General features: G+C 68.1%; 89 protein-coding genes, 4 tRNA genes and 1 riboswitch (1 of these 94 cut by a window edge). Of the genes, 49 read left to right on the plus strand and 44 right to left on the minus strand.

The window, feature by feature from the left end; all coding sequences use genetic code 11:
- On the minus strand, positions 1–905 hold the 5' portion of the coding sequence (gene ahcY, locus C2U58_RS14025; RefSeq protein WP_070208734.1) for an adenosylhomocysteinase. Its footprint begins 541 nt before the window's first position; the window shows 905 of its 1,446 coding nt (coding positions 1–905); its start codon is at positions 903–905; its stop codon lies off the left edge, out of view.
- Positions 906–934: 29 nt separating this feature from the next.
- Positions 935–1,022: riboswitch (S-adenosyl-L-homocysteine riboswitch) on the minus strand.
- A 127-nt stretch (positions 1,023–1,149) separates the two neighbouring features.
- Here ahcY and C2U58_RS14030 point away from each other — a divergent pair.
- Both C2U58_RS14030 and ppc read left to right on the plus strand, forming a co-directional pair.
- Positions 1,150–3,651 (plus strand): prolyl oligopeptidase family serine peptidase, encoded by a 2,502-nt coding sequence (locus C2U58_RS14030; protein WP_102946401.1) that lies wholly within the window; start codon positions 1,150–1,152, stop codon positions 3,649–3,651.
- A gap of 124 nt (positions 3,652–3,775) precedes the next feature.
- A complete protein-coding gene (gene ppc / locus C2U58_RS14035; RefSeq protein ID WP_102946402.1) occupies positions 3,776–6,487 on the plus strand; it encodes a phosphoenolpyruvate carboxylase in 2,712 nt (903 codons plus the stop codon).
- A gap of 92 nt (positions 6,488–6,579) precedes the next feature.
- Here ppc and C2U58_RS14040 read toward each other — a convergent pair whose 3' ends face one another.
- Together C2U58_RS14040 and metK are read right to left on the minus strand one after the other, a co-directional pair.
- Positions 6,580–7,083 carry an acyl-CoA thioesterase gene (locus C2U58_RS14040; protein ID WP_102946403.1) on the minus strand — a complete coding sequence of 168 codons (504 nt, stop codon included), beginning with the start codon at positions 7,081–7,083 and terminating at the stop codon, positions 6,580–6,582.
- A 39-nt stretch (positions 7,084–7,122) separates the two neighbouring features.
- A complete protein-coding gene (metK, locus tag C2U58_RS14045) occupies positions 7,123–8,334 on the minus strand; it encodes a methionine adenosyltransferase (RefSeq protein WP_102946404.1) in 1,212 nt (403 codons plus the stop codon).
- A 304-nt stretch (positions 8,335–8,638) separates the two neighbouring features.
- Between metK and C2U58_RS14050 the strand changes: the two genes are divergently transcribed.
- Together C2U58_RS14050 and C2U58_RS14055 are read left to right on the plus strand one after the other, a co-directional pair.
- Positions 8,639–9,538, plus strand: a complete 900-nt coding sequence (locus C2U58_RS14050; protein WP_102946405.1) for a UDP-2,3-diacylglucosamine diphosphatase — start codon at positions 8,639–8,641, stop codon at positions 9,536–9,538.
- A 138-nt stretch (positions 9,539–9,676) separates the two neighbouring features.
- Positions 9,677–10,750 (plus strand): metal-dependent hydrolase, encoded by a 1,074-nt coding sequence (locus C2U58_RS14055; RefSeq protein WP_102946406.1) that lies wholly within the window; start codon positions 9,677–9,679, stop codon positions 10,748–10,750.
- Between the two features lie 23 nt (positions 10,751–10,773).
- On the opposite strand, the gene C2U58_RS14060 is transcribed toward C2U58_RS14055, so the two are convergent.
- The 4 genes from C2U58_RS14060 to C2U58_RS14075 all read right to left on the minus strand — a co-directional run bounded on the left by C2U58_RS14060 (position 10,774) and on the right by C2U58_RS14075 (position 15,294).
- Positions 10,774–11,598, minus strand: coding sequence for a methyltransferase domain-containing protein (locus C2U58_RS14060; RefSeq protein ID WP_070208729.1), 825 nt, complete (start codon positions 11,596–11,598; stop codon positions 10,774–10,776).
- 14 nt (positions 11,599–11,612) lie between these two features.
- Positions 11,613–12,605, minus strand: coding sequence for a tRNA dihydrouridine synthase DusB (gene dusB, locus C2U58_RS14065; RefSeq protein ID WP_102946484.1), 993 nt, complete (start codon positions 12,603–12,605; stop codon positions 11,613–11,615).
- Positions 12,606–13,013: 408 nt separating this feature from the next.
- On the minus strand, positions 13,014–13,970 hold the full coding sequence (locus tag C2U58_RS14070; RefSeq protein ID WP_102946407.1) for a ribokinase: 957 nt from the start codon (positions 13,968–13,970) through the stop codon (positions 13,014–13,016).
- 25 nt (positions 13,971–13,995) lie between these two features.
- Positions 13,996–15,294 carry a nucleoside transporter C-terminal domain-containing protein gene (locus C2U58_RS14075; protein ID WP_102946408.1) on the minus strand — a complete coding sequence of 433 codons (1,299 nt, stop codon included), beginning with the start codon at positions 15,292–15,294 and terminating at the stop codon, positions 13,996–13,998.
- A 212-nt stretch (positions 15,295–15,506) separates the two neighbouring features.
- On the opposite strand from C2U58_RS14075, the gene C2U58_RS14080 reads away from it, so the two are divergent.
- The 5 genes from C2U58_RS14080 to C2U58_RS14100 all read left to right on the plus strand — a co-directional run bounded on the left by C2U58_RS14080 (position 15,507) and on the right by C2U58_RS14100 (position 20,755).
- Positions 15,507–16,478, plus strand: a complete 972-nt coding sequence (locus C2U58_RS14080; RefSeq protein WP_102946409.1) for an aldo/keto reductase — start codon at positions 15,507–15,509, stop codon at positions 16,476–16,478.
- A gap of 192 nt (positions 16,479–16,670) precedes the next feature.
- Entirely contained in the window at positions 16,671–16,868 is a 198-nt protein-coding gene (locus C2U58_RS14085; protein WP_068849295.1) for a hemin uptake protein HemP, read from the plus strand.
- A gap of 160 nt (positions 16,869–17,028) precedes the next feature.
- Entirely contained in the window at positions 17,029–19,227 is a 2,199-nt protein-coding gene (locus C2U58_RS14090; protein WP_102946410.1) for a TonB-dependent hemoglobin/transferrin/lactoferrin family receptor, read from the plus strand.
- A 6-nt stretch (positions 19,228–19,233) separates the two neighbouring features.
- A complete protein-coding gene (locus C2U58_RS14095; protein ID WP_102946411.1) occupies positions 19,234–19,803 on the plus strand; it encodes a Hemin transport protein in 570 nt (189 codons plus the stop codon).
- 13 nt (positions 19,804–19,816) lie between these two features.
- Positions 19,817–20,755, plus strand: coding sequence for a DUF6607 family protein (locus tag C2U58_RS14100; protein WP_102946412.1), 939 nt, complete (start codon positions 19,817–19,819; stop codon positions 20,753–20,755).
- Here C2U58_RS14100 and C2U58_RS14105 read toward each other — a convergent pair.
- The 3 genes from C2U58_RS14105 to C2U58_RS14115 form a co-directional block, all read right to left on the minus strand.
- Positions 20,745–21,098 (minus strand): DMT family protein, encoded by a 354-nt coding sequence (locus C2U58_RS14105; protein ID WP_070208963.1) that lies wholly within the window; start codon positions 21,096–21,098, stop codon positions 20,745–20,747. The genes C2U58_RS14100 and C2U58_RS14105 overlap by 11 nt on opposite strands.
- A gap of 113 nt (positions 21,099–21,211) precedes the next feature.
- On the minus strand, positions 21,212–23,695 hold the full coding sequence (locus C2U58_RS14110; RefSeq protein WP_102946413.1) for an FtsX-like permease family protein: 2,484 nt from the start codon (positions 23,693–23,695) through the stop codon (positions 21,212–21,214).
- Positions 23,692–24,291: an ATP-binding cassette domain-containing protein gene (locus C2U58_RS14115; protein ID WP_102946485.1), complete on the minus strand. Its 600-nt coding sequence runs from the start codon at positions 24,289–24,291 to the stop codon at positions 23,692–23,694. The genes C2U58_RS14110 and C2U58_RS14115 overlap by 4 nt, the downstream gene beginning before the upstream one ends.
- 120 nt (positions 24,292–24,411) lie before the next feature.
- Here C2U58_RS14115 and C2U58_RS14120 point away from each other — a divergent pair, with 120 nt between their 5' ends.
- From C2U58_RS14120 to C2U58_RS14130, 3 genes are all read left to right on the plus strand, one after another.
- The gene (locus C2U58_RS14120; protein ID WP_216362405.1) at positions 24,412–25,074 is read left to right on the plus strand and encodes an arylesterase; all 663 of its coding nucleotides are present in this window, start codon (positions 24,412–24,414) and stop codon (positions 25,072–25,074) included.
- A gap of 73 nt (positions 25,075–25,147) precedes the next feature.
- Complete coding sequence (locus tag C2U58_RS14125) at positions 25,148–25,861, plus strand: response regulator transcription factor (RefSeq protein WP_019182442.1); 714 nt, start codon at positions 25,148–25,150, stop codon at positions 25,859–25,861.
- A gap of 58 nt (positions 25,862–25,919) precedes the next feature.
- On the plus strand, positions 25,920–27,191 hold the full coding sequence (locus C2U58_RS14130; RefSeq protein ID WP_102946414.1) for a HAMP domain-containing sensor histidine kinase: 1,272 nt from the start codon (positions 25,920–25,922) through the stop codon (positions 27,189–27,191).
- A 12-nt stretch (positions 27,192–27,203) separates the two neighbouring features.
- Here the strand turns inward: C2U58_RS14130 and C2U58_RS14135 are convergent, their stop codons facing one another.
- Entirely contained in the window at positions 27,204–27,914 is a 711-nt protein-coding gene (locus tag C2U58_RS14135) for an SGNH/GDSL hydrolase family protein (protein WP_102946415.1), read from the minus strand.
- Between the two features lie 249 nt (positions 27,915–28,163).
- Here C2U58_RS14135 and C2U58_RS14140 point away from each other — a divergent pair, with 249 nt between their 5' ends.
- From C2U58_RS14140 to C2U58_RS14175, 8 genes are all read left to right on the plus strand, one after another.
- The gene (locus C2U58_RS14140) at positions 28,164–28,544 is read left to right on the plus strand and encodes a diacylglycerol kinase (protein WP_102946487.1); all 381 of its coding nucleotides are present in this window, start codon (positions 28,164–28,166) and stop codon (positions 28,542–28,544) included.
- A 39-nt stretch (positions 28,545–28,583) separates the two neighbouring features.
- A complete protein-coding gene (locus C2U58_RS14145; RefSeq protein WP_102946416.1) occupies positions 28,584–29,333 on the plus strand; it encodes a TerC family protein in 750 nt (249 codons plus the stop codon).
- A gap of 104 nt (positions 29,334–29,437) precedes the next feature.
- Positions 29,438–30,079, plus strand: coding sequence for a LemA family protein (locus C2U58_RS14150; RefSeq protein WP_102946417.1), 642 nt, complete (start codon positions 29,438–29,440; stop codon positions 30,077–30,079).
- Positions 30,080–30,082: 3 nt separating this feature from the next.
- Entirely contained in the window at positions 30,083–30,979 is an 897-nt protein-coding gene (locus C2U58_RS14155; RefSeq protein WP_102946418.1) for a TPM domain-containing protein, read from the plus strand.
- Positions 30,979–31,467: a TPM domain-containing protein gene (locus C2U58_RS14160; protein WP_102946419.1), complete on the plus strand. Its 489-nt coding sequence runs from the start codon at positions 30,979–30,981 to the stop codon at positions 31,465–31,467. Before C2U58_RS14155 ends, C2U58_RS14160 begins: the two co-directional genes overlap by 1 nt.
- A gap of 51 nt (positions 31,468–31,518) precedes the next feature.
- The gene (lgt, locus tag C2U58_RS14165; protein WP_102946420.1) at positions 31,519–32,415 is read left to right on the plus strand and encodes a prolipoprotein diacylglyceryl transferase; all 897 of its coding nucleotides are present in this window, start codon (positions 31,519–31,521) and stop codon (positions 32,413–32,415) included.
- On the plus strand, positions 32,412–33,206 hold the full coding sequence (locus tag C2U58_RS14170; protein ID WP_102946421.1) for a thymidylate synthase: 795 nt from the start codon (positions 32,412–32,414) through the stop codon (positions 33,204–33,206). The genes lgt and C2U58_RS14170 overlap by 4 nt, the downstream gene beginning before the upstream one ends.
- Positions 33,203–33,697, plus strand: a complete 495-nt coding sequence (locus C2U58_RS14175) for a dihydrofolate reductase (protein ID WP_102946422.1) — start codon at positions 33,203–33,205, stop codon at positions 33,695–33,697. The genes C2U58_RS14170 and C2U58_RS14175 overlap by 4 nt, the downstream gene beginning before the upstream one ends.
- A gap of 302 nt (positions 33,698–33,999) precedes the next feature.
- Here C2U58_RS14175 and C2U58_RS14180 read toward each other — a convergent pair whose 3' ends face one another.
- From C2U58_RS14180 to C2U58_RS14220, 9 genes are all read right to left on the minus strand, one after another.
- On the minus strand, positions 34,000–35,010 hold the full coding sequence (locus C2U58_RS14180; protein WP_102946423.1) for a symmetrical bis(5'-nucleosyl)-tetraphosphatase: 1,011 nt from the start codon (positions 35,008–35,010) through the stop codon (positions 34,000–34,002).
- A gap of 13 nt (positions 35,011–35,023) precedes the next feature.
- Positions 35,024–35,407, minus strand: coding sequence for a Co2+/Mg2+ efflux protein ApaG (apaG, locus tag C2U58_RS14185; protein ID WP_102946424.1), 384 nt, complete (start codon positions 35,405–35,407; stop codon positions 35,024–35,026).
- On the minus strand, positions 35,404–36,222 hold the full coding sequence (rsmA, locus tag C2U58_RS14190; protein WP_102946425.1) for a 16S rRNA (adenine(1518)-N(6)/adenine(1519)-N(6))-dimethyltransferase RsmA: 819 nt from the start codon (positions 36,220–36,222) through the stop codon (positions 35,404–35,406). The genes apaG and rsmA overlap by 4 nt, the downstream gene beginning before the upstream one ends.
- Entirely contained in the window at positions 36,219–37,199 is a 981-nt protein-coding gene (pdxA, locus tag C2U58_RS14195) for a 4-hydroxythreonine-4-phosphate dehydrogenase PdxA (protein WP_102946426.1), read from the minus strand. The genes rsmA and pdxA overlap by 4 nt, the downstream gene beginning before the upstream one ends.
- Before the next feature lie 11 nt (positions 37,200–37,210).
- Complete coding sequence (locus C2U58_RS14200; protein ID WP_102946427.1) at positions 37,211–38,560, minus strand: peptidylprolyl isomerase; 1,350 nt, start codon at positions 38,558–38,560, stop codon at positions 37,211–37,213.
- Entirely contained in the window at positions 38,557–41,013 is a 2,457-nt protein-coding gene (gene lptD, locus C2U58_RS14205; protein WP_102946428.1) for an LPS-assembly protein LptD, read from the minus strand. Before lptD ends, C2U58_RS14200 begins: the two co-directional genes overlap by 4 nt.
- A gap of 91 nt (positions 41,014–41,104) precedes the next feature.
- Complete coding sequence (locus C2U58_RS14210) at positions 41,105–42,022, minus strand: histone deacetylase family protein (RefSeq protein WP_102946429.1); 918 nt, start codon at positions 42,020–42,022, stop codon at positions 41,105–41,107.
- A 30-nt stretch (positions 42,023–42,052) separates the two neighbouring features.
- Positions 42,053–42,607: a cob(I)yrinic acid a,c-diamide adenosyltransferase gene (locus C2U58_RS14215; RefSeq protein ID WP_102946430.1), complete on the minus strand. Its 555-nt coding sequence runs from the start codon at positions 42,605–42,607 to the stop codon at positions 42,053–42,055.
- An 11-nt stretch (positions 42,608–42,618) separates the two neighbouring features.
- Positions 42,619–43,203 (minus strand): hypothetical protein, encoded by a 585-nt coding sequence (locus C2U58_RS14220; RefSeq protein ID WP_102946431.1) that lies wholly within the window; start codon positions 43,201–43,203, stop codon positions 42,619–42,621.
- 84 nt (positions 43,204–43,287) lie between these two features.
- Between C2U58_RS14220 and ubiH the strand changes: the two genes are divergently transcribed.
- From ubiH to C2U58_RS14240, 4 genes are all read left to right on the plus strand, one after another.
- Positions 43,288–44,493 carry a 2-octaprenyl-6-methoxyphenyl hydroxylase gene (gene ubiH / locus C2U58_RS14225; RefSeq protein ID WP_102946432.1) on the plus strand — a complete coding sequence of 402 codons (1,206 nt, stop codon included), beginning with the start codon at positions 43,288–43,290 and terminating at the stop codon, positions 44,491–44,493.
- The gene (locus C2U58_RS14230; protein WP_102946433.1) at positions 44,490–45,665 is read left to right on the plus strand and encodes a UbiH/UbiF family hydroxylase; all 1,176 of its coding nucleotides are present in this window, start codon (positions 44,490–44,492) and stop codon (positions 45,663–45,665) included. Before ubiH ends, C2U58_RS14230 begins: the two co-directional genes overlap by 4 nt.
- 119 nt (positions 45,666–45,784) lie before the next feature.
- Positions 45,785–46,204: a hypothetical protein gene (locus C2U58_RS14235; RefSeq protein WP_102946434.1), complete on the plus strand. Its 420-nt coding sequence runs from the start codon at positions 45,785–45,787 to the stop codon at positions 46,202–46,204.
- A 145-nt stretch (positions 46,205–46,349) separates the two neighbouring features.
- Positions 46,350–46,760, plus strand: coding sequence for a hypothetical protein (locus C2U58_RS14240; RefSeq protein WP_146033473.1), 411 nt, complete (start codon positions 46,350–46,352; stop codon positions 46,758–46,760).
- A gap of 51 nt (positions 46,761–46,811) precedes the next feature.
- Here C2U58_RS14240 and rlmM read toward each other — a convergent pair whose 3' ends face one another.
- The 3 genes from rlmM to C2U58_RS14255 are packed head-to-tail and all read right to left on the minus strand — an operon-like array spanning position 46,812 to position 50,211.
- Entirely contained in the window at positions 46,812–47,849 is a 1,038-nt protein-coding gene (gene rlmM / locus C2U58_RS14245; protein ID WP_102946436.1) for a 23S rRNA (cytidine(2498)-2'-O)-methyltransferase RlmM, read from the minus strand.
- 24 nt (positions 47,850–47,873) lie between these two features.
- Entirely contained in the window at positions 47,874–48,434 is a 561-nt protein-coding gene (locus C2U58_RS14250) for a nucleoside deaminase (RefSeq protein ID WP_102946437.1), read from the minus strand.
- A 28-nt stretch (positions 48,435–48,462) separates the two neighbouring features.
- Positions 48,463–50,211: a glutamine--tRNA ligase/YqeY domain fusion protein gene (locus tag C2U58_RS14255; RefSeq protein WP_102946438.1), complete on the minus strand. Its 1,749-nt coding sequence runs from the start codon at positions 50,209–50,211 to the stop codon at positions 48,463–48,465.
- Between the two features lie 102 nt (positions 50,212–50,313).
- Between C2U58_RS14255 and C2U58_RS14260 the strand changes: the two genes are divergently transcribed.
- Both C2U58_RS14260 and msrA read left to right on the plus strand, forming a co-directional pair.
- Positions 50,314–50,580, plus strand: coding sequence for a DUF2007 domain-containing protein (locus C2U58_RS14260; RefSeq protein ID WP_102946439.1), 267 nt, complete (start codon positions 50,314–50,316; stop codon positions 50,578–50,580).
- A 27-nt stretch (positions 50,581–50,607) separates the two neighbouring features.
- Complete coding sequence (gene msrA, locus C2U58_RS14265) at positions 50,608–51,258, plus strand: peptide-methionine (S)-S-oxide reductase MsrA (RefSeq protein WP_102946488.1); 651 nt, start codon at positions 50,608–50,610, stop codon at positions 51,256–51,258.
- A 607-nt stretch (positions 51,259–51,865) separates the two neighbouring features.
- On the opposite strand, the gene C2U58_RS14270 is transcribed toward msrA, so the two are convergent.
- The 5 genes from C2U58_RS14270 to ahpC all read right to left on the minus strand — a co-directional run bounded on the left by C2U58_RS14270 (position 51,866) and on the right by ahpC (position 56,773).
- Positions 51,866–52,828, minus strand: coding sequence for a transaldolase (locus C2U58_RS14270; RefSeq protein WP_102946440.1), 963 nt, complete (start codon positions 52,826–52,828; stop codon positions 51,866–51,868).
- A 51-nt stretch (positions 52,829–52,879) separates the two neighbouring features.
- A complete protein-coding gene (rnk, locus tag C2U58_RS14275; protein WP_102946441.1) occupies positions 52,880–53,287 on the minus strand; it encodes a nucleoside diphosphate kinase regulator in 408 nt (135 codons plus the stop codon).
- A gap of 127 nt (positions 53,288–53,414) precedes the next feature.
- The gene (locus C2U58_RS14280) at positions 53,415–54,371 is read right to left on the minus strand and encodes a LysR substrate-binding domain-containing protein (protein WP_102946442.1); all 957 of its coding nucleotides are present in this window, start codon (positions 54,369–54,371) and stop codon (positions 53,415–53,417) included.
- A 92-nt stretch (positions 54,372–54,463) separates the two neighbouring features.
- Positions 54,464–56,056: an alkyl hydroperoxide reductase subunit F gene (ahpF, locus tag C2U58_RS14285; RefSeq protein ID WP_102946443.1), complete on the minus strand. Its 1,593-nt coding sequence runs from the start codon at positions 56,054–56,056 to the stop codon at positions 54,464–54,466.
- A gap of 153 nt (positions 56,057–56,209) precedes the next feature.
- Positions 56,210–56,773 (minus strand): alkyl hydroperoxide reductase subunit C, encoded by a 564-nt coding sequence (ahpC, locus tag C2U58_RS14290; RefSeq protein WP_102946444.1) that lies wholly within the window; start codon positions 56,771–56,773, stop codon positions 56,210–56,212.
- Positions 56,774–57,115: 342 nt separating this feature from the next.
- Between ahpC and prmC the strand changes: the two genes are divergently transcribed.
- A complete protein-coding gene (gene prmC, locus C2U58_RS14295; RefSeq protein WP_102946445.1) occupies positions 57,116–57,973 on the plus strand; it encodes a peptide chain release factor N(5)-glutamine methyltransferase in 858 nt (285 codons plus the stop codon).
- 55 nt (positions 57,974–58,028) lie between these two features.
- Entirely contained in the window at positions 58,029–58,973 is a 945-nt protein-coding gene (pip, locus tag C2U58_RS14300) for a prolyl aminopeptidase (RefSeq protein WP_070209494.1), read from the plus strand.
- A gap of 679 nt (positions 58,974–59,652) precedes the next feature.
- On the opposite strand, the gene C2U58_RS14305 is transcribed toward pip, so the two are convergent.
- From C2U58_RS14305 to C2U58_RS14320, 4 genes are read right to left on the minus strand one after another with little or no spacing between them, the layout of a single operon-like run.
- Positions 59,653–60,447: an N-formylglutamate amidohydrolase gene (locus C2U58_RS14305; protein ID WP_102946446.1), complete on the minus strand. Its 795-nt coding sequence runs from the start codon at positions 60,445–60,447 to the stop codon at positions 59,653–59,655.
- Positions 60,440–60,991, minus strand: a complete 552-nt coding sequence (locus C2U58_RS14310) for an NUDIX hydrolase (RefSeq protein WP_102946447.1) — start codon at positions 60,989–60,991, stop codon at positions 60,440–60,442. Before C2U58_RS14310 ends, C2U58_RS14305 begins: the two co-directional genes overlap by 8 nt.
- Positions 60,988–61,929, minus strand: a complete 942-nt coding sequence (locus tag C2U58_RS14315; protein ID WP_102946448.1) for a 5'-3' exonuclease H3TH domain-containing protein — start codon at positions 61,927–61,929, stop codon at positions 60,988–60,990. Before C2U58_RS14315 ends, C2U58_RS14310 begins: the two co-directional genes overlap by 4 nt.
- Complete coding sequence (locus C2U58_RS14320; protein ID WP_102946449.1) at positions 61,930–62,505, minus strand: nitroreductase; 576 nt, start codon at positions 62,503–62,505, stop codon at positions 61,930–61,932.
- 331 nt (positions 62,506–62,836) lie between these two features.
- Here C2U58_RS14320 and C2U58_RS14325 point away from each other — a divergent pair, with 331 nt between their 5' ends.
- Both C2U58_RS14325 and C2U58_RS14330 read left to right on the plus strand, forming a co-directional pair.
- Positions 62,837–65,146, plus strand: a complete 2,310-nt coding sequence (locus C2U58_RS14325) for a DUF1631 domain-containing protein (protein WP_102946450.1) — start codon at positions 62,837–62,839, stop codon at positions 65,144–65,146.
- Positions 65,147–65,404: 258 nt separating this feature from the next.
- Entirely contained in the window at positions 65,405–66,487 is a 1,083-nt protein-coding gene (locus C2U58_RS14330) for an NAD(P) transhydrogenase subunit alpha (RefSeq protein ID WP_102946451.1), read from the plus strand.
- 64 nt (positions 66,488–66,551) lie between these two features.
- Here the strand turns inward: C2U58_RS14330 and C2U58_RS14335 are convergent, their stop codons facing one another.
- From C2U58_RS14335 to C2U58_RS14345, 3 genes are read right to left on the minus strand one after another with little or no spacing between them, the layout of a single operon-like run.
- A complete protein-coding gene (locus C2U58_RS14335) occupies positions 66,552–66,983 on the minus strand; it encodes a DUF3106 domain-containing protein (RefSeq protein ID WP_102946452.1) in 432 nt (143 codons plus the stop codon).
- Between the two features lie 2 nt (positions 66,984–66,985).
- Positions 66,986–67,303: a hypothetical protein gene (locus C2U58_RS14340; RefSeq protein WP_102946489.1), complete on the minus strand. Its 318-nt coding sequence runs from the start codon at positions 67,301–67,303 to the stop codon at positions 66,986–66,988.
- 8 nt (positions 67,304–67,311) lie between these two features.
- Entirely contained in the window at positions 67,312–67,926 is a 615-nt protein-coding gene (locus C2U58_RS14345; RefSeq protein WP_102946453.1) for an RNA polymerase sigma factor, read from the minus strand.
- Positions 67,927–68,005: 79 nt separating this feature from the next.
- Between C2U58_RS14345 and C2U58_RS14350 the strand changes: the two genes are divergently transcribed.
- Both C2U58_RS14350 and C2U58_RS14355 read left to right on the plus strand, forming a co-directional pair.
- Positions 68,006–68,314 carry an NAD(P) transhydrogenase subunit alpha gene (locus C2U58_RS14350; RefSeq protein WP_070209342.1) on the plus strand — a complete coding sequence of 103 codons (309 nt, stop codon included), beginning with the start codon at positions 68,006–68,008 and terminating at the stop codon, positions 68,312–68,314.
- Positions 68,311–69,765 carry an NAD(P)(+) transhydrogenase (Re/Si-specific) subunit beta gene (locus C2U58_RS14355; RefSeq protein WP_102946454.1) on the plus strand — a complete coding sequence of 485 codons (1,455 nt, stop codon included), beginning with the start codon at positions 68,311–68,313 and terminating at the stop codon, positions 69,763–69,765. Before C2U58_RS14350 ends, C2U58_RS14355 begins: the two co-directional genes overlap by 4 nt.
- 76 nt (positions 69,766–69,841) lie before the next feature.
- Here the strand turns inward: C2U58_RS14355 and C2U58_RS14360 are convergent, their stop codons facing one another.
- Positions 69,842–70,261 carry a hypothetical protein gene (locus tag C2U58_RS14360; protein WP_102946455.1) on the minus strand — a complete coding sequence of 140 codons (420 nt, stop codon included), beginning with the start codon at positions 70,259–70,261 and terminating at the stop codon, positions 69,842–69,844.
- A gap of 117 nt (positions 70,262–70,378) precedes the next feature.
- Between C2U58_RS14360 and sufT the strand changes: the two genes are divergently transcribed.
- The 3 genes from sufT to C2U58_RS14375 all read left to right on the plus strand — a co-directional run bounded on the left by sufT (position 70,379) and on the right by C2U58_RS14375 (position 74,355).
- A complete protein-coding gene (gene sufT, locus C2U58_RS14365; protein ID WP_102946456.1) occupies positions 70,379–70,930 on the plus strand; it encodes a putative Fe-S cluster assembly protein SufT in 552 nt (183 codons plus the stop codon).
- 37 nt (positions 70,931–70,967) lie between these two features.
- Positions 70,968–72,065 (plus strand): branched-chain amino acid aminotransferase, encoded by a 1,098-nt coding sequence (locus C2U58_RS14370; protein ID WP_102946457.1) that lies wholly within the window; start codon positions 70,968–70,970, stop codon positions 72,063–72,065.
- A gap of 550 nt (positions 72,066–72,615) precedes the next feature.
- Positions 72,616–74,355, plus strand: a complete 1,740-nt coding sequence (locus C2U58_RS14375) for a S8 family peptidase (protein ID WP_102946458.1) — start codon at positions 72,616–72,618, stop codon at positions 74,353–74,355.
- A 51-nt stretch (positions 74,356–74,406) separates the two neighbouring features.
- Here C2U58_RS14375 and C2U58_RS14380 read toward each other — a convergent pair whose 3' ends face one another.
- The 3 genes from C2U58_RS14380 to wrbA form a co-directional block, all read right to left on the minus strand.
- The gene (locus C2U58_RS14380; protein ID WP_102946459.1) at positions 74,407–74,892 is read right to left on the minus strand and encodes an asparaginase domain-containing protein; all 486 of its coding nucleotides are present in this window, start codon (positions 74,890–74,892) and stop codon (positions 74,407–74,409) included.
- A gap of 71 nt (positions 74,893–74,963) precedes the next feature.
- Complete coding sequence (locus C2U58_RS14385) at positions 74,964–75,302, minus strand: DUF2069 domain-containing protein (RefSeq protein WP_102946460.1); 339 nt, start codon at positions 75,300–75,302, stop codon at positions 74,964–74,966.
- Entirely contained in the window at positions 75,299–75,889 is a 591-nt protein-coding gene (gene wrbA / locus C2U58_RS14390) for an NAD(P)H:quinone oxidoreductase (RefSeq protein WP_102946490.1), read from the minus strand. The genes C2U58_RS14385 and wrbA overlap by 4 nt, the downstream gene beginning before the upstream one ends.
- Before the next feature lie 73 nt (positions 75,890–75,962).
- Between wrbA and C2U58_RS14395 the strand changes: the two genes are divergently transcribed.
- Both C2U58_RS14395 and C2U58_RS14400 read left to right on the plus strand, forming a co-directional pair.
- The gene (locus C2U58_RS14395; protein WP_102946461.1) at positions 75,963–77,237 is read left to right on the plus strand and encodes a YihY family inner membrane protein; all 1,275 of its coding nucleotides are present in this window, start codon (positions 75,963–75,965) and stop codon (positions 77,235–77,237) included.
- On the plus strand, positions 77,234–77,797 hold the full coding sequence (locus C2U58_RS14400) for a TlpA disulfide reductase family protein (protein ID WP_102946462.1): 564 nt from the start codon (positions 77,234–77,236) through the stop codon (positions 77,795–77,797). The genes C2U58_RS14395 and C2U58_RS14400 overlap by 4 nt, the downstream gene beginning before the upstream one ends.
- Before the next feature lie 9 nt (positions 77,798–77,806).
- Here C2U58_RS14400 and ppk2 read toward each other — a convergent pair whose 3' ends face one another.
- From ppk2 to hemA, 4 genes are read right to left on the minus strand one after another with little or no spacing between them, the layout of a single operon-like run.
- Positions 77,807–78,589 (minus strand): polyphosphate kinase 2, encoded by a 783-nt coding sequence (gene ppk2, locus C2U58_RS14405; RefSeq protein ID WP_102946463.1) that lies wholly within the window; start codon positions 78,587–78,589, stop codon positions 77,807–77,809.
- Positions 78,590–78,636: 47 nt separating this feature from the next.
- Complete coding sequence (locus C2U58_RS14410) at positions 78,637–80,337, minus strand: tetratricopeptide repeat protein (protein ID WP_102946464.1); 1,701 nt, start codon at positions 80,335–80,337, stop codon at positions 78,637–78,639.
- Complete coding sequence (gene prfA, locus C2U58_RS14415; RefSeq protein WP_102946465.1) at positions 80,334–81,419, minus strand: peptide chain release factor 1; 1,086 nt, start codon at positions 81,417–81,419, stop codon at positions 80,334–80,336. Before prfA ends, C2U58_RS14410 begins: the two co-directional genes overlap by 4 nt.
- Positions 81,397–82,680 (minus strand): glutamyl-tRNA reductase, encoded by a 1,284-nt coding sequence (gene hemA / locus C2U58_RS14420; protein WP_102946466.1) that lies wholly within the window; start codon positions 82,678–82,680, stop codon positions 81,397–81,399. Before hemA ends, prfA begins: the two co-directional genes overlap by 23 nt.
- Before the next feature lie 64 nt (positions 82,681–82,744).
- Between hemA and C2U58_RS14425 the strand changes: the two genes are divergently transcribed.
- The 8 genes from C2U58_RS14425 to ychF all read left to right on the plus strand — a co-directional run bounded on the left by C2U58_RS14425 (position 82,745) and on the right by ychF (position 89,608).
- Positions 82,745–84,442 (plus strand): tetratricopeptide repeat protein, encoded by a 1,698-nt coding sequence (locus tag C2U58_RS14425; RefSeq protein ID WP_102946467.1) that lies wholly within the window; start codon positions 82,745–82,747, stop codon positions 84,440–84,442.
- Positions 84,439–85,101 carry a lipoprotein insertase outer membrane protein LolB gene (gene lolB / locus C2U58_RS14430; RefSeq protein ID WP_102946468.1) on the plus strand — a complete coding sequence of 221 codons (663 nt, stop codon included), beginning with the start codon at positions 84,439–84,441 and terminating at the stop codon, positions 85,099–85,101. Before C2U58_RS14425 ends, lolB begins: the two co-directional genes overlap by 4 nt.
- Entirely contained in the window at positions 85,098–85,967 is an 870-nt protein-coding gene (ispE, locus tag C2U58_RS14435; protein WP_102946469.1) for a 4-(cytidine 5'-diphospho)-2-C-methyl-D-erythritol kinase, read from the plus strand. The genes lolB and ispE overlap by 4 nt, the downstream gene beginning before the upstream one ends.
- Positions 85,968–85,976: 9 nt before the next feature.
- Positions 85,977–86,053, plus strand: a tRNA-Gln gene (locus tag C2U58_RS14440).
- Positions 86,054–86,162: 109 nt separating this feature from the next.
- Entirely contained in the window at positions 86,163–87,122 is a 960-nt protein-coding gene (locus C2U58_RS14445; protein WP_026070235.1) for a ribose-phosphate diphosphokinase, read from the plus strand.
- 80 nt (positions 87,123–87,202) lie between these two features.
- On the plus strand, positions 87,203–87,820 hold the full coding sequence (locus C2U58_RS14450) for a 50S ribosomal protein L25/general stress protein Ctc (protein WP_102946470.1): 618 nt from the start codon (positions 87,203–87,205) through the stop codon (positions 87,818–87,820).
- Positions 87,821–87,867: 47 nt separating this feature from the next.
- Positions 87,868–88,446, plus strand: a complete 579-nt coding sequence (pth, locus tag C2U58_RS14455; protein WP_102946471.1) for an aminoacyl-tRNA hydrolase — start codon at positions 87,868–87,870, stop codon at positions 88,444–88,446.
- 70 nt (positions 88,447–88,516) lie between these two features.
- Positions 88,517–89,608, plus strand: a complete 1,092-nt coding sequence (gene ychF, locus C2U58_RS14460; RefSeq protein WP_102946472.1) for a redox-regulated ATPase YchF — start codon at positions 88,517–88,519, stop codon at positions 89,606–89,608.
- A gap of 760 nt (positions 89,609–90,368) precedes the next feature.
- Here ychF and C2U58_RS14465 read toward each other — a convergent pair.
- Positions 90,369–93,107 (minus strand): TonB-dependent receptor, encoded by a 2,739-nt coding sequence (locus C2U58_RS14465; protein ID WP_102946473.1) that lies wholly within the window; start codon positions 93,105–93,107, stop codon positions 90,369–90,371.
- A gap of 218 nt (positions 93,108–93,325) precedes the next feature.
- Here C2U58_RS14465 and C2U58_RS14470 point away from each other — a divergent pair, with 218 nt between their 5' ends.
- The 4 genes from C2U58_RS14470 (at position 93,326) to C2U58_RS14485 (ending at position 94,792) form a co-directional block, all read left to right on the plus strand.
- On the plus strand, positions 93,326–94,336 hold the full coding sequence (locus C2U58_RS14470; RefSeq protein ID WP_102946474.1) for an isoaspartyl peptidase/L-asparaginase: 1,011 nt from the start codon (positions 93,326–93,328) through the stop codon (positions 94,334–94,336).
- 136 nt (positions 94,337–94,472) lie between these two features.
- Positions 94,473–94,558 (plus strand) — tRNA-Tyr (locus tag C2U58_RS14475).
- Between the two features lie 37 nt (positions 94,559–94,595).
- Positions 94,596–94,669 (plus strand) — tRNA-Gly (locus C2U58_RS14480).
- 47 nt (positions 94,670–94,716) lie between these two features.
- Positions 94,717–94,792 (plus strand) — tRNA-Thr (locus tag C2U58_RS14485).
- Positions 94,793–94,869: the final 77 nt, after the last annotated feature.

Below are 94,869 nucleotides of genomic sequence, written 5' to 3' on the forward strand. Positions count from 1 at the left end.
ATCGCCGCCTGCAGGGCGCAGATCGGGTCGATCTCGGTGACCACCACGCGCGCGCCGTAGGCACGCAGCGAGGCGGCGCAGCCCTTGCCCACGTCGCCGTAGCCGCAGACCACGGCAACCTTGCCGGCCAGCATCACGTCCATCGCGCGCTTCAGGCCGTCGGCCAGCGACTCGCGGCAGCCATACAGGTTGTCGAACTTGCTCTTGGTGACCGAGTCGTTGACGTTGATCGCCGGGATCAGCAGGGTGCCGGCCTGGGCCAGCTGGTACAGGCGGTGCACGCCGGTGGTGGTTTCCTCGGAAACGCCCTTCCAGTCCTTGACCACGCGGCCCCAGTAGCCCGGGCGCTCCTTGGCCACGCGCTTGAGCAGGTTCTTGATGACCTGTTCTTCGTGCGAGGACGCCTTTTCGTCGACCCAGGTGCTGCCGTTCTCGAGCTCATAGCCCTTGTGGATCAGCAGGGTGACGTCGCCGCCGTCGTCGACCACCAGCTCCGGACCGGTCAGGGTGCCGTCGGGCAGGGTGAAGGTCAGCGCGTCCAGCGTGCAGTCCCAGTATTCCTCCAGGGTCTCGCCCTTCCAGGCGAACACCGGGGTGCCGGACTTGGCGATGGCCGCGGCGGCGTGGTCCTGGGTCGAGAAGATGTTGCACGAGGCCCAGCGCACGTCGGCGCCGATGTCCTTTAGGGTTTCGATCAGCACCGCGGTCTGGATGGTCATGTGCAGCGAACCGGTCACGCGCACGCCCTTCAGCGGCAGGGTGGCGGCGTGCTTGCGGCGGATCGACATCAGGCCCGGCATTTCGTGCTCGGCGATATCCAGTTCCTTGCGGCCCCAGTCGGCCAGCGAGATATCGGCAATCTTGTAATCGCCTTCGGTGGAGAAGGTCTTGGCAACAGCGTTCATGGAAGCTCCGGTATGTGACGATGAATCGTCTTCGCCGGGCGCCGTTGGAACCAGCCCTGCCACCGAGCCTGGCCGTGCGGATCGGGTCCGGCAGCGGTCGCAGCGCCCCTCGGTGGAGGGGAATGCCCAGTATATCGCGGCGCACCGCCCGGGCATGAATCGGCGCCCCGACCCAACCATCGGCAGGGGGGTAAACCGCGCCCCGCTGTTAAGGTCCAAGGTTTGCACAGGATGGGGCTCGAACATGACACGCACACACCGCAGCGCACGACTCATCGTGGGCATGGCCCTGCTGGCGGTCGCACCGCTGGCGCTGGCCGCGCCGGCGACCAGGGCAACCGCGCCGCAGGCGGCGGTCGCCGCCAAGGTCGGGCAGGGCTACCAGCTGCCCTCGGCGGCGCTGCAGGCGGTGGTCGATGCGCCGCGCGCGCCGAGCCTGAGCCTGTCGCCGCGCCGCGACCTTGCCGCGATGCTGCAGAGTCCGCCGCTGCCGTCGATCGAAACCGTCGCCCAGCCGGAACTGAAACTGGCCGGCGTGCGCATCAATCCGGCCACCCATTCGGCCAGCCGTTTCAGCTTCGTCGACAAGCTGTGGTTGATGACGATCGCCGATGGCAAGGAACGCCAGATCACCGGGCTGCCGCAGCCGTTGTCGATCGCTTCGCTGGCCTGGTCGCCGGACCAGCAGTACCTGGCGTTCAACCAGGTGCATGCCGCCAGCGGTACCAATGAGCTGTGGATCGTCGACGTGGCCAGTGGCAGCGCGCGGCGCCTGCTCGGCGACCTCAACACCGTATTCGGCGACGGCTACGCCTGGCTGCCGGACAGCCGCGGCCTACTGGCCACCCTGCAGCCCAAGGGCCAGGGCCCGGCACCGGTGGCCGGTGGCATTCCGACCGGCCCGGCGATCCAGCAGACCCAGGCCGACGCCGGCGTACGCGCGATCCGCACCTACCAGGATCTGTTGAGCAACGAAGCCGACGCGCGCCTGTTCGACCATTACGCCACCTCGCAGCCGGTGCGCGTCGCGCTCAACGGAACGACCACGCCGTTGTCCAGCGCCGGCGTCTACCTCGACCTGGATGTGTCGCCGGACGGTCGCCACGTGCTGGCCGAACGCGTGCAGCGTCCTTACTCCTACCTGGTGCCGGCCGATGATTTCGCGCGCCGCATCGAAGTGTGGAACGCGGCTGACGGCAAGCTCGAACACACCGTGGCCAACCTGCCGCTGGTGGAAGGCCTGCCGACCGGCAATGACGCGGTGCCGACCGGCGTGCGCAACGTGAGCTGGCGCGCGGATGCCGAGGCCACCCTGGTCTGGGCCGAGGCCCAGGACGGCGGCGACCCCAACCGCGAGGCCAAGGTACGCGACGCAGTGCTGATGCAGGCGGCGCCGTTCGAGGCACCGCCGGTGACCCTGGCCCAGCTTGGCAGCCGCTATGCCGGCATCCAGTGGGGCCGTGGCGACCTCGCCCTGCTCAACGAGTCGTGGTGGAAGTCGCGCGTGGTCAAGCAGTGGCGGATCGCGCCGGACCAGCTCGACCAGGCGCCGCAGCTGCTGTCCGAGCGCTCCTCGCAGGACCGCTACAACGACCCGGGGCGCCCGGCGCTGGTGCGCGACGTGAACGGTCGTGCGCGGCTGCAGACCAGCAGCGATGGGCGCAGCATCTTCCTGCTGGGCCTGGGCGCTTCGCCGGAGGGCGACCGCCCGTTCGTCGACCGCTTCGACCTGGAAAGCCGCCAGGCCACCCGCCTGTTCCATTCACAGGCGCCGGACTACGCGCTGCCGCAGGCGCTGCTCGACCAGGAAGGCACCTCGCTGTTGCTGACCCGTGAGTCGCCGGACGTGCCGCCGAATTACTTCGTACAGTCGCTGGCCGATACCGGCGCGGCGCCGCGCGCGCTGACCCGTTTTGAGCACCCGCTGCCGCAGCTGCGCGGGGTGAGCAAGGAGCAGATCCGCTACAAGCGCAACGACGGGGTCGACCTGACCGCTACGCTGATGCTGCCGCCGGGCTACACCGCGAAGAAGGACGGCCCGTTGCCGATGCTGATGTGGGCCTACCCGGGCGAGTTCAAGACCGCTGCGGCGGCCAGCCAGGTGACCGATTCGCCGTACCGCTTCAACGCGATCAGCTACTGGGGTCCGCAGGCATTCCTGGCCAAGGGCTACGCGGTGCTGGTCAGCCCCTCGATGCCGATCATCGGCGAAGGCGACAAGGAACCCAACGACACCTACCTGCCGCAGCTGGTCGCCAACGCCGAAGCGGCGGTGGACGAGGTGGTGCGGCGTGGCGTGACCGACCGCGACCACATCGCGATCGGCGGACATTCCTACGGCGCGTTCATGACCGCCAACCTGCTCGCGCACACCCGCCTGTTCAAGGCCGGCATCGCGCGCAGCGGCGCCTACAACCGCACGCTCACCCCGTTCGGCTTCCAGGCCGAGGAGCGCAACTTCTGGCAGGCCCAGGACGTGTACCTGAAGATGTCGCCGTTCAATTTCGCCGACAGGATCAAGGACCCGATCCTCTTCATCCACGGCGAGGACGACAACAACTCCGGCACCTTCCCGATGCAGAGCGAGCGCATGTTCGCGGCAGTGAAGGGACTGGGCGGCACTTCGCGGCTGGTGATGCTGCCGAACGAGTCGCACCACTACCGCGCGCGCGAGTCGTTGATGACGATGCTGGCCGAGAGCGAGCGCTGGCTGGAGCAGACGATTGGAAAGCCAACACCCCGGTAGTGCCACGCCCTGCGTGGCAATCCCCCACCAACACATGCAATTGAAACCATTTGCGCGGCACGGATCGCCGCGCAATCTGGGTTACGCTTGATGCGATTCCGTTCCCGAGGCCAGTGCGTCGCAGATGAACGAGTACCGCAGCAGCATCGTCTTTGCCACCCCCGACATTCCCCTGCGTGACGATGTGCGCCGTCTAGGTGCTCTGGTCGGCGACCTGCTTGCCGAGCAGGTGTCCACGCAGTTCTTCGATGATGTGGAACAGGTGCGCACCCGCGCGATCGCGCGCCGCGAAAGCGACGCGCCGCTCTCCGACCTCAACGAGGCATTGGCCGGGCTTTCGCCGGAACGCGCCGAATCGATGGTGCGTGCGTTCAGTACCTACTTCCAGGTGGTCAACATCGCCGAGCGCGTGCATCGCATCCGCCGGCGTCGCGACTACCAGCGCGCCGGCACCGCTGCACCGCAGCCGGATGGCCTGCAGGACGCGCTGCAGCAGCTCAAGGCGCAGGGCGTGAGCCTGGAGGAACTGGCGCAGTGGCTGCCGCGGATCGACATCGAACCGGTATTCACCGCGCACCCGACCGAAGCGGTGCGCCGCGCGCTGCTGGAAAAAGAACAGCTGATGGTGGCCAGCCTGGTCGACAACCTCGACGGCCAGCGCACCCCCGGCGAAGCCGCCGCCGATGCGGCGCGCTTCCGCATGGCGCTCACCGCGTCATGGCAGACCACGGATTCCTCGCCGGTGCGGCCGACCGTCGATGACGAACGCGAACACGTCGGCTTCTACCTGGTGCAGGTGCTGTACCGGGTGATCCCGGTGCTGTACGAATCGCTGCAGCAGGCGCTGCTCGATACCTATGGCGAGAGCGTACCGCTGCCACGCCTGCTGCGATTCGGCACCTGGGTGGGCGGCGACATGGACGGCAACCCGAACGTGGACGCCGGCACCATCCGCAACACGCTCGATGCGCAGCGCCAGGCCGTGCTCGGCCGGTACCAGAAGGACCTGCTGCAACTGGCCAGCCTGCTCAGCCAGTCCACCGAGCGGATCGCGGTCAGCGACGCGCTGCAGGCCAGGGTCGCGCACTACCAGCAGCTGCTGCCGAAGGTGGTGTCGCGCCCGCGCCACGCCGACATGCCGTACCGCCTGCTCAACGACCGCATGCGTGCGCGCGTGCAGGCCACGCTGGACGATGCCGAAGGTGCCTATGCCTCGCCGCAGGAACTGGAAGACGACATCACCCTGATCCTCGACAGCCTGCACGCCAACAAGGGCGACCACGCCGGTGGCTTCGCTGTGCGCCGCCTGCTGTGGCGGGTGCGCACCTTCGGCTTCCACCTGGCGCGGCTGGATGTGCGCCAGGAGTCGAGCGTGCATGGCCGCGCGCTGGCCAGCGTGCTCGACGGACAGGACGCGTGGGACGCCGCCGATGCTGTGGCCCGTGCGCGACGTCTGGCGCCGTTCGCCAGTGGCGAGCAGGCGCTGCCGCCGAGCACGGAAGAGGGCGGCCAGCGGTTGGACGCGGTGTTCGCCGCACTGGCCGATGCGCGCCGACGCCACGGTGCGGATGCACTGGGCAGTTACATCATCTCCATGGCGCACGACCGCAGCGACGTGCTGGCGGTGCTGGCGCTGGCGCGGCGCGGTGGACTGGTCGACGACAGCGGCGCGGTGCCGCTGGACATCGCGCCGCTGTTCGAAACCGTGGACGACCTGCAGCGCGGCACCGACACCCTGCGCGACCTGCTGGCCGATCCGGTCTACCGCGCGCACCTCAGCGCGCGCGATGACGTGCAGATGGTGATGCTGGGGTACTCCGACAGCGGCAAGGACGGCGGCATCGCTGCGTCGCGCTGGGGCCTGCAGCGCGCGCAGGTGGAGCTGCTGGAGGTGGCCGCCGAGAGCGGCATCCGCCTGACCTTCTTCCATGGCCGGGGCGGCTCGATCAGCCGCGGCGGCGGCAAGACCACCGACGCGGTGGACGCCTCGCCGCGCGGCAGCATCGACGGCCGCCTGCGGGTCACCGAGCAGGGCGAGGTGATCCACCGCAAGTACGGCATCCGCGCGCTGGCGTTGCGTTCGCTGGAGCAGTCCACCGGTGCGGTGCTGCGTTCCAGCCTGCGTCCGCGCGCGCCCGAGCCGCGCGAAGCGCAGTGGCGGCCGGTGATGGATCGGGTCGCGGAAAAGAGCGCCGAGGCCTATCGCGCATTCGTGGGCCAGCCGGACTTCATGCAGTACTTCCGCCGTGCCACGCCGATCGACGTGATCGAGCGGATGACGCTGGGCTCGCGCCCGTCACGGCGGCTGGGCCAGGACGCGGCGCTGGGCAACCTGCGCGCGATTCCGTGGGTGTTCGCCTGGAGCCAGGCGCGCGCGGTGATTCCGGGCTGGTACGGGGTGGGCAGCGGGTTGCAGGCGGCGATCGATGCGGGCCACGAAGCGACCCTGCAGGAGATGGCGCGCGACTGGCCGTTCTTCAGCACCTTCCTGGACGACATCGCGATGGTGCTGTCCAAGGGCGACATCACCATTGCCGAGCAGTTCTCGCAGTTGGCGGGGCCGCTGCATGACACGTTCTTCCCGCAGATCCAGCGCGAGCTGGCGTTGACCGGCCGCCTGATCCTGGCCATCACCGGGCAGGACGCCCTGCTGCAGCACGACCAGCGGCTGGCGTTGTCGATCCGCCTGCGCAATCCCTACATCGACCCGATCAGCGTGCTGCAGGTCGACCTGCTGCGCCGCTGGCGCGAGAGTGGCGGGGAAGACGACGAAGTGCTGCGCGCGCTGGTGGCCTGCGTCAACGGCGTCTCGCAGGGCGTACAGAACACAGGCTGATCCTGGCCGTGGGCAACACCCGGTAGTGCCGGCCGCTGGCCGGCTCCACGCACCTGCCGGCAGCATCCGGAAGAGTCGGCCAGCGGCCGGCACTACTCGGCTGTCGGCGGGTTTGATGCCAGCAGCTCCCGCTGGCGCTGCTCCATCTCCGCGCGCAGCTGCCGGCGCAGCAATGCCGCCGCATGACGCCTGCGCTGGTTGCTGCTCTCCAGCTCCAGCGGCGGTACCGGGGTCGGCCGGCCGTCGTCGTCGACCGCGACCATGGTGAAGAAGCAGCTGTTGGCGTGGCGCACGCTGCCCTTGAGGATGTCCTCGGCCACCACCTTGACCCCTACTTCCATGGACGAGGTGCCTGTGTATTTCACGGAGGCCAGGAAGGTGACCAGCTCACCCACCGCGATCGGTTCGCGGAAGGTCACCTGGTCCACCGAGAGGGTGACCACGTAGCGGCCGGCATAGCGGCTGGCGCAGGCGTAGGCGACCTGGTCGAGCAGGCGCAGGATCGCGCCGCCATGGACCTTGCCGGAGAAGTTGGCCATTTCCGGTGCCATCAGCACGGTCATGGTGAGCTGGTGGGATTTGATTTCGTCAGCCATGGGTTCTAAAGAGAAGGGCCGCTTTCGCGGCCCTTCGTCTTATTTCAGCTTCGCATCCGTACGCAGGGCGGCGGCGCGGTCGGTCTTCTCCCAGGAGAAGGCCGTGGCGTTGACCGTGTCACCGGCAGCGTTGAGGTAGCTGAAGTCCTTCGGCTTGCGGCCGAAGTGACCGTAGGCTGCGGTCTGCTGGTACATCGGGTGGATCAGGTCCAGCATCTTGATGATGCCGTACGGGCGCAGGTCGAAGTGCTTGCGGATCAGCTTCTCGATCTTGTCATCGCTGATCTTGCCGGTGCCGAAGGTGGTGACCGAAATCGAGGTCGGCTCGGCCACGCCGATGGCGTAGGAAACCTGCACTTCGCAACGGTCGGCCAGGCCGGCGGCCACGACGTTCTTGGCCACGTAACGCGCCGCGTAGGCAGCCGAACGGTCGACCTTGGACGGATCCTTGCCCGAGAACGCGCCACCACCGTGACGGGCCCAGCCGCCGTAGGTGTCGACGATGATCTTGCGGCCGGTCAGGCCGCAGTCGCCCACCGGGCCGCCGATCTCGAACTTGCCGGTCGGGTTGATGTGGAACTTGGTGCCCTTGTGCAGCCACTTGGCCGGCAGCACCGGCTTGATGATCTCTTCGCGGACGGCCTCGATCAGGTCCTTCTGCTTGATCCCCGGGGCGTGCTGGGTCGACAGCACCACCGCGTCGATGGCGGCCACTTCGCCGTTTTCATAGCGCAGGGTGACCTGGCTCTTGGCGTCCGGGCGCAGCCACGACAGCGCCGAGTTGCGCTTCTTGCGGATCTTGGCCTGCTGCTCGACCAGGCGGTGCGACAGGTGGATCGCGGCCGGCATGTAGCTGTCGGTCTCGTTGGTGGCGTAGCCGAACATCAGGCCCTGGTCGCCAGCGCCCATTTCTTCGGGCTTCTTGCGGTCCACGCCCTGGGCGATGTGCGGCGACTGCTTGCCGATCAGGTTCAGCACGCCGCAGGTGGCGCCGTCGAAGCCGACGTCGGAGCTGTCATAGCCGATGTCCAGGATCACCTTGCGGGTGACCGCTTCCAGGTCGATCCAGGCGGAGGTGGTGATTTCACCGGCCACGATCGCCACGCCGGTCTTGACCATGGTTTCGCAGGCCACGCGGGCGCGCTGGTCCTGGGCAAGGATCGCGTCCAGCACCGCATCGGAAATCTGGTCGGCAATCTTGTCCGGATGGCCTTCGGAGACCGATTCGGAGGTGAACAGGTAGCTGGACATCAGGCGTAATATCCTTTGATTCGGATGGAAAGATGGGCGCGAATGATACACGGCAAGTCGCGCCATTGCATTGTGGCCCAGCGGGGGTTGCCCGTGGTTAAGCCGGCGTGCCCACCGGCAGGGGCCGGTGCAGCGCGATTGGCCCCCAGCGTCGGGGCCCAGTGTTCCACCAGCGTGACAGCCAGGCGGCCCGTCGGGCCGGCTTCTGGCGGGGCGCCGTCATCCGCCTGCCGCCGGACGGTCACGAGGTTGCCGCATGCCGGGCGCAGGCTGCGGGCCATTCAGCCGCCCCGGAGCAAGTGCCATGCACGATCTCGAGCCGCGTCTGCAGTTGCGTGAGGCCGCCTGGTGGGAGGATGGCCCCGCCGTCGATCCGCCCGCCGCCGCAGGCCGTTCAGTAGGAGCGCCGCCCGCGGAAGACGCCCCCTTTCCCTGGCGACGGACCATTTTCCTGTCCGACGTGCATCTGGGGGCGCGGCACTGCCACGCGGCCGAACTGGCCCGGTTCCTGTCCCGGCTGCGCTGCCAGCGCCTGTACCTGGTGGGCGACATCGTCGACCTGTGGTGGCTGGCGCAGCGCCGTGCCAGCTGGGGGGCGGCGCACAGCGCGGTGATCGAGGCGCTGCACGCGCTGCGCCGGGCGGGAACCGAGATCGTGTACATCCCGGGCAACCACGACGCTTCGCTGCGCCAGCTGTGCGGGCTGATGCTGCCGGCGATGCGGGTGCGGCGCCGGGCGATCCACACCACCGCAGACGGGCGAAGGCTGCTGGTGGTGCACGGCGACGACTACGACGGGGCGACCCATTTCGGCGGGCTGCAGGAGCGCTTCGGCGACTGGCTGTACTACCGGATCCTCACCGGCAACCGGCTGCTCAATGCGGCGCGGGGCCGGCTGGGACTGCGCTACTGGTCGCTGTCGGCGTTCCTGAAGAAGCGCAGCAGCGCGGCCGAGGCGTACATCGAGCGGTTCGTGCAGGCGGGCCTGGCGGATGTGCGCCAGCGTGGGCTGGACGGGATCGTGTGCGGGCATATCCACCGCGCGGCGCTGGTCGAGCGGGACGGTCTGGTCTACGCCAACGACGGGGATTGGGTGGAAAGCCTGACGGCGCTGGCGGAGGACGCGGATGGGGGGCTGCGGTTGATGGATCATGAGGGGCAGACGTTGGTGCAGCTGGTGGGGTCGAGGCGCGTTGCGGGGTGACTGCGGGACACGCATGGCGTGTCGCTACGCGGCCGCCGGAACCCACGATGCATGGCTCGCAACGTAGCGACACGCCGTGCGTGTCCCACGCGGTGCCGGCCGCGCCCCTAAACCCCGCCGCTCCCGTACCATCGGCCGATGGATTCCCTGAGCCAGATCGTTCTCGGCGGCGCGGTCGCCGCCGCCATCGCCCCTGCCGGCCATCGCCGCGCCGCCCTGTTGGCCGGTGCGGCGCTCGGCACGCTGCCGGACCTCGACGCGCTGCTGCTGGCCTTCACCGCCGCCGACCCGGTGGCGCTGATGACCGAACACCGCAGCTACAGCCATTCGCTGCTGGTGCTGCCCTGGGTGGCGGCGCTGATCTGGTGGCTGTTCAAACGCTACGGCCACGGCCGGGTGGCGCAGGCACCGGCGCGCTGGTTCTGGGCGATCCTGCTGGCCTTGATCACCCACCCGCTGCTGGACGCGTTCACCGTGTATGGCACGCAGCTGTGGTGGCCGTTCACGCCGCCGCCGACGATGTGGTCGAGTGTGTTCATCATCGATCCGCTGTACACGGTGTGGCTGCTGGTGGGCTGCGTCGTGGCGTGGTTCGCGCGCAGCCGGCCGCTGGCGCAGAAGGCGCTGCTGGCGGGGCTGGTGCTGAGCACGGGGTACCTGGGCTGGTCGCTGCTGGCCAAGCAGCAGGTGGAGCGCGAGGCGGACCGTGCGCTGGCGGCGATGGGGCTGGGCGATGCGCCGCGCTTTTCGGTGGCGACGCCGTTCAATACGCTGCTGTGGCAGGTGGTGGCAATGACGCCGGGCGGCTACGTGATCGGCGAGCGCTCGGTCGTCGCCGACGAGGGCCCGATGACGTTCCGCGGCTATCCGTCGAACGTGCAGGCGCTGCGCCAGGCGGTGCACATCCCGGCGGTGGCACGCCTGAACTGGTTCAACCGGGGCTTCATGCGCGCGCAGGTGGTGGACGACCGGCTGCAGCTGAGCGATCTGCGCATGGGGCTGGAACCGGATTACACGTTCACGTTCGCGGTGGCGCGTGCGGAGGGCGAACGCTGGGTGGCGATCGTGCCGGAGCAGCTGCGCCCGGCCTACGAAGGCGAACAGGGCAGGGCTCGCGCGAAGCGCCGCTTCGGAACCCTGTGGGAACGCATCTGGCAAACGCCCCCACAAACCGATAATCCTGCCGAAGCGCCGGGCTCTGCCCGGCCGTAGAGCGGGGCTCTGCCCCTCTGCCCTCAATACACCGTGGCGCGCGCCTGCACGAACGAGAAAAAGAACACGGCGTTCGGATCGTTCTGCACCAGCGAGAACTCGCGGCGCATGCCGTCGACGGTTTCCTGGTCGACCAGGCCGGCTTCGAGCAGCGGGTCGGCAGCCGACAACAGCAGCTGTTCCCAGAAGGCGATCATGGTCTTGCGCCGGGCCGGTTCGCGGTTGTCGAGGTGGATGGTCTTGATCTCGGTATGCACGTCGCGGAAGCCGCCGGCGAGCAGCAGGTTGCCGAGCTTGGCGCCGACGAAGGGGTCGCCGCCGTGGTCGTACTGGAAGTCGTTGAAGGCCATCCAGTAGCGCCAGATGTGCGGGGAGTACGGGTCGAGCAGGAACGAGGCGTTCATGACTTCGGTGACGTACACGGGGGAGCCGGGCACGAGCACGCGGCGCACTTCGCTGAGCACGCGGGCGGGGGAGGGGACGTGTTCGAGCACCCAGCAGAGGAAGGCGGAGTCGAATTCGCGGGCGCCGAACGGGAGGTTGCCGGCGTCGCCCTGGAGGAGGCTGTAGCGTTCGCTGCACCAGGGGGTCTTTTCGAGGTTCTGGCGGGCGGTGGCAAGCTGGGCGTCGCTGAGGTCGATGCCGGTGACGTGCAGGTCGGGGAAGCGGCGCAGGAGGATTTCGGTCTGGGCGCCGACGCCGCTGCCGACTTCAAGCAGGCGCTGGGCGCCGCTGTAGTCGATGCTGTTGAAGATGGTGGATTCGAGCAGGCGGGCCTGGGTGACGAGGCGGTGCTGTTCGGTGTTGGAGAAGCCGTGGAGGTAGGTGGGGGCGGCAATCGGGGTCATGGCAGTCACATCGATCAGGCGGCGGACGACAGGGGGTCGCCGGCGGCGAGGGCGTTGAAGTAGTCGGTGGTGAGGGCGATCTGGCCGGCGGGGTCTTCGGCGCGGTTGACGATGGCGCGGAAGGCGGCATTCTCGGGGCGGTCCTTGGCGTACCAGCCGAGGTGCTTGCGGGCGATGCGGACGCCCTGGGGCTCGCCGTAGAAGGCGTGCAGGGCATGCAGGTGGCCGAGGAGGATGTCGCGGACTTCTTCGATGGTCGGCGGTGGGAGCAGGGTGCCGGTGGCGAGGTAGTGGGCGACTTCGCGGAAAATCCAGGGGCGGCCCTGGGCGGCGCGGCCGATCATGACGGCGTCGACGCCGGTCTGGGCGAGGACATGGGCGGCTTTCTGCGGGGAGTCGATATCGCCGTTGGCGATGACGGGAATGCGCAGGGCGGCCTTGATGGCGGCGATGGTTTCGTATTCGGCGCTGCCGGTGTAGTGCTGGTCGCGGGTGCGGCCGTGCACGGCGAGGGCGGCGATGCCGCTGTCTTCGGCGATATGGGCGATGCGGGGGCCGTTGCGGTGGTCGCAGTCCCAGCCGGTGCGGATCTTGAGGGTGACGGGAACGTCGACGGCGCCGACGACGGCGCTGAGGATGCGGGCGACGAGGTCTTCGTCGCGCATGAGGGCGGAGCCGGCCCAGGCGTTGCAGACCTTCTTGGCGGGGCAGCCCATGTTGATGTCGATGATCTGGGCGCCGTGGTCGACGTTGTAGCGGGCGGCGTCGGCGAGCTGCTGGGGTTCGGTGCCGGCGATCTGGACGCTGATGGGGTCGGGTTCGCCGGCGTGGTCCATGCGGTGCAGGGACTTGCGGGTGTTCCAGAACCTGGGGTCGGAGATGGTCATTTCAGACGCAGCGAGGCCGGCGCCGAGCTGTTTGCACAGCAGGCGGAACGGTTTGTCGGTGACGCCGGCCATGGGGGCGAGCACGACATTGGGCTGGATCTTGTAGGGACCGATCTGCATGGCGGCATTGTAGTGCCGGCCGCCGGCCGGCAACCAAGCATCCCCGGCCCTGTTCAGGCCGATCCGGAAGGCCCTGATGCCGTACCGGCATCAGCAGATGCTTGACGGTTGGTTCCGTCGTCCCCAGTGCTGTTGGATTGTGGTTGGTTCACCTGCGCGTAAAGCCAGAGCCAAAGCGTCGGCTCTGCGGGGTCGCCTGGCTGGGCAGGTCGGTATGGGTTTGTGGGGGACGCCGTGAACCCTTCCATGGGGGCTAAGTCGCCGCATCCATGCGGCTCATTCCCCCACAAACCCATACCGACCTACCCTCGATACCGTATGGGTGACGGTGGGGAGGGCCAGGTCAAAAGCAAAAAAAAAGACCGGCGTTGGCCGGTCTTCTTTCTTGTTCGGGTTCACTCGTCTTTTTTACACGTCCGCCGGGGTGAAGTGCGGCATGGCTACTGCTGCGCCTTCCTTTTCGGTGGACTTGCCGGCGAACTGGTTCGCGAAGCGGACGTGGCGGGCGAATGCTGCGTCGGGGTCCTGGGCCAGGGAGGCGACCAGGGCGCCGTTGAAGGCGTCGCCGGCGCCGGTGGTGTCGGCGACCTGGACCTGTTCGGCGCCTACGCGGTAGTAGGGCTGGGTGTCGCCGCGCAGGGTTTCTTCGGCGTGGGAGACGAACACGCCGACGGCGCCGAGGGTGACGACGACGGTGCCGTTGCCGACCAGCTTGCGGCACAGGGCGTGCAGGCTGGCGCCGTCGAGGGCGGCGACGTCGTCGGCGTCGATGCGCTCGCCGACGTGGCGGCCGAGCAGGGCGGCGAACTCGGTTTCGTTGGGGGTGAGGATGTCGGCGAGCTTGAGCAGGCCGATGCTGGAGGGGGCGTCGGCGGGGGCGGCGTTGAGGACGGTGGTGACGCCGGCGTCGCGGGCGATGGCCAAGGCCGCTTCGATGGTTTCGACCGGGGACTCGAGCTGGGCCAGGACGACCTTGGCGCCGCCGAGCAGGCTGCGCTGCTGTTCGATGTAGGCGGTGCTGAGGGCGGCGTTGGCGCCGGGGCCGATCACGATGGTGTTGCGGCCGCGGGCATCGACGTAGATGCCGCCGGTGCCGGTGGGCTCGGTGCTGGCTTCGGCGCTGAGGGCGAAGCCGTCCTGGTCGGCCAGGCCACGGGCCATGGCGCCGCCGGCGTCATCGCCGAGGGCGCACAGGAAGGTGGTCGGGGCGCCGGCGCGACGGGCGGCCACGGCCTGGTTGAAGCCCTTGCCGCCGGGGCCGGTGCTGTAGCGGCCGGCAATGGTCGCGCCCGGGGCCGGGAGCGACTCGCAACGCCAGACATGATCCACGTTGAAGGAACCGACAACGACGACACTGCTACTCATAAAGTTTGTTTCTCTAAAGCGGATATCAGCTGAAATGCGTCAGCACGCCGGCGATGGTGGCCGTCATGAAGGTGGCGATGGTACCGCCGAGCACGGCGCGCAGGCCGAACTTGGCCAGGTCGTGGCGGCGTTCCGGGGCCAGACCACCAATACCACCGATCTGGATGGCGATCGAGCTGAAATTGGCGAAGCCGCACAGGGCGTAGGTGGCGATCAGGCGGCCTTCGGCCGAGAGCGACACGCCGGGGACCTGGCCGTTGACGATTTCCGAGAGCTTGGAATAGGCGACGAATTCGTTGATGACGACCTTCTGGCCGATCAGCGAGCCGACGGTGGTGGCGTCGGCCCACGGGGTGCCGATCACCCAGGCGATCGGGGCGAGCAGGTAGCCGAAGATGGTGGAAAGGTCGGTCGGGCGGCCGAGCATGGCCTGCAGGCCGGTGACTTCGCCGAACCAGGTCAGCGGGGCGTTGAGCAGGGCGATCAGGGCGATGAAGGCCAGCAGCATGGCGCCGATGTTCAGGGCCAGCTTGAGGCCGTCGCCGGCACCGGCGGCGGCGGCGTCGATGATGTTGCTGGAGGTCTTTTCGACTTCCATCTTGACCGTGCCACGGGTCAGCGGGGTGCCGGTCTCGGGCACCAGCAGCTTGGCCACGACCAGGGTGGCCGGGGCGGCCATGATGCTGGCGGCCAGCAGGTGCTTGGCGTAGAAGGCCTGCTGCACTGGGTCGCTGCCGCCGAGCATGCCGACGTAGGCGGCGAGCACGCCGCCGGCGATGTGGGCCATGCCGCCGATCATCATGGTGATCAGTTCGGACTGGGTCATCTTCGCGATGTACGGGCGCACGGTCAGCGGGGCTTCGGTCTGGCCGATGAACACGCTGGCGCAGACGCTGGTGGTTTCGGCGCCGGACACGCGCATCACCTTGGTGATCGCCCAGGCCATGGCCTTGACGATCTGCTGCATCACGTTGAGGTGGTACATGACCCCCATCAGCGCGGAGAAGAAGATGATGGTCGGCAGCACCTGGAAGGCGAAGATGAAGCCGAACCTGCTGGTGTCCATCAGGCTGCCGAAGATGAAGCCGGAGCCTTCGTTGACGAAGCTCAGGATCTTGACGAAGCCCTTGCCCAGCGCGTCGAACACGTCGCGGCCACCCGGTGCGAGCAGCACGATGGCGGCGAACGCGACCTGCAGCACGATGCCGGTCAGCACCAGGCGCCAGTCGACGGCGCGCTTGTTGTTCGAGAACAACCAGGCAATGCCGATCAGCACTGCCAACCCAAAGAGGCCGAAGCCAATCCTGCCCAAACCTTCGACCATGAGACTCCCCCTGGGGCGCCGCGAAAAACGGGAAGCCTAGAGCAGCGGCAGGGGCGGGGCAAGGAAAAGCGGTGTGTGGGAGGCGATTGGCCGCGATCGGGCAAGCAACGGCAAGGGGGGCGGCTGCCCCGGCTACACTGTCCGGCCGCGTCCGAGCGGCGTTCCGGCGCAGCACAACGCGTTCAGTTTTCCCTTTTCCGCAGGAGAATCACATGCATTACCGCCGCCTGGGCTCGTCCGGCCTGAAGCTGTCGGCCCTTTCGTTCGGGGCCTGGGTCACCTTCGGCGACCAGATCGGCCGTGACGAGGCCCGCAACCTGGTCGCCTGCGCCTGGGACCACGGGATCAACTTCTTCGACAATGCCGAGGGCTATGCGCGCGGCCGCGCCGAGCAGGTGATGGGCGATGTGATCGCCGACCTGCGCCTGCCGCGCGACGGGTTCTGCGTGTCCAGCAAGGTGTTCTTCGGCGCGGTCGACGACCCGCGGCCGACCCAGCACGGGCTGTCGCGCAAGCACGTGACCGATGCCTGCCATGCCGCGCTCAAGCGGCTGCGGGTGGACTACCTGGACCTGTATTACTGCCACCGGCCTGACCTGGAGACGCCGATCGGCGAGACGGTGCGGGCGATGGACACGCTGATCCAGCAGGGCAAGGTGCTGTACTGGGGCACGTCGGAATGGTCGGCCGCGCAGATCCAGGAGGCGGTGGACTTCGCCCGCGCCCACACCCTGCACCTGCCGACCATGGAGCAGCCGCAGTACAACCTGCTGCACCGCGAACGGGTCGAGCGCGAGTACGCGCCGCTGTATGCCGACCCGGGCCTGGGCACCACGATCTTCTCGCCGCTCGCCTCGGGCCTGCTCAGTGGCAAGTACAACAGCGGTTTCGATCCGGACTCCCGGCTGGGCCAAGGTCAGATGGGCTGGCTGAAGGACCTGGTGCTGGGCGATGCGGCCGAGCAGCGGCTGGACAGGGTGCGCGCCTACACCGCGCTGGCCAGTGAGATGGGCCACGCCCCGGCGCAGCTGGCGATTGCCTGGTGCCTGCGCAATCCGAACGTCTCCAGCGTGATCCTCGGCGCCAGCCGGGTCAGCCAGCTGGAGCAGAACCTGGGCGCGCTGGACCTGCTGGAGCAGGTGTCGGAAGCAGACTGGGCCAAGGTAGAGGCCACCTTCCGGTAGAGCCACGCCCTGCGTGGCTGACGCGGCGCCTGGTGACACGGTGCAGCCACGCAGGGCGTGGCTCTACCGATAGGCTGCATCTATCGAAAACGCGAAATCGATCATAAATATCTTCAATCAAAACGAGAATGGTTGTTGATTGTCAACTGAGAATCATTATCATTTGACTTGTCCCTCGCACGAGTCCAGACAATGAACACTCAAGCCGCTGTACTGCTGCGCCCCGAAACCCTGACCCTGCGCGACCGCCCGGTCCGCGCGGTCCCGGCCGAAGAAGTGATCGACAGCGAGGCCCTGCTCAAGGGTCGCCGGGAAATCCTGATCCAGCATGGCGACCGCTTCTATCGCCTGCGCCACACCAGCAACGACAAGCTGATCCTCACCAAATAACGGCCCGCCTCCCCCACGGGGTGCGTGCGCGCGGCCGCGCGACGCCCCCTGGCCCGCCGTCCTGCACCGCTCTCTCCCCCTCGGCAGGTCGCCGGCGATCTTCGGATCGCGGCGCCGGCCGGGGGTCTCCAACCGTGCCCAGCCGACCCTGCCAACCTACATGAACCGTCCGACCGCCCTGAGTCTTGCTGTCTGGCTTGCGCTGCCTTTCGCCGCGCATGCCGCCGCTCCCGCCAGCCCCGATGCCGACGCCGCCGCGCGCGACTTCGACCGCGTGCAGGTCACCGCCACCCGCACCGAACGCGCGCTCAGCGACGTCGCCGCCACGGTGGACGTGATCGACCGCGAGCAGCTGGACAACCACCTGGTGCGCGACATCAAGGACCTGGTGCGCTACGAGCCGGGCATCTCGGTGACCAGCAGCCCGGCCCGCTTCGGCCTGGGCGGCTTCCGCATCCGCGGCCTGGACGGCAACCGCGTGCTGATCCAGACCGACGGCATCGCCATGCCCAAGGCCTTCAGCATCGGCAGCTTCTCCGACGCCAACCGCAACTTCACCGATCTGGAAACGCTCAAGCGGGTCGAGATCGTGCGCGGACCGGCCAGCGCGCTGTACGGTTCGGACGCGCTTGGCGGGGTGGTGGCCTTCGTCACCAAGGACCCGGCCGACTACCTCAAGGACGACAAGCACAGCTATGTCGGCCTGAAGTTCGGCTACGACGGCGAGTGGAACGGCCTGCTCGGCAGCGCTACCGCCGCGTTCGGTGGCGAGCGCTGGAGCGGCATGGTCAACGTCAACCATCGCCAGGGCCAGGAAACCGAAAGCATGGGCGAGGTGCGCAGCAAGGACCGCACTCGTACCGCGGCCAATCCGCAGGACCGTGACGGCCGCAGCGTGCTCAGCAAGCTGGTGTACGCGCCCAGCGACGACCAGCGCTTCCGCCTGACCGTGGAAGGCAACGAGGACAGCGTGGACACCGACGTGCTGTCGGCGATCGACCGCACCACCACCACCGGCATGCAGGCGCGCGACCACCAGACCCGGGCACGGGTGTCGTTCGCCCACGAGATGGACAACGTGGGCGCCGCCTTCGCCGACAGCCTGTCCTGGCAGCTGTACCGGCAGGACAGCGAGACCACCCAGCGCACCGACGAGGCGCGCGCCAACCGCAGCACCCGCCACCGCGAGTTCAACTTCGACCAGCGCGTGTACGGCCTGCAGGCTGCCTTCCACAAGGCGCTCGAAACCGGCAGCGTGGAGCATGCGCTGACCTACGGCTTCGACGGCACCTGGACCGAAACCCGCCAGAAGCGCGACGGCTACCAGGTGCTGGCCAACGGCCAGGTCAGCACCACGATCCTGCCCGATGCGTTCCCGGTCCGCGATTTCCCGATCAGCAAGACCACCGAGCTGGGCCTGTACGTGCAGGACGAAATGCGCTTCGCCGATGGCCGCTTCTCGCTGGTGCCCGGCGTGCGCGTGGACCACTACGAACTGCGCCCGGACGTGGACCCGATCTTCGCCGCCGACAACTCCGGCATGGCCGTGTCTGACCTGACCAAGACCAGCGTGTCGCCGAAGCTCGGCATGGTCTGGCGCTTTGCCGACGACTGGTCGCTGTTTGCCGGCTACTCGCATGGCTTCCGCTCGCCGCCGTACAACGACGTCAACCTGGGCTTCACCAACGTCATGTTCGGGTATACCGCCATTCCGAACCCGGACCTGAAGCCGGAAACCAGCGACGGGCTGGAACTGGGCCTTCGCTTCCTGAGCCCGGCCGCGTACGTGAGCCTGAGCGGCTACTACAACGACTACAAGGACTTCATCGAGTCGCAGCGCCAGGTCGGCGTCAACGCGCAGGGCCTGATCGTGTTCCAGTCGCAGAACATCGCCGACGCGGAGATCTACGGTGCCGAGCTCAAGGCAGGCGTCGACTTCGGTGAGCTCAGCGCGGCCATGGCCGGCTGGTCGTTGAATGGCGCCGTGGCCTGGTCGCGCGGGACCGACAAGACCGCCGACGTGCCGCTGGCCTCGATCGATCCACTGCGCGGCATGCTGGGCGTGGCCTATGACCGCGACAGCTGGGGCGTTGAGCTGGCCGGCAGCTTCGCCCAGCGCAAGGACCGCATGCCCACCCCCACCGCATTCCGCCCGGCCGGCTATGGGGTGCTCGACCTGATGGCGCACTGGGACTTCGCCCCGGGCGCCAAGATCAACGTCGGCGTGTTCAACCTCGGCGACCGCAAGTACATCGACTACTCCTCGATCACCTCTACGCTGGCCACCAACAGCACGGTGACCGACCGCTACACCAACCCTGGCCGGAACGTGTCGGCCAGCCTCGCCGTCAGCTGGTAGCCCCTCATGAGCCGAGCCCTTTCCGCACTGCGAACCCCCGACCGGTACCTGCGCCCTGGCCAGCTGCCTTCCCCGGAACAGCTGGCGGCACTGGGCACGGTGCTGTGCCTGTACCGCCCCGAGAGCAGCGAGCTGGGCGGCTGGAAACACGCCGTTTCCGCGCACGCCTGCCAGGGCATGGACAGCGAAGGCATCCGCGAAAGCCTGTGCTTCGCCGATGCCCGCGGTCGCTGCTGCTGGCGGCTGTACCTGCTGCCCGACAGCGATTTCCTGGCCTGGGACCGGCTGGTGTCGGCGTTCCCGGCACGGCCGGAACCGGCCAATGACGGCGGCGTTGCCGAGCGCCTGTGGCGGCGCCTGGCCACCCGGCTGGGCGGCGAACCGTGGCGGATGTGCGCGCTGCGCCTGCACGCCGGCGACGCGCCGGGCCTGGCCGCCAGCGTGGCCTCGCTGTCGGCGCTGGGCGCCACCGCCGCGCGCCGCATCGCGCGCGTCGAGGGTGCCGACGGCGAGCTGTGGGTCGATGATTCCAACGTGGTACCGCTGCTTCACCTTTCTTCCATTCGACATTCCTGACGAGACTTCGTAGATGAAATTCCAGACAGCCAGCGCGTGGTTGCTGCTTGCCGCCAGCGGCATCGCCCACGCCCAGCCCTCCGACCTGCAGCGCGACCACGCCAGCATCCTGGCGATGAAGGGCGAGTACATCGTCGACTTCGCGTTCGACGAAACCGTGCTGCTCAAGCCCGGTTACGAGCGCGCGCCGGCCGTGCGCAGCGGTGGCAACGAAGTGGTGATCGTGGTCGAAGACAGCCCGAAGCGGATCGTGCTGCAGCACCTGCTGGTGGACGGCAAGAGCGGCCATGTGACCAAGCACTGGCGGCAGGACTGGGTGTATGAAGCACCGAACCGTTTCGAGTTCAGCGCCGACCAGACCTGGCACGTGCGCACGATCGACCCGGCGGTGAACGCGGGCGCCTGGACCCAGTGCGTGTACGAAGTGAGCGATGCCCCGCGCTATTGCGGTACCGGCCGCTGGGACTACAGCAACAACGTGGCGACCTGGACCAGCGACCTCAGCTGGCGACCGCTGCCGCGCCGCGAGTACACCCGCCGCAGCGACTACAACGCGCTGGCCGTGGTCAATCGCCACACGCTCACGCCCAACGGCTGGACCCACGAGCAGTTCAACACCAAGATCCTGCGCGGCGCCGACGGCAGCCAGCAGGAGATCGCCCGCGAGTTCGGCTTCAACGACTACAACCGCACCACCGACGTGGACTTCAAACCGGCCTACGACTACTGGACTGCCACCGCCGACTACTGGGCCAAGGTCCGCGCGCGCTGGAACGGCTTCCTCGGCCAGGCCCCGGGCGTGCACCTGAAGACCAAGCTGGACGGCATGGCGATGATCATCCCGCTGTTCACCCAGGCCCAGGACCTGCAGGACGGCAAGCAGGTGAACGACGCGCAGATCGACGCCGTGTTCAAGCAGTGGGTGGAAAAGGCGCCGGCCGTCATTCCTTGAACATCAGGAACGCTGCCACCACGATCAGCCCGAACGCCGCGTAGTGGTTCCACTTCAACGGCTGGTCCAGGTAGAACGCGGAGAACACCGCGAACACCACCAGCGTGATCACTTCCTGCATGCCCTTCAACTGCGGGGCCGAGTAGACCGCGCTGCCCAGCCGGTTGCCCGGCACCTGCAGGCAGTACTCGAAGAAGGCGATGCCCCAGCTGACCAGGATCACCATCATCAACGGCGCGCTCTTGTACTTGAGGTGCCCGTACCAGGCAAAGGTCATGAAGATGTTGCTGCCCAGCAGCAGCAACACGGGATACAGATAAGCGGTAAACGACGGGCCGGGCATCGAAAGATCTCAGGTAGGAACAACAGATCGTAGTGCCGGCCGCCGGCCGGCTCCAAGCGGGATCGGCTGCGCGAGGAGCCGGCCAGCGGCCGGCACTACGCGCCCAATCCCAATCACGCCTCGCGGAGGGCCAGCGCCGGCGGCGTATGCAGGATCCTGCGCGTACCCCACCAGCCCGCCACCATGCTCAGCGCCACGCCCAACGCACCCCCGAGCAGCAGCGGCCCCCATGGCGGGCTGAGCTGCAGCTCGAACACCTGCCGGGCCACCACGCTGCCCAGCAGCGCCGCCGTGCCCACCGCCAGCAGCGAGGACAACAGCCCCAGCGCCCCGAACTCCACCAGCACCGCCCCGCGCAACTGGGCGCGGGTGGCACCCAGCGTGCGCAGCACCGCGCTGTCGTACCGGCGCTCGCCCGCCGTGGCCTGCAGCGCGGCCAGCAGCACCAGCACCCCTGCCAGCAGGCTGAAGCCCATCACCAGCTGCACCGCCTGGGTGACCCGGTCGACCACCTCGCGCACCCGCTGCAGGATGCTGTCGATGTCCAGCAGCGAGATGTTCGGGTAGTCGCGGGTCAGCCCGGCCAGCGCCGGCGCCTGCGCACGCGGCAGGTGGAAGGCGGTGATCAGGTTGTACGGCGCATCGCCGACCGCGCCCTCATTGAGCAGCAGGAAGAAGTTGACCCGGAACGAGTCCCAGTCGGCCTTGCGGATGCTGGTCACGGTGAAGCGACGCTCCTGCTCGCCCATCTGCAGGGTCACCGTGTCGCCCAGCTTCATGCCGTAGCGCTCGGCCCAACCTTCCTCGATGGAGGCTTCCGCCGCCGTGCTGCCGGCCGCCCAGTACGTGCCCGCAAGCAGCGTATTGGCCGGCGGGAAGTCGTGCCGCCAGGAGAAATTCACCGGGCGGTTGGCGTCGTCGTCATCGTTGCTGTTGTCTTCGCGCGCTTGGCGCTGCGGCGGCCGGTCGTTGACCGCCAGCAGCCGGCCGGTACTGAACGGCTCGATCCCCGGCGCCTGCACGCCCAGGCCGCTGAGCGCATCCAGAACCGCCTTGCGCTGCTCGGGCTGGATGTTCATCAGGAAATAGTTCGGGGTGTCGCTGGGCAGGCGGTCGCGCCACTGCGCCAGCAGGCCCGGGCCGATCACCGAGAGCAGCAGCAGCGCGCACAGCGACAGCGACAGCCCCACCAGTTGCATCACCGCCAGCCCGCGGCGCCGGGTCAGCGCGGCCACGCCGAGCTTCCAGCGCCCGCGCAGGCGCGGCTGCAGGCCGCGCAGCAGCCACAGCAGCCCCGCACCGGCGGCGCCGGCCAGCAGTGCCAGCGCGGCCAGCCCGCCCAGTACCCACGCCGCCAGCCGTACGTCGCCGGTGGCCTGCACGGTCAGCGCCACCGTAGCCGCCAGCGCAGCCGCGTAAACCAGCAGCGAGCTCGGCGGCATCGCGGCAAAGCTGCGGTTGAGCACGCGCATCGGCGGCACCCGGCGCAGCCGCAGCAGCGGCGGCAGGCCGAAGCCCAGCAACAGCACCAGCCCGATCCCGGCGCCGGTCAGCGCCGGGGTGGCCTGCGGCAGCGGCAGCCGGCCGGGAATCAGCCCGCCCAGCGCCTGCACCAGCCCGGCCTGCGCGGCCATGCCAAGCCCGACGCCGACCAGGCAGGCCGGAATCGCCAGCAGCACCAGCTGCAGCGCCATCGCGCTCAGGATGTCGCGCTGGCGCGCGCCGAGGCAGCGCAGCACCGCCACCTGGTCGATCCGGCGCAGCGCGAAGCGGTTGGCCGCCAGCGCCGTGGCCACGCCGGCCAGCAGCACCGCCAGCAGCGCGGCCAGCGACAGGAAGCGGCCGGCCAGGTCGAACGCGCCGCGCACGCCGCGCTGCGCGTCAGCGATGCCGACGATGCGCAGGCCCTTGGCGCGCGGCTGCAGCCAGCTGCGGAAGTCGGCGATCGCCGCGCTGTCGCCGGCGAACATCATCCGGTACGACGCGCGGCTTCCCGGTCCGAGCAGACCGGCGCGGTCCACGTCGATCCGGTTGACCAGCAGGGGCGGGGAGAGCTGCATCAGCTCGCCCGAGGTGTCCGGTTCGGCCTGCAGGATGCGGGTCACGGTCAGCGTTCCGGCGCCGAACTCCAGCGCGTCGCCCACCTTCAGCCCCAACGCCTGCATCAGGCGCGGGTCGGCATAGGCTTCGCCGGCGGGCGGGGTACCGGCCACTTCACCGGGACCGCCCGGGGCGCGGCTGACCTGCAACTGCCCACGCAGCGGATAGCCGTCGCTGACCGCCTTGATGTTGGCCATCTGGCTGTCATCGCCATGGAACAGCACGCTGGGGAAGCTGACCATGCGCGTGCTGGCCAGCCCGCGCGCGTGCGCTTCGTCGGCGAACGCCTGCGGCACGTCTTCGCGCCCGCCCAGGCCGAGGTCGCCGCCGAGCATTTCCGCCGCGCTGCTGGTCAGGGCCAGTGTGACCCGGTTGACCAGCGTGCCCACCGCCGTCATCACCGCCACGCCCAGCACCAGCGCTGCGAACACGGTCAGCAGGTCGCCGGCCAGGAACTCGCGGCGCAGCGCGCGCGCCGCATGCCGGACGATGTTCATGCGCGGACGCCGGCAGCGTCGACCAGGCGGCCGCCGTCGAGCTGGTAGATGCGTTCGCAGCGCTGGGCCAGGCGCAGGTCGTGGGTGACCAGCACCAGGGTGGTGTCGCTGGTCGCATTGAGCGCGAACAGCAGGTCGCTGATCTGCTGGCCGGTGGCCTGGTCCAGGCTGCCGGTGGGTTCGTCGGCGAACAGGATCCGCGGCCGCGCCACGAACGCGCGCGCCAGCGCCACGCGCTGCTGCTCGCCACCGGAGAGCTGGCGCGGGTAGTGCCGCGCACGATGGCTGAGCCCCACCTGTTCCAGTACCTCGCGCACCCGCGCGGCATCCTCGCGCCCCGCCAGTTCCAGCGGCAGTGCGATGTTTTCCTCGGCGGTCAGCGCCGGCAGCAGGTGGAAGCTCTGGAACACGAAGCCGACCTCGCGCGCGCGCAGCTGCGCGCGGGCTTCTTCGTCCAGCGTGCCCAGGCGGGACCCGGCCAGGTCGATCTCGCCGCGGCTGGGCAGGTCCAGCCCGGCCAGCAGGCCGAGCAGGGTGGTCTTGCCCGATCCGGACGCGCCGACGATCGCCACGCTCTCGCCTTCATGTACCGTCATGTCGATGTTGTCCAGTATGTGGACTTCACCCTCCGGGCCACGCGCGGATTTGCCCACGTTGTGGGCGGCGATGGCGACGGACGCGCTGCGGGGGGACAGGCTGTCGATGAGGATTCTCCAATGTACCGAGCAAGGATGGGCCATGTGGCCCGGATGATGTGGCTGCTGGCAGCATTGCTGCTGTTGCCTGCGCTGGCGTGTGCCAAAGGTGCCGACACCCGCAACGCGGTGCTGGTGGTCGGCGACAGCCTCAGTGCCGCCCACAATATCCCGGCCGCTTCCGGCTGGGTGAACCTGCTTCAGCAACGGGTCAACCAGCAGCTCAAACCGCCGCCGGCGGTCATCAACGCCAGCATCAGCGGCGAGACCACGGCGGGCGCGCTGACCCGCCTGCCGGCGCTGCTGGAAAAGCATCGGCCGTCGGTGGTGGTGATCGAACTGGGCGGCAACGACGCCCTGCGCGGGCTGACCCCGGCGCAGCTGCGCGGCAACCTGGAAAAGATGATCGTGGCCAGTCAGAAGGCGGGGGCCCGGGTGCTGCTGCTCGGCATCGACGTGCCGCCCAACTACGGCCCGGCCTACCGCGACCGCCTGCGCCAGGCCTACGCGGGGCTGGCCAGCCAGTACAAGGTGCCACTGCTGCCGTTCCTGCTCGAAGGGGTCGCGCTGAAGCCCGGCCTGATGCAGTCCGACGGCCTGCACCCCACCGCCGCTGCGCAACCGCAGGTGCTGGACAACGTCTGGCCGCTGCTCAAACCCCTGCTGAAAGCGCCTGCGCCGTAACCTGTGAGCGGCTTCACATCGCGTCCACCGTCGATCCGGCATGTTTCACAAAGCTGAAGAAAGAGGGACTCCCATGCGTCAGACAAAGGAAACCTCCGGCCTGGTGCTGGTGGTCGAAGACAACCGCAATATCTCCGAAATGATCGGCGAATACCTGGAAGGCCGCGGCTTCGAGGTCGACTACGCCCAGGACGGTCTGGACGGCTATCGACTGGCTGCGGAAAACAGCTACGACGTGGTGGTGCTGGACCTGATGCTGCCGCGCCTGGATGGCATCGAAGTCTGCCGCCGGTTGCGCAACGACGCCCGCAAGTCGACCCCGGTGCTGATGCTGACCGCGCGCGACACGCTGGACGACAAGCTCACCGGCCTGGGTTTCGGCGCCGATGATTACCTGACCAAGCCGTTCGCGATCCAGGAGCTGGAAGCCCGCCTGCGCGCGCTGATCCGCCGCGAGCGTCGCCAGGTCGGTTCGGAAGTGCTGAAGGTCGCCGACCTGGTGCTGGACCCGGTCAGCATGCGCGCCACCCGTGCCGGTACCGAGCTGCAGCTCTCGCCGATCGGCCTGCGCCTGCTCACCATCCTGATGCGCGAATCGCCGCGCGTGGTGACCCGACAGGAAATCGAGCGCGAAATCTGGGGCAACGGCCTGCCGGACTCGGACACGTTGCGCAGCCATCTGTACAACCTGCGCAAGATCATCGACAAGCCGTTCGACCGTCCGCTGCTGCACACCGTGCAGAGCGCCGGTTACCGTATTGCCGATATCGCCCAGCCGATGAGCTGATGCGACACGATGCGCCGGCGCTTGCCGGGGCATCGCCGTTTTTGCACTGGACGTCGTAATGCCGCACGGTCTGCCGCGCAAGATCAGAATTGCCTTCATCCTGCAGGCCGTGCTCGCCAGCCTGGGCATCCTGCTGGGTGCATGGCTGGTCTCGCTGGTCATCAAGCACAGCCTGGTCAGCAGCGCATTGCAGGAAGAAGCCACCTATTTCTGGGACCTGCACGCGGCCTCGCCCGTGCAGCCGCCGCCGAACACGCGCAACATCCGCGGGTACCTGCTCGAAACCGGGCAGTCGGCATTGAGCCTGCCGGCCAACCTGCGCGAGCTTGCGCCGGGCTTCCACGAACTGAAGGCCGACGACCAGCTGGTGCTGGTCGACGCGCGTCCGGAAGGCCGGCTTTACCTCGTCTTCCTGCGCTCGCGCGCGGAGATGCTGGCATTCTGGTTCGGCATCGTCCCGGTGCTGCTGACCCTGCTGGCCGTCTATGGCGCCTCGTGGGTCACCTACCGCGCCTCCAAACGGCTGGTCTCGCCGGTCAACTGGCTGGCGCGCCGGGTCTCGCGCTGGGATCCGGGCCACCCCGAAGCGTCCGATCTTGCCCCGGACAAGCTGCCGGCCGACATGCAGGGCGAAACCCGGCAGCTGGCCGCCGCACTGCATTCACTGGCGACCCGGGTCACCGCGCACGTCGCGCGCGAACGCAACTTCACCCGCGACGCCAGCCATGAGCTGCGCACCCCGCTCACGGTCATCCGCGTGGCCAGCGACATGGCGCTCGGCGACCAGGACATGACGCCGCGCCTGCGTCGCGGCCTGAACCGCATCCAGCGCGCCGGCCGCGACATGGAAGCGGTGATCGACGCCTTCCTGATCCTGGCCCGCGAAGCCGACGTGGAGCCGCAGATCGAACTGTTCGACGTCAACGACATCGTGCAGTACGAAGTGGACAACGCCCGCGAACTGCTGGCCGGCCGCCCGGTCGAAATCCACGTGCACAGCACCGGGCCGGTGCAGTTGCATGCCCCGCCGCGCGTGCTGCAGGTGGTGATCAGCAACCTGCTGCGCAACGCCTGCAGCTACACCGACGAAGGCCGCATCGACGTCGACGTGCTCGACGATCGCGTCGTGGTCCGCGACACCGGCATCGGCATGTCGCCCGAAGCGCTGTCGCGCGCCTTCGAACCGTTCTACCGCGCCGAACCCAGCCGCCCCCAGGGCACCGGCCTGGGCCTGTCGATCGTGCGCAGGCTCTGCGACCGGTTCGGCTGGAAAATTGGACTCAGCAGCGAGCCGGGCGTCGGCACGCAGGCGTCGATCACCTACCGATGATGGGTGCCGGGGTTACCGGCACTGCACCTTCGGTGCCAACGCCTTGCGCCAGATCGCATAGCCCTCGGGCTGCATGTGCAGCATGTCTTCGCGGAACAGCGACGCGCGCGGCTGGCCGTCTTCGCCCAGCATCGGCGTGTACACGTCGGTGAAGCCGGTGTTGGGCAGCTTCGCCAGCGCCTGCTCGATCAAGCCGTTCGCTTCCACCACCGCCGGCAGCAGTTGCGCGCGCGACGGACTCGGCTTGATCGAAATGACTTCCACCGTGGTCTTCGGAAGGTCGCGGTGCACGCGCTGCACGAACGCCACCACATCGTCGCGCACCTGTGCCGGGCTGCGGCCGCTGTTGAGATCGTTGTCGCCGGCGTAGAAGAACACCTTGCAGGGCGCATACGGCACCACGATCTGGTCCGCGTACCACGTGCTGTCGCGCACCTCCGAACCACCGAAGCCGCGGTTGAACACCTTCTGGCCCGGGAAATCCGCCGCCAGCGTGTCCCACATCCGGATCGACGAGCTGCCGATGAACTCGATGCCCCCGCGCGGCGGCGGATTGGCGGCGTCGGCCTTGGCGAAGGCGGCCATGTCCCCGGCCCAGGCCACGTTGGACACCTGCTCCGGTACCTGCGGCGGCGGGACCGGGGTGGTCTTCAGGGCGAGGGCGGGCAGGCTGGCGGTCAGCGCCAGGGCGAGCAGCAGCGGACGGGCGACGCGGTGGGTCATGCGGAACTCCTGAACGGGTACCACTGCATCTTAGGCGGGCAGGGGGTTCAGGGGTTGTCCGGGTGTGTCGGGAGCCGGCAGCGGCCGGCAGTACGGTTGTGGGTGGCCGGTTCGACGGGACCTTCGGGTGGGTCCGGCCGCCCTGTGGCAAAATGGAGGATTGTCCGTCGCTTACCGCGCTGCCCATGACCCGTTGCCGTGCCCTGGTTCTGCCGTCGTGCCCCCTTGCCAGCCATGGAGCGTGCCTGCGTGGCTGACGAATTCGGGCACCTGCCGCGCGGCCCCAGGCGCATCTTCAAGGCGGCCGTCTGGTCCTGGCAGGGCCTGCGTGCCGCCTGGCTGCATGAGTCCTCGTTCCGGCTCGAGGTCTACCTGCTGGTCGTGCTCGCACCGTTGGCGCTTTGGCTGGGCCAGACCCCGGTCGAGCGTGCCCTGATGATCGGCTCGATGCTGCTGGTGCTGGCCATGGAACTGGCCAACTCGGCGATCGAGGCGGTGATCGAACGCTACGGCCCCGAATTCCACGAACTGGCCGGCCGGGCCAAGGACATGGGCTCGGCCGCCGTGTTCGTGCTGATGATGAATGTCCTGGTGTGCTGGGCCCTGGTTCTGGCACCGCGAATCTTCTGACGCGTCCGCGCGTCATTCCCCCCTTGTAAGGATGTATCCATGTTCCTCGAGCTGCTCTCCGATCCCAACGTCTGGTTGACCCTGCTGACCCTGAGCGCACTGGAAATCGTGCTCGGCATCGACAACCTGGTGTTCATCTCCATCGCCGTGAGCAAGCTGCCCGAAGAACGCCGCCCGTTCGCCCGCAAGCTCGGCATCGCCGTGGCCTGCATCACCCGGATCCTGCTGCTGGTGTCGCTGGCGTACCTGGCGCACATGCAGACCAACCTGTTCACCGTGGCCGGCATGGGCATCTCCATCCGCGACTTGGTGCTGATCGTTGGCGGCCTGTTCCTGATCATCAAGGGCGGCATGGAAATCCGCGAGCTGATCACCGGCGGCGAGGACGAAGACCCCACCACCACCAAGGCCTCGGCCGTGTTCGGCATGGTGATCCTGCAGATCGCCATCATCGACATCGTGTTCTCGCTGGACTCGGTGATCACCGCCGTCGGCATCGCCCAGCACGTGCCGGTGATGGTGGCTGCGATCCTGCTCTCGGTGGCCGTCATGTTGCTGGCCGCCAACCCGCTGGGCCGCTTCATCGACGCCAACCCGACCGTGAAGATGCTGGCCCTGGCCTTCATCCTGCTGATCGGCGCCGTGCTGATCCTGGACGGCCTGGACGTGCACGTGCCCAAGCCCTACATCTACGCCGCCATGGGCTTCTCGGTGCTGGTCGAGTGGCTGAACCTGCTGATGCGCCGCCGCGCGCTGGCCCACCACGTGCCGGGCGCCGGCAACTGGTAACAGGTCTCCGGGTACCGACCCAGGGTCGGTACCCGACCATGACGGGGAATTAACCCCTATTCATGCCATTCTCCGGCCGCGTCCACCCCGATCCGGAGCCGGCCATGCGTACCTCTTTCCGCCTCATGCTGCTGGTCCTGCTGGCCAGCCTGTTGTCTGGTTGTGGCTACAACGCGATCCAGCAGAAAGATGAACAGGTCAAGGCCGGCTGGTCCGAAGTCGTCAACCAGTACAAGCGTCGCGCCGACCTGATCCCCAACCTGGTGCAGACCGTGGAAGGCTATGCCAACCAGGAACGCCAGGTGCTGACCGACGTGACCAACGCCCGCGCGCGGGTCGGCCAGGTCAACGTCAATGCCGACGACGCCGAGTCGCTCAAGCAGTTCCAGCAGGCCCAGGGCGAACTCAGCGGTGCGCTGTCGCGGCTGCTGGTGGTGACCGAGAACTACCCGAACCTGAAATCCGACCAGGGCTTCCGCGACCTGCAGGCGCAACTGGAAGGCACCGAAAACCGCATCACCGTCGCCCGTGGCCGTTACATCCAGCAGGTGCAGCACTACAACACCTACATCCGCTCCTTCCCCCAGCTGATCACCGCCAAGATCTTCGGCTACGCGGCCAAGCCCAACTTCACGGTCGAGAACGAAGCGCAGATCGCACAGCCGCCGGCGGTGAAGTTCGGCTCGCAGCCGGCCGCACCGGCGCCCGCGCCGCAACCGCAACCGCAGCAGGCGCCGGCGCAGTAAGCCATGAGCCTCCGCCCGCTGCTGCGTGCGCTGCTGCTGTGCTGCCTGTGCCTGGCCCTGCCGGCCTGGGCGCAGCGCGACGCCGCGATTCCGCCGATGGCCTCGCCGGTGGTCGACACCACCGGCACCCTGGACGCGGCGCAGAAGCAGGCATTGGAAGCGCAGGCCCTGGCCCTGCAGCAGCGCAAGGGCAGCCAGCTGCAGATCCTGATGGTGCCCAGCACCCAGCCGGAAACCATCGAGCAGTACACCCAGCGCGTGTTCGAGCAGTGGCAGGTCGGGCGCAAGGGCGTGGATGACGGCGTGCTGCTGGTGGTGGCCAAGGACGACCGCAAGGTGCGGATCGAGCCGGGCTACGGGTTGGAAGGCGCGATCCCCGATGCCATCGCCAACCGCGTGATCCAGGAGTACCTGGCCCCGAAGTTCCGTACCGGCGACTACGCCGGCGGCCTGGCCGACGGCACCGCCGCACTGGTCAAGCTGGTCGACGGCGAGGACCTGCCGGCGCCGGTCAGCGACAACCGCGCGCCGCGCGGCAACGGCAGTGACGGCTTCACCGTCGCCCTGGTGATCGGCTTCTTCGTCGGCACCTTTGCCCGCGCCCTGCTGGGCTGGCTGCCGCGTCCGCTGCGCGCCGTGCTCGGTGGTGGCGGCGCGGCGGTAGCTGCGTTCCTGTTCACCTCGCTGTGGCTGGCCAGCGGCCTGGCCGGGCTGATCGGCCTGTTCGTCGGCTTCTCCTCCGGCCGCGCCGGCCGCTTCGCCCGCAACACCGGCTGGGGCGGCGGTGGCTTCGGCGGCGGCGGGGGGTGGGGCGGCGGTGGCGGTGGCTTCGGCGGAGGCGGCGGCTGGGGTGGCGGCGGTGGACGTTCCGGAGGCGGTGGCGCCTCGGGGGGCTGGTAATGCGCATCTGGCGCCACCTGTTCGCTCCCTCGCTGCACCGCACCTTCAGCGAAGAGCGGCTGCAGGCCATCACCGACGCGATTGCCGCCGGCGAGCGCCGCCACGGCGGCCAGGTCATGTTCGCGGTCGAAGCCGACCTGCCGTGGCTGGCGCTGTGGCAGGGCGTCACCCCGCGCCAGCGCGCCGAGCACGCCTTCGCCCAGCTGCGCACCTGGGACACCGAACAGAACAACGGCGTGCTGGTCTACCTGCTGCTGGCCGACCACGCCATTGAACTGATCGCCGACCGCGGCCTGCGCGGCCGGGTCGGCGAAACCCAGTGGCAGGCGATCTGCGAGCACATGCAGGGCCTGCTGCGCGCCGACGACCTGCAGCAGGCGGTGCTGCTGGCCATTGCCGAGGTCTCCGACGTGCTGGCCGGGCTCTATCCGCCCGGCAGCGGGTCCAAGGCTGACGCCCTGCCCAATACCCCCCAACTGCTTGGTTGAGGTAACGCGGCACTGGGCCGAGAATAGCCGCTTACCTGCAAGGCGCCGCCCATGATCTATTTCCACGATATCGACCCCATCGCCCTTTCGCTCGGGCCGGTCAAGGTGCACTGGTACGGCATCATGTACCTGCTCGGCTTCACCGCCGCCTGGTGGCTGGGGCGCAAGCGCATCGCCGCGGGGCGCCTGCCGGGCGTGGACGGCAATGGATTCTCCGACCTGCTGTTCTACGCCATGCTCGGCGTCGTGGTTGGCGGCCGCGTCGGCTACATGCTGTTCTATGCCACCGCCGATTTCCTGCACAACCCGCTGCTGCTGTTCAAGGTCTGGGACGGCGGCATGAGCTTCCACGGTGGCCTGCTCGGCGTGCTGTTCGCCTGCTGGTACTGGTCGCGCAAGCACCGCCTGCACCTGTTCGACACCCTCGACTTCATGTCGCCGCTGGTCCCGCTCGGGCTCGGCTTCGGCCGCCTCGGCAACTTCATCGGCGCCGAACTGTGGGGCAAGTACACCGACGGCACCTGGGGCGTGGTCTTCCCCAGTGGCCTGCCGGCTGCTTTCAACGGCGTGGACATGGACGCCCTGCGCACCCAGTTCGCCAGCGGCGCGCTCAACCCGTACGCCCGCCATCCCTCGCAGCTGTATGAAGCGCTGCTCGAAGGCCTGGTGATGTTCGCCGTGCTCTGGGCCGTCTCGGCCAAGCCGCGCCAGCGCTACCTCATCTCCGGCCTGTTCGCGCTGATGTACGGCGTGTTCCGCTTCGCCGTCGAATTCGTGCGCATGCCCGACAACGGCGTCTACCTCGCCTTCGACTGGTTCACCCGTGGCCAGCTGCTCAGCCTGCCGCTGGTGGCGCTGGGCGTGGTCCTGCTGGTCCTGTCGCGACGCGCACCGGTCCTGCAGCCGGTGCTTCCGGTCGCACCGGCCGCCGCCGGGAGCAAGGCATGAAAGCCTACCTCGACCTGCTGCAGCACGTGCTCGAACACGGCACCGAAAAGTCCGACCGCACCGGCACCGGTACCCGCAGCGTGTTCGGCTGGCAGATGCGCTTCAACCTCAACGACGGCTTCCCGCTGGTCACCACCAAGAAGCTGCACCTGCGCTCGATCATCCACGAGCTGCTGTGGTTCCTGAAGGGCGACACCAACATCGGCTACCTCAAGGACAACCAGGTACGGATCTGGGACGAATGGGCCGACGAAAACGGCGATCTCGGCCCCGTTTACGGCAAACAGTGGCGCAGCTGGGCCACCGCCGACGGCGGCAGCATCGACCAGATGCAGTGGCTGGTCGACGAGATCAAGCGCAACCCCGACTCGCGCCGCCTCGTGGTCAGCGCCTGGAACGTCGGCGAACTCTCGCAGATGGCGCTGATGCCCTGCCACAACCTGTTCCAGTTCTACGTGGTCGACGGCAAGCTCAGCTGCCAGCTCTACCAGCGCAGCGGCGACATCTTCCTCGGCGTCCCGTTCAACATCGCCAGCTACGCCCTCCTGACCCACATGGTCGCCCAGGCCACCGGCCTCGGCGTCGGCGACTTCGTCCACACCCTCGGCGACGCGCACCTCTACTCCAACCACTACGACCAGGCCCGCGAACAGCTCGCCCGCGAACCGCGCGCACTGCCCACCCTCTGGTTGAACCCCGAAGTGACCGACCTGTTCGGCTTCCAGTTCGACGACATCCGCATCGACGGCTACGACCCGCACCCCGCCATCAAGGCGCCGGTCGCGGTATGAAGCTGTCCCTGATCGTCGCCCTCGACCGCGACCATGGCATCGGCCAGGACAACCAGCTGCCCTGGCAGCTGCCGGACGACCTGAAGCGCTTCAAGGCCCTGACACTGGGCAAGCCGATCCTGATGGGCCGCAAGACCGCGCAGTCGCTGGGCCGCGCGTTGCCGGGGCGACCGAACCTGGTGTTGACCCGTTCGGGCGAAGTCCCGTTCGACAGCATGCAGGCCGTAGCGTCCATCGAAGAAGCAAAGCAGTTCGCCGCCGCCACGGGCGCAGACGAGTTGTGCGTGATCGGCGGCGGTGAAGTATTCCGCCTGGTCATGGCGCAGGCCACGGACATGCACCTGACGTGGGTGGATGCGCAGGTGAACGCGGATACGCATTTCCCGGAATTCGATGCGGAGCAGTGGGTGGAAACGTCGCGCGAGCATCACCCAGCAGACGCAAAGCACGCTTACGCCTTCGATTTCGTGGATTACGCGCGAAACGGGTGATCCCGCGCGCTGACGGAGTAGACACGCATGGCGTGTCCCTACGCATCAACGTGAGCCCATGGAAATCGCCGTTTTTCCCATGGCCACCGACCCACTATCGAGGGGTCGGCGGGGGTGGGTTTGAGGGGGCACGAGCCGCATGGATGCGGCGATGAGCCTACATGGATGTATTTACGGCGTCCCCCACAAACCCGCACCCGACGGCCCCAGCCAGGGAAACGTTGCAAACGGCGGCTGTTCGCCTGAATCCAACAGCAGCCGGGCAGGGCCCGGCTCTACCGGAAACAACGCAATCAAGCGCTTTACGCAGTTGTAGGCGAGCTGTCGCCGCCGCCGTTGCCAGCCGGCTCGCGCTGACGGCGCGGTTGCTGTTGCCGCGGCCCACGCTCGCGCTGCTGCCCTTCGCGCGGACCGCGCGGCGGGCGGCCGCTCGGCTGGCCACCTTCATTGGAAGGGCGGCGCGCCGGCGGACGTGGCGGCGTGACCGGCTTCGGCACATCGCGGCCCGGTACCTGCACCACGCGCAGCTCCTCCGTATCCAGCTGCAGCGCCGTCAGCTTCCCGCCCCACACCGCACCCGTATCGATCGCATGCACGCCCTGCGTGATCGTCAGGCCCAGCGCCGACCAGTGCCCGCACACGATCTTCAGATCGCGCTCCACCCGGCCCGGCACCTCGAACCACGGGTACAACCCCTGTTCCTGCGTGCCCGGCGTGCCCTTGTCCTCGATCCCGATCCGCCCGCGCGGCGTGCAGTACCGCATCCGCGTCAGCAGATTGATGATCGCCCGCGAACGGTCGTAGCCCGACAGCCCCGGCGACCACACCGGCTTGTCCCCGTACATGTTGCGGAACAGCTTGCGGTACCCACCGCCATGCAGCTGCTGCTCCACCTCCCGCGCATGCTTCTCCGCCAGCTGCGTCGTCCACTTCGGCGCCAGCCCCGCATGCACCATCATCCAGCCCAGCTCACGGTCCACGTGCACCAGCTTCTGCATCCGCAGCCAGTCCAGCAGCACATCCCGGTCCTCCGCCTGCACGATCCGCAGCAGGTCCGGATTCACCTTGCGCTGCTCCTCCTCCGTACGTGCACCCACCGCCAGCAGTGACAGATCGTGGTTGCCCAGCACCACCACACTGTGCTCCCGCAGCGAATGCACCAGCCGCAGCGTCTCCAGCGACTGACCGCCCCGGTTCACCAGGTCGCCACAGAACCACAGCCTGTCCACCGCCGGATCGAAGCGGATCTTCTCCAGTAGACGCTGGGTCACCTCATAACAGCCCTGCAGGTCCCCGATGGCCCAGACACTCATGCGTGCGCCTCCATCAGTGCAGCGTGCGCGGAACAGTCAACACGAACGGCGCGATGGGCGCAGCGAACTCGGTGCCATCGTCGGCCACCATGTCGTAATGCCCCTGCATCGTTCCATGTTCGGTTTCCAGCATGACACCCGACGTGTAACGGAAGTCTTCACCCGGGCGCAACCGCGGCTGCTCCCCGATCACCCCGTCACCGTCCACATGCTCCACCCGCCCGTTGCCATCGGTGATCCGCCAATGGCGCGCCACCAGCCGCGCCGCAACGCGGCCGCCGTTGTGGATCCGGATCGTATACGCGAACGCAAAGCGCCCGTCTTCCGGCGTCGACTGCTCATCCAGGAAGCGCGGCGCGACCTCCACCGAGATCGCATACTGATCGGCGTCGCTCATGCCGACTCCGCGCGCGGCACATTGGCGAGCGCAATGAACTGCGCCACCTCCAGCTGCTCCGCACGTGCATCGCTGCGCACCCCCGCCGCCTCGAACTGCTCCGGCGTCACCACCCCGTTCAGTGCATTGCGCAGCGTCTTGCGGCGCTGCCCGAATGCCGAGCGCACCACCTCCGCGAACCGCTTCCGGTCCAGGATCCCGACCGTCGCCGGATCGCGCGGCACCAGCCGCACCACCGCCGAATCCACCTTCGGTGGCGGGCGGAACGCCCCCGGCGGCACCACGAACAGCGACGTCACCTTGCACCAGGCCTGCAGCATCACGCTCAGCCGACCATAGACCTTGCTGCCCGGGTCGGCCGCCATGCGGTCCACCACTTCCTTCTGCAGCATGAAGTGCATGTCGCGGATCACCGCCGCATGCTCCATCGCATGGAACAGGATCGGCGACGAAATGTTGTATGGCAGGTTGCCGACCAGCCGGATCTGTCCGTCGCCGGCCAGCGCCGTGAAGTCCACCTGCAGCACGTCGCGGTGCACGATGGTCAGCTCGCCCAGCGGCTCGGCCGCAGCGGTCAGCGGCGCGATCAGGTCGCGGTCGAACTCGATCACCGTCAGGCGCGGGTGGCGACGCAGCAGCGGCAGGGTGATCGCACCCTGGCCCGGGCCGATTTCGACCAGCCGGTCGTCGTCCTTCGGATTGACCGCCAGCACGATCTTGTCGATGTAGCTGCGGTCGGCCAGGAAGTGCTGGCCGAGCTGCTTTTTGGCCGGGGCGGTGAAGCCGGGCGCAGAGGGGGAGTGCGAAGAAGTCATGTCGGCATTTTACGTTGCCGGGCCAGCCGCGCGCACAGCGCCGTGGCGGCCAGCAGGCTGGAAGGATCCGCGATGCCGCGGCCGGCCAGATCGAGCGCCGTGCCATGGTCCACCGCCACCCGGGGGTAGGGCAGGCCCAGGGTGATGTTCACCGCCTGCTCGAAACCGCTGTACTTGAGCACCGGCAGGCCCTGGTCGTGGTACATCGCCAGCACCGTGTCGAACCCGGCCAGCTTCTGCGGCAGGAACGCCGTGTCGGCCGGCAGCGGCCCGACCAGGTCCATCCCCTGCGCGCGCAGCCGCTCCAGCAGCGGAATGACCACGTCCAGCTCTTCACGGCCCAGGTGCCCGTCCTCGCCGGCATGCGGGTTCAGCCCCAGCACCGCGATCCGCGGCGCAGCGATGCCGAACTCGCGGCGCAGCGCATCGTGCACCGTGTGCAGGACCGTCGCCAGCCCATCGGCCGTGATCGCATCGGCCACCGCGCGCAGCGGCAGGTGGGTGGTGGCCAGCGCCACTCGCACGATGTCGTTGGCCAGCATCATCACCACCTGCACCCCGGCCTGGTCGGCAAGCAGCTCGGTGGTCCCGCTGTAGGCGATCCCGCCCTGGTTGATCACCGCCTTGTGCACCGGCCCGGTCACCACCCCGTCCAGGCGCCCGTCCAGGCACGCCTGGCCGGCCTGGAGCAGGGCACCGATCACCGCCCCGGCATTGGCCGGGTCGGTCTGGCCGAAGCACGACGGCGACGCATTCGGCACTGGGCACAACGGCAGATCGCCCGGCTGGCGGGCGATCGCGTCTTCAGGCAGAAGGTTCAGTGGCAGCGAGAGCGCTGCTGCGGCCGACCGCAGCGTGTCGGGGTCGGCGAAGGCCAGCAGCCGGCAATCGGTGCGCGGCTGCTGGATCAGGCGAAGGCAGAGTTCCGGGCCGATCCCGGCGGGCTCGCCCGGTACCAGAGCGAGCTGCGGGATCATCGGCGCGGGCCTCAGGGGTTGGTCGGCGCCGGGGCCGGAGTGGCCTGCGCGGCGGTGCCGATGCGCAGGTCGACGTAGGCTTCGCCACGCAGTTCCTGCAGGTAACGGTTGTATTCCTCTTCCAGCTTGCGGCGACCGATGGTCTCGCGGATCTGGGCGCGCTTGTTGTCGGTGCCGGCGTCGGTCTGGCGGGTGGCCTCGCGCTGCACGATGTGCCAGCCGGCATCGGTGCGGAACGGCTGGCTGACGCCGCCGTCGGCCAGCGCGGAAACCTGTTTGCCGAAGTCCGGACCGAACGCTTCCGCCGGGAACCAGCCCAGATCGCCGCCCTGGCCCTTGGTATTGTTGTCTTCGGACGCTTCCTTGGCCACGGCCTGGAAGTCCGCGCCGCCGGCGATGCGCGCACGCAGGGTGTCGGCCTTGGCCTTGGCGGTGGCGTTGTCCTGCTGGTCGTTGACCCGCACCAGGATATGCCGCGCGTGGTATTCGGTGATGGTCTGGCCGCCGGCGCTGGCGCTGGCGTCACGTACTTCAACCAGCTTGAGCAGCTGGAAGCCGCTTGGGCCACGCAGCGGGCCGACCACGTCGCCGGCCTTCATGCTGGTCATCATCTGGGCGAACGCGCCGGGGATTTCATCCAGCGAACGCCAGCCCAGGTCGCCGCCTTCCAGCGCGTTGGGGCTGTCCGAATAGCGCACGGCGGCGGCATTGAAGTCCAGCTCGCCCTTGTCCAGCAGGCCTTTCACGCCGTCGGCCTTCTTCTGGCCGGTGGCGATCTGCTCGGCGGTGGCGCCTTCCGGCAGCGCGATCAGGATGTGCGCCAGGTGGTACTGGGTACCGGCGGTCGCTTCCTGCTTCAGCGCGGCATCCACTTCGCCCTCGCTGACGCTGATGCGGCTCTGCGCGAAGCTCTGGCGCAGGCGCTGCACGGTGATTTCGTCGCGGACCGAGTTGCGGAAGTCATTGAAATCCAGGCCGTCGGCGGCCAGGCGCTGGCGCAGGGCGTCCAGGTTGGAGCCGTTCTGCTGGGCGATCGAGTTCAGCGCCTGGTTCAGTTCCTGGTCGCTGACCTTGATCCCGCTGCCTTCGGCGCGGGCCACCTGCAGCTTGACCAACACCAGGCGCTCCAGCACCTGCCGGTTCAGCACGTCATCGGGCGGCAGCTGGTGCTCGCGGCCGGCGTACTGGGCCTTGATGTTCTGCACGGCACGGTCCAGCTCGCTCTGCAGCACCACGTCTTCGTCGACGATCGCGGCAATGCGGTCCAGCGACTGGGTCTGCTGGGCCAGCACCTGCAGCGGCGCGGAAACGGTGGTGACGGCGAGGACGGAAGCGAGGAGGACGGGAAGGGTCTTGGTCATGGGATCAGGTTCGGATCGTAGTCGTCGCGCGTGGGCGCACCGGTAGTGCTGGGCGGCACGAGATAGAGGTCGTCCCGGTAATAGCCGAGAATAGCACGGCGCAAAGTGCGGTCCGTGTTCTGGCCGATGGAGCTCAGGCCCTTGAGCACGAACTCGATCTGGAACGAATTGTTCAGCTCACCCTCGCGGTTGCGCACGTAGCGGCGGGCCAGGGCGCGCACGGCCAGGCAGCAGCTGTCCCACTGCACGCCGCCGATGATCTCCAGCGGCGCCTTGTCTTCCAGCGAGTAGTAGTAGCGGCCGACCACGCTCCAGGAGGCATTGATCGGGTACAGGAAGGACAGGTCGACCTGCTCGAGCAGGGTGCGCTCTTCCTTGGTCGCGGTTGCCGGCGCGGCCGCATTGATGCGGTAGCGGTAGGTCAGGTTGACGATGCCGTCGTTGGACATCAGGTAGCGTGCGCGTACGCTGGCCAGGTCCTCGCGCTTGTACTTGGGGTCCCACTGGTAGGTGGCGCCCAGGTTCCAGCGGTCGTTGATCGCATAGTTGGCGTCGGCGATCCAGGCCGACTTGCCCTGCTCGATCTGGGCCTGCTGGCCCGGCAGGGTGACCCGCGAATCGTCGAAGTACAGGATCTGGCCGATGCTGCCGGAGAAGCGCTCACGCCCGGTCTTCTGGTCGATGAATCGCGTGCTCAGCGCCATGGTCAGCTGGTTGGCGTCGTTCTGGCGGTCCGCGCCGGTGTAGCGCGAATCGCGGAACAGCTGGCCCCAGCTGAAGGTGAAGTCGCGGGTGTCGAAGATCGGCAGGTCGCTCTGGTCGCGGTACGGGGTGCGCAGGTAGAACAGGCGCGGCTCCAGCGTATGCAGGAAGCCCTTGCCGCCGATGGTGGTCTCGCGGTCGAAGTACATGCCCGCGTCGAGGCTGGCGATCGGCACGCTGCGGTGCGGCGAGGTGTTGCCGCGCAGCTGGTCGGGCGTCGCGGTGGACGGGTCGATGCCCGCATCCCGCAACGCCTGCAGTCGGGTCTGGTCGGCGAGGCCGCGATCCAGCTCGTACCCGGTGTACCGATAGGCCAGGGTCGGGGTGACATACCACGCGGCGCCGGCGAAGGGCATGCTCACGAATGGCTTCACGTCCAGGCGCGAGCCGTTGTAATACGGCGTGACCACGCCGCTGTCGGCGTAGTCGTCCTGCTCGCCCAGCTTGCCGTCCACATCATCATGGGTAAAGCGCACCGCCTCGGCATACACACCCACGTCCAGCCACGGCAGCACCGGCTTCTCCCAAGTGCCGAACAGGCGCGGCTGGCGCGCGTAGGGCAGGGAAGCGTCGGTCAGGGTGTAGTCGGTGTTCTGCCAGCGGTCGGCCATCAGGCCGCCACTCCAGTTCTCACCCGTGCCGTAGATGCCGATCTGGCTCTGCAGCGAGGAGGTGGTCACGCCCAGCAGCTTGCTGGAGAAATCCTCGGTGTAGCGTTCGTCGGTGACCCAGGCCAGGTTGGCACGGGCCTGCCACGTCGAATTGATGTTGTGGTAACCCTCGAACTTGAACTCGCCACGGTCGCGATCGCGCAGCTTGTCGTTCGGCAGGTAGGCAGTGTCCAGCTGGCCGCGGCCGCCGTCGTACAGATAGCGGAACTCGTTGTCGAGCATCAGCCCGCGCTTGCTCATGTAGCGCGGGGTCAGCGTGTCGTCGTAGTTCGGCGCCAGGTTGAAGTAGATCGGCTGCGCGTAATCGAACCCGTTGCGGCCGGACATGCCCAGCTGCGGGTAGAGCAGGCCGGTCTGGCGGCGGTCGTCGATCGGGAACTTGAAGTACGGTGCCCACAGGATCGGCACGTTGCCGATCCGCAGCACGGCGTTGCGGGCGGTACCGAAGCCTTCGTCGTTGTCCACGTCGATCTGCGGCGCCGACAGCTTCCAGATCGGCTGCGACGGATCGCAGGTGGTGTAGGTGGAGCGGTGCATCTGCCCGACCGAGCCCTGCAGGTCGATCGAGTCGGCGCCGCCATGGCCGCGCCGCGAAACCAGCTGGTACTGGATGTCGCTGATCTTGTGGGTGTCCGACTCCTGGTTGCCTTCGGCCCGCTTGGCGGTCATCCGGATCGACGAGTCCTGGTAGCGGACATTGCCTTCGGCGATGTAGTTGCCGCTCTCGGTGTCGAAGCTCAGGTGGTCGGTGCCCAGGAACTGGTCGCCGCGCTTGAGCGCCACGTTGCCCTGGTACTGCGGCACGGTGCTGGTGCCGAACAGAGTGTCGCCTTCGATATCGGTCGGTTGCTGGTCGCGGGTTTCAGCCGCGGCCTTGTCCGCCGGCGGGGCGTCCTGGAAGACGGGCAGGACGTCGGTGACCGGGCAGAGTCCCCAGTTGACCGGTTTCTCGTCGGCCATGGCCGGCAGGCAGATGGCGATGCTCAGGGGGAGGGGCAGCAGGCGGAGGGCTCGGCGCACGCGGGCTTCGGATTCAGGCGAAAACGGATCACAGCTTGCCCCATCCCTTGCATAGGGGCAATGAAGGGAAATTCCTACGAGGGGTTCAGGTTCATGGATCCAGCAGCGCCCCGACGTGCGCGACGCTGCATTCGGCCAGTGCCTGCAGGTCGTATCCGCCCTCCAGCATCGACACCATGCGCCCGGCCGCATGGCGACGGGCGAGCCCGCGCAGCTCGGCGGTGATCCAGGCGAAATCGTCGGTTTCCAGCATCAGGTCGGCCTGCGGATCGCGCAGGTGGGCGTCGAATCCGGCCGAGACCAGCAGCAGCTGCGGGCGGAAATCGTCGATCGCCGGCAGCATCTCGTCGGCCCAGGTGTTGCGGAAGCGGAAGCTGCCGCTACCCGGGGGCAGCAGGATGTTGAGCAGGTTGCCGGCGCCACGGTCGCGGCGCAGCCCCGAATGCGGGAACAGGCCGGCCTGGTGGGTGCTGTAGTAGGCCACCCGCGGGTCGGCCGCGAAGATGTCCTGGGTGCCGTTGCCGTGGTGCACGTCGAAATCGACGATGGCGATGCGCTCCAGCCCATAGCGGTCGCGCGCATAGGCCGCGGCGATGGCGATGTTGTTGAACAGACAGAACCCCATCGCCGTGGTGGCGGTGGCGTGGTGCCCCGGCGGACGGACCGCGCAGAACGCCAGCGGGTCCTTGCCCAGCATCACCGCATCGACCGCCGCCACCCCGGCGCCGGCCGCATGCACGGCGGCGCTGGCCGAGCCGGGCGAGGTCAGGGTGTCCATGTCGAGCTGGCGCAGGGGTTCGGTCTGGGTGGCCAGCACCTGGTCGATCAGCGCGCCGTCGTGCACCCGCGCCAGCTCGCCGAACTTGGCCGGCGGTGCCTGGCGCCAGTCCAGCTGCGCCGGGAAGGCCGCGTGCAGGGCGTCGAGCACCACCTGCAGGCGTTGCGGGCATTCGGGGTGGCCCGGGCCGGGATCGTGCAGCAGACAGTCGGGATGGGTGAAAGCCAGCATGCGGACGGGGTTCCGGGGCGGTAGGGCGGCTCAGCCGTGGCGGCGGGCGTGCTGCCAGAGCACGTCGCCGTGGCCATCGGCGCGGGCCAGCACCCGGGCCAGCACGAACAGCAGGTCCGACAGCCGGTTGAGGTAGTGCAGCGCTTCGGCGCGGACGGTTTCAAGCCGCGCAAGGGTCACCGTCTCGCGCTCGGCACGGCGCACGATGGTGCGCGCCAGGTGGCAGCGCGCGGCCGCTTCGCCGCCGCCGGGCAGGATGAACTCCTTCAAGGCCGGCAACGTGGCGTTGTAATGGTCCAGCTGCTGCTCGAGCGCGCCCACATCGCTGGCCTGGATGGCGGCATGGCCGGGAATGCACAGCTCGCCGCCGAGGTCGAACAACTGGTGCTGCACCGTGGTGAGCAGCGTGCGCACGTCGTCGGGCAGTGCCACCGCCAGCAGCACGCCCAGCGCCGAATTGGCCTCGTCCACGCTGCCGAAGGCGTTGACCCGCGCCGCATCCTTGGCCACGCGGCTGCCATCGCCCAGGCCGGTGCTGCCGTCATCGCCGGTGCGCGTGTAGATCCGCGAAAGACGGTTGCCCATGCGCGCCGGTCTCAGCGCAGCGCGTCGCGGCGGGCCTGCTGCAGTTTGACCACCTGTTCGGTGGCCAGCTGCAGCGCGGCGGCCAGCCCGACATAGATCGCGGCGGTGCGCAGGTACGGCAGGAACCAGTCTGCATAGTTCTTCGCCCAGCCCTGCAGGGTGGGCGCGGCGACCACGTCGCTTGACCAGTAGAACCCGCTCTGCGCGAACAGATGGCAGACCGCAACGGCACCCACCAGCAGCGCGGCGCCCTTGGCCAGCGCGGTCCAGTCGGCGCCGGTATAACCCTGGCGCAGCCACGCGCCGCCGCCCCACATCGCGAAGTAGGCCGGCACCAGCAGTGCGGTACCCGGCGACACGCAGTAGTGCTGCCAGTAGCCGATGCCGCTGGCGCGGATCACCAGCACATCGATGACGATCGCCAGCGCCATCAGCAGCGGGAAGGCCCAGCGCGACCAGCTGCGCAGGTGGAAGCCGCCGATGAAGAACACCGCCCAGGACGCGTCGGGGATGGCGGCGAAGTGATTGACCCGGGTCGCGGCCATCAGCAGCACGAGCACGAACAGGATGAAGGCGCGTTGGGCGGTCGGGGTCATGGGCACGGGCAGTGGTGGTCCAGCGTTCATTCTAGCGCCTGCCGCCACGGGGCGTTGCCGGCCTGCACGCACTATCATGGCGGCATGAGTGAACGTCATGACGTAGTGATCGTGGGCGGTGGGCTGGTCGGTGCCAGCCTGGCCATCGCCCTGGACCGGGCCGGCCGCGATGTCGGCCTGGTCGAAGCCGCTCCGGCAGGCGCGTTGCCGCCGGTGTTCGACCAGCGCAACCTCAGCTTCGGTGCGGCCACGGTCAACGCGTTGACCGCGCTGGGCGTGATGCAGCTGCTGGGCGCGGCCCCCGGCCCGATCACCCGCATCCAGGTCACCCGTGCCGGCGACTTCGGCCGCGTGCAGATGGACGCGGCGGAGTACCAGCGGCCGTGGTTCGGCCAGGTCGTGGTCGCCCGCGATTTCGGCCAGGCGCTGGAAGCGCGCCTGCAGGGCCTGCAGCACCTGACCCGCTATCGCCCGGCACGCTTCGTGCGGTTGGGCGCGGTCGAGGACGGCTACCGGCAGGTGGTCATCGCCGATGACAGCGGCGAGCGCTGCCTGCTGGCCCGGCTGGTGGTCGGCGCCGACGGCACCCGCAGCGGCGTGCGCGACGCGCTGGGCATCGAGGTCGACGAGCACGACTTCCAGCAGAACCTGTTCGTGGCCCGCGTCCGCGCCGCACGCGCGCCGGACGGCACCGCTTACGAACGCTTCACCGACACCGGCCCCACCGCGCTGCTGCCACGTGGCGACCGCCATTTCGGTGCCGTGCACGGCGTGGCCCGCGACCAGGCCGACGCGGTGCTGGCGCTGGACGACGCGGCCTGGCTGGCGCGGCTGCAGCGGGCCATCGGCTGGCGTGCCGGTCGTCTGCTGGAGAGCGGGCCGCGCAGCGCCTACCCGCTGGTGCAGGTGCTGGCGCGCGGCCTGGTCGGCGAGCGTGCGGTCCTGCTCGGCAACGCCGCGCAGACCATCCATCCGCTGGGCGCACAGGGGTTCAACCTAGGCCTGCGCGATGCGCTGACCCTGGCCGAACTGCTGGAGACGGCGACCGACCCCGGCAGTGACGCGCTGCTGCAGGCGCACGTGGCGCGCCGCGAGGAGGACCGCCGCCAGACCATCGCCTTCTCCGGTGGGCTGGCCCGGCTGACCAGCAACCCGGCACCGCTGCTGCGGCCGCTGCGCAGTCTCGGCCTGATCGCCGCGCAGGCGACCTCGATGCAGTCGATGCTGGTCGGCGGAGCGATGGGCTTCCGCGGCGAGGTGCCGGCGCTGTGCCGAGGGGTGGGCGCATGAGCCGCCGGACCCGCGATGCGATCGTGGTTGGCGGCGGCGTGGTCGGTGCGGCCTGCGCGCTGGCCCTGGCCGATGCCGGGCTGGAGGTCACCCTGGTGGAAGGCCGCGAGCCGGCCGGCTGGCAACCGCAGCAGCCTGACCTGCGGGTGTACGCCTTCGCCCCGGACAATGCGCAGCTGCTGCGCACGCTGGGGGTGTGGCCGTCGGTGCTGGCGGCCCGCGCCTGCGCCTACCGGCGCATGCGGGTCTGGGACGCCGCCGGTGGCGACGAACTGCAGTTCGACGCCGACCGCCTGGGGCGTGAGCAACTGGGCTGGATCGTGGAAAACGACCTGCTGGTGGACCGCCTGTGGGCGGCGCTGCCGGCCGCCGGCGTGCAGCTGTGCTGCCCGGCACGGGTGGAGGCGCTGGAGCAGGACGCCGACGGCGTGCGCCTTCGCCTGGACGATGGCCGCCGGCTGGAGGCCACGCTGGCGGTCGCCGCCGACGGTGCCGACTCGACCCTGCGCCGCCTGGCCGGGCTGGAGGTCAGCCGCCAGGATTACGGGCAGCGCGGGGTGGTGGCCTATATCGACACCGAACAGGACAACCAGGCCACCGCGTGGCAGCGCTTTCTGGTAAGCGGCCCGCTGGCGGTGCTGCCGGCCGGCACGCACCGGAGTTCCATCGTCTGGACGCTGCCCGATGCCGAGGCCGAACGCGTGCTGGCGCTGGACGAGCCGTCGTTCAACGCCGAACTGACCCGCGCCTTCGCCGGCCGCCTGGGCGCGATGACGCTGGCGTCGCGCCGCGCCGCGTTCCCGCTGCGTCGCCAGCTCGCCCAGGCCTATGTGGCCGGCCGCGTGCTGACCCTGGGCGATGCCGCGCATGTGGTCCATCCGCTGGCCGGGCAGGGCGTGAACCTGGGCCTGCGCGACGTGGCCGCCCTGCACGCGCAGGTGCTGCGCGCGCAGCAGCGGCGGCAGGACTGGACGTCACCGGAGCGTCTGCAGCGCTGGGCCCGCGAGCGGCGCAGCGACAACACGGTGTCGGCCTATGGGTTTGACGCAATCAACACCATTTTCTCGAATGACGAGATGCACCTGACCCTGGCGCGCGGACGCGCGCTGGGGTGCGCAGGCAAGCTGCCGCCGCTGGTCTCGGCGTTGTGGAAGCGCGCCGCCGGGCTTTGAGCCAGGAATGATCGAAATCTGGAAGTGCAGCCGTTCGCGGCTGCGCAGACTTTGGCGCGGCTTGCTCCATCCGGGTATCCGGTGGCACGCCGCCCTGTCTCTTTCCGGAACCTCCGTCAATGAATCTCTCCACATTCGCTCATCGACTGGCGCCCTTTGCCAGGCAGACTGCCCGCAAGCAGGATCCGGCCGTTGCGGAGAAGGACGCGATCAACCGCGCGCTGGGAACGGCGAAGGGCATCAGCGAGGTGCTGATGGTGGTCCGTAATCTCCCGCTCAGCCTGGGCAATCGTGCCTTCAAAGAGGAGTTGAACCTCCAGAGGTTCATCCGGCAGCTCGATGTGAGACTCCCGAGCGAGCAGGACTACGGGGCGGTGGAAAAAAGCGTGCGCTGCATCGACCGCGACCTTGAAGGCATGGAGAAGATCCTGTGCCTCGAACAAGGCAAGCCGGGGAGCCGGAACCACAGCGACTATGTCCACATCCTCAACAGCAGGAAGCAGGGCATTCCATTGAAGGCGCTGATGCGCACGAAATGAGGCGCGAGCCCGTCAGTACGTGCTCGAAGTGATCGATTCCTGCAAGTGATCGCCCCCGGCGCCCGGGCAGACTGAACGGGCGTTGCCGCCCCGGTGTGGAGGGTCTGGCGATGCGGAACCGTCGTCCCAGACCCTGCGGAGCGCCATGACCTTTCCGATCCGTCCTGTATCACCGATCAGCGCCACGCAGCGGAGCATGCGCACACGGCAAGATCCCGAGCTTGCCGCTGCGGCAATGGAGAAGAAGCCCAGCGAAGCGACCGCCCTGCTGGGCGAACTGCTCGATCGCATCGAAAACGAGGGAAGTCGGCCTGGCGTCAGCCACTTCATCGATCCGGCCGCAGAGGCAAGTGCCCAGCTCAGCCGCGTCGTGGAGAGCGCATCGAACGGTCCCCCGCCATCGCGGGAGAGTTTCGCCCGCCAGCTCATCTATGTTGGTGAGGTGGAGAAAAACCTGCGCGAACAACTGGGCGCCGCCAGGACCGACGAAAAGCGGGAAGAACTGCGCGAAGCGCTCCAGACGCTGGTGAAAGTGAAGCGCTTCCGGGGCGATTGAGGCAGCGTAGCGACACGCCATGCGTGTCCTCGCGGCCTCCACACCCTCACATCACCACGCCAGAACCGTGATCTCCTCACGATCGTGATACAGCTGCTTGGCGCGCACGTTCAACGGGCGGCCGGCCTGGTCCTGGAACAGCTCCAGGCACAACCGGGTTTCGTCCCAGCGCTTCTTCATCGGCAGCTTCAGGTTGAAGATCGCATGCCGGCACCAGCCCTCGCGGAACCAGGTCGCCATGCGCTCGGCCACGCGGCGCGGCTGTTCGACCATGTCGCACACCATCCAGTCCAGCGGTGCCTCGGGTTGCCAGTGGAAGCCGTCGGCGCGCAGGTGTTCGACCAGGCCGGTCTCCAGCACGTGCTCGCGCAGCGGGCCGTTGTCGACGCTGATCACATGCATGTGCTGGCGGGTCAGCACCCAGGTCCAGCCGCCGGGCGCGGCGCCGAGGTCGGCGGCGCGCATGCCCGGCCGCACCAGCTGTTCGCGTTCGTCCGGGCTCATCAGGGTCAGCAGGGCTTCGTCCAGCTTCAACGCGGAACGTGAAGGCGCTTCGGGCAGCAGCTTCAGGCGCGGAATGCCCAGCGCCCACGGCGCGCTGTCGCGGGTGTCGGCGACGCACACGAACGCGTGGCGGCCGTCGACGAACACCACATGCAGGCGCGGCAGCGCGGTGTTGGGTTTGTCGGTGAGCAGGCCGGCCTTGCGCAGCGCCGGGCGCAGCGCATTGCCGAAGGCGCGGGCCAGGCCGGCCAGCGGTTTGCCTTCATCCGAATCGGGGTGCTCCACCCACATGTCGCCAAAGCGCTGCTGGCCTTCCAGTGCCGCCAGGATCGGGGTGATGCGGTCGGACGGATCCAGCTCGCGCAGTTCGGCCAGTACCACCAGTTTCTGCCGGGCGAAGATCAGCGACCGCCAGGGCAGCGCCTTCGACAACGCGGCGCCTTCGTCGGTGGCGAACAGCACATAGCCGTCGTTGCGCTGCGTACGCGCGTAGCCGGGAATGTTGGCGTAGGCGGCGCGCTCGGACAGCTCACCGGCCAGTTCCGGCTCGAAGCCCTGGCGGCACAGGCACAGCAGGCCGCTCATCGACGCACGCCGGTGGCGCGGGAATCAGTAGTGCGCACCGTTGAGCTCCCCGTACTGGCGCAGGACCACGCGCGCGGCGTCGCGCTGGATGCCCTGCACGACCTCGATGCCACGTTTGCCGAGTTCACCGACCCAGTCGGCCGGCAGCGGGCCTTCGTCGAACGCGGTGAGTTCTTCCACGTCCTGCGCGCTGGCGCCGATCAACAGGCGGTCGATGCCGGCCCAGACGGTGGCGCCGTAGCACTGGCAGCAGGGCTGGGAGGAGGTCGCCAGGGTGATCGGGGAAAGCACGGCATTCAGGCGCGGGGTCTGGAGGCGCTGCTGGGCCAGCATGTAGGCCATGTTCTCGGCATGCGCGAGCGAGGTGTTGTGCGGGACCACGCGGTTGACGCCGGCGGCGATGACGCGGTCGTCCGGACCGAACACCACGGCGCCGAACGGGCCGCCGGTTGCTGCTTCGACGTTCAGGCGCGAAAGCTCGATGGCCAGCGCGACCTTGGCGTCATCGCCGGGATAGGCACGGCCGAGGTCGATCTGGTCGTGGATCCAGGCGGGCAGGGTGAGATGGACTTGCGCGTACAGCATTGAACAGGCCTTTCGAATACGGTGGGGCTTACGCCGACCAGGTGTCGCGCAGGGTGACGCTGCGGTTGAACACGGGGGCGGCGGCGGTGTGGTCGCGGCGGTCGGCGACGAAGTAGCCGGTGCGCTCGAACTGGAACGACTGTTCGGGTTCGGCGGCGGCGGCGGCGGGCTCGACGTAGCCGGTGACGGTGCGGCGCGATTCCGGGTTGAGGTAGTCGCGGTAGGTCTTGCCTTCGGATTCGTCGTCCGGGTTGGGCACCGAGAACAGGCGGTCGTACAGGCGGATCTCGGCCGGCACGGCGTGTACGGCACTCACCCAGTGGATGGTGCCCTTGACCTTGCGGTTGGCGCCTTCCATGCCGGGGCGCGATTCGGGATCGAGCCAGCCGCGCAGTTCGGTGATGGTGCCGTCGGCGTCCTTGATGACTTCGTCGCAGCGGATGATGCCGGCGCCGCGCAGGCGCACTTCGCCACCGGGTACGAGGCGCTTCCAGCCCTTGGGCGGGACTTCGGCGAAGTCTTCGCGCTCGATCCAGAGTTCGCGTGCGAACGGGACCTCGCGGCTGCCGAAGGCTTCATCCTTGGGATGGTTGGCGAAGGTAAGCGTTTCGGTGTGGCCGTCGGGCAGGTTGGCCAGGACCAGCTTGACCGGGTCGACCACGGCCATGCGGCGCGCGGCGGCGCTGTCGAGGTCTTCGCGCAGGGCGCCTTCCAGCACGCTGAAATCGATCAGCGAGTTCTGCTTGCTGATGCCCACGCGTTCGGCGAACAGGCGCATGGCAGCGGGAGTGTAGCCGCGGCGACGCAGGCCCTGCAGGGTCGGCATGCGCGGGTCTTCCCAGCCGTCGACGAGCTGTTCGGTGACCAGCGCCATCAGCTTGCGCTTGCTCATCACGGTGTAGTTGATGTTCAGGCGCGAGAATTCGATCTGGCGGGGCTTGGCGGCTTCGCGCGGCAGGCCGCGCTCGACCAGCGGTGCGGTCAGGGCGTCGTCATGGGCGAAGTCGACGTTGTCCACGCACCAGTCGTACAGGGGGCGGTGGTCTTCGAATTCGAGGGTGCACAGGGAGTGGGTGATGCCTTCGAGGGAATCGCCCAGGGCATGTGCGAAGTCGTACATGGGGTAGATCGGCCAGGCATTGCCGGTGTTCTGGTGTTCGACGTGCTTGATGCGGTACAGCGCGGGGTCGCGCAGGTTGATGTTGCCGCTGGCCATGTCGATCTTTGCGCGCACGGTACGGGCGCCGTCCGGGAACTCACCGGCGCGCATGCGGCGGAACAGGTCGAGGTTTTCGTCGACGCTGCGGTCGCGCCACGGCGAGGGGCGGCCGGGTTCGGTGAGGGTGCCGCGGTAGGCGCGCACTTCTTCGGCGGAGAGGTCGCAGACGTAGGCCTTGCCGTCGCGGATCAGCTTTTCGGCGGCCAGGTAGTAGGCGTCGAAGTAGTCGGAGGCGTGGCGCAGTTCGTTCCATTCAAAGCCGAGCCAGCGCACGTCGTCCTGGATGGCGGCGACGTACTCGGGGTCTTCCTTGGCGGGGTTGGTATCGTCGAAGCGCAGGTTGCAGACGCCGGCGAACTCACCGGCGATGCCGAAGTTCAGGCAGATCGATTTGGCATGGCCGATGTGCAGGTAGCCGTTGGGCTCCGGCGGGAAGCGGGTCTTGATGGTCGGGTGCTTGCCGCTGGCCAGGTCCTCACGCACGATCTGGCGGATGAAATCGCGCTTTTCGTGGGTGTCGGCGGTGGCGTCGGTGGGGGCGGCGGTAAGCTCGGACATGATGCGCTGGCGTAAGGCAAAGAGATCGCTAGTCTAACGCGTCCCCTGCGGGGGGCGTGAGACCGGCGTATGCTCGGTCCATACGCCCCAAGGACCCCGCCCATGCACGTGATCTACCAGGCCGACAACCTGTTCGACGCCCATCTGGTCAAGCATGCGCTGGAGGATGCGGGCATTCCGGCGTTCGTGTTCGGGGAGCAGCTGCTCGGCGGGATGGGCGAGCTGCCGCTGTTCGGGGTGCTGCGGGTCTGCGTGCCAGACCTGGCCAGGCCGGAGGCGGAACAGATCGTGGCGGGGCTGGACTTGGGCGGGGCGCCGGACGACCCCATATTCGACGGTGACGAAAGCGCCGGCCTGTTGCCGGCCTAGGAGACCGCCATGTTGGGAATTTCCACTCTGCTGGGCATTGGCGCGTTCAAGCAGCGCCTGCCGCGCGCGGAAGAGGCCCTGCCGGGCCGCGAGCACCCGCTGCCGCTGCACAACCAGCATTATGTGAACAGCCATCCGCTCAAGGACGGTTTCGCGGGCCTGGAGCGGATCCGCTTCGCGATGGGCTGTTTCTGGGGTGCGGAGCGGAAGTTCTGGACGCTGCCGGGGGTGTATTCGACGTCGGTGGGTTATGCGGGCGGGAGCACGCCGAACCCGACCTATGAGGAGGTCTGTTCGGGCATGACCGGGCACACCGAGATCGTGGAGGTGGTATTCGACCCGGCGATCATCAGCCTGGCTCAGCTGCTGCAGGTGTTCTGGGAAAACCATGATCCGACCCAGGGCATGCGCCAGGGCAACGACACGGGCACGCAGTACCGTTCGGCGCTGCACGCGACCAGCCAGGCGCAGTACGCGGCGGCCGTGGCCAGCCGGGATGCCTACCAGCAGCGGTTGTCCGACAAGGGTTACGGTGCGATAACCACCGAGATCGCGTTCCCGGCACCGGAGTATTACTACGCCGAGGATTATCACCAGCAGTATCTGGCCAAGAATCCGAACGGCTACTGCGGCATCGGCGGCACCGGCGTGAGCTGCCCGATCGGCGTGGACGCCTGATATCTGGATTGGGCTGGATTGCCTGCCCTTTGGATCGCCGGATTACCTGCACTCCGGATCCCCGGATTACCTGCACTCCGAATCCCCGGATTGCATGAACCCGGGTAGAGCCGGGCCCTGCCCGGCTGCTGTTGGATTCGTGCGAACAGCCGTGGGTTGCGGGGTTTCCCTGGTCAGGGCCGTCGGGTGCGGGTTTGTGGGGGACGCTGCAAGTACGTCCATGTAAGCTCATCGCCGCATCCATGCGGCTCGTGCCCCCTCAAACCCACCCCCGCCGACCCTCCGATAGTTGGCAGGCGGCCACGGGAAACCCCAATTCCGCCGTCAGACCATCCGCGTAGTGACACGCCATGCGTGTCTTGTTTTACCCACCGCACACGACCATGTATGGGGGCGGCCGCCGGGTAGCCCCCGGAGGGACGCTAGAAAACATGGATGTTTTCTAGCAGCCTACATGGACGTACTTGCGGCGTGTCCCGGAGCGGGGCTGCCCGGCGGCCGCCCCTGCACGTAACAGTGAGGCGCTGCTGTTCGCGCGAACCCCAAAAAAAACGGGACGGCTGCAATCACTGCAACCGTCCCGCTTTTGCTTCCGCAAAGAACCGAATTACAGCCGTTCGCGAATCGTCTGGCGCAGCGCTTCCAGATCCTTCGCAAACGCATCGATACCGGCAGCCAGCTTCTCGGTGGCCATCGGATCCGCAGCCAGGTCGGCAGCAAACTTCGCCGCATCGATCGGCGCCACCGATACCGACTCCGCCGCACCAGCCACCAGCTTGCGCGGCAGGTCGCCGTGGTCGGCGTCGAGCTTTTCCAGCAGGTCCGGGGAAATGGTCAGGCGGTCGCAGCCGGCCAGCGCTTCGATCTGCGCGGTGGAGCGGAACGAGGCGCCCATCACCACGGTCGGGGAGCCGCGGCGCTTGAATTCGGCGTACACGCCGCGCACGAACACCACGCCGGGGTCGGCGTCGATGTTGGCCGGGGCCTGGCCGTTGGCCACGTACCAGTCCAGGATGCGGCCGACGAACGGCGAGATCAGGAACGCGCCGGCTTCGCTGCAGGCCAGCGCCTGGGTCGGGTTGAAGATCAGGGTCAGGTTGCAGTCGATACCCTCGGCCTGCAGCTGGCGGGCGGCTTCCACGCCTTCCCAGGTCGCCGCGATCTTGATCAGCACCTTGCTGCGCGGCACGCCGGCCGCTTCGTACATGGCGATGAACTGGCGCGCCTTGGTCACCGTGGCGGCGGTGTCGTGCGCGAGGTCGGCGTCGACTTCGGTCGAGACGCGGCCCGGGACCAAGGTGCTCAGCAGCGTGCCCACGCCCACGGTCAGGCGGTCGGCCACGGCGTGCACCACGGTCTCGCGCTCGCCGGACTGCTCGCGGCCCCAGGCCAGCTCGCGCTCGATCAGCTCGGCATACACCGGCAGGTCCAGGGCCTTTTTCACCAGGGTGGGATTGGTCGTGCAGTCGACCGGCTTCAGGCGCTTGATGGCCTCGTAGTCGCCGGTGTCGGCGACCACCACGGACAGTTCGCGCAGCTGTGCAAGTTTGGACGGGGTTGCAGTACTCATTACGGCTCCTGGAACGTTATCGGGGCCCTGCGCGATGCGCGGCAGGGACGATCAATGCTTGGGCGGATTGTGGACGGCGGTCACCCGCAGGCGCAATTTGCGGCCGCCAGGTGCGTCCCAGTCCATGGTCTGGCCGACCGCCAGGCCGAGCAGGGCGGTGCCCACCGGCGCGAGGATCGAGACCTTGCCCTGGTCGACGTCCGCTTCGCGCGGGTACACCAGGGTCAATTCGTGTTTTTCGCCCTGCAGCTCATCTTCGCACTCGACCCGCGAATGCATCATGACGACGCCCTCGGGCATCTGGTCACGGTCGACGACGGTCGCGCGCTCGAGCTCGTGCGCCAGGGCTTTGCCGGGGGGGCTCTGTTCTACAGCGGGGGATTCAAGCATGGCTTCGAGCTGGTTCATGTCGAAGCTGGAAACGGTGATGGACGGCGGCAGGCCGCTGGCGGTGGACATCAGAAACTCCTGTGGCTTAGGGGAAGACCCATGCAAAAGGCGGCGCCTGCTGGCACCGCCCTGGCCTATTGTGCGGCGTATCCGCGGCGGATGCGACTGTCCCGCCGGGGCCGGTTCAGCGGGGCGGTCAGGCCTGCGCGTGCAGGACGCGCGGCGGGGCCGGGTCGCTTTCGTCGCGGTCCAGCGTGAACAGGGCGTCAGGCAGGCGCTTGAACTGCTCGGCCAGCTGCTGCAGGAACTCGGTCATGGCCGAGCTGCGCCGCCAGACCATGGCGATGCGGCGGCTGGGCCGGTCCTCGCCCTCGAAGTCGAGCAGGGCGATGTTGGTCGAGCGCGGGACGGGCGGCTTCACCGACAGGGTCGGCAGCAGGGTGATGCCGACGTCGGCGGCGACCATCTGGCGCAGCGTCTCCAGGCTGGTGGCGCGGAATTCGGACTTCTCGTTGGCGCCGAACAGGCGGCAGACCGCCAGCGCCTGGTCGCGCAGGCAATGTCCGTCTTCCAGCAGCAGCAGCTTGTGGGTGGACAGTTCCTGCACGTCCAGATGGAGCCGGCGCGCGAGCGGGTGCTGCCCGGAGACCGCCAGCAGGAACGGTTCTTCGAACAGGAACTCGGCGTGCAGCTGGTCGTCGTCCAGCGGCAGCGCCAGCAGCGCTGCGTCCAGGCGTCCGTCGCGCAGGCGGTGCAGCAGCTCGTCGCTCTTTTCCTCGACCAGCAGCAGCTCCAACTGCGGGAAGCGGGCGCGGATGTTGGGGATCACGTGCGGGAGCAGGTACGGGCCCAGCGTCGGGAAGATGCCCAGGCGCACCGCGCCGGCTTCCGGGTCGACACTGCGCCGCGCGGCTTCCTTCATCTGTTCGATCTCGGCCACGATGACGCGCGCGCGCGCCGCAGCCTCCACCCCGGCCGGGGTCAGCATCACCTTGCGGGGGGAACGCTCCACCAGCGGCAGGCCCAGCTCATCCTCGAGCTTCTTGATCTGGGTCGACAACGTCGGCTGGCTGACGAAGCAGGACGCCGCCGCGCGACCGAAGTGGCGATGGTCGGCCAGCGCCACCAGATATTTCAGATCACGTAGGTTCATTTCCTTGTACCTCTAAACGGTAATGGACCGGGTGATGGCGTGGTTTACCCAGCAGGCAAAAGGGTCCCCGGCGAACCGGGGACCCCGACGTTTCAGGCAGCTTCGGCGACAGCGCCGCTGCTCTTGGGAACGTTGGTGCGTATCAGGTGATCGAAGGCGCTGAGCGCCGCGGTCGAGCCTGCGCCCATGGCGATGATGATCTGCTTGTAGGGGACGGTTGTGCAATCACCTGCGGCGAATACGCCCGGAACACTGGTCTGGCCACGGTCGTCAATGACCACTTCTCCGCGTGGCGACAGCGCCACCGAATCCTTCAGCCATTCGGTATTGGGCAGCAGCCCGATCTGCACGAACACCCCCTCCAGTTCCACCCGGTGCGCGTCGCCGCCCACGCGGTCCTTGTAGACCAGGCCGTTGACCTTCTGGCCGTCGCCCAGCACTTCCTGGGTGAGTGCGCTGGTGATGATGGTGACGTTGCCGAGGCTGCGCAGCTTCTTCTGCAGGACGTCGTCGGCACGCAGTTTGTCGTCGAACTCCAGCAGGGTTACATGCGTCACCAGACCGGCCAGGTCGATTGCCGCTTCCACCCCGGAATTGCCGCCGCCGATCACCGCCACGCGCTTGCCCTTGAACAGCGGACCGTCGCAGTGCGGGCAGTAGGCCACGCCCTTGTTGCGGTACTGGTCTTCGCCGGGCACGTTCATCTGGCGCCAGCGCGCACCGGTGGACAGGATCACCGAGCGCGACTTCAGCGACGCGCCGTTCTCGAGCTTGATCTCGACCAGGCCGTCGTCGCCTGCCGGCACCAGGGCACTGGCCCGCTGCAGGTTCATGATGTCCACGTCGTACTCGCGCACGTGCTGTTCCAGCGCCATCGCCAGCTTGGGGCCTTCGGTTTCCTTGACCGACACGAAGTTCTCGATCGCCATGGTGTCCAGCACCTGGCCGCCGAAGCGCTCGGCAGCCACGCCGGTGCGGATGCCCTTGCGCGCGGCGTAGATCGCGGCAGCGGCGCCAGCCGGACCACCCCCGATCACCAGCACGTCGTACGGTGCCTTGGCGGCGATCTTCGCGGCATCGCGCTTGGCCGAACCGGTGTCCAGCTTGGCCACGATCTGTTCCAGGCTCATGCGGCCCTGGTCGAACACTTCACCGTTGAGGTACACGGTGGGCACGGACATGATCTGGCGCGCTTCGACTTCGGCCGGGAACAGCGCGCCGTCGATCGCCACGTGCTGGATGCGCGGGTTCAGCACCGCCGCCAGGTTCAGTGCCTGGACCACGTCGGGGCAGTTCTGGCACGACAGCGAGAAGTAGGTTTCGAACTTGAACTCGCCTTCCAGGCCCTGCACCTGCTCGATCACCTCGGCGGTGGCCTTGGACGGATGGCCGCCAACCTGCAGCAGGGCCAGCACCAGCGAGGTGAACTCGTGGCCCATCGGCAGCCCGGCAAAGGCCAGGTGGATGTCCTGGCCCGGGGTGGTGAGGGCGAACGAGGGGGTGCGCTCGGCGCTGTCGCGGCGCACGTCCAGGCTGATCTGGCTGGAGAGGCCGACCAGGGTCTCGAGCAGCTCCAGCATTTCCTGCGACTTGGCGCCGTCGTCGGCGTGCGCGGTGATCTGGATCGGGCGGGTGACGCGTTCCAGGTAGGTCTTCAGCTGGGACTGGAGGTTGGCATCCAACATCGAAAAACTCCTTGATTCAGGCAAAGGAACGGCGTCGACGTACCGTTACGGTACATCTGGGCGACGTGGGGGAGAACCCAAGCCGGCGCGGTGGGCACCGGCTTGGGTTCACCCCCACTCCCGTCGGAACGGGAATGGGGATGGGTGTTGCCTTTAGATCTTGCCGACCAGGTCCAGCGACGGGGTCAGGGTCTTTTCGCCTTCCTTCCACTTGGCCGGGCAGACCTGGTTCGGGTTGGCGGCGGTGAACTGGGCAGCCTTCAGCTTGCGCAGGGTCTCGGAGACGTCACGGGCGATCTCGTTGGAGTGGATCTCCAGGGTCTTGATCACGCCTTCCGGGTTGATGATGAAGGTGCCGCGCAGGGCCAGGCCTTCTTCTGCAATGTGCACGCCGAAGGCGTTGGTCAGCTGGTGGGTCGGGTCGCCGACCAGCGGGAACTGGGCCTTGCCGACGGCCGGCGAGGTTTCGTGCCACACCTTGTGCGAGAAGTGGGTGTCGGTGGTGACGATGTAGACCTCGGCGCCGGCCTTCTTGAACTCGGCGTAATGGTCGGCGGCGTCTTCGATCTCGGTCGGGCAGTTGAAGGTGAAGGCGGCCGGCATGAAGATCAGGACGGACCACTGGCCCTTCAGGGTGGCGTCGGAAACCTTGATGAACTCGCCGTTCTGGTAGGCGTTGGCTTCAAACGGCTTGATCTGGGTGTTGATGAGCGACATCGAATTTCCTCGTGGTGAAGGGGGATGGGTGAAGCGACCAACACAGGTTAGCGGCTTGCTTCCGATAAGGAAAATGCATTGATTCCATCAAATCGATAGGCACAGTCTATTGAAATGGGCTGATCCCCGAATGAACGGTGCGACCGTTTCAGGGCAGAAGGCTTGCGCTGCAAGGGTTCCTGGAAAATCGGGGGCGTCAGCGCTGATAGCCATTGCTTATCCGTGTGATGGCCAGGCTGAACAGCCTTTCAGGCGGGTGGGCACGCTGCGACACCGTGTCGCGGTGGTCGGGCGATGCCGTCATTGGCCTACACTGCGCCCCCACCGTCACCCAGGCCCGACATGACCCTCGCCCCCCAGGAGATCCGCCATCTGCTCGCCGACGCTGCCCGCGACCTGCCGGGGGTGGAGGGCCGGCATGAGGCCGAGCTGCTGCTGCTGCACGTGCTGGGGCGGGAGCGTGGCTGGCTGTTCGCGCACGCGACGGACCTGATCGACCCGGCCAGCGCGGCGGCCTTTGCGGGTCTGTTGCAGCGCCGCCTGGCGGGTGAGCCGGTGGCCTACCTGCTGGGCCGGCGCGGGTTCTGGACGCTGGACCTGGCGGTCAGTCCGGACACGCTGATTCCGCGCCCGGAAACGGAGCGGCTGGTGGAGCTGGCGCTGGAGCGGCTGCCGGAAGACACGCCATTGCGGGTGGCCGACCTGGGCACGGGCAGCGGGGCGATCGCGCTGGCGCTGGCCAGCGAGCGGCCGCAGGCGCGGGTGCTGGCGACGGACATGAGCGCGGGGGCGCTGGCGGTGGCGTCCGGCAATGCGCGCGCGCATGGGCTGGACAATGTGGCGTTCCGCGAGGGCAGCTGGCATGCGCCGCTGGCGGGGGAGCGTTTCGATCTGATTGCGAGCAACCCGCCGTACATCGCCAGTGGCGATCCGCACCTGATGCGGGGGGACCTGCGTTTCGAGCCGGCCAGTGCGCTGGCGTCGGGCGACGATGGACTGGACGACATCCGGGTGATCATCGAGGGCGCGCAGGCACACCTGCTGCCGGGCGGCTGGTTGCTGCTGGAGCACGGCTGGGACCAGGGCGGGGCGATCCGCGCGCTGCTGGATGCGGCGGGGTTCGTGGAGGTCGCCACGGCGGTGGACCTGGAACAGCGCGACCGGGTGAGCCTGGGCCGCCGGCCGGCAACGTTAGAATGATGGACCGCTGCGGCTGGTTGCCGGGCGGGCTGTCATTCCACCTGGAGCTTCGCCCATGCGCACGCTGTATCCCGCGATCACCCCTTACGACGTTGGCAGCCTGAAGGTCGACGACCGGCACACGCTGTATTTCGAGCAGTGCGGCAATCCGCACGGCAAGCCGGTGGTGATGCTGCATGGCGGGCCGGGCGGCGGCTGCAGCGACAAGATGCGGCAGTTCCATGATCCTGCGAAGTACCGGATCATCCTGTTCGACCAGCGCGGTGCGGGCCGTTCGACACCGCACGCGGACCTGGTGGACAACACGACGTGGGACCTGGTGGCGGACATCGAGAAGCTGCGCGAGCACCTGAAGGTGGAGCGCTGGCAGGTGTTCGGCGGAAGCTGGGGGTCGACGCTGGCGCTGGCGTATGCGCAGGCGCATCCGCAGTGCGTGACCGAGCTGGTGCTGCGCGGGATCTTCATGCTGCGCCGCTGGGAACTGGAGTGGTTCTACCAGGAAGGGGCGAACCGTCTGTTCCCGGATGCGTGGGAACACTACCTGGCGCCGATCCCGGCGGTGGAGCGGCACGATCTGATTTCGGCCTTCCACCGTCGCCTGACCAGCGACGACGAAGCGACGCGGTTGGCGGCGGCGAAGGCATGGAGTGTGTGGGAGGGGGCGACCAGTTTCCTGCACGTGGATGCGGACTTCGTGAACAGCCATGAAGACCCGCGCTTCGCGCTGGCGTTCGCGCGCATCGAGAACCATTACTTCGTCAACGGCGGTTTCTTCGAAGTCGAAGAGCAGCTGCTGCGCGACGCGCACAAGATCGCCGACATCCCGGGCGTGATCGTGCACGGCCGTTACGACGTCGTTTGCCCGCTGCAGAACGCCTGGGAACTGCACAAGGCCTGGCCGAAGTCGACGCTCGAAATCAGCCCTGCCTCTGGCCATTCGGCATTCGAAGCCGAAAACATCGACGCGCTGGTGCGCGCGACGGATCGTTTTGCAGGTTGATTGCGGCTTTGCTTGAAATCGCGGTAGAGCCAGGCCCTGCCTGGCTGCTTTTGGGATCGCACCGCACCCGTGTCGCCGGGCTCTGCCCGGCTGCTGTTGGATTCAGGCGAACAGCTGCAGGTTGCGAGGTTCCCCTTGTCAGGGCCGTCGGGTGCGGGTTTGTGGGGGACGCCGTAAATGCATCCATGTAGGCTCATCGCCGCATCCATGCGGCTCGTGCCCCCTCAAACCCACCCCCGCCGACCCTTCGAAAGTGTGTCGCGGGCCAGGGGAAAAGCGGGTGTGTCGACCGATGGTCGACACGAATGCGTGCTTTGACGGTTTACGGGGACACGCATGGCGTGTCACTACGGGCATGCTCCGGTAGGGTTGGTTCCCAAACAACCGCCGTCGACAAATCAACGCCCTTTAACGACTGACAAACGAGCAGACTCAACGCGTCGGCCAACGGCCGACATCGGCGTTTCCCCAGGCCACCGACGCCCTATCGAGGGGTCGGCGGGTGGGGGGTACGGGACCGTGAAGGCACATGGATGTGCCGCCCGAGCCTAACGGGAGATTTAAGGCGTGTCCCGTACCCCCCGCCCGCCGGCCCCACACCAGGGAACGCCTCAGTCGAGGGCTGTTCGCCTGAATCCAACAGCAGCCGGGCAGAGCCCGGCTCTACCGGCAACAGCGACTACAGCGCAGTCAACTGAAGCTCCAACGCACCAAACACCCGCGCCAACCGCTCGGCCCAGGCGTGTTGCCCGGCCGCATCCGCAATCAGGTCCTGCCGGATCTCCAGCTCCACATGCACCAGCCCACGGCCTTCGCCATGCACCGGCACCGCGTAATCGCTGGTGCTGCTGACCGAGTAGGGTTCGTTGTCGCCCACCACCAGATCGCCTTCATCGCGCAACGCCTGCAACAGCGCATGCGCGAACCGCGTGTCGCGGTGGTACAGCACGCCCGCATGCCACGGACGCTGCATGCCGTTCATCGCCGGCGTGAAGCTGTGCATCATCACCAGCAGGGTGGGGCGGTGGGCGCTTGTGCGCGCTGAAAGTTCCGCCTCGATGCGCGCGTGGTACGGCGCATGGATTGCGTCGATGCGCTGCTGGCGTTGCGCATCGGAAAGACCCGCATTGCCCGGAATCGCCGTGCCATCGCTGACCTCCGGCATCAGCGTGGGCGACGCCAGTGGCCGGTTGCAGTCGATCAGCAGGCGCGAATACGTCTGCTCGATCGCCCACGCATCCAGCCGCTCCGACAGCGCACGCGTGACCCCGGCGATCCCGATGTCCCAGCCGATGTGGCGATCCAGCTCCGCCTGCGGCAGGCCCAGGCCCTGCAGCGAACGCGGCACCTGCTGGCCTGCATGGTCGGCCAGCAATACATACGGCGAAGCGCCCTTGGCCCGGTGGATCGTGTAGATCGCCGGATCCTCGCTGCCCAGCAACGCCGGCAGCGCGTGCTCGCCCGAATCAGCCACGGGGCGTGCCGTCCAGGTGGTGCTCGATCATCCACAGGCCCGCCCACAGCTTCGCGTCCAGCTGGTAACCCTGGCCCATCTTCTCCACCAGCCATGCCGCCGCGCGGGCGCGCGGAATCTCGTGCACCGTGATGTCTTCGCTGGCATCGCCACCGCCTTCGCCGACCTTGCGCAGGTCGGTGGCGCGCACGAACGCGATCTTCTCGCTGCTCGCGCCCGACGAGGTCGGCCCGATCATCAGCACCTCCGCGTGTTCCGCAGTCCAGCCGGTCTCTTCCTCCAGCTCGCGCACCGCAGACACTTCAATCGATTCGCCCGCATCGATGTCGCCGACCAGCCCGGCCGGCATCTCGATGGTCCTCGCCTGCAACGGCACCCGGAACTGCTCCACGAACAGCACGTTGTCGTCCGGCGTGACCGCGATGATGATCGCCGCCAGCCCGCCGGCGTGGGTGCGCTCGCTGTATTCCCAGCTGCCGCGCACCACCATGCGCTGGTACTTGCCTTCGTAGACGACCTTCGGGGCTTGCGTGTTGGGACTCATGCGAACTCGCTGGCAGGTGAGGAATGGTCGGACAGGCCGGCCGCCGCGAACAGCCGGCGCCGGGTCAGCGGGCCGAAGCGCAGCGCGTCGCACAGGCCCTGCAGCATCTGCGCGTCGGCGCTGGCGCGGCTGAAATCGGCCTGCGTCGCGTCCAGCGGCGCATCCAGCGCGATCGTGGTCAGCTGACGCCACAGCAGCGCGTGCTCGCGCTGCTCGCGCAGCCGCACCGCCATCTGCGCCGCGCCGCGCAGGCGCAGGAAGGGCACTTCGTCCAGTCGTTCGTACAGGATGTCCAGGCTGCCGAAGTGGGCCAGCAGCACCGCGGCCGACTTCGCGCCGACCCCGGTCACGCCCGGGATGTTGTCCACCGCATCGCCGCACAGCGCCAGGTAGTCCGCGATCTGGTGCGCATGCACGCCGTGGCGTGCCTTGACCCCGGCCATGCCCCAGCGCTGGTTGCGCGCGTAATCCCACTGTTCGTCATGCTCGAACAGCAGCTGCGAAAGGTCCTTGTCGGCCGAGACGATCACCCCGCGCATGCCGGCCGGGCGGCGCGCATGCAGGGCGCTGCCGATCAGATCGTCCGCTTCGTATTCGTGGTGGGCCAGCACCGCCAGGCCCAGCGCGCTGCACAGGGCCTTGCAATGCGCGAACTGGCGGCGCAGCGCTTCCGGCGCCGGATCGCGGTTGGCCTTGTAGGCCGCATACAGGCCATGCCGGAAGCAGCTGTCCAGCGCCTCGTCGAAGGCAATGGCGATGTGCTGCGGGCGCTCGCGCTCGAGCAGGTCGAGCAGGAACCGGGCAAAACCGTGCACGGCGTTGGTCGGCCAGCCCTGCTGGTCCTGGAACTCGTCCGGCATCGAATGCCAGGCGCGGAAGACGTACAGGCTGGCGTCGACCAGGTACAGCGGCGTGCGCACGGGAACGAGGTCGGACACTCAGCCCACCCAGTCCTGCAGCAGCGCGGCCGGGTCCGGGCGCTCGCGCTCGGGGACCTCGATCAGCGGCGTGCCGATGTGGATGAAGCCGGCGATGCGCTCATGTTCGGCCAGGCCCAGGTGAGCATGCACGGCCGGGTCGAAGGCCATCCACGCGGTCAGCCACTGCGCGCCGAAGCCAAGCGCCTGCGCCGCCTGCAGCAGGGCGAAGCAGACGCAGGCGGCGGTCATCAGCTGCTCCTGCTCGGGCACCTTGGGGCTGGGCGTGGGGCTGGCGATGACGGTGATGATCAGCGGGGCGTGCGAAAAGCGCTGGCGGTCCTTGTCCACCTGGGCCTCGGACGCGGTCGGGTCGCGCTCGCGGCTGCGCCGGGCCAGGAACTCGCCCAGGCTGTGGCGGGCGTCGCCGGCAATGCGCAGGAAGCGGAACGGGACCCGCTTGCCGTGGTCGGGCACGCGCACGGCCGAGGCCAGCATCCGCTGCAGGGTCGCCGGGTCCGGTCCGGGGGCGCCCAGTTGCAGGGCGGGGACCGAACGGCGGGCGTCCAGGGCGTGCAGCGCGGGGGAGTCGAGCATGGGATCACGGGTCAGGCATTGGAGTGGCTGAGTATAGTCGCGGCGGTTTGTGACACGGCTTTGGGCCATCGCCGGCCCATTTGCGACAAAGTGTGATGAACCGCACTTAATTAGTGGGCTTCCTTCAGATCCCTGTACTCGCTTCCAACCCCCGCTGGCCTTACGATACGAGACCTGTCAGTACCCCGGTCATGAGGTTGAAAGTGCGGACTGAATCACTGTCCCGCACGGGCGGGGCGTCCTACCATCCGTGTGCTGGCGTCTTGGGGACGCCCGCTCCGGTCTTATCCATGCTGCATCCTGTACCAGCGAGGGTGGGGAGCCTTTTCGCATGATCGCCACGCCCACCAATCCGGGGCAACCGGGTCGCGACCCGGCGCTGTTGAAGCTTGCGCGCGAGGCTGCCCTGCCGGGACTGGCCGAGTCGTTCGCGACCGTGCTGGCACGCTTCGACGACGTGCTGTTCGACCGCGCCGGCACCGCCGGTGCGTCGCAGCTGCTGTTCCTGGATGGCATGCGCGAACTGCGTCGGCGCCGCGAGGAGATCGTGGCCGGGTTCCGTGGCCACCTGGCGCAGGCCTGGGAGGCGCTGGAGCGCGGCGAGCCGCTGTCGGCCGAAGCGACCCTGGCCGGCCAGGTCGAGGAAGGGCTGAGCCTGGTCCCCGAACACGTGCTGGAATCGCGGCTGGCGGTGCGCAACTTCGCCACCGTGCTGCTGCGCGACTGGAAGCCGGTGCTGGGCCGGCTCGACCGCCGCCTGGGCTGGATCGCCGGGGGCCTGGAGCTGGACGCGGACAGCAATCCGATCAGCCCGGAGCATATCGGCGTGGCCATCCATGAGGCGTTCGCCGTCTGCGAACTGGCCCCGGAAGTGCGCCTGGTGCTGATCAAGCTGTGCGAGCGCGACCTGCACGGGCCGATCGGCAAGCGTTACGAGAAGCTGGACGAACAACTGGCCGCCGCCGGGGTGATGCCGCAGATGGCCGCACCGCGTCGCGCGGCGCCGCGCCCGCCGTCGCCGCGGCAGGAGCTGGATGATCTGGTCGACGCGCTGGAAAACCAGCAGGCGGCTGCCGACGACGGCGCGGCTCCGGCCTGGGCCCAGCGTTTCGCCAACCGCTGGGCGGCGAGTCGCGGGCGCATGCAGTCGGCGCAGGCGGCGCACGAGCAGGCCGGCGATGGCGCCGATGGCATGAGCGGCAACCAGGGCATGCTGCTGGAGGCGCTGCACGAGTTGCTGCAGCAGACCCGCCATGTGCGCGAGGACGCGACCTCGGCGGCCAGTGTGGCGGTGGGCCAGCAGCGTCCGCTCAGCCAGCGCGAGATGATGTCGGTGCTGTCGTTGCTGCAGGCAACGCCTAGCGCGACGCTGCGCGCGGCGATTGGTGAAGATGGCGAGTCGCTGGCGCAGCGGCTGAAGAGCGAGGTGCTGTCCGGGGCGACCCGGCTCGGGGTGGACCCGGCGCAGGCGCGCCTGGATCCGCAGGACGAGGACGCGATCGATCTGGTCGGGATGCTGTTCGACGTGATGCTGGACGAGCGCGACCTGGAAGGCCGTTCGCGCGAGCTGATCGGTCGGCTGGTGGTGCCGTTCGTGAAGGTGGCGATGCTGGACCGCCGGATGTTCGTGCAGAAGACCCACCCGGCGCGCAAGCTGCTCAATTCGCTGGCCGAGGCCTGCGAGGGCAACACGGGCGAGAGCCAGGCCGAGCGCGTGCTGATGGGCAAGGTCGAGGAAATCATCGAGCGGCTGGTGGCGGAGTTCAATGAGAACCTGGCGATCTTCCTGACGCTGGAAGAGGAGTTCCGCGATTTCCTGACCCAGCATCGGCGGCGCATCGAGATTGCGGAGCGCCGCGCGGCGGAAACGCAGCGTGGGCAGGAAAAGCTGGAGGTGGCACGGACCCGTGCGGCCTCGGAACTGGATTGGCGGATTGCGGATACGACGCTGCCGCAGGCGATTGGCGAGTTCCTGCGCCAGCCGTGGCAGCACCACCTGACGCTGGCGGTGCTGCGCGAGGGCGACGACGGTGCGTCGGTGAGCGAGGCGCTGGCGTTGGCGGACGGGGTGCTGGAAGAGGTCTCCGAGGCGCGCCGGCATGTGGTCGGCAAGCCGTGGCTGCAGGCGTGGCATCCGGTGCTGCGCAAGGTGTTTGCGAGCGTGGGTGTGCATGCCGACGGTGCGAGTGCGGCGATCGATACGCTGCACGATACGCTGCAGTCGATCGCCGAGTCGCGGCCAGAGCTGGAGCGTGCGCTGCCGGAGCTGCCGCAGGTGGTGTTGCCGGCGCCGCCGGCGGCGGAGAGCGCGGGGGTGGAGCTGGGCGGCAAGGTCGATGTGACCGATTTCGACAATGCCGATGCGGACCGCTTCCGTGGCCTGGAAATTGGCAGCTGGCTGGACTTCGTGGACAAGGACGGCAAGGTGCAGGCGGGCAAGCTGTCGTGGGTGAGCCCGATCTCGTCGCGCCTGCTGTTCGTGAACCGCCGCGGCGTGCGCTTCTGCGTGGCGTCGCCGGAAGAGCTGGCGGTCATGGTGCGCCTGGGTCGCCTGCGCGCGCACATCGACGATGGCGCGTTCGACAGTGCCATGCAGGGTGTTATCGACCGGCTTGATACCAAGGGCGCTACGGTTCACTGACGGTTCTGCGCCAAGAGCCGAGAGCATTGGTTTGCAGGTTTCGCCTGGCTTGGGCCGGCGGGGGTGGGTTTGCGGGGTCGCCGCAAGTACGTCCGTGTAGGCTAAGCGGACGCCATCCATGGCGCCGATTCCCCCGCAAACCCACCCCCGCCGACCCTTCGACAGTGGGTCGGGGGCCAGGGAAAAATCGGGGCGCCTCTGCCCGCGGACCCCGCATGCGGTTAGGATCGACCTCTATTCCGCTACCCGGGGTCGTGCATGGCTGTCGAGGTGTTGGTGGTTCGGGAACGTGCGTCGGGCGAACGGCGCGTGGCGATGACGCCGGAGACGGCGCGCAAACTGATCGCGCTGGGCGCGACGGCCTGGTTTGAACCCGGTGCAGGTCGCGCGGCGGGATTTCCCGATGCGGCGTATCTGGAGGCCGGTGCGCAGCTGGCCGATGACGCTCGACTGGGCGTGGCCGATATCGTGCTGTGCGTGCAGCCGCCGGAGACGGCGCGGTTGTCGCAGCTGAAGAATGGCGCCGCGCTGGTTGGCATGCTGCAGCCACAGGCCGATGCCGAACGGGCGGGGATGATCCAGTCGCGTGGGCTGCAGGCATTCCCGCTGGAGCGCTTGCCCCGCACCACGCGTGCGCAGTCGATGGACGTGCTGAGTTCGCAGGCGGGCATGGCCGGCTACAAGGCCACGCTGATCGCGGCGCAGCTGGCGCCGCGTTTCTTCCCGATGCTGACCACGGCGGCCGGTACGATCCGGCCGTCGCGGGTGCTGGTGGTGGGGGCGGGCGTGGCGGGGCTGCAGGCCATTGCGACGGCGCGGCGGCTGGGCGCGCAGGTGGAGGGGTTCGATGTGCGGCCGGAAACGCGGGAGCAGATCGAGTCGCTGGGCGGCAAGTTCCTTGACCTGGGGGTCAGTGCGGTGGGCGAAGGCGGCTATGCGCGGCCGTTGACCGACGAGGAGCGCGCGGAGCAGCAGCGCCGGCTGGGCGAGCACCTGCGGCTGGTGGACGTGGTGATCTGCACGGCGGCGGTGCCGGGTCGGCCGGCACCGAAGATCGTGACCCGCGCGATGGTGCAGGGCATGCGCCCGGGCAGCGTGATCGTGGACCTGGCGGCGGAGACCGGCGGCAACTGCGAGGCGACGGTGCCGGGCGAGACCGTGGACGTCGATGGGGTGGTGGTGGACGGGCCGGTGAACCTGGCCAGCCAGGGCGCGGTGCATGCCAGCGAGATGTATGCCCGCAACCTGTACAACTTCGTGGCGCTGTTTCTGAAGGACGGCGCGGTGGCGTTTGATTGGGACGATGAGCTGCTGGCGAAGACGCGCTGGGTGGCGGGCTGACGGTGCAGCCACGCAGGGCGTGGCTCTACCGGTAGATCCACGCCCTGCGTGGATGCACTCCCAATCAACGCGGCAACGCCGGCGGCGGCACGTCCTTCACCGGATTGGCCTTCAACCACTCCTGCCGCTGCTCCGGGGTCATCTTTTCCCACCGTGCGCGCAGCGCGTCGCGCTGGGCCGGGGTCATCTGCCGCATCTGGGCGAACAGCGCACGCGCCTGTTCGCGCTGCTCCGGGCTCATGTTCTCGAACCGGTGGCGTCCGCGCCGGGCCAGCTCGCGCTGTTCCGGGGTCATGTCCTGCCAGCGCTGTCCATGCTGCAGCATGCGTTCGCGCTGCGGCGGGGCGGCGTTGTTCCAGCGGTCGCGCACCGGCGCGACCAGCGCTTCACGCTGCTGCGGGGTGAGCTTGTCCCATTCCGGCAACGCCGAAGTCTGGGCCCAGCTGGTTGCGCTCAGCGGCAGCAGCACCAGCGCCAGGATCAGTCGCGGTTTCATGTTCACTCCATTGCCAGGTCGGTGGCGCCCAGCCACACGTACATGTCGGGATTCTCGTCGAGCAGCGCGTCGCTGTCATCGGCAAGCGTGGCCGCCACCTGTACCGGCGGTGCCAGCGGCGGATGGGCGGTGAAGCTGATGCCCAGGCCCAGCGCGACCACCAGCGAGGCGGCGGTGGCCAGCCACCAGCCGTGGTGGCGCGGGCGCTGCGATGCATGCCGGGCAGCGCGCAGGCGGGCCAACGTGGTCGGCGACAGCTGGCTTACGGCCTGCGCGTGCAGCTGCTGCAGGGCGGCGTCATCGGGAAGGCGGGAAGACACGGGGCGGCTCACAGTTCGATCTCCAGATGCAGCTGCAGCGCCTGCCGGGCGCGCGAAAGATGGGTTTTTACCGCGCCCTCGCTGCAGCCCATGGCCGCTGCGGTGGTGGCGCCGTCCAGCTGTTGCAGGACGCGCAGGCTGAAGGCCTCGCGCTGCCGGGCGGGCAGCGCGCGCAGAGCCTTGACCAGCGCGGCGTACTGGTCGCGTTGTTCATGCGCCTGGGCCGGGCCCGGGCCGGGGTCGGCCCAGTCGATGTCATGCTCGGCACCGGCGTCGTCGCTGCTGCGCCAGAAGCGCAGGCGGAAGCTGCGGCGGCGCTGCAGGTCGACCACGCGGCGGCGCAGGATGCTCCAGAACAGCGGCGACCAGTCGGCGGCCGGCTTTTCCCGGTAGGCCAGCATGCGCAGCATCGCGTCCTGCACCGCATCCAGTGCGTCGTCGCGCTGGCGCAGGCCCGCCTCGGCGAAGCGGAACGCGCGCGGGCCGATCCCGGCCAGGAAGGCGTCCAGCGACACCGGCAGCGCGGCGTCGGCTTCGTCGGGCAGGGTCGGCAGGGAAGGGCTCACCAGCACAGGGTAGCGCTCGCGCAGGGGGGACACGGTGAGAACGTGCCGGCGCGGCATCGGTTGACCGCGCCTGCAGAACGGTTCAGCGCATGGTTATGATGCAGGGACGGGAAGACCGCCTGGGAGAGAGACTGCAATGAGCGACGGGTTCGTGGCGTTGTACATCTTCATGCTGGCCGCGATCGCGGGCCACGTGATCATTTCGCGGGTGCCGGTGATCCTGCACACCCCCCTGATGTCCGGGTCCAACTTCATCCACGGCATCGTGCTGATCGGCGCGATGGTGGTGCTGGGCCACGCGCAGACTCCGCTGGAGAAGATCATCGGCTTCATCGCGGTGGTACTGGGCGCGGGCAACGCCGCCGGCGGCTACGTGGTGACCGAACGCATGCTGGACATGTTCAAGCCCAGCCAGAAGCGCGACAGCGGGGAGAAGGCGCCTTGAACGTCTCCACCGCGCAACTGCTGCAGTGGCTGGTGCAGGTGAGCTACCTGGTCGCCGCCACGCTGTTCCTGCTGGGCCTGCAGCGCATGGCCTCGCCGATGACCGCGCGCAGCGGCATCCGCTGGGCCGGGCTGGGCATGCTGATCGCCACCGTAGCCACCTTCTTCCTGCCCGACCTGCACAACGTGCCGCTGATCCTGGCGGCGGTGGCGATCGGCACCGGCGTGGCCTGGTGGTCGGCCAAGCGCGTGGCGATCACCGACATGCCGCAGATGGTGGCGCTGTACAACGGCATGGGCGGTGGCTCGGCCGCGGCGATCGGCGCGGTGGAACTGTTGCGCTTCTCGTTCCTGGGCAACCGCGATACCACCCATTGGAGTGAGCAGGCCATTGCCGAGCTGGCCGCGCGCCAGCCTTCGGCTACGGTGCTGGCGCTGGCGGTGATCGGCTCGGCGATCGGCGCAGTCTCGCTGTCCGGCTCGATCATCGCCTGGGCCAAGCTGGACGGTCGCCTCGACCGCCGCGTGACCTTCCCCGGCCAGCAGGCGTTCAACCTGCTGGTGGCGCTTGCGATGGTGGTGCTGGGCATATGGGCGGCGGTGAGCCTGAGTTCGGTGGCGATCATCAGCTTCTTCGTGGTCGCGCTGGCACTGGGCGTGTTGATGACGCTGCCGATCGGCGGCGCCGACATGCCGGTGGTGATCTCGCTGTACAACGCGTTCACCGGCCTGGCGGTGGCGTTCGAAGGCTATGTGCTGGGCAATGAGGCGCTGATCATCGCCGGCATGATGGTCGGTGCGGCGGGCATCCTGCTTACCCGGCTGATGGCCAAGGCGATGAACCGGCCGATCAGTGGCGTGCTGTTCTCCAACTTCGGCGGCGGGGGCACCGCGCAGGAAATCAGCGGATCGCAGAAGCCGATCGAGGCCAGTGACGTGGCCGCGCTGATGGCGTTTGCCGAACGGGTGGTGATCGTGCCGGGCTACGGCATGGCCGTGGCCCAGGCCCAGCACAAGGTGTGGGAACTGGCGCAGCGGCTGATCGAGCGCGGGATCAAGGTGAAGTTCGCGATCCACCCGGTGGCCGGGCGCATGCCCGGGCACATGAACGTGCTGCTGGCCGAAGCGGGGGTGCCGTACGACCTGATCGCCGACATGGACGACATCAATCCGGAGTTTCCCAACACCGACGTGGCGCTGGTGATCGGCGCCAACGACGTGGTCAATCCGGTGGCACGCACCGACCCGGCCAGCCCGATCTACGGCATGCCGATCCTGGACGTGGTCAACGCGCGCAACGTGGTGGTGATCAAGCGCGGCAAGGGCACCGGTTTTGCCGGGATCGAAAACGCGCTGTTCTACGCCGACAACGCGCGCATGCTGTACGGCGATGGCGCCGGGGCGGCGAGTGCGCTGGTAAGCGAGCTCAAGGCCCTCGACGGAACCCATTAACGGTAGTGCCGGCCGCCGGCCGGCTCCACGTGCTGCTGGATTCGTGCAGAGCCGGCCGGCGGCCGGCACTACCGGGTTACTTCGCCACCCACCAAGCGACCACCAGCGCTACACCGAGCCACAACCACTCGCCGACCCCGTTCGCGAGCTGGATCAGGGTGGCCGCCATGAACGGGCCCATGCGCAACGCTGAATTCCACGGATCCAGGCCCAGCGAGCCGCCCAGGTAGGCCGAAGCGATGCCCCAGTTGGCCGCCAGCGCGACCACCAGGGTGAACGCCACGGTCAGGCCGATCCGAAGCGGACCGGCCTGCAGCCGGCCCAGGCGAAGCATGAAACCCAGCTCCAGCGCGGCCAGTACGGCCATCCAGCCGACCTGGCGACCGCTCAGCAGGGCGATGACCAACCAGGCCAACGTGGCCGTGACGACTCCAAGCAGCAACAGCGGGGGCCAGAGCCAGTGGGCGGACCTGGCGGGCGCGGACGTGGGCGACATGCATTCTTCCTTTGGATCGCCACAGGATACCGGCTTGCGGGGTGACCGGCGCGTGGGCGGCCGCTGGGCTAAAATAGCCACCTTGCGGGAATTGGCCGCGACCCCATATCGATCCACATGTACTCCCGTAGCAGCGAACCCGTCCACTTCGAACGCGACTGCGAGGCCGTCATGGTCCCGCAGGGCGAAACGGTCACCCTGCCGGCCGGCAGCTATGGGTACATCACCCAGGCGCTGGGCGGCAGCTACACCGTGTTCGTCGAAGGCAATCTGTTCCGCATCGCCGGCAAGGACGGCGACGCGATCGGCAAGGAACCGCCGCCGGCGCTGGAACTGCCCGCCGACGCCACCGACGAGGAGGTCGAAAAGCTGGTGTGGCAGCAACTGCGCACCTGCTTCGACCCGGAAATCCCGTTCAACATCGTCGACCTCGGCCTGGTCTACGAAGTCGAGCTCAAGCACCTGGACGATGGCCAGCGCGAGGTCGACATCAAGATGACCCTGACCGCGCCCGGCTGCGGCATGGGCGACATCCTGGTCGATGACGTGCGCAGCAAGCTGGAAATGATCCCCACCGTGGCCGAAGCCGATGTCGAACTGGTGTTCGACCCGCCGTGGAACCAGCACATGATGTCCGAAGCGGCCCGGCTTGAAACCGGCATGCTGTAATTGATGTGCTCCCCGTAACCAGAACAGGAATCATCCGGTGTCCCAGTCTTCCGTGAACTTCACCACCACCCGTTCCGCCCACCCGCGCAGCAGCGAGGAGCGTGCGCGCATCCTGGCCGCGCCGGGGTTCGGTCTGCACTTCACCGACCACATGGTGGAAGTACGCTGGGACAAGGACACCGGCTGGCATGACGCCAGCGTGCGCGCCTACGGTCCGCTGCAGCTGGACCCGGCCGCCGCGGTGCTGCATTACGGCCAGGAGATCTTCGAAGGCATCAAGGCCTACCGCCATGCCGATGGTTCGATCTGGACCTTCCGCCCGGATGCCAACGGCCGCCGCCTGCAGCGCTCGGCGCAGCGCCTGGCGCTGCCGGAACTGCCAGTGGAGATCTTCGTCGAATCGCTGAAGCAGCTGATCGCGGTGGATGCCAGCTGGGTGCCGTCGGCCGACGAATCCAGCCTGTACTTCCGTCCGTTCATGATCGGCGATGAAGCCTTCCTCGGCGTGCGTGGCGCGCAGAAGGCCGGTTACTACGTCATCGCCAGCCCGGCCGGTCCTTACTTCGCCAAGGGCGTGGCCCCGGTGGCGATCTGGCTGTCCACCGAATACGCGCGTGCGGCCAAGGGCGGCACCGGTGCGGCCAAGTGCGGCGGCAACTACGCGGCCTCGCTGCTGCCGCAGCAGAAGGCGCAGGCGCAGGGCTGCTCGCAGGTGCTGTTCCTGGATCCGGTGGAAGGCAAGTACCTGGAAGAACTGGGTGGCATGAACGTGTTCCTGGTCTACAAGGACGGCACCCTGGTGACCCCGGAACTGTCCGGCAGCATCCTGGAAGGAATCACCCGCGAAAGCATCCTGCAGCTGGCCCGCGACCGCGGCATGAAGGTGGAAGAGCGCAAGGTCAGCATCGAGGAGTGGAAGCAGGGCGTGGCCTCGGGCGAGATCGCCGAGGTGTTCGCCTGCGGTACCGCGGCGGTGGTCACCCCGATCGGCCAGCTGAAGGGCGAAGGCTTCTCGGTGGGCGACCTGAGCGCGCCGGCCGGTGAAGTGACCATGTCGCTGCGCAAGGAACTGACCGACATCCAGTACGGCCGCCTGCCGGACCGCCATGGCTGGCTGGTGCACCTGGACGGCTGATCCAGCGATCCCGTGATGAATAAGAGGCCCGCCTGGTGACAGGCGGGCCTTTTTCGTTGGGGATCGTCGAGCAGCCACGCAGGGCGTGGCTCTACCCCCGTCAGTACATCGCGAATTGTCGTCCACCCCTGTGAACCATGTCGATCACCGGTAGAGCCACGCCCTGCGTGGCTGGAGCCTTCCCGATAATCCGCGCGTCAGAACGATCCAAACCGACCTAACCCATTGTTGCGCAAACGATGTCTCGTGAATGACGCACAAGACAGTGACGCAGGACACGAATTACACGCGCATTGACCATTTCCCTACCCGAAAGTTTCTTCACATTCACAAACCCTTGACCCGAAAAGTCTCAGATCGAACTTTTCACAACCCTGAAAGCGCGCTGAAACATTGTTGCGGCAGGGCCGAACCACTAGCGTCCGGGGTCGGGCGGTTGCACAGGGGAAACCGATCCGTCTTCCAGGTTCGATACACGCCGTCTTTCATCGCGCTGCATCGAACCCACCTCGCCGCATCGACGGCTCCTCACGACTTGAAGGGAATTCCGATGTCTCATGATTCGCAGCGTCTGCGTCAGCGTGCAGTGGTTGTACTCGGTGGTTCTGTTCTTTCGACCCTGCTGCTGGCCGCCCCGGCGTTTGCCGGCGACGTGCAGCTCAGCGGCCTGGCCTCCGCGCCGACCCATCAGCGCTTCATCGTGAAATACAAGGACGGCGCCACCGACGTGGCGACCCCGAGCGTACTGGCCAGCTCCCTGAAGGCGGCGGCCGCCGCCGTTCCGGCCGCCCAGGGCCGCGCGCTGGGCCTGCAGAAGCTGCGCACCCTGGCCATCGGCCCAACCGTGGTCAAGGCCGACCGCCCGCTGGACACAGCGGAATCGGAACTGCTGATGCGCCGCCTGGCCGCCGACCCGAACGTGGAATACGTCGAAGTCGACCAGCTGATGCGCGCCACGTTGACCCCCAATGACGCCCGCCTGTCCGAGCAGTGGGGCTTCGGCACCAGCAACGCCTCGATCAACGTGCGTCCGGCCTGGGACAAGGCCACCGGCACGGGCGTGGTGGTGGCCGTGATCGACACCGGCATCACCAACCATGCCGACCTCAACGCCAACATCCTGCCCGGCTATGACTTCATCAGCGACGCGGCGATGGCGCGCGACGGCGGTGGCCGCGACAACAACCCCAACGACGAAGGCGACTGGTACGCCGCCAACGAATGCGGCGCCGGCTATCCGGCCTCCAACTCCAGCTGGCACGGCACCCACGTGGCCGGCACGATCGCCGCGGTGACCAACAACAGCACCGGCGTGGCCGGTACCGCGTACAACGCCAAGGTCGTGCCGGTGCGCGTGCTGGGCAAGTGCGGCGGCTACACGTCCGACATTGCCGATGCGATCGTGTGGGCCTCTGGCGGCACCGTCAGCGGCGTGCCGGCCAATGCCAACCCGGCCGAGGTGATCAACATGTCGCTCGGTGGCGGCGGCACCTGCTCGGCCACCTACCAGAACGCGATCAACGGCGCGGTGTCGCGCGGCACCACCGTGGTCGTGGCGGCCGGCAACAGCAACACCAACGTGTCCTCGTCGGTCCCGGCCAACTGCGCCAACGTGATCGCGGTGGCGGCTACCACCTCGGCCGGCGCGCGCGCCAGCTTCTCCAACTACGGTGCCGGCATCGACGTCTCAGCCCCGGGCCAGGCGATCCTGTCCACGCTCAACACCGGCACCACGGTACCGGGCAGCGCCTCCTACGCGTCGTACAACGGCACCTCGATGGCGGCCCCGCACGTGGCCGGCGTGGTCGCGCTGGTGCAGTCGGTCGCGCCGACCGCGCTGTCGCCGGCGGCGGTTGAAACCCTGCTCAAGAACACCGTGCGTCCCCTGCCGGGCGCGTGCAGCGGCGGCTGCGGTGCGGGCATCGTCGACGCCGATGCGGCAGTGACCGCAGCGCTGGGCGGGACCAACCCGAACCCGGGCAACGGGACCCTGCAGAACAACGTGCCGGTCACCGGCCTGGGCGCCTCCAGCGGTGCGTCGCTGGCCTACACGGTTGCGGTGCCGGCAGGACGTTCGCAGCTGAAGGTGACCATCGCCGGTGGTACGGGCGACGCCGACCTGTACGTGCGTTCGGGCAGCGCCCCGACCGACACCGTGTACACCTGCCGCCCGTACCTGAGCGGCAACAACGAAACCTGCACGATCACCGCTCCGGCGGCGGGCACCTGGCATGTGCGGGTGAAGGCGTACACCACCTTCTCCGGCGTGACCCTGACCGCGCAGTACTGAGGATGAAAAAAAGGCCCCGGCAGTGCCGGGGCCTTTTTCATGGACGCGAGATCATGCGTCTTCGAATCGGTTGGCTGCCACGTTCTTGCGGACGTGTTCCGGGTTCCAGATGCGGCCGTTCATGGCGATGTACACGCCCGGCTGCAGCGACTGCACCGCGCCGATCGCGCAGCCGATGTTGAACTCGGCATCCGAACCACGGAAACGGGCCGGGCTGAGTGCGCCGGTCATCACGATGGTCTTGTCGGGAATGCTCTTGAGCACGCGGCCGGTCTGCACCATCGAATCGGTGCCGTGGGTGACCAGCACGTGGCGGGTCGGCTGCGCGGCGATGGTGGCGCGGATCAGCTCGCGGTCCTCGTCGCTGATGTGCAGCGAGTCCTTGCGCAGGATCGGGATCACGTTGAAGCGGAAGGTCACGCCCAGTTCGCGCAGGATCATCCCGATCTGCGGATCGCCGATCTGGTAGTCCGACTTGTCGTCGAAGTAGATCTTGTCGATCGTGCCACCGGTGGTGATGATCAGTAGTTCTTCCATTGCCGCAATCCTGGTGTGAGCGTGAGCCGCGCGGAACAGCCCGCGCCAGGCCGCCATGATACCGCGCGGCATCACCCCTTCGGGCCGAACCGTTTCCGCAGCCCCGGTGCGCTCGACACTCCGATCACCGCCAACGCCAGCAGCAGCTCCGCCCAGGCCCAATGCGCGGTCTCCGGGTGGCTCCACGCGCTCATCACGCCATGGCTGAACCAGAACAACGCCAGCACGCCCGCCCAGAACGGCGCCTTGCCACGGCCCAGCAGCACCCCGATCGCCAGCAGCAGCGGCGGCAGGGTGAAGACCAGCTGGCTGGCCAGCCAGTGCCGGTCCTGCGCGAACCACGCGGCATACACCGCAGCCAGCGCCAGCAGCACCGCTGCCAACGTCCATTTCTGCGCGCGCGCGCTCATCCCAGCCGCCGTGCGATATCGGCCACGCGCCGGCCCAGCGCGCGGGCCAGCACGGCCTCGTCTTCGCTCGGCACCGGGTTGTCGTCCGCGCCGGCCACATGGCTGGCGCCATAGGGCGTACCACCGGTCGTGGTGTGGCTGAGCGCCGGTTCCGTAAAGGGAATGCCCACGATCAGGCAGCCGTGATGCAGCAGCGGCACCTGCATCGACAGCAGCGTGGACTCCTGCCCGCCGTGCAGCGACGCGGTCGAGGTGAACACCCCGGCCGGCTTGCCGGCCAGGGTGCCGTTGACCCACTCGGCGCCCAGCCCGTCCATGAAATGCTTGACCGGCGCGGCCATGTTGCCGAACCGGGTCGGACTGCCGAGCAGCAGGCCGCTGCATTCGGCCAGGTCCTCCACGCTCACGTACGGGGCACCGTCTTCGGGCACCGGCGGTCGCGCGGTCTGGGTCACTGCCGCCACCGGCGGCACCGTGCGCAGGCGCGCGCTCATGCCCGGCACTTCGCCGACGCCACGCGCGATCTGGCGCGCGAGCCGCGCCACCGAACCGCCGCGGCTGTAGTACAGCACCAGAATCTCCGCCATCTTGCTTCCGTTGTGACCCATCCGGCCCGCAGTATGGCATTGCCTCCACCCGGCTTCAGGTACGCTTGCCTCGATGGAACCCCTGGATACCCTCAATCTCTGGTTGGAACGCGGGCGCGACCGGGCCCGTACCGCCAGCTTCGGTCGCTTCCTGTGGCGCCGCTTCCTGGACGACCGCCTGTTCCAGGCCGCCGCCTCGCTGGCCTACACCACGGTGTTCGCGCTGGTGCCGCTGGCGATCGTGGTGTTCGGGGTGCTCTCCGCGTTTCCGGTGTTCGACCGCTGGAGCGACACGCTCAGCGACTACGTGTTCTCCAACTTCGTGCCCAACGCCGCGCGCGCCGCCGAAGGCTACCTGCGCCAGTTCTCGGCCAGTGCCGGCCAGCTCACCGCCGCCGGCTTCATCGCGCTGGTGGTGTCGCTGCTGATCACCCTCAACAGCGTGGAAGAAACCTTCAACCAGATCTGGCGGGTCAGCTCGACCCGGCCCAAGCTCACCCGTTTCCTGGTGTACTGGACCGTGCTCACCCTGGGCGCGATGCTGGCCGCCGCCTCGCTGGCGGTCTCGGCGCGGGTGTTCGCGCTGCCGCTGTTCGGCACCAGCGAGGGCCGCCTGCTCGCCGACGCCTCGTTGACCATCGCCCCGATCCTGATCGAGTTCGTCTGCATCATGCTGGTGTACCGGGTGGTCCCGCACCACACGGTGAAGTGGCGCCACGCCATTCCCGGTGCGATCCTGGCGGCGGTGATGCTGGAGTTGGTGAAGTGGGGCATGGGCGCCTACCTCGGCAGTTTCCAGTCCTACCAGAAGCTCTATGGCACGGTGGCGTTCGTGCCGATCCTGCTGCTGTGGATCTACCTGTGCTGGGTCTCGGTGCTGCTCGGTGCCTCGCTGGCTTCGTCGATCGCCGCCTTCCGCTACCAGCCGGCCGACCTGCGCCTGCCCACCGGCTACGAGCTCTACGGCCTGCTGCGCCTGATCGGGCGCTTCCACCAGGCCCGCGTGGACGGTCGCGGCCTGGACGAGGACGAGGTGCTGCGGCTCGAGCCGATGCTCACCGATTCGCTGCTGCAGAGCATGCTCTGCGACCTGGAAGCGATCCGCGTGGTGCGTCGCGACGAGCAGGGCGAATGGCTGCTCGCGCGCGACCTGGACAAGCTCACCCTGGCCGACCTCTACGAATCCACGCAGCTGCGCATCCCGGTCAAGGAAGCCTACCTGCCGTACCGCGACGACAGCCTGGGCATCGCCTCGGTGGCGGCGCTGGACGCACTGCGCCTGCCCCTGCGCGAGCTGCTCAAGCGCCGCGTCAGCGACATCTATACCCCCCACGGAGATACGCCATGACCGCCAAGCCCCTGCTGCTTGCGCTGGGCCTGCTGGCCCTGGCCGGCTGCAACAAGCCCGCCCCGCAACCTGAAGCCGCTGCGCCCGCACCGGCGCCGGTGACCGAACCGGCTGCACCTGCCGACAGCGCCAGCCCCGACCTGGAGCGCGCCACCGCCGAACAGCCACGTCTGGTGCTGCCGGCGCTCGATGGCACTACCTACGACCTGGCCGCGCACCGCGGCAAGTGGGTGGTGGTGAACTTCTGGGCGACCTGGTGCGCCCCGTGCCGCAAGGAAATGCCGGAGCTGTCGGCGCTGCATGCAATGCGCGAGCAGATCGAAGTGGTCGGCCTGGCCTACGAGGACATCGACCCGGCGGAAATGAAGGACTTCCTGAAAAAGCTGCCGGTGACCTATCCGATCGTGCTGGTCGACACCTACAACCCGCCGGAAGATTTCGCCGTGCCGCGCGGCCTGCCGATGACCTACCTGATCGCCCCGGACGGCAAGGTTGCCAAGCAGTTCCTGGGTCCGGTCACCGCGGCTGACATCGAGAAGGAAATCGCCAAAGGCGCGTAATCCGCGCCTTCAACCTTCGTCTTCGAATGCCCTGATCGGTTTCAACACGCCGAACTGCTCTTCATGCAGCTTGCCCTTCAGTGGCGGAAGCTCCGGTACCGGATCGTCCACATGGGTGTCGGGCAACCGGTCGAGCAGATTGCGGATCAGGCTCAGGCGGCCGCGCCGCTGGTCGTTGAAATCGACCAGCGTCCACGGCGAGGCGTCGCGATGGGTGGCACGCAGCATCGCCTCGCGGGCTTCGGTGTACGCGGTGTACTTGCTGCGCGATTTCAGGTCCACCGGCGACAGCTTCCAGCCCTTCAGCGGGTCCACGTGGCGTTCGGCGAAACGTTCTTCCTGCTGTGCCTGGTCCACGGTGAGCCAGTACTTGAACAGCAGGATGCCGTCGTCCACCAGCAGCTTTTCGAACACCGGGGTTTGTTCCAGGAACGCGCGGTACTCCGTCTCCGAGCAGTACCCCATCACGTGTTCGACCCCGGCGCGGTTGTACCAGCTCCGGTCCATCAGCACGATCTCACCGGCCGCCGGCAGGTGGGTGACGTAGCGCTGGAAATACCATTGCGTGGCTTCGCGTTCGGTCGGCTTGGGCAGCGCCACCACCCGGCACTGGCGCGGGTTGAGGTGTTCGGCGATGGACTGGATCGCGCCCCCCTTGCCGGCGGTGTCGCGGCCCTCGAACAGCACCAGCACGCGCTGCCCGGTGTGCTGCACCCAGCGCGCCATCGTGGTGATTTCCAGCTGCATCGGTTCCAGCAGTTCCTGGTAGGCCTTGCGCTTGAGCTTGCCCATGGGGGCCTCGTGGCGGGACGGTGGACCTCAGGGTACACCGGGTCGTGTCAACGCCCCTGCCACCCGCGTTCCGTGGCCATGGCCTCGACCTGTGCGGTGAAATCAACCGCGAAACCCGCCATGTCGAACAGGCCGCTGTCTGCCCGCGCCTGCGCCAGTTTCGCGCGCAATGCCGTCATCGCCTGCGGGTCGTTGCCGAGCGCAATCGCGGTCGCCACAAACGTCGCATCATCGGCAACATTCATTTCCGCCAACCCAAGGTGATGGTTGAGCGAGCCGGCAACACGGGAGGCGAAGGTCGCACCCGGACACGTCAGCACCGGGCACCCCGCCCACAACGCATCCGACGCCGTGGTATGCGCGTTGTACGGATGGGTATCCAGGAACAGATCCGCATGCTGGTACCGCGCCAGATACACCGGATGCGGCAGCTTCGGCATGAACACCAGCCGCGACGGGTCCACGCCGGCCTCGCGCGCGGCCGCCCGCAACCGCGCATCGGCGTTGCCCGGACCGGACAGCAACCACAGCACGCTGCCCGGTACGCCCTGCAGCACCGCGAAGGCGCGACGCATGCTGCGCGGGTTGAGCTTGTAACTGTTGTTGAAGCAGCAGAACACCACGCCCCGTTCGGGCAGGCCGCACGCCACACGGTCCGGCACCGCTTCCAGCACGCGGGTGTTGTCCGACGGCTGGAAGGCGCGTGGCAGGTAGCGGACCTGCTCGCTGAAGGCCGGTGCCAATGCATCGGGCAGCACGTAGCGGTCGGCGAGCACGTAGTCCATCCACGCTGCGCCGGACGTGCCGGGATAGGCCAGCCAAGTCACCTGCACCGGGGCAGGGCGCATCGCCAGCACCGCCGGGGTGCCGCCGCCGCCCCAGCCGCGCAGGTCGAACAGCACATCGACCTCCGCGGCGCGAATGCGCTCGGCGATGCCGGTGTGGGGCAGGGCAGATACATCGTGCAGTGTGCTGGCGGCCGCCTGCAGGCGCGCGCGGATCGCACTGCCATCATCGCGGTTGAGCGCGAACAGGTGCAGCTCCAGCCCGCCCAGCACGCGCAGCTGCTCGAACAGCGCCACGGTCAGCAGGCCGGTCGGGTGCGCACCGAAGCCATTGGAGAGGAAGCCCACCCGCAGCGGACCCTGCGCGCGCACGCGCGTGGCCGGCAACGCGCGCACGCCGCTGGCAATACCGGCCGCGCGTTGCCGCGCACAGCCCAGCTGTTCGGCCGCACTGCTGTCTTCGTTGAGGAAGGCAAAGGGCTCGACTACCGCAGCGCCCTGCGCAACTGCCTGCCTCACCTGCTGCGCCAGCGCGTCCAGCCCGCGCCAGTCGCACAGGCGACGCTGCCAGTTGAGCAGCTGCGCGGTGATGTAGGGTTCGCCCGGCAGCAGCCGGTGCGCGTGCCGGTAGGCGTCAGCGGCCGCTTCGGGCTGGCCGGCGTCTTCCAGTGCATGGCCCAGCCACAATGCAATGCCCGGATGCTGCGGCACCAGGTTCGCGGCCTGTCGCAGCAGCGCGGCTGCTTCGTCGTGGCGGCCCTGCATCCAGCGGGTCCGGCCCAGCCGTGCCAGGGCCTCGGGATGGCCGGGGCGCAGCTGCAGCGCGCGTTGGGCAGCGAGGTCGCCGGCCCCGGTGTCCCCAGCTTCCAGCTCTGCATCGGCCAGCATCACCCAGGCAATGAAGTCCTGCGGCTGCCGTTGAACTGCCATGCGCAGCTGCGCGCGCTGCGGGTCCATGCTCACGCCCCGGCGGACAGCTGGGCCAGTTCGTCGGCCTGGTGTTCGTGGATCAGGCGTTCGACCAGGCCATCCATTTCGCCGGCGATGATGTTGGGCAGGTCGTACAGGGTCAGTCCTTCCACCCGGTGGTCGGTGATCCGACCCTGCGGGAAGCTGTAGGTCCGGATGCGCTGGCTGCGGTCGCCACTGCCGACCTGCAGGCGCCGGCTTTCCGCGGTCGCCGCAGCCTGCTTGCTGCGCTCGCTGTCGAGCAGCTGCGCCTTCAGCCGCTTCATCGCCTTGTCGCGGTTGGCGTGCTGGCTGCGTTCGGTCTGGCATTCCACTACCACGCCACTCGGCACGTGGGTAATCCGGATCGCCGACTCGGTCTTGTTGACGTGCTGGCCGCCCGCCCCGGAGGAGCGGAACGTGTCGACCTTCAGGTCGGCCGGGTTGATGACGATGTCATCGACCTCGTCGGCCTCGGGAATGATCGCCACGGTGGCCGCCGAGGTGTGGATGCGACCCTGCGATTCGGTGGCCGGCACGCGCTGCACGCGGTGCGTGCCCGACTCGAACTTGAGCTTGGAGTACGCGCCACGGCCGACCACGCGGGCCACGATCTCCTTGTAGCCGCCATGCTCGCCGGGGCTGTCCGATTCGATCTCGACCTTCCAGCCCTGGCGCTCTGCATAACGTGCGTACATGCGGAACAGGTCGCCGGCGAAGATCGCCGCCTCGTCGCCGCCGGTGCCGGCGCGCACTTCCAGGAACAGGTTGCCGTCATCGCGCGGGTCGCGCGGCACCAGCAGCAGGGCCAGGTCGTGGTCGAGCTGCTGCAGGCGCTCCTGCGCGGCGGCGATTTCCTCGTCGGCCAGCTCGCGCAGGTCGGGGTCGGCACGCATGGCCTCGGCCGCCGCCAGGTCGGCCAGCGCACGCGCTTCGTCGGCCAGGGCAGTGGCGATCGGCTGCAGCTGCGCGAACTCGCGCGAAAAATTGCGGAAGCGCTCGTTGTCGCCGACCACGTCCGGGTCGGCCAGCAGGCGTTCAAGTTCTTCGCGGCGCTCGGCCAGCGCTTCCAGCTTACGGCGCAGGGTCGGCGTCATCGGTCCTCTCAACAGCGTGGTGGTAGCCCGGCTTGGCCGGGAACAGGCGCTCGGCGGCGCGGGTCAGCTCAGTATCGCCGCTGAGCGCGGCCGCGCGCAGCGCGGCGGTCGGCGGATGCAGCAGGCGGTTGGTCAGGCCGTGCGCGAGCAGCTCCAGCACTTCTTCCGGCGACTTGCCGTGCGCCAGCTGCTGGCGGGCCTTGTCCAGCATCTCCACCCGGGTCGCTTCGCCATAGGCGCGCAGCTGCCGCAGTGGCGCCTGGTGCGCGCTGGCCTGCTGGGTCTCGACAAAGCGCGACACCTGCAGCTCGATGATCGCTTCGGCTTCGGCGGCGGCCTCGCGACGACTGCGGCGGTTGTCTTCCACCGCGCGCTCCAGGTCGTCCACGGTGTACAGGAAGGCGTCCTTCAGCTCGCCCACGCCGGATTCGATATCGCGCGGTACGGCCAGGTCGAACAGCAGCATCGGCTTGTGGCGGCGCGCGCGCAGTGCGGCGGCGACCTGGGCGGTGCCGATCACCGGCTCGCGCGCGGCGGTGGCCGAGAACACCACGTCGGCCTCGCCGAGATGCCGGTCCAGCTCGCTCAGCGGCAGCGCCACCCCGCCGTGGCGGGTGGCCAGCTCCTGCGCATGGGCCAGGGTGCGGTTGGCGATCAGCAGGCGCCGGACCCGGCCTTCGCTCAGGTGCCGGGCCGCCAGCTCGATGGTCTCGCCGGCGCCGACCAGCAGCACGGTGGAGTCTTCCAGCCGCGCGAACGAGTTCTGCGCCAGGCGCACGGCGGTGGAGGCCACCGAGATCGGATTGGCGCCGACCCGGGTATCGGTGCGGGCGCGCTTGGCGACCGAGAAGGTCTGCTGGAACAGCCGGTCCAGGCGCTGGCCGAGCAGCCCGTGGTCGCGCGCGGTGGCCCAGGCATCCTTGACCTGGCCCAGGATCTGCGGCTCGCCCAGCACCATCGAGTCCAGCCCGGTGGCGACCCGGAACAGGTGGCGCACCGCATCGGCGTCGGCATGCTGGTACAGGTAGCCGTGCAGCTGGCCGGCATGGCGTTCCAGCCAGTGCGCCAGGGCCTCAGCGGAATCGGCCACCGCGTACAGCTCGGTGCGGTTGCAGGTGGAGAGCAGGACCGCTTCGGCCACCTGCGGGGTATCGCGCAGCGACGCCAATGCCTGGGGCAGGGCGTCGCCGCCAAAGGAAGCGCGTTCGCGCAGCTCCACTGGCGCGGTCTGGTGATTCAGTCCGAGCACCCACAGGGTCATTGTTCAGTTGCTTGCGATAAGCTGCTGGCCATTCAAGTCGTCATTTTAAGGCCAGAAGCCCCCGATGCCCGCATTGATTCGCATCTCCAGCGTTCTGTTGCTGTCCCTGGCCGCCGCCAACGCCCTCGCAGCGGCCGTAGCGCCGGGCTCTGCCCGGCTGACACACAAGGCGGCCACGGCCGAACCGGCCTCACTGACCCCGGTGATGGCCGGCGAGTTTGCCCTGCAGGCCGGCAAGCTGGCCGAGGCCGCGCGCTGGTACCTGGAGGCGGCCGAGGCGGGCCGCGACGATGCCGGCCTGGCCGAACGGGCCACCCGCATCGCCATGTTGGCCGACGACGACAAAAGGGCCACCCGCGCGCTGTCCCTATGGGAAAAACGCGCGCCGCGCTCGCTGGCCATGCGCAGCAGCGCCGCCGCGCTGGACCTGCGCAAGGGCGACGTGAAGGGCGCCCGCACCGAGCTGGCCGCGCTGCTGCGCGATCCGGACCCACGCGGCTGGAAGTTCGCGCTGGCCGCCTTGGTCGGTGGCGGTCGCGACCCGGCAGCCGCGGCCGACGTGCTGGGCCAGCTGGTCGACGACAACGCCATCCCCAACCAGTTGGAGCCCTGGCAGGAATTCGGCCGCCTGGCCATGCGCATGGACCGGCCCGAGCTGGCCCGGCGCATGGTCGACGAAGTGGTGCGCCGGTTCCCCGGCGAACCGCGGGTGGCCTTGTTGAATGCCAGCCTGATGTTCCAGGCCGGCAAGGCCGACGAGGCGCTGGCCGCCCTGCGCGCGGTCGAGCCGCGCACCGTCGCCGACCCCGAGCTGCGCAACGCGGTGGCGATCGCCTACGACGCCATGGGCGATGCCAAGGCCGCCGAACGGGTGCTGTCGGTGGGCCCGCAGGACGTGCAGACCTGGGGCATGCGGGCCTCCCTGCTGGCCAAGCAGAAGGACGACACCGCGCTGCTGGCGCTGTACACCGACCTGTCGAAGCAGGCGACCAAGCCGGATCCGGCGCAGCGCCTGCTGCTCGGCAAGATCGCCGAGTACCTCAAGCGCCATGCCGAAGCGGTGGACTGGTACCTGAGCGTGCCTGGCGGCGAAGAGCGCGCCGAAGCGCGCCTGCGTGCGGCCAGTGCCGAATACGAACTGGGCCGCACCGACAAGGCGTTCGCCGGCGTGCATGCGCTCCAGTCCGACGCCAGCATCGACGACGAAGCGCGGCGCGATGCCTACCTGCTCGAAGCCGAACTGCGCCAGCGCGGCAACGACCTGCCGGGCGAGCTGGACGCGCTGGCCCGGGGCCTGGCCGCCTACCCGGACGAGAATGCGCTGCTGTATGCCCGCGCGCTGGCCTGGGAGCGTCGCGACGACGTGCCGCGCGCCGAGGCCGACCTGCGCAAGATCCTGGTGACCGAGCCGGAAAACGTGGCCGCGCTCAACGCGCTGGGCTACACCCTGGCCGACCGCACCACGCGCTACCAGGAAGCGCTCGAGCTGATCGACCGCGCCCGCGTGGCCGAACCGGACAATGCCGCCATCGTCGACAGCTATGGCTGGGTGCTGTATCGCCTGGGCCGCAAGGAAGAGGCGCTGGTGCAGCTGCGCCGGGCCTGGACCCTGGCCAAGGACCCGGAAATCGCCGCGCATGTCGGTGAAGTGCTGTGGGTGCTCGGCCGCAAGGACGAGGCCCGCCGCTTCTTCGACGAGGCGCGCAGGCTGGATCCGGACAACCGTGCGCTGCAGCGCGTGATCGAGAAATACGGCGTATGAAGTGGATGTCGATGAAGGCCGCCTGCGCGGCGGCCCTGGCCCTGTCGTTGTCGGCCTGCGTGTCGCTGGACGCGCGCAAGGCGCCGGCCGCACCGGAGGTGGTCAGCTCCGTCAGTGCCGAAGCGGCGCAGGCCGAGGCGCTGCGGGTGGAGCAGGTGCGCGCCTGGCCAGCCTGGTCGTTCGAAGGCCGGGTCGCGGTCAGCAAGGGGCGCAACGGTGGCAGCGGCCGCATCGACTGGCGGCAGCAGGCGCGCCAGTACGTGGTGTCGCTCAGCGCGCCGGTGACCCGGCAGAGCTGGACCCTGACCGGCGACAGCGAACAGGGCGGCGGCCGGCTGGACGGCGTCGACGGCGGACCGCGCCAGGGCGCGGACGCGCAGCAGGTGCTGCTGGAGGCCACCGGCTGGGATATCCCGGTCAACCAGCTGCCGGACTGGGTACGCGGCCTGGTCGCCGAAGGTGCGAGCGCCGCCGGACAGGTCGATCGCGACGCGGAAGGGCGTCCGCGCCGCTTCCAGCAGATGGGCTGGGACATCCAGTACCTGGACTGGTACCCGGCCGAAGGCGACCGCCCGGTGCTGCCGCGCCGGATCGAAGCGGTCAAGGGCGACGCCAAGGTGCGCCTGCTGGTGGACGGCTGGGTGCTCGACGCCCCATGAGCGCTGCGGACCTGAATGGCAACGGGGCATGGTGGCCGGCTCCGGCCAAGCTGAACCTGTTCCTGCACATCACCGGTCGCCGGGCCGACGGCTATCACGCGCTGCAGAGCGTGTTCCGCCTGCTGGACTGGGGCGACCGGGTGCGGCTCGGCGTGCGTGAAGATGGAAAGGTGCGCCGTGACGGTCCCTCGGTGGCCGGCGTGGCGGAGGCCGACGATCTCGCCGTGCGCGCGGCGCTTCTGCTCAAAAAACATGCGAACGTCGCCCAGGGTGCTGACATCAGCATCGAAAAGCGAATTCCGGCCGGTGGCGGCTTCGGCGGTGGCTCGTCCGACGCTGCGACCGTACTGGTGGGCCTGAACCACCTTTGGCGCACCGGCCTGGACGTCGACACCCTGGCCGCACTGGGCCTGCAGCTGGGCGCGGACGTGCCGGTCTTCGTGCGCGGACACAACGCGTGGGCCGAGGGCGTGGGCGAGCAGCTGACCCCGCTGGCCCTGCCGCCGGCCTGGTATGTGATCGCCGACCCCGGTGTCCACGTGCCCACCGCTGCGCTTTTCAGCTCGCCGGATTTGACGCGCGACGCCCCAGTGGCGAAAATAGCGGACTTCGCTTCCGGGTCTTTGCTCGGGAATGCGTTCGAGCCGGTACTGCGCCGTCGCGAACCTGCCGTCGAGGCAGTGCTCATCGCGTTGGACAGCATCGGCCGGGCACGACTCACCGGGTCGGGAAGCGGTTGTTTCGTCGAGTTCGACACGCGCGCTGCTGCAGAGCAGGGCCTGGCGGAGTTGCCGGAAGGACTGCGGGCATGGGTGGCTGCGGGCGTGGAGCGCTCGCCACTGCTTGATGTACTCGAGCGTTATTGATTTTGATGCAGGGGCGTCGCCAAGAGGCCCAAGGCACCAGGTTTTGATCCTGGCATTCGGAGGTTCGAATCCTCCCGCCCCTGCCACTTGCGGACGTCAACCGCGTTTTCCGGCGCAGGCCTGCGCGGACACGGTTGATCGGCCGCAGTGTTGTCGCCAGTTCTCCGCCAATCGCTCCCGCCCGAGACCGCCATGATGCAAGAACACCCGAACCTGCTGGTATTTTCCGGCAACGCCAACAAGCGCCTTGCGCAGAGCATCTGCAAGGAACTGGGGGTGCGGCCGGGCAAGGCATTGGTGTCGCGTTTCTCCGACGGGGAAGTGCAGGTCGAAATCGAAGAGAACGTCCGCAAGCAGGACGTCTTCGTGATCCAGCCGACCTGCGCGCCGAGCGCCGAGAACCTGATGGAACTGCTGGTCCTGATCGATGCGCTCAAGCGCGCCTCGGTCAACAGTGTCACCGCCGTGGTGCCGTATTTCGGCTACTCGCGCCAGGATCGCCGCATGCGCTCCTCGCGCGTGCCGATCACCGCCAAGGTCGCCGCCAAGATGTTCAGCGCCGTTGGCGCCGACCGCGTCCTGACGGTGGACCTGCATGCCGACCAGATCCAGGGGTTCTTCGACATGCCGGTGGACAACGTGTATGCCTCGCCGCTGCTGCTCGCCGACATCTGGCGCGCGTACGGCACTGAAAACCTGATCGTGGTGTCCCCGGACGTGGGTGGCGTGGTGCGTGCGCGCGCCGTCGCCAAGCGCCTGGACGACGCCGACCTGGCGATCATCGACAAGCGCCGTCCGCGCGCCAACGTCTCCACCGTGATGAACATCATCGGTGACGTCGAAGGCAAGACCTGCGTGATGGTCGATGACATCGTCGACACCGCCGGCACCCTGTGTGCGGCTGCCGCGGCGCTGAAGGCGCGCGGCGCCCTCAAGGTGGCGGCGTACTGCACCCACGCCGTGCTCTCGGGCCCGGCGGTGGACAACATCAACAACTCCCAGCTCGACGAGCTGGTGGTGACCGACACCATCCCGCTGCGTGAAGAGGCGCGGGTGTGCAGCAAGATCCGCCAGCTCAGCGTGGCGGAAATGCTGGCCGAGACGATGCGCCGCATCGCCTTCGGCGAGTCGGTCAGCTCGCTGTACGTGGACTGAGTTTTTTCCGGCACGTCTGGTCGCGGACGTGCCTTTCACCGCCAAGCCATCCTGGCAAGGCAACAACTGGTAGAACGAAAATGTCGAAGACCCATGAAATCAAGGTCACCAAGCGTGAACTGCAGCGTAAGGGTGCGAGCCGCCGCCTGCGTCACGCCGGTGTGATCCCGGCCATCGTGTACGGCGGCAACGCCGAACCGGTCGCCATCAGCCTGGACCACAACGCTACCTGGCTTGCCCAGCAGCACGAGTGGTTCTACTCGTCGATCCTGAGCCTGAACCTGGACGGCCAGATCACCAAGGTCCTGCTGCGTGACATGCAGCGCCACCCGCACAAGCAGCTGATCATGCACCTGGACTTCCTGCGCGTGGACGAGAACCAGGCCCTGACCGCCAACGTGCCGCTGCACTTCATCAACGAAGACACCTCGCCGGCTGGCAAGGCTGCCGACGTCGTGGTCACCCACGAACTGAAGGAAGTGACCGTCAGCTGCCTGCCGAAGGACCTGCCGGAATCGATCGACGTCGACCTGGCCGACCTGAAGGCGGGCGACGTGGTCTACCTGTCGGACATCAAGCTGCCGAAGGGCGTTGAGATCCCGGCCCTTGCCCAGGGCAAGGACCACGACGACGCCATCGTCACTGCCAAGCACGGCAAGGGCGAAGCGGCTGACGAAGAAGCGCCGGCTGCAGAGTAATACCCATCGGTGCCTGCCTTCGGGCAGGCACCGTGCTGGAAGGGACAATGGCAGGATTGCGACTTATCGTCGGTCTGGGCAACCCCGGATCGGAACACGCCCGGACCCGGCACAATGCCGGGTTTCATTTCGTTGAGGCCCTGGCTGAGAAAGCGGGCGCACGCTGGAGCGTGGACAGCAAGCTGTTCGGTGAGACCGCCAGGGTCGACATCGCCGGCCAGCCGGTGTGGCTGCTCAAGCCCGCCACTTTCATGAACCTCAGTGGCAAGTCGGTCACCGCCGCACAGCGGTTCTGGAAGATCGAGCCGGAGGACACGCTGCTGGCGCATGACGAACTGGACCTGGCTCCGGGCGTGGCACGCCTGAAGTTCGACGGGGGCCACGGTGGCCAGAACGGCCTGCGCGACACCATGCGCCTGCTGGGCCACGGAAAATTCCATCGGTTGCGCATCGGCATCGGTCATCCCGGTCACAAGGACCGCGTGGTGGGCTGGGTGCTGGGACGCCCGTCCAAGGAGGACGAGATCCTGACGGCCCGTGCCATCGACGATGCGATCGACGTGCTGCCGCTGGCGGTGCAGGGCGATTACAACGAAGCCATGAAGCGGCTGCATACGCAGCGCTGACGCGAAACGGATTGGCCAAGCGGCGCGTGCGCCGTTTCACCAATCACTTTCACCCCAGAGGTTGTCAAAGATGGGTATCAAATGCGGCATCGTCGGCCTGCCCAACGTCGGCAAGTCGACCCTGTTCAACGCGCTGACCAAGGCGGGCATCGCGGCGGCCAACTTCCCGTTCTGCACCATTGAGCCGAACGTGGGCATCGTGCCGGTGCCGGATCCGCGCCTGAACGAGCTGGCGGCGATCATCAATCCGCAGAAGGTCATTCCGACCGCGGTGGAGTTCGTCGACATCGCCGGCCTGGTTGCCGGCGCGGCCAGCGGTGAAGGCCTGGGCAACAAGTTCCTGGCCCACATCCGCGAGGTGGACGCGATCACGCACGTGGTGCGCTGCTTCGAGCATGGCGACATCATCCACGTGGCGGGCAAGGTGGATCCGATCTCGGACATCGAGACGATCGACATCGAGCTGGCCCTGGCCGACCTGGACAGCGTGGAGAAGGCGCTGAACCGCGCCGAGCGCGCGGCCAAGGGCGGCGACAAGGATGCGGCGGCACGCAAGCCGGTGCTGGCCAAGCTGCAGGCGGCGCTGGCCGACGGCAAGGCTGGCCGTTCGGTCGGCCTGGACGAGGAAGAGAAGGCGCTGGTGCGCGATCTGTTCCTGCTGACGCTGAAGCCGGTGATGTACATCTGCAACGTGCTGGAAGACGGCTTCGAGAACAACCCGCACCTGGAAGCGGTGCGTGCGCACGCAGCGGCCGAGGGCGCGATGGTGGTGCCGGTTTCCGCGGCGATCGAGGAAGAGCTGTCGCAGCTGGACGACGAAGACCGCGACACGTTCCTGGCCGATCTCGGCCTGAGCGAGCCGGGCCTGAACCGCGTGATCAACGCGGCGTACAAGCTGCTGGGCCTGCAGACCTACTTCACTGCCGGCGTCAAGGAAGTCCGCGCGTGGACCGTGCGCAAGGGCGCCACCGCGCCGCAGGCGGCCGCAGTGATCCACACCGACTTCGAGAAGGGCTTCATCCGCGCCGAAACCATCGCGTATGACGACTTCATCAAGTACAAGGGCGAAGCCGGTGCCAAGGAAGCAGGCCGCCTGCGCCTGGAAGGCAAGGAATACCGCGTCCAGGAAGGCGACGTCCTGCACTTCCGCTTCAACGTCTGATCCGCGCCCGCGCAGATCGACCCGAACGCCCCGCCTCGTGCGGGGCGTTTGCGTTCTGGCCTGGACAATAATTCACCACGCTTCGAAACCATTGCAGCGCAGTCTTCAACGGAGTTGTCCACAGCAAACTCCCATGGCTTTCCACGAACGGTGTGGAAAACCCGTGCAGCTTCTGGACAAAAAATCACCACCGTTCGAGAGCGTTGCGCCGCGTGGCTTACGTGACTTGTCCACAGCAAACCCCCACTGCTTTCCACGCGTAGTGTGGAAAACCTGATCGTCCGCGAAGAGCAGCGTCTCAGTCGCTACGTGCAGGGGCGGCCGCCGGGCAGCCCCGCTCCGGGACACGCCGTGAACCCATCCATGGGGGCTGCTAGAAAACATCCATGTTTTCTAGCGTCCCTCCGGGGGCTACCCGTCGGCCGCCCCCATACAGGGTCGTGTGCGGTGAGGAAGAGCAGCCGGGCAAGGCCCGGCTCTACCGCTTTTCGGTGACTCACCTGCCAACTGTCGGAGGGTCGGCGGGGGTGGGTTTGAGGGGGCACGAGCCGCATGGATGCGGCGATGAGCTTACATGGACGTACTTGCAGCGTCCCCCACAAACCCGCACCCGGCGGCCCTGACCAGGGAAACCACACAGACGAGGGCTGTTCGCCTGAATCCAACAGCAGCCGGGCAGGGCCCGGCGACACGGTACAGCGTGCAACCCAAAAAAAAGGCCGCCGACAGATCTGTCAGCGGCCTTTCAAAACAACAAGGCTTACAGCGCAGTACCACCAAACTTATGCGTGTACTGCAGGTTGATCGTACGCCCCACCGTGTCGAACCAGGACACGTCGTAGTACGGGTACGGCGTGTAGGTCGCGTCCTTCGGCGGCATCTTGTTGAACAGGTTCACCACCGACAGCGACAGGCGCGAATGGTCGTCGAAGCGGTACTGCAGCGACAGGTTGTAGCGGTACGTCGCCTTCATCCACGGGCTGTCGCCGCTCTCCCAGTCGAAACTCTGGTCGTAGCTGTCGTAGGTCGGCAGCCTGCCCAGGCGCGAACCGTACAGCGTTGCCGACCAGGCCGCGTTCTCCCAGGTCAGGCTCGCACTGGTCTTCGTGCGCGGAATGTCGAACCCGCTGTTCACCGCGAACTGGTCCTCCACCACATCGCCCGCGAACTGCTGGAAATCATGGTGCTGCACCCACGTATGGTTGCCGCTCAGGATGAAATCGCCGATCCCCGTGCCCAGCCGGTAGCGCACCCCCACGTCGATCCCGCGCGTCGTCTCCCGCGCGATGTTGATCGGGCTCACATGCACCCCGTACAGCCGCCCATCGTCGGTCCGCGTGACCCGGTTCACCGCGTCCACGCAGGTCGGCGACGCCGCGTCCGCGTCGCCCAGGCGGCAGGCCGCCTCGTCGCGCAGGATCGTGCTCACGTCCATGTCCTGCACCTGGTCGCGCATGTCGATGTCGAACCAGTCCACCGACAGGTCCAGCCCAATCGCCGGCGACCACACCAGCCCCGCACTCCACGACGTGCTGGTTTCCGGATCCAGCTGGCGGTTGCCCTCGCGCGTGCGGATCAGGTTCTCCTCGTAGTCCGAACAATCGTCCGCACCGTCCACCGCGCACGCGTAGTAATCGTTCGCGCTCGTCTCATCATTGCCCGGGCCCGCGTACACATAGTGCAGGTCCGGCGCACGGAACGCCGTGCCGTACGAACCGCGCACCAGCAACGTCTCGATCGGACGCCACTCGATCCCGCCGCTCCACGTCGCCTTGCCGATCGTATTGCCCGAATAGCGGTACTGGTCGAAGCGGCCCGCCACGCTCACGTTCAGCGTCTCGTGCAGCGGCAGGCGCAGTTCCGCCGCCGTCGCCCAGCGGTTGCGGCTGCCGTGTCCGTCCGAATCCTTCCAGCTGTAGTAGTAGTACTGCGTCGCCAGCGGATCCGGATTCAGCGCGTACGACTGGTTGCCGAACTCCGCCGTCGCCGCGAACCCGGCCTTGCCGCCCGGCAGCTCGAACAGCTCGCCGTTGGTCAGCGTCAACGCCGCCGTGTCCGTACGCGACTTCGGCGTATAGGTCGTGCGCGCCGCGATCGAATCGTATTCGGCGCGGCTCAGTGGCCGGTACAGGCGTGCCGGGTCCGCGTTGTAGATCGGGAAGCCGTCGTCGTCCTCGCCCAGCTGCGGGCCCAGGAACAGATCATTGGCCTTTGCCGCGATGATCTGCGGCCAGCGGATCGACGACTGGTACTGCGAATGGCTCAGCGACGCCTCGTAGTCCCACGCTGCGCCCAGCGCGCCCTTGAAGCCGGTGGTCACGCTGAAGGTCTTCTGCGTGCTGCGGATCATCCCCCTGTCCAGCCCGCCCATTTCCTCCGGCGAGAACTGGCGCTGCCAGAACTCCACCTGGTCGGTGGCCTGGTTGAAGAAGTAGCCGTCCTCGTTGCCGTCGGCCGCCATCAGGCCCCACTGGGTCACGTCGCGCATCAGCGCGATGTCGTGGTAGCCCAGCTGCACGTCGGCGAACCACTCCGCACCGTTGTCGAAGGCGTAGCGCAGCGACGCATAGCCGTTGGCCCCGCGGCGCTTGCTCAGGATCGTGCCGTAACCGATCGAACGGTCGCTGCCGCAGTAGAACCCGTAGCGCGGCCGCTCCGCGTAATAGGTGCTGCCCTTGTTCTGCCCGGCCAGCGCATCGCAGGTGGCCTGGCCCGGGTCCAGGTAATCGTCGTTGTAGTCCGTGCGCAGGTAGGCGCGACGGGCCGCGCGCGCGCTCTCGGTGGGCGCGTCCAGGGTCGAATCCTGCTGCGCACGCTCATACGCCCACAGCGGCGTCTGCGACTGCAGTTCCAGGCTGTACACCGCGCTGAAGCGGCCGCTGTCGAAGCCGCTGGCGATGCTCATGTCGAACGACTCGCCGCCGCCTTCGCTGGTGGTCCCCATGCGCACGTCGACCGTGGTGCCATCGACCTGCTTTTTCAGGATGAAATTGACCACGCCGGCAATCGCGTCCGAGCCGTAGATCGCCGACGCACTGCCGGTCAAGACCTCGATCCGCTCGATCATCCCCAGCGGGATGTTGGACACGTCGGTGAAGTTGCTGCGGCCCTGGAACGGCATCGGGAAATCGGCGATGCGGCGACCGTTGACCAGCACCAGGGTGTGGTTCGGGCCCAGCCCGCGCAGGTCGACCTGCTGCGCGCCCGGCGAGAAATCGGCACCGCTGGACGACTGCTGGCTCTGGGTCTCACCGCCGTTCTGGGTCATCGAACGCAGCACGTCCGGCACGCTGGTGAAGCCGTTGGCCTGGATCTGCTCGGCGGTGATCACCGTGACCGGCGCCGGTCCCTCGACCTGCGCGCGCGGGATGCGCGACCCGGTGACCTGCACCGTATCCAGCTGCTGCACCCCGGGAGCGGCCGGGGACTGCGCGGCCGCCGTTGCGGCCACGCCCATCAACGCCAGCTGGATCGACCACGCCATCGCCTGTTTACGCATGAGAATTCTCGGAAGAAAAGTGGGCCTCGAGGGAGGCCAAGACCCCCCATTCACATTCGGTGGATGGGCGGCGCGCATTTAACGCCTTTTTTACGTAGGCCGCCAGTCGCCGGGCTTCAGGTAGCGCATGACGCGTCACCCATGACGAACAGGCGGTGCCTGCCGGGCCGGGGCTGGGCCATGATGGTCGCTTCACCCCTTGGTCCGGACTCTCCCCCATGCGCCTGCGCTCCGCCCTGCTGTTTGCCCTGTGCCTGTCCCCGACGGTGGCCCTGGCTGCCGATCCCGTCCTGGTCATCCATGGTGGGGCAGGGGTGCAGCGCAAGGATCTCTCGCCGGCCGAGGAAAAGGCCGCACGCGACGCCCTGCGCCAGGCCCTGCTGCAGGGTCACCAGGCACTGGCCGCCGGCAAGCCGGCCCTGGAGGCGGTGACCGCGGCGATCACCGTGCTGGAGGACGACCCCACCTTCAATGCCGGCAAGGGCGCGGTCTTCACCCATGACGGCCGCAATGAACTGGATGCCGCGCTGATGGACGGCGCCACCCTCAAGGCCGGCGCCGTGGCCGGGGTGCAGCGCGTGCGCAATCCGATCCTGCTTGCCGAAGCGGTCATGCAGCACTCCCCGCACGTGATGATGGTGGGGCAGGGCGCCGAAGCGTTCGCCACCAGCCAGGGCATGACGCTGGTCGATCCCGCGTACTTCCGCACGGAAAAGCGCTGGCAGCAGCTGCAGCGTGCGCTGAAGGAAGAAGCCAGCGGCCAGGCGCATGCCGACCTGGAGACCGCAAAGCACTTCGGTACCGTCGGTGCGGTCGCGCTTGACGCAGAAGGCCACCTTGCAGCCGGTACGTCCACCGGCGGCATGACCAACAAGCGCTACGGCCGGGTCGGCGATGCGCCGATCATCGGTGCCGGCACCTACGCCAACGCCACCTGCGCCGTGTCCGGCACCGGCTGGGGCGAGTACTACATCCGCACTGCGGCCGCGCATGACATCTGCGCACGCATGGAATATCTCAAGCAGGGACCGGAACAGGCAGCGCGTGACGTGATCAACACGCGCATCCCCGCGCTCGGCGGCGACGGTGGTGCGATCGTGCTCTCCGCCGATGGGCGCGCCGCCACGCCATTCAATACGCAGGGCATGTATCGCGGCTGGATCGGCGCCGACGGCGTGCCGCACGTGGCCATCTTCGACGATGAAACGCTGCCGCTTCCCGGCCAATAGGCCGTATTTGCGGCGTTTGCGCGATTGGTGTGAAAAAATTCAAAAAGGTTGTTGACAGAACCCGCATTCACCCCCAAAATTCACGGCTCTTCCACCCCACACCGAAAACGCTTCGGCGCCAGGGACAGGGTGGTAAGGAGGGATACCCAAGCGGCCAACGGGGGCAGACTGTAAATCTGCTGGCTTACGCCTTCGGTGGTTCGAATCCACCTCCCTCCACCAGTTTCACGTAGTTTCAGTTGTGGCAAGAGCTTCCGTTGCGGGAGTAGTTCAATGGTAGAACCTCAGCCTTCCAAGCTGATGGTGCGGGTTCGATCCCCGTCTCCCGCTCCATTGAATGAGTTTGAATATATTCAAATTCGTGCCATAATTCAAAACTCGCTCACGTAGCTCAGTCGGTAGAGCACCTCCTTGGTAAGGAGGAGGTCGAAGGTTCGATTCCTTTCGTGAGCACCATCTAAGTGCCACCATTCAGACGATTTCGAGATAAGCAGCCATGGCCAAGGGTAAGTTCGAGCGCACCAAGCCGCACG

Origin of the sequence: Stenotrophomonas sp. VV52, assembly GCF_002893095.1 — a bacterium.
Lineage (GTDB): Bacteria > Pseudomonadota > Gammaproteobacteria > Xanthomonadales > Xanthomonadaceae > Stenotrophomonas > Stenotrophomonas aracearum.

Bases quoted from the DNA above. Each gene is read 5' to 3' on its own strand.
- C2U58_RS14350 (WP_070209342.1), top strand. From the start codon at position 68,006: ATGAGCGACGGGTTCGTGGCGTTGTACATCTTCATGCTGGCCGCGATC.
- C2U58_RS14060 (WP_070208729.1), bottom strand. From the start codon at position 11,598: ATGACCCCGATTGCCGCCCCCACCTACCTCCACGGCTTCTCCAACACC.
- dusB (WP_102946484.1), bottom strand. From the start codon at position 12,605: ATGCAGATCGGTCCCTACAAGATCCAGCCCAATGTCGTGCTCGCCCCC.
- C2U58_RS14130 (WP_102946414.1), top strand. From the start codon at position 25,920: ATGCCGCACGGTCTGCCGCGCAAGATCAGAATTGCCTTCATCCTGCAG.
- rnk (WP_102946441.1), bottom strand. From the start codon at position 53,287: ATGTCCACCGCCAGCGGCCTGCCGCCGTCCATCACCGTTTCCAGCTTC.
- C2U58_RS14220 (WP_102946431.1), bottom strand. From the start codon at position 43,203: ATGACCCCGACCGCCCAACGCGCCTTCATCCTGTTCGTGCTCGTGCTG.
- C2U58_RS14335 (WP_102946452.1), bottom strand. From the start codon at position 66,983: ATGAAACCGCGACTGATCCTGGCGCTGGTGCTGCTGCCGCTGAGCGCA.
- C2U58_RS14110 (WP_102946413.1), bottom strand. From the start codon at position 23,695: ATGAACATCGTCCGGCATGCGGCGCGCGCGCTGCGCCGCGAGTTCCTG.
- pip (WP_070209494.1), top strand. From the start codon at position 58,029: ATGCGCACGCTGTATCCCGCGATCACCCCTTACGACGTTGGCAGCCTG.
- C2U58_RS14075 (WP_102946408.1), bottom strand. From the start codon at position 15,294: ATGGTCGAAGGTTTGGGCAGGATTGGCTTCGGCCTCTTTGGGTTGGCA.
- C2U58_RS14320 (WP_102946449.1), bottom strand. From the start codon at position 62,505: ATGCTCGACTCCCCCGCGCTGCACGCCCTGGACGCCCGCCGTTCGGTC.
- C2U58_RS14150 (WP_102946417.1), top strand. From the start codon at position 29,438: ATGCGTACCTCTTTCCGCCTCATGCTGCTGGTCCTGCTGGCCAGCCTG.
- C2U58_RS14280 (WP_102946442.1), bottom strand. From the start codon at position 54,371: ATGAACCTACGTGATCTGAAATATCTGGTGGCGCTGGCCGACCATCGC.
- C2U58_RS14215 (WP_102946430.1), bottom strand. From the start codon at position 42,607: ATGGGCAACCGTCTTTCGCGGATCTACACGCGCACCGGCGATGACGGC.
- C2U58_RS14055 (WP_102946406.1), top strand. From the start codon at position 9,677: ATGGATTCCCTGAGCCAGATCGTTCTCGGCGGCGCGGTCGCCGCCGCC.
- C2U58_RS14360 (WP_102946455.1), bottom strand. From the start codon at position 70,261: ATGTCGCCCACGTCCGCGCCCGCCAGGTCCGCCCACTGGCTCTGGCCC.
- pdxA (WP_102946426.1), bottom strand. From the start codon at position 37,199: ATGATCCCGCAGCTCGCTCTGGTACCGGGCGAGCCCGCCGGGATCGGC.
- C2U58_RS14235 (WP_102946434.1), top strand. From the start codon at position 45,785: ATGAATCTCTCCACATTCGCTCATCGACTGGCGCCCTTTGCCAGGCAG.
- C2U58_RS14180 (WP_102946423.1), bottom strand. From the start codon at position 35,010: ATGAGTGTCTGGGCCATCGGGGACCTGCAGGGCTGTTATGAGGTGACC.
- C2U58_RS14375 (WP_102946458.1), top strand. From the start codon at position 72,616: ATGTCTCATGATTCGCAGCGTCTGCGTCAGCGTGCAGTGGTTGTACTC.
- C2U58_RS14115 (WP_102946485.1), bottom strand. From the start codon at position 24,291: ATGACGGTACATGAAGGCGAGAGCGTGGCGATCGTCGGCGCGTCCGGA.
- C2U58_RS14310 (WP_102946447.1), bottom strand. From the start codon at position 60,991: ATGAGTCCCAACACGCAAGCCCCGAAGGTCGTCTACGAAGGCAAGTAC.
- C2U58_RS14210 (WP_102946429.1), bottom strand. From the start codon at position 42,022: ATGCTGGCTTTCACCCATCCCGACTGTCTGCTGCACGATCCCGGCCCG.
- C2U58_RS14040 (WP_102946403.1), bottom strand. From the start codon at position 7,083: ATGGCTGACGAAATCAAATCCCACCAGCTCACCATGACCGTGCTGATG.
- apaG (WP_102946424.1), bottom strand. From the start codon at position 35,407: ATGAGCGACGCCGATCAGTATGCGATCTCGGTGGAGGTCGCGCCGCGC.
- sufT (WP_102946456.1), top strand. From the start codon at position 70,379: ATGTACTCCCGTAGCAGCGAACCCGTCCACTTCGAACGCGACTGCGAG.
- lgt (WP_102946420.1), top strand. From the start codon at position 31,519: ATGATCTATTTCCACGATATCGACCCCATCGCCCTTTCGCTCGGGCCG.
- C2U58_RS14160 (WP_102946419.1), top strand. From the start codon at position 30,979: ATGCGCATCTGGCGCCACCTGTTCGCTCCCTCGCTGCACCGCACCTTC.
- prmC (WP_102946445.1), top strand. From the start codon at position 57,116: ATGACCCTCGCCCCCCAGGAGATCCGCCATCTGCTCGCCGACGCTGCC.
- rsmA (WP_102946425.1), bottom strand. From the start codon at position 36,222: ATGACTTCTTCGCACTCCCCCTCTGCGCCCGGCTTCACCGCCCCGGCC.
- C2U58_RS14385 (WP_102946460.1), bottom strand. From the start codon at position 75,302: ATGAGCGCGCGCGCGCAGAAATGGACGTTGGCAGCGGTGCTGCTGGCG.
- C2U58_RS14400 (WP_102946462.1), top strand. From the start codon at position 77,234: ATGACCGCCAAGCCCCTGCTGCTTGCGCTGGGCCTGCTGGCCCTGGCC.
- C2U58_RS14325 (WP_102946450.1), top strand. From the start codon at position 62,837: ATGATCGCCACGCCCACCAATCCGGGGCAACCGGGTCGCGACCCGGCG.
- C2U58_RS14135 (WP_102946415.1), bottom strand. From the start codon at position 27,914: ATGACCCACCGCGTCGCCCGTCCGCTGCTGCTCGCCCTGGCGCTGACC.
- wrbA (WP_102946490.1), bottom strand. From the start codon at position 75,889: ATGGCGGAGATTCTGGTGCTGTACTACAGCCGCGGCGGTTCGGTGGCG.
- ubiH (WP_102946432.1), top strand. From the start codon at position 43,288: ATGAGTGAACGTCATGACGTAGTGATCGTGGGCGGTGGGCTGGTCGGT.
- C2U58_RS14080 (WP_102946409.1), top strand. From the start codon at position 15,507: ATGCATTACCGCCGCCTGGGCTCGTCCGGCCTGAAGCTGTCGGCCCTT.
- C2U58_RS14345 (WP_102946453.1), bottom strand. From the start codon at position 67,926: ATGCCGCGCCGGCACGTTCTCACCGTGTCCCCCCTGCGCGAGCGCTAC.
- ispE (WP_102946469.1), top strand. From the start codon at position 85,098: ATGAGCGCTGCGGACCTGAATGGCAACGGGGCATGGTGGCCGGCTCCG.
- C2U58_RS14470 (WP_102946474.1), top strand. From the start codon at position 93,326: ATGCGCCTGCGCTCCGCCCTGCTGTTTGCCCTGTGCCTGTCCCCGACG.
- C2U58_RS14465 (WP_102946473.1), bottom strand. From the start codon at position 93,107: ATGCGTAAACAGGCGATGGCGTGGTCGATCCAGCTGGCGTTGATGGGC.
- ahpF (WP_102946443.1), bottom strand. From the start codon at position 56,056: ATGTTGGATGCCAACCTCCAGTCCCAGCTGAAGACCTACCTGGAACGC.
- C2U58_RS14085 (WP_068849295.1), top strand. From the start codon at position 16,671: ATGAACACTCAAGCCGCTGTACTGCTGCGCCCCGAAACCCTGACCCTG.
- C2U58_RS14445 (WP_026070235.1), top strand. From the start codon at position 86,163: ATGCAAGAACACCCGAACCTGCTGGTATTTTCCGGCAACGCCAACAAG.
- C2U58_RS14380 (WP_102946459.1), bottom strand. From the start codon at position 74,892: ATGGAAGAACTACTGATCATCACCACCGGTGGCACGATCGACAAGATC.
- C2U58_RS14145 (WP_102946416.1), top strand. From the start codon at position 28,584: ATGTTCCTCGAGCTGCTCTCCGATCCCAACGTCTGGTTGACCCTGCTG.
- C2U58_RS14240 (WP_146033473.1), top strand. From the start codon at position 46,350: ATGACCTTTCCGATCCGTCCTGTATCACCGATCAGCGCCACGCAGCGG.
- ychF (WP_102946472.1), top strand. From the start codon at position 88,517: ATGGGTATCAAATGCGGCATCGTCGGCCTGCCCAACGTCGGCAAGTCG.
- C2U58_RS14175 (WP_102946422.1), top strand. From the start codon at position 33,203: ATGAAGCTGTCCCTGATCGTCGCCCTCGACCGCGACCATGGCATCGGC.
- lolB (WP_102946468.1), top strand. From the start codon at position 84,439: ATGAAGTGGATGTCGATGAAGGCCGCCTGCGCGGCGGCCCTGGCCCTG.
- C2U58_RS14095 (WP_102946411.1), top strand. From the start codon at position 19,234: ATGAGCCGAGCCCTTTCCGCACTGCGAACCCCCGACCGGTACCTGCGC.
- rlmM (WP_102946436.1), bottom strand. From the start codon at position 47,849: ATGAGCGGCCTGCTGTGCCTGTGCCGCCAGGGCTTCGAGCCGGAACTG.
- prfA (WP_102946465.1), bottom strand. From the start codon at position 81,419: ATGACGCCGACCCTGCGCCGTAAGCTGGAAGCGCTGGCCGAGCGCCGC.
- C2U58_RS14250 (WP_102946437.1), bottom strand. From the start codon at position 48,434: ATGCTGTACGCGCAAGTCCATCTCACCCTGCCCGCCTGGATCCACGAC.
- C2U58_RS14155 (WP_102946418.1), top strand. From the start codon at position 30,083: ATGAGCCTCCGCCCGCTGCTGCGTGCGCTGCTGCTGTGCTGCCTGTGC.
- C2U58_RS14125 (WP_019182442.1), top strand. From the start codon at position 25,148: ATGCGTCAGACAAAGGAAACCTCCGGCCTGGTGCTGGTGGTCGAAGAC.
- C2U58_RS14255 (WP_102946438.1), bottom strand. From the start codon at position 50,211: ATGTCCGAGCTTACCGCCGCCCCCACCGACGCCACCGCCGACACCCAC.
- C2U58_RS14120 (WP_216362405.1), top strand. From the start codon at position 24,412: ATGTACCGAGCAAGGATGGGCCATGTGGCCCGGATGATGTGGCTGCTG.
- C2U58_RS14270 (WP_102946440.1), bottom strand. From the start codon at position 52,828: ATGAGTACTGCAACCCCGTCCAAACTTGCACAGCTGCGCGAACTGTCC.
- pth (WP_102946471.1), top strand. From the start codon at position 87,868: ATGGCAGGATTGCGACTTATCGTCGGTCTGGGCAACCCCGGATCGGAA.
- C2U58_RS14105 (WP_070208963.1), bottom strand. From the start codon at position 21,098: ATGCCCGGCCCGTCGTTTACCGCTTATCTGTATCCCGTGTTGCTGCTG.
- ppk2 (WP_102946463.1), bottom strand. From the start codon at position 78,589: ATGGGCAAGCTCAAGCGCAAGGCCTACCAGGAACTGCTGGAACCGATG.
- ahpC (WP_102946444.1), bottom strand. From the start codon at position 56,773: ATGTCGCTCATCAACACCCAGATCAAGCCGTTTGAAGCCAACGCCTAC.
- hemA (WP_102946466.1), bottom strand. From the start codon at position 82,680: ATGACCCTGTGGGTGCTCGGACTGAATCACCAGACCGCGCCAGTGGAG.
- C2U58_RS14200 (WP_102946427.1), bottom strand. From the start codon at position 38,560: ATGACCAAGACCCTTCCCGTCCTCCTCGCTTCCGTCCTCGCCGTCACC.
- C2U58_RS14090 (WP_102946410.1), top strand. From the start codon at position 17,029: ATGAACCGTCCGACCGCCCTGAGTCTTGCTGTCTGGCTTGCGCTGCCT.
- C2U58_RS14425 (WP_102946467.1), top strand. From the start codon at position 82,745: ATGCCCGCATTGATTCGCATCTCCAGCGTTCTGTTGCTGTCCCTGGCC.
- C2U58_RS14100 (WP_102946412.1), top strand. From the start codon at position 19,817: ATGAAATTCCAGACAGCCAGCGCGTGGTTGCTGCTTGCCGCCAGCGGC.
- C2U58_RS14260 (WP_102946439.1), top strand. From the start codon at position 50,314: ATGCACGTGATCTACCAGGCCGACAACCTGTTCGACGCCCATCTGGTC.
- C2U58_RS14330 (WP_102946451.1), top strand. From the start codon at position 65,405: ATGGCTGTCGAGGTGTTGGTGGTTCGGGAACGTGCGTCGGGCGAACGG.
- C2U58_RS14070 (WP_102946407.1), bottom strand. From the start codon at position 13,970: ATGAGTAGCAGTGTCGTCGTTGTCGGTTCCTTCAACGTGGATCATGTC.
- metK (WP_102946404.1), bottom strand. From the start codon at position 8,334: ATGTCCAGCTACCTGTTCACCTCCGAATCGGTCTCCGAAGGCCATCCG.
- C2U58_RS14450 (WP_102946470.1), top strand. From the start codon at position 87,203: ATGTCGAAGACCCATGAAATCAAGGTCACCAAGCGTGAACTGCAGCGT.
- C2U58_RS14170 (WP_102946421.1), top strand. From the start codon at position 32,412: ATGAAAGCCTACCTCGACCTGCTGCAGCACGTGCTCGAACACGGCACC.
- ppc (WP_102946402.1), top strand. From the start codon at position 3,776: ATGAACGAGTACCGCAGCAGCATCGTCTTTGCCACCCCCGACATTCCC.
- C2U58_RS14395 (WP_102946461.1), top strand. From the start codon at position 75,963: ATGGAACCCCTGGATACCCTCAATCTCTGGTTGGAACGCGGGCGCGAC.
- C2U58_RS14230 (WP_102946433.1), top strand. From the start codon at position 44,490: ATGAGCCGCCGGACCCGCGATGCGATCGTGGTTGGCGGCGGCGTGGTC.
- C2U58_RS14030 (WP_102946401.1), top strand. From the start codon at position 1,150: ATGACACGCACACACCGCAGCGCACGACTCATCGTGGGCATGGCCCTG.
- C2U58_RS14050 (WP_102946405.1), top strand. From the start codon at position 8,639: ATGCACGATCTCGAGCCGCGTCTGCAGTTGCGTGAGGCCGCCTGGTGG.